Genomic DNA, 111806 nt, shown 5'->3' on the forward strand with positions numbered 1-111806 from the left:
GTCAGCGCACAGGAGATAAGCGACCTCGCGGGCGACCAGTCGACCAACATGCACGAGGTCGCCGGCGAGGTGTCGAACCTGAGCGCCAGCGTCGAGCAGATCGCCTCCAGCGCCGACCAGACGAAGGCGATGAGCGACCAGGCGCGCGACCTCGCCGCCGAGGGACGAAGCTCCGCGGACAACGCCGCGGACGCGATGGAAACCGTCGACGACGTGACCACCGACGTGTACGACGAAATCACCGACCTCCGCGCGAAAGTCGACCAGATAGACAGCGTCGTCGAAGTCATCAACGACATCGCCGACCAGACGAACCTGCTCGCGCTCAACGCCTCCATCGAGGCCGCCCGCGCCGGCGAGGCGGGGGCCGGGTTCGCCGTCGTCGCCGACGAGGTCAAGAGCCTCGCGGAGCAGTCCCGCGACAGCGTCTCCGAAATCGAGGCGGTCGTCGGCGACATCCAGGAGACGACCGAGACGACCGTCGGCAACATCGAGGAGGCGAACGAGGAGGTCAACGACGGCATCTCGGAGGTCGACGCGGCCGTCTCCGCGCTCCGGAACATCGACGCCGCGGTCGGCGAGGCCGCCGCCGGCGCGGAGGAGGTCGCCCGCGCGACCGACCAGCAGGCCGCGAGCACCGAGGAGGTGGCGAGCCTCGTCGACCAGACCGCCCGGGGCGCAGAAGAGGTCGCCGGCGAGATAGACCAGGTCGCCGCGGCCACCGAAGAGCAGACGGCGAATATTTCCGAGGTCGCGCTCCTCGTCGGCCACATCGACGACGAGGTGGACGAGCTTGAGGACGAGGTGGACGACCTCGAAGACGAACTCGACGCGACCGAAGACGGGCTCTCCGCCCGGGGCGCGTAGATGTCGCTCACGGACGCGCCCGACGCGGCGCTCGACGAGCCGACGCAGGTTCTCGAATTCGACATCGGCGCGGAGCGCTACTGCGTGGCCCTCGACGTCGTCACCGAGATTATCGACCGCAAGCCGGCCCGCTCGCTCCCGGACTCGCCGCCGCACGTCGTCGGCGCGATGGACTACCGGGGCGCGACGACGATGCTCGTCGACACGGCCTCGCTCCTCGGCGTGGGTTCGAACCCCGACGCCTCCCGCGTCGTCGTCTTCGACGCCGCCACCGAGGACGCGACCGTGTTCGGCTGGCTGGTCGACGAGGTCGACCGCGTGACGACGGTCGACCCCGAGACCGTCGACGACGCGCCGTTCGGCGACGACCTGACCCGCGGCGTCGTCAGGGGCGACGACGGCCTCGTCGTCTGGGTCGACCCGCCGGTCGACGAATAGGCCGACCGCACCGTACTTTCTTGAACGCTCCCGCGAACCACTCGGACGATGAAAACACGTCGGGACGCCGTCGATAGCTTCGATTCCTTCCGGCAGTTCGTCGGGCTCGAACGCGACGTGTTCGTCCTCTCGGTGGCGATGTTCGCGTTCAGCCTCTCGTTTCAGATGACCGGCCGGTACGTCCCGGAGTACCTCCGGGTGCTCGGGGCCGGCGCGACCGTCGTCGGCCTCTACGGGAGCGTCGGCAACCTCATCGGGGCGCTGTACCCGTATCCGGGCGGCGCGCTCTCCGACCGCCTCGGGTCGCGCCTCTCGCTCACGCTGTTCGGGACCGTCTCGTCGGCGGGCTTTCTCTTCTGGTTCGTCGCCCCGCAGGTCCCCGAAGTGACCCTCGCGGGCGTCTCGCTCGAACCGTGGCTCTGGATTTTCGTCGGGCTCTTTCTCACGCAGGCGTGGAAGTCGTTCGGCCTCGGCGCGACGTTCGCCATCGTCAAACAGAGCGTCCCGCCGGAGCGACTGGCGATGGGCTTCGCCAGCACCGAGATTTTCCGCCGCGTCGGCTTCCTCCTCGGGCCGCTCATCGCGGCCGCGCTGCTGGCGGCGACGGCGACGTTCGTCGAGGGCTTCCGGTACGTCCTCGTCGTGGCCGCGGTCTTCGGCGTCGTCGCCACCGTCGCTCAGCACGTTCTCTACGACGCGGGCGAAGACTCGCTGGGCAAGTCGTTCGAGGGGCTCGCACAGCTCCGCGACGACCTCCGGTCGCTCCCGGAGACGCTCCGCCCGCTCCTCGTCGCGGACACGCTCGTCCGGTTCGCCAACGGGATGGTGTACGTCTTTTTCGTCATCGTCGTCACGGAGTTCCTCGAAGTCGGCTTCACCGGGTTCGGCGTCTCGCTTCGGCCGGCCGCCTTCTTCGGCGTCCTCCTCGGCGTCGAGATGGTCGTCGCGCTCCTGACGAAACTCCCCGTCTCGAAGCTCGCCGAGCGGACCGGGCTCAAGCCGGTCGTCGGGCTCGGGTTCGCGGTGTACGCCGTCTTTCCGGTCCTCCTCATCTTCGCGCCGGCGGACCAGTGGGTCGTCGTCGCCCTCTTTGCCTTCTCGGGGCTCCGGTTCGCCGGTCTCCCTGCGCACAAGGCGCTCATCGTCGGCCCGGCGGAGCGAAACGCCGGCGGGCGGGTGACGGGCGCGTACTACCTCGTGCGGAACACCATCGTCATCCCGAGCGCGGCGCTCGGCGGCTGGCTCTACGCGCGGGACCCGACGCTCGCGTTCTCGGTCGCGTCGCTCGTCGGCGTGGTCGGCGTGGTTTACTTCGCACTGCGCGGAAAAGAGTTCGAGGCGTACGCCGGCGGGGCCTGACGCTCAGTTCGGGACGACGAGGTCGACCTCGAAGTAGTACATCGCCTCGAGGTCGCCCTCGAAGACGAGGTGGATGAGCGCGTTCTTGTCCGCCGGGACGTTGTTGCTCACGTCGGTGTCCTCGGCCACGAGGTCGCCCTCGGCGTCGTACACCCGACCGACGACGCTCAGTCGCCCGATGCGCGAGGAGGTGTCCACGGAGAGACCGACGCGGTAGGTTCCCGCCTCCTCGTCGGTCTCGGCGTAGTTCTGCCACGTCTTCGCGTACGGGAGGTCCGAGGAGACGACGACGCCCGGCACGGGTCCCTTCGTCAGGAGCGTGCCCACGACGTCCGGGTCGTCGTCCTCGCGCTCGAAGTCGATGCGGTCCTCGGGAGCGTCGGTCGTCGGCTCCGGCGTGGGTTCGGGTGTCGGTTCGGCGGGCTGTTCGGTCGTCGGTTCGGGAGTCGACTCGGGCGAGTCGGTCGCCGGTTTCGCGGGCTGTTCGTCGCCCGCAGGGTCGTCGTTCTGGTCGGCCGCCGGGTCGAGCGCGTTACCCTCCGCACCGAGGCAGCCGGAGAGGAGCACCACGCCCGCTCCGACGCCGCCGAGGAATGTTCGTCTGTTCATGTCGCTTCCAACGACACATATATACTAAATTATGATTGTACTGAATGGCTGAAGATTCCGGGATAGAGAAGGTCTGTGGCGGTTATAGGGGTCATTACGATTAGTGACCCACGAGTGAAAGGGGGGTCCGTCCCACGTCGCCGACCACGCAAAGATTCAACTTTGTTAACATACATCTTTGTTCATGGACATCGGAATACTCGGCGCTGGCCGACTCGGCGGGACGTTGGCCCAGCTCCTCGTGGAGTCGGACCACGAGGTTGCGATAGCCAACGAAAGCGGGGTCGAGTCGCTCGCGGACCTCTCCGAGACGCTCGGCCCGCAACTTCGCGCGGTTGAACCGACGCGGGCGATTCGGTTCGGCGACGTGGTCTTCCTCGCCGTTCCGTTCCGAGAGCGCGAGTCACTGCCCGACGCGGACCACTTCGCGGAGAAGATAGTCGTCGACGCGATGAACCCCTACACCGAGAACTTCCACGTTATCGACCTCGGCGACGACACCTCCTCGGAACTCGTCGCGGCTCAGCTCCCGGACGCGAAACTAGTCAAGTCGTTCAACACCATCCACTGGGAGACGCTCCGCGACCTCGGACATCCCGACCTCCCCGAATCGGAACGTCTCGCGGTCTTCCTCGCCGGCGACGACTCGGACGCCAAGGCGCACGTCGCCGACCTCATCCGCGACATCGGCTTCGGCCCGGTCGACGTCGGCGACCTCGTTCCGGGCGGCGAACTACTGGAACCCGGTTCAGCGCTCTACAAGCGCGAAATCACGGTCGAAGAGGCGCGTGAGACCGTCCGAACGCTTCGTGCTCGGCAGGGCTGACCGTCGTACCCGTGGAACTATCACGATTTTTGATTGTGTATGGTGAACACCAGATTGCGCTCGCGGAGTACCACGGCCGTACCCGTCCGTTTCCGTGACGTTCACGAATTACAACTGTTCACAAATAGCATGGATTTAAGGGCCATCATCTCACACAGACGCCTGTTAAGGCACCCATGATGGCACAGACGAACGACTGGAAGGACTCGCGCGTGACGTACGACGAGGCGACCGGGTCGTACCGCGTCGACCGCGATTCTTCCGAGCTACTAAGTACGAACGTTGTATTGAGTATTGCGGCAATCGAGGGCGTCCGACCGACGCAGCTCCCGCCGCTCGCACAGACTATCGACCCCGACGCCCTCGAAACGGTCTTCGGCCGTTCTGAGGACGCGCTCCTCTCGTTTTCCTACGCGGGCTACCGCGTGACGCTCGACGCGCTCGGTTCTATCGAAGTGGTCCCCATCGGCGACGCCCAGCCCCTCCAGTGAGGCGACTCACCGCCTAATCGCCGACCACTTACCGCTCATCTCCCCCGGCGAGTGGCGACACGGTCCCGCGATTCGTTACGCCGGCCTCGCGGTTCGCCACGGTCCAGTAGGTGCCGCCTGACCGCCCGCTCGTGACAGTAGGCGAAACATACCAAAACGTCCTGTCACCGTCTCCCACGGTATGTTCGGAACGAGTGGAATCAGAGGTCCGGTTGGCCGAACCGTGACCGCCGAACTCGCCCTTCGAATCGGCCGCGCGGTCGGCTGCGACGCCTGTACCGTCGTCGTCGGGCAGGACGCCCGCCTCAGCGGAGACGTCCTCGCCGACGCCGTGAGCGCAGGCGTCCGCGAGTGCGGCGCGAACGTGGTCCGACTCGGCGTCGCCTCGACCCCGACGGTCGCCCGCGCGGTCGGCTGGGCCGGCGCTGACGCCGGTATCGGTATCACGGCGTCTCACAACCCCGCGTCGGACAACGGGCTGAAGCTCTGGACGCCGAGCGGCCGCGCCTTCGACAAGGCCCAGACGCGTGACATCGTCCACCGGCTCAACCGCGACGAGGTGTCGCTCGCCCCGTGGGACGAACTCGGCGAGGAGCGCGAGTGGCCCGACGCCGCCGCCCGCCACGTGAACCACCTCGTCTCGTCGTTCGACGACCTCGACGACGTGTCCGTCGCGTTCGACCTCGGCAACGGTACGGGTCGCGTCTCCGTCGACGCGCTCTACGAACTCGGCGCGACGGTCAACACCATCGACGGCCAGCAGGACGGCCGGTTCCCCGCCCGAAAGAGCGAGCCGAACGCGGAGACGCTCACGGCGCTCCGGCGGACCGTCCCCGCGCTCGACGTGGACGTGGGGCTCGCCCACGACGGCGACGCGGACCGACTCGTCGCGGTCGACGAGACCGGCGCGTACGTCGCCGGCGACGCGCTCCTCGCGCTGTTCGCGCGGGACGCCGTCTCCCCGGGCGACGCCGTCGCCGTCCCCGTGGACACGAGCCTCCTCGTACAGGACGTGGTCGAATCCGCCGGCGGGCGCGTCACCTACACGCCGGTCGGCGACGTCCACGTCGCCGAGGCGGTCGCCGAACCCGGCTACGTCTTCGGCGGCGAGCCCTCCGGCGCGTGGATTTGGCCCGACGAGACGCTCGCGCCCGACGGCCACTACGCGGCGCTCAAACTCGCCGACCTCGTGGCCCGCGGCGAACCGCTGTCCGAACAGGTCGCCGACCTCGGCGGGGCGGCGTACGCCACCCGCCGCGCGAGCCTCTCGTTCGACGACAAACACCAGGCGATGGACCGAATCGCCCGCGACATCCACGCGACGTACGACGAGGTCGACACCATCGACGGCATCCGCGTCGACACCGACGACGGCTGGTTCCTCGTCCGCGCCAGCGGGACCGAACCGCTGGTCCGCATCACCGCCGAGGCCCGCGACGAGGCCGACGCCGACCGCCTGTTCGAGGACGTTCGCTCGCTCGTCGAGGGCGCGCGCGTCGTCGCCTGAAGCACTCCCTTTTGTGACCCGCCCGCCTCCTCCGCCGGGGTAGTTCAGTTCGCGCACGCGAGCGACCGTTCTCACGGTTTATGTACCATGGCGCCCGACCTCCGCACAGAGCGACGATGCACGACGACTCTCCGCCGCGCGACCGCTCGAACGGTTCGCTCACGCGCCGAGCCGCGACGAAAGCCGTTTCACTCGGCGCGCTCGCGGCCCTCGCGGGCTGTCTCGGCGTCGGTTCGAACGCGGAACAGCGGCCCGACCCCGTCGATCTCTCGGGCGGGAAGGAAGACGACCAAGGCGGGATGGTCATCGGCCTCCACGCCGGCCCGAACGGACAGATTTTCTACCGCGAGAACGCGCCGGAGGGCCACGACAACCCGGCGTGGTTCCACACCCTCAGCATGGGGCTGTTCCCGTACTACTTCGAACACCGAGAGCAGGGCTGGGAGGCGACGGCGGTGTACGTCACGGACTACTCGACGGTCGACTACGAGCTCTCGACCGAGGGTGGCGACACGTTCATCTCGACCCACACCGACGCCGAGACCTTCGGCGACGCCACCGAGATGACGTACGTCGTCGAAAGCGACGTGCTCGGAGGCATGGGTAAAGACCTGATTCCCTTTTCGTCGGACTCCGACGCCGACGGGTTCGTCGCCGAACACGGCGGGGAAACCGTATCGTTCGACGACGTGACACCCGAGTGGCTCAGCGGCTACATGCGCTCGTAGCGCCGCCGCTGTCGGTCGCTTCGAAAACAACGGAGTTTCCGACGGCCTCAGAACGAGTCGTTGGGGATGCGGACGCCGTCGACGTAGACCGACACCGCGTCGGTCGACTGGAAGTTGGTGATGTCGCCCGCGAACTGGTAGCGCCGCGAGTCGTCGTCGACGGTTCCCTCGGCGGCGGGACCGACCGTCCCGGTCGTGCTGAGCGCGCCGTTCGATTGGAGCGGTGAGATCGAGCCGCTGACCGTCACTTCGAACGAAGAGACGGGACCGGTGCCCGCGACGACGAGCGTGTGCCCGTCGTCGTCGACCGGTTCGTCGGCCTGTTCCGTCGCCGAGCCGAGCCCAGAGAATCCCGCGAGTGCACCGGCGGCCGATACCGACCCGCACAGCGCGAGGTACTTGCGTCTACCGACGTCGTCGTCAGTCGTCGTCGTTTCTGGGTCCTGCCCGGTGGACCGTTCACTTACCATGTCTCAGGGGTTGCGGATTACACCCATAAATGTTGCGATAATTACATTAGTTGGAATACATGAATATCTATCGACGATACTATTGAGATCGTTACTGTTCGAATCGACGACGAGTTCCGACGATTCACTTCGACCGAAAAAACGACCGACAGCGACCACTTATTCTCGAATTAATCCGTTTCTTATGGCTGCATTAATGGCTGATTTGCGGTGTCGATTTGATTGTCCTTTTTGTGATATTTTTGACGGCGACCGAATGTACTAACTTCTGATAAATATCTCAGTGGCGTGCGCAGCGACCGCTCTCTCGGTCGTCCGAGCGTCTATGAACCTCGAAACCGCGGCGGACGAGTCGGGAGTCGCGGCGGCAGCGAGCGTCGAGCCTCGTCGAACGCGGTCGGCTCAGCGCCGCTGCGGTCGCTCGACTCGAATCGGCGTCAAAAAGGGGAGAGGACCGGACGAGACCGCGGGGACCGATGCGGCCACCAGCGACGAGCTGTTCTCGTCTTCGTTTCTTCCGGGGCGAGCGTCCCACTCGCGCCCTCGGGTGTTCGAACGGACGGTTCGTCGCTCCGCTGTGGGGACGGCGGCGTGCTATCCGAGGAACCCGACGTGGCGGTCTTCCCAGTCTCGGCGCTCGACGATGGACTCGCGACCTTTCTCGGACATCTCGTAGAAGTTCGTTCGGCGGTCGTGCTGTCCCTTGTTCACGTACCCCTGTTCGACGAGGGCGTCGAGGTTCGGGTAGAGCCGACCGTGGTTCACCTCCCCGACGTCCTTGCTGATCATCTCTTTAATCTCCTGCCCGGACGGGCGCTCTGCGCCGGCAATCACGTACAGCAGGTCTCGCTGGAAGCCAGTCAATTCGAACATTGTAGTCTCGAATCTAAGTATCGCCGCCATCGGGTATTGTTAGCCACCTCTATACTGGACAATTGGGTTCCTTACCGCCGCTGTCGCGAGTTTGCTCCCATTCCGGCGCGAGGACTTTTCTCGAAATCGACGAGATACGTAATCATCTCCGAGACCGAGATAACTCCCTCCCGCTGACGGTCCGTCTCCGAGTAAATATCGCGTGAAGATGAGCTTAATCCCCGTTAGAAACCGGTCCGGTGCCTCCCGGAAACGTCACGATAACAAAGGTCGGTTGTGGTGTACTACGACTCAACCGGGTCGGCTCCCCCTTTCGCATCGCGTGCGAGGACCGCCCCCGAACACGACGATGACAACCCTATCAAAAGACGAGCTCTTTCGCATCCTCAGTAACTCGCGCCGGAGGCAGATTCTCTACTTCCTCCACCGCGCGGGCGAAGCAATCTCGTTGAAGCAACTCGCGGCGATGGTCGCGGCTCGAGAGAACGGCACGGCGGTCGAGGACGTGACCGACGAAGAGCGACAGCGCGTGTATATCTCGCTGTACCAGACGCACCTCCCGAAACTCGAGAGCGCCGGGCTGGTCGATTACGACGACGAGGAGCGCTCCGTCGAACTCGTCCCGAACGTCGCCAAGCGGGGGTTCTTCTGGATGCAACCCGACGCGCGCGAGTCGTGGAGCCGGTACTACGCGCTTCTCGGCGCGCTCAGTTGGGTGCTCATCCTCGGGGTGTGGGCGGGGCTCCCGGGATTCGCGCTCGTCTCGTGGAGCGCAATCGCGGTGTTCGTCTCCGCGGCGCTCCTCGCGCTGGTGTTCGCGCAGTACCTCTCCGAGCGACGCGAGGGCACCTCGGCCGACGCCTTCGAAGCGCTCGTGGAATAACCCCCGGATAAATCGTCATCTCGCGACCGCCGTGGGCACCCGCTCCGGCGCGCTCGCGTATTCTCAGTCGGTGCTACTGCCGAATCGTCGTATCCGTGAGTTTAACTGCCAGTCGAGTTTGATGTCCCTCTCGATAACGGCTTCCTTAGACGGAAAACCGGGACACTCTGCCACTTCGCGGTAGGACTACGCTACTATCGGATACATTGAAAGTCTGAGTTAGTATAGATTGTTACAACCAGTTTACTCGCAGATTTTGCGTCCCTAACAGTCGGACAAATCAGAGTGTGGGATTCTCAGACAAGTATATATCCTCGTTTAACCTATTAGTTGATTGACCCTCTGAATCTGGGGCGCGCTTGGTGGGGCGCATCCAAAGGTTGTGGTCTGTGCTAAACGTCACGTGGTCTCCCCTCTCGACTGACCACGTCACTCGGTAGCACCCGACTACACAGTGGGGGAGGAAGGAACAATGGTTACCGATTCATTACAAGCTGACACCGATGTTGTTGACCAGACGACGAACGAACAACTCGCGGAGACGACTGGTGGGTCTCACGCGGTTTCCGAACAGCAACAACAACCCGAAATCGAAGCGCTCTCGAAGGACGTCGTCTTCGAGATTCTGAAGAACCAACGCCGGCGCGACGCGCTCCGGTACCTCAAGGAGAACGACGGCGAGGCGAAGCTCGGCGACATGGCCGAGTTCATCGCCGCGAAGGAAAACGGCATCGAGATAAAGGCGCTGTCGTCGAGTCAGCGAAAGCGGGTGTACATCGGTCTGTACCAGTGTCACCTCCCGAAGATGGACTCGGCGGGCATCGTCGACTTCGAGAAGAACCGCGGTGACATCACGCTTCTCGACACCGCGAAGCAGCTCGACCAGTACCTCGACGGCGACGTCGTCAGCACCGAGACCGACGCCGAGCAGGCGGCGCCGCTCGCCGCGTCGCCGAAACGGAACCTCGCCATCGCCGCCGGCGTGGCCGCGACCGTCTCCGGCGGCCTGCTCGGCGTCCCCGGTCTCGAACAGATTCCGGCCGCCGGCTGGGCCGTGCTGAGCACCGCGACGCTCATGGCCATCACCGCGATGGAGTCGTACAAGGGCCGCCTCAACCTCTGAGCCGGTCTCGCGCGCCCGCGTCGCGAACGATACAACGAACAATTCGGATTTTACTTCGATCTGCGTTCGAACAGCGGCGGCCTTGGTCGCCGCTCGCACGTCGACGTCCGTTCTCTCAGACTCTCTCGTTCCCACTCCGCTTCTGGCTCTCGCGCTCCCGTTCTCGACTCGCGAGTGTGATTCGCAGACCGTGCAACCGACGTGGCGGCTTCGGCCGCTCGGCGACACCATCGGATGAATGCCCACCGATTAGGAGCGGCCGAACCCGCCTGCCTCCCGATTTAGGCCGGCTTTCGCCGCTTGCAACAGTCTCACACGCGACCCTAACGCGCGACCGGTTCGGGGAACCCTCTGTATAACAATCCCCGTCGCCGTCCCTGTTCCCTCTATGACTCACTCACCGTCACGGCCACGTTCCGAACGTCCGTCGCTCGCGGGAGGGCGCGAATGAACGACCGCATCACCGAGGCGGTCGTCCTCGCGGCCGGCGAGGGGCGACGGCTCCGCCCGCTCACCACCTTCCAACCGAAGCCGATGCTCCCCGTCGCCAACCGGCCGGTCGTCGAGTACGTCCTCGACGCGCTGTTCGAATCGGGTATCGAGCGCGTCGTCGTCGTCGTCGGCCACCGCGCCGACCGCATCCAGTCGCACCTCTCTGCGACCTACTCCGACGCGGACATCGAGTTCGTCCACCAGGACTCGCGTCTCGGCAGCGGCCACGCGCTCCTCCTCGCCGAGGGGCTCGTCTCCGGCCCCTTCGTCGTCTGCAACGGCGACAACGTCGTCGACGCCGACATCGTCTCGTCGGTGCTCGAACGCTTCTCGACGACCGACTCGGTGGCGACGGTCGCGGTCGCCGAGTCCGACACGCCCGAGGAGTACGGCGTCGTCGTCGAGGACAACGGCCGCATCGCCGACATCGACGAACACGCCGTCGACAGCGAGGGCTACCTCNGAGATGTGTATAAGAGACAGCGCCCGAGGAGTACGGCGTCGTCGTCGAGGACAACGGCCGCATCGCCGACATCGACGAACACGCCGTCGACAGCGAGGGCTACCTCGTCAACGCGGGCGTCTACGTCTTCGACGACGCCGTCTTCGAGGCGCTCCGGCGCATCCCGCCGCACGACGGCGAGACGCGACTCCCCGACGTGATTCACTACCTCGACGGGCACGTCACGTCCGTCCTCGTCAACGGCGGCTGGCTCGACCCCTCGCACCCGTGGGGGCTCCTCTCCGTGACGGAGACGCTCCTCGCGCGCAGACACGACTCCGCAGTCGCCGAGTCGGCGCGGATTCACGAGCGCGCGCTCGTCGGCGACCACGTCGTCGTCGGCGAGGACTGCGACGTGGGGCCGGGCGCGGTCATCAGCGCCGGCTCGTGCCTCCAAGACAACGTCTCGGTCGGCGCGAACAGCGTCATCGAGCGCTCCATCCTCTCGACCGACGCGCGGGTCGGCGCGGGCGTCGTCCTCCGCGACTCCGTCGTCGGCCCCGGCGCGACCGTCGGCGACGGCGTCGTCTCGCCCGGCGGCCGGGCGGACGTCATCCTCGAAGGCCGGCTCTACACCGACCGCCGGCTCGGCAGCATCATCGGCGACCGCGCCGAGGTCGGCGCGAACGTGACGCTCACGGCGGGTAGTCGCGTCGGCGCGGAGGCCGTCGTCGGCCCCGGCACGGTCTTACACGGCGACGTTCGCGAGCGCGTGGAGGTGACTCACTGATGTGCGGAATCACCGCCTGCATCGGCGCGGACAACTCCGTGGACTCGCTCGTCGACGGACTCCAGCGGCTGGAGTACCGCGGCTACGACTCGGCCGGCATCGCCGTGAAGAACGGCTCGGGCATCTCGCTGACGAAGCGCGTCGGCGAGGTCTCCGAGCTCGTCGCGGCCGTCGAGCAGAACCCCATCGCCGGCGACTACGGCATCGGCCACACCCGCTGGGCGACCCACGGCGGCGTCACCGACGGTAACGCTCACCCGCACACGGACGAGTCGGGCCGCATCGCCGTCGTCCACAACGGTATCATCTCGAACTTCCAGTCGCTCCGCAGCGACCTCGAGTCCCGCGGCCACGTCTTCAGCAGCGAGACCGACACCGAAGTCGTCCCGCACCTCATCGAGGAGAACCTCCGCGACGGCGCGACCCCCGAGGAGGCGTTCCGCGCCGCGGTCGGCAGCCTCTCGGGGAGCTACGCCATCGCGGCCATCATCGGCGACGAGGAGGCCATCTTCGCGACCCGCTCCGGGTCGCCGCTGGTCCTCGGCGTCGGCGACGGCGAGTACTTCCTCGCCAGCGACGTGCCCGCGTTCATCCAGCACACGGCGCGCGTCGTCTACCTCCACGACGGCGACTTCGTCGTCACCCGCGCGGACGGCTACGAAATCACCGACTCGGCCGGCCGCGCGGTCGACCGCCCCGTCGAACACGTCGAGTGGGACCCCGAGACGGCGACGAAGGGCGGCTACGAGCACTACATGTACAAGGAGATTCACGAGCAGCCCGGCGCGCTCCGGCGGACCACGCAGGGCCGCCTGAACACCCACGCCGGCGGCGTCGAACTCGAGGAGTTCCCGCCGGAGTCGTTCGCCGACGTGAAGCAGGTCCACCTCCTCGCGATGGGCACCTCGCACCACGCCGGAATGTACGCGGCGTCGCTGCTCAACTCCCGGGGTATCCCCGCCTACGCGTTCATGGCGGGCGAGTACTCGGTCATCAAGCCGCCGGTGACGCCCGACACGCTCGTCGTCGCGGTCAGCCAGTCCGGTGAGACCGCCGACACCCTCGACGCCGTGCGCCGCGCCCGCGCCGCCGGCGCGCGGACCCTCGCGGTCACGAACGTCGTCGGCTCGTCGATAACCCGCGAGTGCGACGACGAACTGCTCATCCGCGCGGGTCCCGAAATCGGCGTCGCGGCCACCAAGACGTTCTCGTCGCAGGTGACGGCGCTGACGCTCCTCACGGAGCGCATCGTCGAGGACGTGACCGGCGCGAAGTCGCCCGCCGCGCGCGACCTGATGGAGGCCCTGTCGCGGCTCCCGGGCGACGTGCAGGAGGTGCTCGACACCTCGATGGCCCGCGAGATTGCCATCGAGTACGAGGGCAGCGACGCGTACTTCTTCATCGGCCGCGGGGTCGCCCACCCCGTCGCCCTCGAAGGCGCGCTGAAGTTCAAGGAGATATCCTACGAACACGCCGAGGGGTTCGCCGCCTCGGAACTCAAACACGGGCCGCTGGCGCTCGTCACGCCGCTGTCGCCGGTGTTCGCCATCTTCACCGGCCACGACGACGAGGCGACGCTGAGCAACGTCAAGGAGGTCCAGGCTCGCGGCGCGCCCGTCATCGCCATCACGAGCGACCGCTCGGGCGAGGTGACCGAGTTCGCCGACCACGTGCTCCGGATTCCGGACACGCACCCCGACATCGCCGGCGTCCTCGCCAACGTCCAGCTCCAGCTCGTCGCGTACCACGCGGCGGACCTGCTCGAACGGCCCATCGACAAGCCGCGTAACCTCGCCAAGTGCGTCACCGTCGAGTGAGAAGCGCGGCGACGTGACGCGGCGGGTAACCCCGCCTGCCCTCCGTATTTTGCGCCCATTAATCCGCCGTCGACGCTCGATTCCGGCGTCCGACCCGTCATTTTCAGGTGTTCGCGAACGTTCGGCGATAAGTGAATATTATCTCGACTGTAGGCACCGATTACATATTACCTGCCCGCGTCAGGTAACACGCGATGACCCGACGCGACCTCGTGGACGACGTTCTTTCGGCCGCAGACGACCCTCCGGGCCCGCTGACCGACGAGAGCGACGCTCCCCCGGCGACGGACGAGACCGACATTCCTCCCGAGTCGTCGGACGACGACCTCCTCGACGCGCTCGGTGACGAGGTCTCGCGGGACGTGCTGTTGGCGTGCAACCGCGCGCCGATGACCGCGGAGGAGCTCGCGGAGAACTGCGACGTCTCCGAATCGACCATCTACCGCCGCCTCGAGACGCTTTCGAGCCTCGGGCTCGTCGAGCGAACGCAGCGAATCGACGCGCCGAGCAAGACGTGTTACGAGACGGTCGTCGACGGCCTCTCGATTCACCTCGGCGACAGCCTCCGCGTCGAGGCGGGGTCGAGCAACTACGTCGTCGACGCGATGCGCACGCTTCTGGCCGCGATAGACGTCCAACAGCTCGCGTACGACCGCGAGCAGAACAGCGTGGACGTTCGGTTCCGACTGGCGCCGCACCTGCTCGATTCGCTGGTGGAACTGTACGTCAGAGACACGAATTCGCGTGAGGAGTAGTCCGCCGACCGCCGATGTCGGTTCGTTCGCCGCGTCGCCTTCTCGCGGGCTCTCGCCGTCCTACCGCCGCCACGACCCGTCGACTTCGCCGAGGACGAGCGCGAGCGCGTCTCTCGCGCGTCCGACCGCGATGAGTTCGCGGGCGGCCGCGGCGGTGAGCGGTCCGATGGACTGCGAGGATTCGAGCCCGGCGACGATATCGGGCACCTCGGCGGTGAACCACGAACTGGCGTCCGTCCCGGGTTCGTCGTCGACTTCCGCGGACGGGCGGGTGTGAGGGGCGTCGGAAATCATACCGAATATACACCCCGAAACTGGTTAGTTAGGAATCCGCGGGCCCCCGGTAGCGACTTCCTACTCACCGGGGCACCGACCGCGTTCGGGTCCGGAATCGTTCCGATTCGCATACCACATTATTGCAAAGAATAATAACCCGGTGTAGCGTTTCCCCGATAATGTCTCTCAGCGAACTCATCTCCGGCGTCGCCGCCTCGGAGCGAACACTGACGGTGTTCAATCCGACCCCCGGCGTCGTCGAGCGACTCGCCGAGCACTTTGCGGATCGAAACGTCTCGGTGGAGTCTGCGAGTTCCGACGAGGGCCCTTCGAACTACGCGGTGCTGGGTACCGGCGACAAGTTCCACACGGCGGTCTCGGTCGACGACCTCCTCACGCGCCCCGAGGACGTCGAACCGGGGTTCGAACGCGACTCGTACGCGCCGATTCTCGACCACCTCGACGAGACGCTGTTTACCTCCTACGACCGTCGGAAGATGCTCAACGCCACCCGCGAAATCGAGGACCGCGCGTGGCGCGTCGGCGCGGGCGAACTCCACTCGGGCTTCCAGTCCGGCGGAAACCTCCGGCCGCAACTCGAAACGTACCGCCGCCTCGGCGACCGCGACGACCTCTCGGTCCACGCGTACATCTACCCGAACGGCGAGGTCCCGCAGGCCGACCAGTTCCAACTCCACCTCGCGCGCTCCGACGAGATTCGGCGCTCCTGGTTCGTCGCCTACGACGGCAACGGCGTCGGCGACTACAAGTGCGCGCTCGTCGCCGAGGAGCCCGAACCGGGGTTCGGCTTCACCGGCTTCTGGACGTACGACCCCTCGACGGTCGACTACATCGTCAACCACCTCGTCTCGTCGTACTCGATTATCGAATCCGATGGCTCGGGCGACGTCGGTCCCCGTCGTCAGATGACCGTTCGACCGAAGTGTAGCCGCTGACTCGGGTTCGCTTCTTTGTACTCGCCCACAGAATCAATTCGGAGAACTGGGCGCGAATACTTACCAACGCCCGCCCGGAACCGGGCGGTATGGTTGACGGAATCCTCCTCGACGCCTCGAACCTGAAAGGCAAGGTCAAAGGCGGCCGCGCCGGGGCCGAAATCGCCGGGATGAGCTACATCGGCTACGAACTCGCGGTCACGGAGCGGAGCATCCACGTCTACGGCGACCACTGTAACGCCGACATCCAAGACGAAGAGTACCGCTACCTCATCGTCCCGCTCGACTCGGTCCGAGGAATCGAACTCAAAGACCTGTCCGACCGAGGTCGGTGCCTGCAGATTCACGCGTTGGACGATGAGGTGATACTCTTCTCGGAGAACCAGTCGAGCCTCTCGAAGAATCTCAAGCGCGTATTTCTCCTTCTCTCGCGGTTGCTCGCCTGAGCGGACCGGTCGGCTAGTCGGCCGGTCGACCGGCCAACTGGTCAACCGGCCCGGTGGCGAATCAGGTAACGTTTCGAAAGCAGGTAAACTAACCGAACCGCTAAAGAGGGTCGGAACCGAGGTGAGTGTATGGCCACGGATATGAACCTCGACGACGCCCCCTGTCCCATCATCGACTCGCTGAAGCAGATCGGGTCGCAGTGGCGTCTCATCGTCCTCCACGACCTCCAAGACGGTGAAAAGCGGTTCAACGAACTGAAGCGCTCGACCGGCGCGAGTTCGCGGACGCTCTCTCGCGTCCTCGACGACCTGCAGGAACACGGCTTCGTCGACCGCCGGATGGAAGAGGACGCGCCGGTCGCGACGTACTACTCGCTGACCGACAAGGGCGTCTCGCTGTGCCCGGTGTTCGACGAGATACAGGAGTGGGCCACCGAGTGGCTCGACGCCGAGCACGAAGAGTCGGCCGAAGCCGAGACGGTCCAGTCGACGGTCTGAGCGGCGCTACACTACACTTCGAGCGGGTCGCCGTCCGCCGTCTCGAAAATCGCCTCGTGGACCTCCGCGACGGTGACCGAGTCGAGTTCGTCGAGCATCGCCTGAATCGCCGGCTCGAGCAGTTCGCCGAGGACCGGCTGGATGTGTTCGCCGACGGTGCACTCGTCGTTCGGTTCGTTCGTGTGGAAACAGAACGGCTCGGCGTCCTCCACCGCCTCGTAGATGTCGCGAAGCGTGATGGCGTCCGGCTCGCGGGCCAGCGTGAAACCGCCGGTCGGGCCGCGCTTGGAATCGACGAGGTCCGCCTCCCGGAGCGAACACAGAAGCTGACGGATGACCACCGGGTTCGTGTTGACGCTCCACGCGAGACGGTCGGAAGACAGCCGCTCGTCGCTCCGCACCGCCAAGTTAGTCAGCACGTGCGTCGCGACGACGAATCGGCTGCTGTTCGACATACACGTTCTTTGGAGCTACGGGCATTTTAGATTTCACGGTGATGCGCCGATTTCGCCGGATTCTCCGCGGAATCGACGTTTTTCAACCCCCGAACCGAATCGGGGGTTCGATATTCGAATTCGGTCACGAGAACTGACCGGATGGGGTTCCGAACGGACGAAAAGTAGACCCGGAATCGGCCGGCTTGGGGGGTCGCCCCGTGCGGCGGTCGGTTCACTCTCCGTTTTCGTCAGCGCTCTCGTCTGCGTTCGCCTCCCCCGCCCCGTCCCCCTCGTCGTTCGGCGGGAGCGCGTCGACGTCGGTCGCCCGCATGAGCGCGATGACCACGTTGTCGGCGACCTCCGCGGCGAACCGCAGTTCGTCGGTCCGCCACTGCCGCGGCTCGCCGACGTGTTCGTGACAGACGACGCCGACGACCTCGCCGCCCGACCTGACTGTCGCGTCGAGCATCGACGTGATGCCCTTCGGTTCGAGGTAGCCGTTCCGTAGTTCGGCGGTCGCGGGGTCGGTCTGAACGTCGTCGACGCCGAGCGACCGATTCGCCTCCAGCGCCTCGAAGTACGACGGGTAGTTTGACGCAGTTAGCGTCCCCCCGGCCGTGTGCTCGCCCGACACCTGGTCGTACTGGTCGACACAGCGGAGCGTCTCGGCGTCGTCGAACAGCCAGACGCTCGCCCGCTCGACGCTCAGCACCGTCGCCATCGTCTCGGTGATGCGCGGGAGGGCGTCTTCGAACGACCCCGCGATGACCGTCTCGTCGGTCGCGAGGTCGATGAGCGCCCGCCGTTGGCGCTCTCTTCGTTCCCGCTCGCGGTACGCCTCGGTCACGTCGCGGAACACGACGACGACCCCTTCGACTTCCCCGTCGTCGGTCCTGATGGGCGACATGCTGTCTTCGATGTACCGCTCGTCGCCGTCGCTCGTGACGAGTTTCGTTCCCGCGCCGAGTTCGACCGGCCCGCCCGCCTCGGCGACGCGCTGCATCGGGTCGATGCGTTCGCCGGTCTCCGCGTTGACGAGGTGGAACGCGTCAGAAAGCGGCTTGCCGACGGCGGCGTCGGCGTCGTAGCCGGTTATCTCCTCGGCCGTTCGGTTCAGCTGGGTGACCGTCCCGCCGGCGTCGGTGGCGACGACGCCCTCGGCGATGGAGTCGAGGGTGACGCGGAGATGCGCCTCGCGCTCCCGGAGGCGCTGCTCCGCGCGCCTGTGTTCCGTGATTCTGACGAGCGTCTGCCGGAGGACGCCGTACTGCGCCGTCGGGTCGCCGCCCTTCTGGAGGTAGCTGTCCGCGCCGAGATTCAGCGCCTCGATGGCGACCTCCTCGCGGCTCCGCCCGGTGAAGATGACGAAGGGAATGTCGGAGCCGCGCTCGTCGCGGAGCACCGACAGGAGTTCGAGACCCGACATCTCGGGCATCTGGTAGTCGGAGACGACCGCGTCGAACGACTCCCTTTCGAGGAGCGCCAGCGCCCGCTGCGGCGAGTCGGTCGTCTCGACCTCGATACCGTCGTCCGTCGATTCGAGAAACCGCTTCGTCAGCGCCAACAGCCCCTCGTCGTCGTCGACGTAGAGCACGCGTATCGTCGGTGACTCCCCCTCGGTCCCGTCCATGTACTGTCGTGATTCTTCGCTATTGTGTCTGATAACTGTTTGGTGGATTAAATGTTTCCATAGTGTCACGAACCGGCGAGACGGGCGCTCTCGCGGCGTCTCGGTCAGTCGTCGTCGGCGGTCGGCGAGTCGCCGTCCGTCTCGACGCTCGCGCCGTCGCCGTCGCCGTCGATGCGGTCGTAGAGCACGGACTCGCCGGGTTTGACCGTCCCGCCGGTCGGGATTCTGACACCCGCGTTCAGCGAGGCGTTGATGCCGGTTTTCACCCCGTCGCCGAGGACGACGCCGTACTTCCGGCGGCCCGAGGAGACGAGTTCGCCCTTGAGCATCTGTCGGACGGGCTCGCCGTCGTGGCGGAGGTTCGCGACCTTGGTCCCCGCGCCGAAGTTCACGTCGCGGCCGAGGAGGCTGTCGCCGACGTACGAGAGGTGGCCGACCGTCGCGCCCTCCATCAGGACGCTGTTTTTCACCTCGACCGCGTGGCCGACCTTGGCGTTCTCGCCGACGAGCGTGTGCCCGCGGACGTAGGCGTTCGGTCCGACGGTGGCCCCGCTGCGGACGAGCACCGGCCCCTCGATGACCACGCCGGAGCGAACCGTCGCGCCCTCCTCGACGACGACCGGCCCGTCGAGCTCGGCGCGCTCGGACACGTCGCCGTCGATTCGCGGCTCGAGTTCGCCGAGCTTCCACTCGTTGGCTTCGAGAAGCTCCCACGGTCGCCCCACGTCGAGCCAGCGGTCGAAGGCGACGCCGCGCACGTCGTAGGCCTCGCAGGTCGCCGCGAGTACGTCGGTCAGTTCGAGTTCGCCGCGGTCGCTCTCGTCCACGTCGAGCCAGCCGTGGGCCTCGGCCGGGAAGACGTACGCGCCGGCGTTAACGAGGTCAGACGGCGGGTGTTCGGGTTTTTCGACGACGCCGGTGACGAAGCCCTCGTCGTCGGTGTCGAGGACGCCGTAGGAACTCGGGTCGTCGACGCGGAACGACCCGACTGCGGGCGTCCCCTCGTACAGCGTCGAAAGCGACGGCACGTCGTACAGCGCGTCGCCGTTGAGGACGACGAACGGTTCGTCGGGGTCGAGATGGGGGGCCGCGGCGCGGACCGCGTCGGCCGTCCCGCGCTGTTCCGACTGCACGGCGAACTCGACCGGGACGCCGGCGCGCTCGTCGCCGAAGTAGTCGCGCACGTCATCGGCCTCGTAACCGACGACGAGCGTGATGTCCGTCGCGCCCGCCTCGACGGCGGCGTCGGCGGTGTGCGCGACGAGCGGCCGGTCGGCCACGGGGAGCATCGGCTTGGGTCGGCGGTCCGTGAGCGGACGCATCCGGGTGCCGCGGCCGGCGGCGAGAATGACAGTCTGCATACCTGCGTAAGGAACTCCCCGGAAGAAATTCCTTCGGTCCGGGAAGTACGAGACAGGGACCAATCGCGACGCTGTGGGTTGCCTCTGGTCCACCTACCGTGACCGACTCGAGGTGGTACGGTCGGTACGGCACGTCTCTGTCAATATCAGTCTAACAAAACGCTTGCGAACCCTGCCCCGGATTCGAGTTCGATACTTCGCTCCCGCGCGACGCCGTCGCTCGCGAACGGTTCGAACCACACGGCCCGCGAACGGCGAACGTCTTGGGGTTACGATGGGTTGGAGATTCGCACGACACGCGGCGCCGTGTGTTAGTTAACAGACGAGCGCCAGCGCGTAATAGTTTCGTTCCGCGGCGACGCGAACCGCGTTCGTGGGCGTTATTACCGTCCCACCCTTCGGCTGTGGAGGGTTACGATGGAGATTCGCACAGGACTCTCTTACGGAGACGTATTGCTGGTCCCACAGCGCTCCCCGGTCGACAGCCGGAGCGACGTGGACCTCTCGACCAACGTGACGCCGGACTTGCGCCTCGACACGCCGCTCGTCAGCGCGGCCATGGACACCGTGACCGAAGCGGACCTCGCGGCGGCGCTCTCCGGCCTCGGCGGCCTCGGCGTCGTCCACCGCTTCCTCGACGTGGACGAGCAGGCCGAACAGGCCCGCCGCGTCGCCGAGGCGGGCGGGACCGTCTCGGGCGCGGTCGGCATCAACGAGGACTACCTCGACCGGACCGAGGCGCTCCTCGACGCCGGCGCCGACGCCGTCGTCATGGACATCGCTCACGGGCACATGGAGCGGTGTCTGGACGCCGTCGAACGGATTCGCGACGAGTTCGACCCCGAAATCGTCGCGGGTAACGTCGTCACGCCGGCGGCCGTCGAAGACCTCTGGGAGGCCGGCGCGGGCTGTGTGAAAGTCGGTGTCGGGCCGGGTTCGCACTGCACGACCCGCGAGGTCGCGGGCGCGGGCTATCCGCAGCTCACGGCCGTCTCGGAGTGCGCCGAGCGGGCGCACGACCTCGGCATCCACGTCATGGCCGACGGGGGGATTCGGACCTCCGGCGACGCCGCGAAGGCGCTCATGGCCGGCGCGGACACCGTCATGATGGGGAGCTTCTTCGCCGGCACCGACGAGGCACCGGGCCGCGTCGTCGAGGTCGACGGCGAGACGTACAAGCGCTCCCGCGGGATGGCCTCGACAGAGGCCGCCGACGACCGCGACGACAAACAGAGCGACGTCGACGCGGGCGAGGGCGTCGAGGCGCTCACGCCCCACAAGGGGCCGGTCGAACCGCTCGTCGAGGAGTTCCTCGGCGGGGTTCGCTCGGGTGTGAGCTACTGCGGCGGTCACACTATCCCGGACGCCCGCGAGAAGGCGTCGTTCGTCCGCGTCGCGGCGAGCGCGAAGGAGCGAGAGGGTGCCCACGGCGTCGTCTTCGCCGAGGGTCCCGTCGAGGTCGACGACGAGGTCGAACGCGAGTTGCAGGCCCCGATGGCCGACTGACTCGCTCCGCGGCCGGCGACCGGGACACGTGCGGTCCCCGCCCAGCCGACCGCTTCGAGCGGCGGCGCTCTCGGCTGCCGCCGCTCTCGACCGCCGCCGCCGCCGCATCCCCTCTCGGCAGTCGCCGGAGCCGAACCGGACACAACAGTATTTATCCGATATATTTGCACATGTATCGGTTTAGTTATCTGTCTGTCTATCCATGACTGACCGCGTGACGAAGCGAATCGAACGGACGTTCAGCGTCTAATATACGGAGATGAATCAGTGATGCTGTTGTGGGCTCGATGCCACAATGACGCCGTCAGATAGTGATTTGAGGTGATTAGCTCAGGCTGACGAACGTATTCCCTCGGCCGGTCACAGTCGTGTCGCTACGGTTGACTGGCCACCTTTCTCGCGTTTTGATTCCCGTTTCGAAAAGAACTATCAAATTGTGGGCTGTATCTGATTTTCTTATATATTCGTCAGGAGTGAATCGCCTTGAAGCCACCGGCTCGCGAGTCAGTCGCCCCGTGTTACGAATGTCGGGGCCGACTCTCTCGGAGGTGCGTTACAAGCATAAGTATGTAATCTGATTCCGCGCCCGGTCGACTCGGTCTCCGGGCACCGGATGTCGCGCACGTCAACCGTCAAATATCGCACGAAATACAGCACAGCCGAACGGCCGTTCGTCACTGCGAGGCGATTACGAGTACGTCGCGCGGATGCCGATGACGCGGGCGGCCTGCGTCACCATCTCCGGCACTTCCGTGTGGTACCACTCGCCTTTCATCCGGGTGGTGGGACCGGAGACGCTGATAGAGCCGAGAATGGTCCCGTCGTCGGAGAGAATCGGCGCGCCGACCGCCCGCATGCCGGTGATGCGCTCTTCGTCGTTGAAGGCGTAGCCGCGCTCGCGAATCGTCGCCAACTCGGCTTCGAGGGCGTCGCGGTCGTCTATCGTCTTCGTCGTCAGCCGCGTCAGTTCGCCGTCGAGAATCTCGTTTCGGCGCTCCTCGTCGCAGAAGGCCAGGTAGGACTTGCCGACCGACGTGGTGTGGAGGTCGACCGTCGTGCCGATGTGCGAGTCGGTCTGGAGGCCCTGTTCGGACTTCACCTGATAGATGTAGACGCCGCGGCCGTTCTCCTCGACCATCACCTGTCCGCGCTCGCCGACGGCCTCGACGAGGTCGTCCATCTCGCCGATGGAAGCGTGATACAGCGCGTGTCGCGTCCGTGCGTGGTCGCCGAGGTCGAGGAACTTCAGACCCAGCGCGTACTCGTCGCCCTGCCTGACGACGTAGCCGAGCTCCGCGAGCGTCTTGAGGTGGTTGTGGGCCGTGCTCTTCGAGATGCCGAGGTCGTTCGCTATCTCCGACACCCCGCTCGCGTCGTGGTCTCTGATGTGTTCGACGATGCCGAACGACGTTTTCGTAGCGCCGATTGTCCCGGCCGTCTCGCGCCCGTCCGTGTTCATAGTTATCAATGACTGAGTGCGGTAATAATTGTTGGCGTTTCGTTCGGGGAAACCGAACGAGCGTTCGGACTAGTCCCGCGTCAGCGCGGCGACGGTCTCGCGGACCGGACTCGAATCCACCGCCGAGAGCGCGTCGAGCGCCTCGTCTGCGGCGTCGTCGCCGAGACCGAACGCGAGCAGGTCGCGGTTGCGCGAGGCGAGGTCGGCCCCCGAGAGCGGGTCGCGGTAGTCGCCGCGGGGGTACTCGCGCTCGCCGACGTAGCGGCTCCCGTCGCGGGCGGTCACTTCGACGCGCGCGCCCCAGTCGTCGGGGAACGCCCGCTCGAACGCCTCGTCCGCGTGCAGGTGGACGCGCTCCGAGAGCGCCTGTACGGCCTCGTCGCCGAGCGCGTCTTCGAGGAAGTGGTCGAGTTCGACGCGTCCGTCCGCGACCCAGCGGGCGAGGACGTACGGCGTCGAGAACTTCGCCGCGGTGAGCGTCTCGGGTCGCGCGTGGCTCATATCGACGCCGTTGCGGTAGGTGTACACGTCGATTCGGTCCACGTCGGCGGGCGTGAGGTCGTCCGCACCGGCGTCCCGCAGGGCGTCGAGCGGGGCGTGGGTGTAGCGACACGACGGGTACGGCTTCTGGTAGGCCTCGGTAATCCACCAGTCGTCGCCGAGCGAGTCGAAGAGGGCGGCGAACTCGCCGTCACCGAGGAGCGTCTCGAACGGGTCGTAGACTGCCTCCATCGCTGCGGGCGACCCGCGGAGTCCGGCGGCGGTCAGCGTCGCGGCGCTCACGCCGGCCTGCGCGGAGAAGCCGGCGGTGACGTTCCGCGACGGCGCGCCCTCGGCGAAGGGGTCGTGCATGGAGACGACCGCGAGGTTCAGCGCGGTGCGGACCGTCTCGCGCACTTCGTCGGGCGACTGCCCCGCGCAGACGGCGGCGGTCAGCGCCGGTCCGAGCGTCGTCCACGTCGAGTGCGGGTCGCGGACGAGCCACGGAATCGCCTCGTTCATCCGGGCCTTCATCGCGAAGATGGCGTACTCGAAGCGCGCGCACAGCTCGTAGGAGCGGACGCAGGCGTCCACGAACGTCTCGCCGTCGACGTCGTGGGCCTCGGCGACGCCCACCGCGCCCGCGACGATGCTCGCGCCCACGTGGCCGCCCCGGTTGTGGCCCTCCTCTATCTCCTGTGTTATCGCCGCCGTCGCGTTCAACAGCGCCGCCTGCGACGGGTCGACGCGGCGGTCGGTCCCGAGGACGGACGCCGGGCCGTCGGCCAGCGCCGCGTCGCGGAAGACGCCCGCGTGCTGTGGTGCGGCCGCCCCCGCGACGGTCGCCGCGAGCACGTCCGCGACGATTCGCGCCCCGTCGGCGCGCACGCCGTCGGGTATCTCGTCGGTCAGAAAGCGGTACACCTGTCGTTCCCAGTCTCGGACTGGCTCCTGTGAAATCATGGTCTGAATGCGTGGTCGAAAGGGTGCTCAGGCCCGTGTGAGGGCGCAGAGCACGCGGGGGGCGGCGGGTTCGGTCGCCGCGGTCCAGAGGTCGTCGACGCCGCCGTCGCCGATGACGGGCGCGACGAGCCGGTCGAACTTCGCTCGGAGTTCCGATTCGGTGAAGGGGTCGCGCTCGCCGCCGCGGGCGGCGCGCACCTCGCGGGCGTACCGCTCGCCGTCGCTCGTCTCGACGGTGACGCGCGCGCCGCGCTCGTCGGGGGCGCGGGCCGCGAACTCCTCGGTGGCGACCACGTCGACGCGGCGGGCGAACCCGAGCGCGGCCTTCGTGAGCGCCTCGTCGGTGAACGCCTCCTTGCCGGTCTCACCGGTCGTCAGCGCCGAGGCGACGGCGAAGGGGAGAGAGAACTTCGCCTGCAACGCGTTCTCGGGCGCGGGGTCCGACAGCGCCGCCGCCGCGGGGTACGTCTCGACGCTGACCGACTCGATGTCGGACGCGTCGACGCCCGTCTCGTCGACGAGGAGCGCCACGGCGTCGAGGGCGGCGTGGGTGTAGCGGCAGGCCGCGTGGACCTTGAAATAGCCGCGCTCGAGTTCCCAGCGCTCGCCGAGTCCGTCGGCGAGGGCGCTCCGGTCGGGACCGTCCGCGGCCACGGGTTCGAGGTGTCGCGCCACGCCGTCGTCGAGACCGGTGAACCCCGATTCGGCCTGGTCGACCGCGAGGAGACCCGAGAGGTTGCTCATCCCGACGTAGCCGTTCCTGACTGTCGCGCCCTCCGTGGCCGCCTCGAACCGGGTGTGCTGGGCGTAGTTCGCCGCCATGCGCATCGCGTCGAGCGTCGTCTCGGCGTCGAGGCCGCGGAGCCGGGAGACGGCCGCGGCGGTGCCGACGCCGCCCCAGACGCCGTGGGGGTGCAGGCCGTCGGCGAGCGGGACGACCGTCTCGGCGGCGCGGACCGCCGCCTCGTAGCCGGCGACGAACGCCGTCAGGAACTCGTCGCCGCTGCGGTAGGCCGACTCGCCGTCCGCGAGGAGCGCGGGGAGGACGTGAATCGCGGGGTGGCCGGCCGCGAAGCGGTGGCCCTCGTCGAGTTCGAGGACGCTCCCGGCGGCCGCGTTGACGAACGCGGCGCGGTACGCCGAGGTCCGCTCGCCCGCGGTCCCCATGATGGTCGATTCGCCGCCGTTCTCGTCGGCCCACCGGCGCGCCAGCGCGGCGACCGCGGGGTCCGACGCGCCGCCCAGCACCGCGCCGATGGTGTCGGCGACGACGAGGGACGCGCGGTCGGCGACCGACGCGGGGAGGTCGCCCCGGTCGAGGTCGGACACGAACGACGCGAGCGCTTCGTCGGTCATCTCACACCCCGAGGTACGCCTCGACGACGCCCTCGTCTTCGAGGAGTTCGTCGCCGTCGGCGGTCATGCTGATGCGGCCGTTCTCCATGACGTAGCCCCGGTCGGCCAGCTTGAGCGTCTGCTGGACGTTCTGTTCGACCATGAGGACCGTCATGCCCTGCGCGTGGATGTCCTCGATGACGTCGAACACCTCCTGAACGAGGTGCGGCGCGAGCCCGATGGAGGGCTCGTCGAGGATGAGCAGGTCGGGCTCGCCCATGAGCGCGCGGGCGAGGGTCAGCATCTGCTGTTCCCCGCCGGACATGGTGCCGGCGCGCTGGTTCTTGCGCTCCGCGAGCCGGGGGAACAGCTCCAGCATCTCGTCGAGGTTCTCCCTGCGGTCCGCCTTCGCCTCCTCGGTCTGCGCGCCGAGAAGCAGGTTGTCGATGACGGTCATGTTGGTGAACAGGTCGCGGTTCTCGGGGACCTGCACGATGCCGCGCTCGACGATTTCGTGGGACGCCTTCGAGTGAATCGCCTCGCCGCGGTAGGTTATCTCGCCGCGGCTCGGCGAGAGGATGCCGCAGATGGTGCGCATCGTCGTCGTCTTGCCCGCGCCGTTCGAGCCGATGAGCGCGACGATTTCGCCCTCGTCGACGTGCATGTCGACGCCGTGGAGCACCTCGATGTCGTCGTAGCCGGCGCGGACGCCGCTCAGTTCAAGCATCGACGTCGAACCCCCCGATGTAGGCCTCGATGACGCGGTCGTCTTCGACCACCGTCTCGGGCGCGCCGAAGGCGATGCCCTTCCCTTGGTCCAGCACTTTCACGTAGTCCGAGATGTTCATGATGGCTTTCATGTCGTGTTCGATGATGAGGAGGCTCGTCCCGCGCTCGCGGAGTTGGCGGAACAGGTCGAGCATCTGGTTCGACTCCGACGGGGTGAGCCCCGCCATAATCTCGTCGAGGAGCAGGATTTCCGGCCGCGTCGAGACGGCGCGGGCGAGTTCGAGGCGCTTCTGTGCGCCCACGGTGAGTTCGCCCGCCTCCTCTTCGGCCTTGTCCGCGAGCCCGACGAATTCGAGGGTCTCCATGGCGATTTCGCGCGCCTCGCCCCGGCGGCGGGTGTGGATGTGCGCGCCGACCATCGCGTTCTCGACGACGGTCAGTTCCTCCAGCGGGCGCGTGATTTGGAACGTCCGCGCCAGCCCCGCCCGCGCGATTTTGTGCGCCGGGAGGCCGGAGATGACCTCGCCGTCGAGCCTGACGGTCCCGCTCGTCGGCGGGAACGCCCCGCTGATGCAGTTGAACAGCGTGGTCTTGCCCGCGCCGTTCGGCCCGATGAGGCCGATAATCTCGCCGCGGTTGACGGTCATGTCCACGTCGTCGAGCGCCTGCAGGCCGGAGAAGCGCTTGCCGACGCCCTCGACCGACAGAATCTGCTCGCCGTCGCGGTCGATGTCGGCGTCCGCGTCGTCGACGCTCTGCGCGTTCGTCTCGTCTGCCGACATCACTCGTTCACCTCCTCGTCACCGCGGACGCGCTCCCAGAGCGCGCGCGCCTGGCTCGGCCAACTGACGACGCCGCGCGGCGAGTAGATGACGATGGCCACGAGGAACGCGCCGTAGATGATGCGGTCGAGGCCGTTGATGTCGGAGAACGTCGTCCGCGCGATTTCGCTGACCGGCGTGACGATGAACGAGCCGACGATGGGGCCCAGAAGCGTCCCCGGCCCGCCGACGACGGCGGGGAGGAGCAGTTCGACGTTCTTGAACAGCGCGAACACGGTGTCGGGGCGGATGGTGTTGAAGTACATCGACCAGTAGGCACCGCCGAGGGCGGTGAAGAAGGCGCTGACGGCGACGCCGATGAGCTTGTACCGGAAGCTCGGCACGCCGACGCTGGCGGCGGCCCGCTCGTCCTCGCGGATGGCGAAGAAGTACAGCCCGACCCACGAGTTCTTGATGAGCCACGAGACGAGCGTCACGACGAGCAGGAAGCCGACGATGAGGTAGTAGTACGGCAGGTCGTTCTGGAACTGGAAGGCGACGAGGCCGTACTCCGCGCCGTAGTCCCGCGGGAACGCCTTGAAGTAGCCGTTGGCCCCGCGGAGCTCCGACATGTTGGTGACGACGAAGCGGAGCAGTTCCGCGAACGCGAGCGTCGCCAGCGCGAAGTAGTGGCCCTGCAGTTTGAAGCGGAACGAGAGCGCGCCGATGATGAGCCCGTACCCCCCGGCCAGCACGCCGCCGACGAGCATTCCGATCCAGGGGTTCACCGCGGCGTCGACGACGAGCGCCTGCGTGGCGTACGCGCCGATGCCGAAGAACGCCGCGTGCCCGAAGGAGAACTGCCCGGTGTAGCCGGACATGATGTTCCACGCCTGGGCCGTGTAGGCGTAGATGACCGTGAGGATGAGCACTTTCAGGCTCAGCAGTGCCGCGAGTTCCATCCCGGCGACGTCGATTTCGATAATCGTCGGGAGCGCCGCGAGCAGACCGAACAGCGCGACGCCCTTCACCAGCGGGGCGTACCGCTGGTCGTCGAACGTCCGGTAGCGGTCGCGGACGGTCTCGATGGCGCTCACGCCTCAGCACCTCCGAAGAGGCCCTCGGGCTTGACGAGGAGCGTCCCGATGAAAAGCAGGAAGATGAGCACCTGCGCGGTGGTCCCGGGGAGGTAGTAGCCGCCGAACACCTGAATCATCCCGACGATGAGGCCGCCGACGAACGCGCCGGGGAACGAGCCGAGGCCGCCGAGGATGACGATGACGAAGGCGTTGATGAGGTACGTCTCGCCCGTGAAGGGGTCGAACCGCTGGAACAGCGCGATGGAGCCGCCGGCCACGCCGGCCAGCGCCGCGCCGATACCGAAGGTGAGGTAGTTGATGCGGCGGACGTTGATGCCGACGTAGCGCGCGCCGTCGCGGTTGTCGGCCGTGCCGCGAATCTTCCGGCCGAGGTCGGTCCGGTTCAGGAACGCCCGCACGGCGAGCATCGTCCCGAGCGCGATGACGAGCGCGTAGAACTGCCCGAGCGGGATGAAGACGCCGCCGACCTGTATCGACCCGAGCGAGAGTTCGACCTGCTGGGGGTCGGGCGTGAACACGATTTCGATGGCCGACTGGATGATAAAGAGGACGCCCAGCGTGGCGATGAGCTGGTTCTGCTGGGGGGCCTCGATGATGGGTTCGACCGTGAGTACGTGGACGACCACCCCGAGGACGAACAGCACTGCGGCGGCGATGGGGATGCCGAGGAACGGGCTGATACCCGCCATCTCGGAGACCAACCACACCGAGTACATCCCGACGACGAGGAAGACGCCGTGGGCGAAGTTGATGACGTCCATCACGCCGAATATCATGGTCAGCCCGAGCGCCGTCAGCGCGTAGACGCCCCCGAGCAGGAGGCCGAACGCGAGCAACTGCAGGAGGACGGGCTCCAGGTTGGTGATGTCGGTCAGGAACTGTACGAACGGGTCGATGAATCGGCCGAGGCCACCGCCCTGCAGCGGCAGCGGCGCGACCGATGTGACTAGGTGTCCCATGCGGTTTCTACGCTCGGGAATTGTTGGCAACCCCCATAAAAGGTGGCTATCTTTCGAGACGGTTCGTTGACGTGACGGGCGCGAGGGTCGCGGTCAGACCTGCGGGTCGGCCTCCGCGTACTCCTCGGGGTAGACGACCTTGACCGAGAGGTCCTGAACCTGGTTCACCGGGCCGAGCGCGTTGACGTTCTCGCCCTGGTCGTCGAACTCGATAGCGCCCATCGCGGAGATGTGGTCCTCGTAGCTGAGGCCCTTGAGCGCCTCGTTGATGTCGTCGGGTTCGACGCTGCCGGCCTCCTCGACCGCCTGGATGATGACCTCGGCCGCGGTGTAGGCCATCCCGACCGACGCCGAGAACTCCTGGTCGTAGTTGTCGAGGAACTGCGAGCGGACCTCGGCGGTCTTGTCGACCGTCGGGTTCAGCGCGTAGTTGTTGTCCAGCACGCCGTTTGCGAACTCGCCGATGTCGCTGACGGCGTCGTCGTCGGTGAACGTCGCGGACGCGGACGCGGTCAGGTACGGCGGCCGGTAGTCCTGGTCCTGCAGCGCCTGCGCGAGCAGGACGCCGCCGGCGACGTAGGTCGTTGCGATGATGGTGTCGGGGTCGGCGCTCCGGAGCCGTGACACCTGCGTGTTGGCGTTCGACGCGCCGAACTCGATGGCGGTCTCCTCGACGATTTCGACGTTCTGCTCGGGGAGGAACTCGCGGAGGCTGTCGCGAATCGCCTGTCCGTAGCTGTTGTTGATGTAGAACAGCCCCGCCGTGTCGATGGTGCCGCCGCCGTCGCGGATGACCGACGGCACGAGGTCCGCGTAGTCGCTCGCCAGCCGGCGCGCCGGGGGCTGGGGCCGGTAGACGTAGTTGAAGTCGCGGCCCTGCAGGATGTTGTCCGCCGCCGCGATGGAGATGACGAACGGGACGCCCTGCCGTTCTGCGACCTGCGTCGCCGCCGTCGTCACCGGCGAGGAGTAACAGCCGGTGAGGACGTGCGCGCCCTCGCTGAGCAGTTCCTCGCTGACCTGTCCGCCGAGTTCCTGTGCGCCCTGGTTGTCGCCCTCGATGACGGTCACTTCCGCGCCGTCGAGCGACTCGATGCCGCCCTCCTCGTTTTTCCGCATCGCGGCGAGTTTGATGGCGTTGCTCATCCCGACGCCCGTCGCGGCGAGACTGCCCGAAAGCGGGTGGTTCGAGCCGATGATGACCTCGTCGACGGACTGCTCGGGCGTCCCCGTCGTGGTGCCCGTGTCGCCGCCGGACCCGCCCGAGTCACCGCCGGAGTCGCCGCCCGAATCGCCGCCGCCGTTTCCGGCGTCGTCGCTCGCACAGCCGGCTAATGTCAATGCCGCGACGCTCGCGCCCGTTGCTTTGAGGAAGCGCCGCCTGTTGCTCGTCGAAGACTTGAGAGTCTTACCCATGGCAATCAATCACGAGGTTGGTGCCAATTGTAATAAATGCTATCGTACTCGTGTTGTCACGTTCCGAAGATATTCCCGCGTCGAGTCGGTTGAGCCGGTCGAGTCGGCCGAGTCCGCGCGTCAGTCGAGCGACTCGCGTGCGTGGATGCCGGCGAGGCGGCCGTAGCCGAGCGCGGTCGTCAGCCCGTTACCGGAGAGGTAGCCGCCCGCGCCGTGGCCGCTGATACCGCAGGCCGTGCCGCCGCCGGCGTAGAGATTCTCGACGATGCTCCCGTCGGTCCGGAGGACGCGCCCGTCTCCGTCGACGACGAGGCCACCCTGCGTGTGGAAGAGCGCGCCGGTGACTTTGGTCCCGTAGAAGGGCGCTTCCAGCGGGTTCGCGCCGTCGACGCGGCCCACCTCGTCCGGTTCGCCCGCCGCGGCGGCCTCGTTGTAGTCGGCGACCGTCTCCGCGGCGCGCTCGCCGTCGGCACCGAGTCGCTCGGCGAGGTCGGCGACCGAGTCGTCGCTGTGGTAGGTTCCCTGCTCGATGGCCTCGTCGAAGTCCTCGAACTGCCCGCGGAGTCGTTCGAAGATGCGCTCGTCGAACAGTTGAATCGCCTGCCCGCCGGGCTGTTTGAGCACCGAGATGGCGAACTCGCTGTACCCCGCGGACTCGTCGCCGAACCGCTCGCCGTCCTGATTCACGAGGATGCCCCCGTTCATCGTGACCGCGTAGGTCGAGAGCATGCCCGTCTGGCTCGCCACCGTCGCGTGGCCCTGATAGGCGTCCATGCAGGCGAGTTCGCCGCCGAGTTCCGCGCCGAAGCGGACGCCGTCGCCGGTGTTGCCGTCAGCGCCGAAGTACAGCGCCCGTTCGATGTCCTCCTCGCAGTAGTCGGTGACCATCTCGCGGTTGCCGGCGAAGCCGTCGGTGGCGAGGATGACCTTCTCGGCCTCGATGGCCTCGTCGTGGCCGAGGCCGGCGACGACGCCCCGGACCGCGCCGTCGTCGGCGACGAGTTGCTTCACGGGCGCGTTCGTCAGGAGTTCGATGTTCGGCGTCGACTCGACGCGCTCGACCAGTTCGGCGACGAGGTTCTCGCCGTTTCGACCCTCCGGCGCGTGCATCCGGTACTCGGAGTGCTTGGGATACTTGAAGTCGTCCACGATGTGGAGCGTGACGTCCCAGTCGTCGACGAGCCAGTGGATGAGGTTCGTGCTCTCCTCGCAGAGGTACCGCACGCGCTCCTCGTCGGCCTCGTAGTCGTTTTTCTCCAAGATGTCGCGGGCCATGTCGGCGGGCGTCTCCTCGATGCCGGCCTCGCGCTGGAGTCGCGTCCCCGCCGCGGGAATCATCCCCGTCGAAAGCGAGGTGTTCCCGCCGCATTCGGGCGCTTTCTCCAGCACCGTCACGCGAACGTCGGGGTTCTCGCTGGCCGCGAGCGCGGCGACGAGGCCGGTCCCCCCGCCGCCCGCGACGAGCACGTCCGTGTCGATGTCCCACTCGATGTCGTCGACCGAGACGACTTCGGCGACGCCGTCGCTCGGCGTCCGCCGGGCTAGTTCGTCCATGCACTCTGCTAGGTAGACTCTATCGTAAAACTACCGCCTCCGGCGGTGACGGTTCCCCACGAACCTCCCGATTCCGCCGGGCTCGGCGGTGCGTGCGTGAGTAGACTCGTTCGCTGTTGCATCAGTTCGCTGTTGCATCATCGTTCGCCGTTGCGTCGTCCGCTGTCGCTCCGTCTTGGACGTTCAGGAATAATAGATAGTCAGGAATACCGGAGTGAAAAATTATGTGGGTTGAGAACACGCATAGCGCATGGACTCGCCACGAGACATCGTCGAGGAGTTCTTCGACCGGATGGAAGACGACCGCAGGGACACCGTCGGAGACCTGTTCGCCGAGGACGCCGTCATCTCCCTGCCGGGTGCGACCTTCGAGGGACCGACCGCGGCCTACGACTTCCTCGCGCACCTCGAACCGCGGTACGAGTGGGCGGCCAAGGAGTTCGACCGCTGGATAGCGGCGGGCGACACCGTCGTGAGCACGGGGTCGCTCTACGGCGTCGACAACGACGGCGCGGAGTTCTCGGACGTTCGCTACGTCGATATCTACGTCGTCCGCCGGGGCCTCATCGAGCGCCTCGACATCTGGAACGACCTCGCCGTCGACGGCGTCGTCCCGGTCGAGGACGCGGCCGCAGTCCCGGCGGAGGAATGAGCGACCGAACCGCGGTTCTGTTCGCGCTCCGCGACGACCCCTCGCTCGTCGTCCGCGCCGAGGAACTCGGCTACGAGTCGGCGTGGGCCGCCGAGGGGCAGGGAAAGACCGCCTTCGGAAAGCTCGAACGCTGGGCCGTCCACACCGACGAAATCGGCCTCGCGACGGGCATCGTCAACGTGTTCTCGCGGACGCCGGCGGCGCTCGCGGCGGCCGCGGCGACCCTCGACGACCACTCGGACGGCCGCGCGATTCTCGGCCTCGGCGTCGCCCACCCCGGCGTCGTCGAGACGTTCCACGGCGTCCCCTTCGACCGCCCGCTGTCGCGCCTCCACGAGTACGTCGAACTCGTGCGGCGCTACCTCCGCGGCGACGCCGACTCCTTCGACGGGGAGTTCTTCTCGCCCGAGCGCACGAGTTTCTGGGACGCCTTCGAACCCGTCCGGGAAGAGATACCAATCTATAACGGCGCGCTCGGGCCGGCGAACGTCCGACTCACCGGGCAGGTCGCCGACGGCTGGCTCCCGAACCTCTACCCCCGCCCGCAGTTCGAGGAGGCGCTGGAGTGGCTCGACACCGGGGCCGCCCGAACCGGCCGCGACCGGAGCGACGTGGACGTGGCGATGTACGTCCTCACGGCCGTCCACGACGACCCCGACGAGGCGCGCCGGGCGGCGGCCGAACACGTCGCGTACTACCTGCGGGACGTGCCGGGCTACTACGACCGCGCGGCCGAGCAGGCCGGCTTCGGCGACGAGGTCGAGGCGGTCCGCGCCGCGCCGACGACCGAGGCGGGGGCGCGCGAACTCTCGGCCGACTTCCTCGACCTCGTGGCGCTCGTCGGCACGCCCGACGACGTGCGGGGGCGACTCGCCGAACTCCGCGAGATGGGCGTCGACCTCCCGGTCGTCCGCGCGCCCGCCGGCGTCGACCGCGAGTGGGTGGCGCGGACGCTGGAGGTGTTCGCCCCGTAACATGACCCCGGCGAACCGTGCCGTACTTTTATGCTGGATGCCACCGCATCTCAGGCGAAGCGAGTCATGACAGACCGTATCTGGGAGGACCTGCTATCTGAACAGGATAAACAGGTCATCACGAAGGCTGGTTACGACAAGGAGGGCGCCTCGTCGTGGGAGTCCCGCGGCATGGGCGAGAACCCGATGGTTCTCGTCATCGACATGCAGCGGCTCATCGTCGGCGAGAACGTCCCCATCCTCGACGCTATCGAGGAGTATCGCACCGCGATGGGCGACATCGCGTGGGACGCCATCGAGCACATCGACCCGTTCCTCGATTTCGCGCGGGAACAGGGGCTTCCGGTGACGTACACCCGGGTCGTCCCGTCGAGCTACGACGACCCCGACCACCCCGACCTCGACATCGTCGACCCGGTCGCGCCCGAGGAGGGCGACGCCGTCGTCGACAAGTCCTACGCGTCGGCGTTCTACGGGACCGACCTGCTCTCGCGGCTCGTCCGCGGCGGCCACGACTCGGTCATCATCGTCGGCAACTCCACGAGCGGGTGCGTCCGCGCCACCGCGGTCGACGCCAAGCAGAACGGCCTCAGCGTCGTCCTGCCGCAGGAGTGCATCTTCGACCGCATCGAGGCGTCGCACAAGATCGGCCTCCTCGACCTGTGGATGAAGTACGCCGAGGTGCTCGAGACCGAGGCGGTCGAGGAGTGGGTCGAGACGCTATGACCCACGACCTCGTCATCTCGAACGGCACCGTCGTCACCCCCGAACACGGCACCTTCGAGGCCGACGTCGCGGCCGACGGCGAGACCATCTCCGCCATCGCCGCGCCCGGCACGCTCTCGGGCGAGACGGAAATCGACGCGACGGGCAAGCACGTGCTCCCGGGCGCGATCGACCCGCACACCCACCACGGCATCTACCGCGGGCTGGAGGCGGACGCCGAGTCCGAGTCCAAGTCCGACCTCGTCGGCGGCGTGACCACCATCGGGAACTACTTCCGCCGGGCCGGGGCCTACGAGGACATCATGCCGGGCTACTTCGACGAGGCGGAGCCGAACTACTACCACGATTACTTCTTCTCGCTCGGCCTGCTCTCGATGGAGCATATCGAGGAGATTCCGACCATCATCGAGGAGTTCGGCATCACGACGTTCAAGTGGTACATGAACTACAAGGACGCCGCCCGCGAGAAGTTCGGCGTCGACTGCGACATGCACGACGACTTCGGCGACGCGTTCGTCCGGAAACTCGCCGAACAGGACGTGCCGACGACGCTCGGCTACCACTCCGAAAACGTCGAAATCACGAACGCGCTCGCCGGCGGCAACGTCTACGTCACCTCCGAGTCCGACGACACCGACGCCGACGCCGACGAGGGCTACGAGGTGATGGTCGAGGAGTTCCCCGGCTACGCCGAGACCCAGAGCATGGTCGCAGGCGCGGCGCTCGCCAAGGTCCACGGCTACGACGACCGCTTCTACGCGGTCCACATCTCCGCCGGGGGCACCGCCGACGAACTCGCCGCGCTCCACGACGCGGGCTACCGGGCGTGGGGCGAGACGTGTATCCACTACCTCGCGCTCACCACCGAGGAGTGCGACGAGCGCATGAAAGTCAACCCGCCGGTTCGGTCGAAAGCCGACCAAGAGACGCTCTGGGAGCGCCTCGCCGACGGCACTATCTCCACTATCGGGACCGACCACTGCGCCAACCTCGCGGAGAACAAGTTCGGTGAGGGCATCCGCGACAGCCTGCTCGGCTTCCCCTCGACGCCGGTGATGCTCCCCCTCATCCTCTCGGAGGGCGTCAACGAGGGCCGCATCTCGCTCGAACGCGCCGTCGAGGTGACGAGCACCAACGCGGCGAAGGCGTTCAATCTCTACCCCAAGAAGGGGACGGTCAGAGTCGGCAGCGACGCCGACCTCGCCGTCGTCGACCTCGACGAGACGAAGACGGTCACGCCGGAACTGTTACACAGCGTCAGCGGCTACTCCCCCTACGAGGGTCGAGACGTCACCGGCTGGCCGACCCAGACCGTCGTGAAGGGCGAACTCGCCTACGACGACGGTGAGATTGTCGGCACGAAGGGCCACGGTACGCACATCGACCGACCGGTGTGAACCGGCCACCCGCCGCGGCGACCGAAAAGGGAGTCGACGACGCTGACTGACCGGCCACGCGGGAGCCCGGGGGCGCGGCCCGACCCGCCGCACAGACGACCGGGCGCGCGGACACGCACACGCACCACCTGACGACCACCACACGCGACACAGAACGAGAAGACACACACGACATGACGAACGACACGAACGGACCACTCGACGGCCTCGTCGTCCTCGAAGCCGGGTCGATGATATCCGGCCCGACCGTCGGCCGCTTCATGGCCGACTTCGGGGCGACGGTCATCAAAATCGAACACCCGGCGTTCGGCGACCACATCCGCCGGTTCGGTCCACAGAAAGACGGCGTCGGCCTCTGGCACAAGTACCTCTCGCGGAACAAGCAGTCTATCACCCTGAACATCTCCACCGAGGAGGGCGCGGCGGTGTTCGAGGACCTCGTGAGCGAGGCCGACCTCCTCATCGAGAACTTCCGACCCGGCACGCTCGAACGCTGGGGCGTCGGCTGGGAGCGACTCTCAGATGTCAACGACGACCTCGTGATGCTCCGGATGTCCGGCTTCGGCCAGACCGGCCCGTATTCCGAGCGCCCCGGCTTCGGGACGCTCGCGGAGGCCATGTCCGGCTTCGCCTACCTCAACGGCTTCCCCGACTCGCCCCCGCTGCTCCCGCCGACCGGTCTCGCCGACAACATCGCGGCGCTGTTTTCGACGTTCGCGGTGATGTTCGCGCTCTACCACCGCGACGTCCACGGCGGCGGCGGCCAGTACATCGACACGAGCCTCATCGAACCCATCTTCGGCCTGCTCGGCCCGCAACCGCTCCGCTACGACCAACTCGGCGAAATCGAATCGCGGTCGGGCAACCGCTCGACCTCGTCGGCCCCGCGGAACGTCTACCGGACGGGCGACGACCGCTGGGTCGCCATCTCCGCGAGCGCGCAACCGCTCGCGGAACGGACCTTCGACGCCATCGACCGGCCCGACCTGAAGGACGACCCGCGGTTCGAGACCAACGAGGACCGACTGGAACACGTCGACGAACTCGACGCCATCATCCAAGGCTGGATGGACGACCACAGCCGCGAGGAGGTGCTCGCGGCGTTCGAGGAGGCCGACGCGACGCTCGCGCCGGTGTACAACGTCGAGGACATTCTCAACGACGAGCACTACGCGGCGCGCGAGGCGTTCCTGACGGTCGACGACCCGGACCTCGGCGAGGCGGTCGTGCAGAACGCCTTCCCGAAGTTCTCGGAGACGCCGGGGCGGGTCGACCACCTCGGCCCGTCGCTCGGCGAACACAACGACGCGGTCTACCGCGACCGACTCGGCTACGACGAGTCGGTGCTTTCGGACCTCGAAGCGGAGGACGTGATATGAGCCTCCTCGACTCGCTTCCCGAGCGCGTCCACGTCGTCGAGATGCTGCCCCGCGACGGGTTCCAGCGCCTCGACGAGTTCGTCCCGACCGACGAGAAAGTCGAGATAATCGACGCCCTCTCGGAGACGGGCGTGGACGAAATCGAGATTTCGTCGTTCACCCACCCGAAGGCCGTCCCGACTCTGCGGGACGCCGACGAGGTGGCCAAGAGAATTACCCGCCGCGACGGCGTGACCTACCGGGCGCTCGTCCCCAACCTCCGGGGCATGGAGCGCGCCGTCGAGGCCGAGGTGGACAAGGTGAACGCGCTCGTCACGGTGAGCGAGACCTACACGAGGAAAAACCAGAACCGTACCCGCGAGGAGGTGCTCGCGGAGATGGACGACATCGTCGACCTCGCCCACGACCACGGCATCGAGGTCGAAGCCGGGATGGGGACGAGCTTTTATTGCCCCTACGAGGGCGCAATCGACCCGGCGGAGACGCTCGCGGTCGTCGACAGCGTCGTCGACTCCGGCGTCGACGAGGTGACGCTGGCGACGACGATGGGCCTCGCCAACCCGGTCGAGATCACGGAGCGCTTCACCGCCGCGTTCGATGCGCACCCCGGCCTCGACATGGGCCTGCACCTCCACGACACGAACGGGATGAGCCTCGCCAACACGCTGGCCGCGATGGCCGTCGGCGTCGACCGCTTCGACGCCTCGGTCTGCGGCCTCGGCGGCGGCGTCGTCCTCCCCGGCGACATGTCCGGCGTCGGCAACACGCCGACCGAGGACCTCGTCCAGATGCTCGAACGAATGGGCGTCGGCCACGGCGTCGACTTCGGCCGCATCGAGGCGGCCGCCCACGACGTGTCCGACCGACTGGGCCTCGGTCTGACGAGTCACGTCCTCGCCGGCGGCACGGTCGAGGGCGTCCTCGACACCGTCGCGGCCGACCAGGAGGTGGACTGAGATGTCCGGCAAGACCCTCGCGGAGAAACTGCTCTCGGCGAAGTCCGGCACCGACGCCCGCGCCGGCGACTACGTCGAAGCCGACGTGGACGTGGCGATGGCCCACGACATCACCGGGCCGCTCGCGTTCCGGACGTTCGACGAGGTGACGGGCGACGACGGCGAGCTGTTCGCGCCCGACCGGACCGTCTTCACCATCGACCACCACGCCCCCGCGGACGGGGTGCAGGCCGCGAACAACCACAACGCGGTCCGCGAGTTCGCGGCGAAACACGGCGCGCACCAGTTCGACGTGGGCGACGGCATCTGCCACGCCGTCCTCGTCGAGGAGGGCTTCGTCGGTCCCGGTGACCTCGTCATCGGCGCGGACTCCCACTCGACGACCTACGGCGGCATCGGCGCGTTCGGGACCGGCGTCGGCTCGACCGACCTCGGGACCGCGCTCGCGACGGGCGAACTCTGGTTCCGCGTCCCGAAGACGCTGCGCTTCGAGGTCGACGGCGACCTCCAGGACGGCGTCTACGCGAAGGACCTCATCCTGCGTTTCATCGGCGACGTGGGCTTCGACGGCTGTACCTACATGGCCGCCGAGTACGCCGGGAGCACCATCGAGTCGCTCCCGATTCACGAGCGCCTCGTCCTGTCGAACATGGCAATCGAGATGGGCGGCAAGACGGGCCTCGTCGCGCCCGACGAGCGGGCCGAGTCGTACCTCGAACGCCAGACCGGCAACGAAGTCGACCTCGCCGACGCGTTCGTCTCCGACGACGACGCCGACTACGAGGCGGTCCACAGCTACGACGCGGCCGCCCTCGCCCCGCAGGTCTCGAAGCCGTCGAACCCCGAGAACGCGGTCGACGTGACCGAGGTCGCGGGTACCGAGGTCGACCAGCTGTTCGTCGGCACCTGCACGAACGGCCGGTACGAGGACATCAAAATCGTCGCGGACATCCTCGCGGGCGAGACCATCGCCCCGAACGTCCGGATGGTCGTCGTCCCCGCCTCGAAGTCAGTCTACCAGCACATGCTCGGGACGGGCGTCTTCCAGACGCTCACCGACGCCGGCGCAGTCATCCAGAGCGCCGGGTGCGGCCCCTGTGCGGGCTACCACCAGGGCGTCCTCGGTGACGGCGACGTCTGTCTCGCCACCGCGAACCGGAACTTCCCCGGCCGCGAGGGGTCGATGGAGTCGTCGGTCTACCTGTCGAGTCCGGCGACCGTCGGCGCGAGCGCGCTGTACGGCGAAATCACGGACCCCCGCGAGGTCGAGACGAAACGCTACGACGACACGGTGTTCGCGGAGGTGCTGCCATGACGGACGCGTTCGCCGGCGACGGCGGCCGCCCGGACCCCGCTGAACCCGGTCGCGCGTGGGTCTTCGGCGACAACATCGACACCGACCAGATAACCCCGTCGCGCTTCATCGTCTCGTCGGACCCCGACGAACTCGCCACCCACGCCTTCGAGGACCTCAGACCCGAGTTCTCCGAGTCGGTCGAACCCGGTGACTTCGTCGTCGCCGGCGAGAACTTCGGCAGCGGGTCGTCGCGGGAGCACTCGCCGCTGTCGCTCGTCGGCGCGGGCGTCTCGGCGGTCGTCGCGCAGTCGTTCGCGCGCATCTTCTTCCGCAACGCCATCAACCTCGGCCTGCCGGTGCTCATCTGCCCCGGCGCGGACGCCATCGAGGACGGCGACGAGATTCACGTCGACCTCGACGCGGGCGTCGTGACGAACCACACGCGAGACGAAACGTACGAGGCGGAGGCGCTCCCCGAGTTCCTCCAGTCGCTCGTCGAACAGGGAGGGCTGAAAGCCTACACGAAGGCGAAACTCGACGGCTGAGCGGGCACTCGGCTCACGTCACACCGCCGCCGCCGCACCGTCCGCCGACCGAACAGAGGCACCCGCGAACGCCGCTCCGATGCGGTTATCGCTTTCTGCGTTTCACCGCTTCCGCGCGTCCCAGTAGAGGAGGCCGGCGGCGACGACGAGACAGACCGCGAGCCCCGCGAACGCGGCGACGTAGCTCGCGTAGGTAGCGACGATGCCGACGTAGGCCGGTCCACTCGCGTTCGCGCCGAGGAACAGCGCCCGCGCGGCCCCGAGGTCGGCCCCGCGGTCGGCGTCGGGCGCGTTGTCCATGATGATGGCGTCCGCGAGGGGGAACTCCGTCTTGTAGCCGGCCGCGAGCGCGACGACGGAGACGTAGATGAGCGGGCGCGCCTCCACGGCCGAGAGGACGGCGAGCGCCCCCGCGGCGACGAGCATCCCGACGACGGCGATTGACTCGCGGCGGAACCGGTCGCTCAGGCCGCCGGCGACGGGTTTGATGGTGATGCCGACGGCGAAGACGATGGCGAACGTCGCGCTCGCCAACTGCTGGTCGAAGCCTTTCGCCTCGATGAGGTAGGTCGGAAAGAAGTTGATGAAGCCGCCGACCATGAAGTAAAACAGCCCGAACGCGAGGAGCGTCCGGCGCTGTTCCGCGCTGGCGAAGAGGCGTCGGAGCGTGCCCGAGACGTGGAGTTCGGGCGACCCCACGGCGTACCCGTCTCTGGACCAGAGCGCGTAGAGGAGGGTGAGCCCTGCGAGGGCGACGGCGACCGGGAGGAACGGCGTCCGCCACGTGGCGTAGGTCAGCGCGAGGATGGCGAGCCCCGACGAGACGAGGCCGCCGAGGTCGGTCCCGGCGGCGTAGAGACCGAGCGCCCGGCCGCGGCGTTCGACGAACAGGTCCGACAGGAGCGCCCGCGAGGGGATGGCGAACAGCCCCTTCCCGAGTCCCGTGACGACCGCGGCGGCGACGAAGCCCGCGAGACCGCCCGCGAGGCCGAACGTGGCGAACCCGAGGACGAGGATGCCGAGTCCGGGGACGATGAGCGTCGTCCGGGTCCAGCGGTCCGAGTACTCGCCGCCGGGATACTGGGTGATGGCGTAGACGCCCTGAAACAGCGCCAGCGCGATGCCGGCGGTCGCCTCCGTTATCTGTAGCTCCTCGATGATAGTCGGCAGCAGCGGCGACAACAGAAACCGACCCGTCTGGAGGACCGCCCACGCCAGCGACACGGTGACTAACATCCGACCCGGGTAGCCCGCAAGCAAGCGCTCGTCGGATGTCGGCTGTTGGTTCACACCCTCCGTACACCGACCTGCTACCAATGGGTTACGATTGCGGAACGCCGGTTCCGCTTGTCGGCGGCGCGGTTCCCCGTGACGCTGAGCGACTAGTAAACAAATATAAGTTTATATTGATTAGTCTAAAGGAGATACACCGAAAGTAGAAGCACTATGTTCGTTCCTAGAACGACACAATTTTTACAAATTCTACAATTTTTAGAAATTGCACAGTTTTAAACTCTACTGAGTTTATCTCTATCCGGTTCAGCGCCCCCCGTCCCCGATGGCCGCCGCACAAATTTTTACCACCCGCGGCCGCGACGGTCCGGGCATGGACGCGACGGCAATCGACCACGTGAATCTCCGCATCCCCGCCGACGGCCTCGACGCCGCGGTCGAGTTCTACCGCGACGCGCTCGGCTTCGAAATCGAGAACCGCGACCTGTACGAGTCGGGCGAAAAACCCTTCTTCTCCGTGCGACTCACCCCAGCGAGCGTCATCCACCTCCGACCGGCCGAGAACTTCGAACCGCCGACGGAGACCGCCTTCGACCACGTCGCCATCGAGTTCGCCCACGACATCGACGAACTCCGCGGCCACCTCGACGCCGCGGGCGTCGAAATCGACCGCCAACTCGAACCTCTCGGGGCGACGGGCGTCGCGCCCGCGGTGTACGTCACCGACCCGTTCGGCTACACGCTGGAACTGAAAGCCGCGCCCGACGACGACTGAGCCGACTCTACAGCACGTACTGCGCGACCGAGTCCATCACTTTCCGCTCCGCCCGGCGCAGGTGCTCCTCGGCGGTGCGCCGCGAGACGCCCATCTCGTCGGCGATGGTCGCAGTCTCGATGCCGCGCGGGAGGTCGTAGTAGCCGCCGGCGTGGGCCAGTCGCAACGCCTCGCGCTGGCGGCCGGTGAGCGCGGGCATCGCGTCGGCGGGTGCCAAAAGCGGGCCGCTCCCGCTGGCGAACGACACCGCGCGCTTGGACTCGACGCTCACGTCGAAGCCGCTGTCCACGAGGTCGCGGAAGCACGCCGTCAGGTCGTCGGCCGAGACGGCGAGCAGGCGACAGACCTTCGCGCCGTCGCGGTATCGAAGCGGCGGGACGAGCAGTAGCCCGTGTTTCCGAACGTAGCCCTCGATGTGGTCTATCTCGTGGTCCCGGAGGCAGTCGGCGGTGACGACGACGAGTTCGTCGCCGCGCTCGACCGACGCCGCCACGCCGACGGTGTCGTCGACGCGGTCGAGCACGTCGCTTCCGACCCCGCCGCTCACGTGGAGCATGTCGCAGTGCTCGTTGCACCACAGTTCGACGCTCGCGGCGTTGCCCGCCGTCGCCGCCGCGTAGGCGCTGTCGTCCCTGATTCGGAGGCTCGCCTCGTACATACGCGGACCGTACTCTCGGCGTGAATATATAAACCATGCACCGCATGGTGGGGGAATCGCTACCCGTCTCGCGCCCGAAGTCTGTGGTATGCACGACCAGCAATCGTCGGCGCGTCGGGACCGGCTCGGCGACCCGAGCGACGAGTGGCGCGCGTATCAGGGCGCGCCCACCGGGACGGACATCGAGTGCAAGGGGTGGCGACAGGAGGCGGCGCTCCGGATGCTCAACAACAACCTCGACCCCGAGGTGGCCGAGCGCCCCGAGGACCTCGTCGTTTACGGCGGGACCGGCCGCGCCGCCCGCTCGTGGGACGCCTACGACGCGATTCTCGCCGAACTCCGCGACCTCGACGACGACGAGACGCTCCTCGTCCAGTCGGGCAAGCCGGTCGGACGGTTCCCGACCCACGAGCGCGCCCCGCGCGTCCTCATCGCCAACTCCAACCTCGTCGGCCGCTGGGACGACTGGGAGCACTTCCACGAACTGGAGGCCGAGGGGAAAATCATGTACGGCCAGATGACCGCCGGCTCGTGGGCGTACATCGGCACGCAGGGCATCATTCAGGGCACCTACGAGACGCTGGCCGAACTCGCCCGCCAGCACTACGACGCCGACCTGCGGGGCAAACTCGTCGTCACCGGCGGTCTCGGCGGCATGAGCGGCGCACAGCCCCTCGCGGTGACGATGAACCACGGGGTCTGCATCGCCGCCGAGGTGCAGGCCGACCGCATCGAGCGCCGGGTCGAGACGGACTACCTGATGGAGTCCGCCGACTCGCTGGACGAGGCGCTCGAAAACGCCAAGGACGCGATTGAGGCGGGCGAGCCCTACAGCGTCGGCGTCCAGATGAACGCCGCCGACATGCTCGAAGAACTGCTCGCGCGCGACGAGATTCCGGACGTGGTCACGGACCAGACGAGCGCCCACGACGAACTCGAAGGCTACTACCCGAGCGGCTACACCGCAGCGGAGGCCGACCGACTCCGCGAGGACGACCCCGAGAAGTACGTCGAAGAGAGCCTCGACACGATGGAGCGCCACGTGCAGGCGATCCTCGATTTACAGGACGCGGGCGCAATCGCCTTCGAGTACGGCAACAACATCCGCGGGCAGGTCCAGAACCACCGCGGGATGGAACACGCGTTCGACTTCCCGGGCTTCGTCCCGGCGTACATCCGCCCGATGTTCTGCCGCGGGCGCGGGCCGTTCCGGTGGGCCGCGCTCTCCGGCGACCCCGCCGACATCCACCGCACCGACGAGGCGATTCGAGAGCTGTTCCCCGAACACGAGTCGCTCATGCGCTGGATAGACCTCGCACAGGAGCAGGTGTCGTTCCAGGGGCTCCCCTCGCGCGTCTGCTGGCTCGGTTACACCACCGACGACGAGGGTCTCACGGAGCGCGCCCGCTTCGCGCTGAAAATCAACGACCTCGTCGCCTCGGGCGAGGTCTCCGCGCCGGTCGTCGTCACCCGCGACCACCTCGACGCCGGGTCGGTCGCCAGCCCGTACCGCGAGACCGAGGCGATGCGCGACGGCACCGACGCGGTCGCCGACTGGCCCATCCTGAACGCGCTTCTCAACACCGCCGCGGGCGCGGACATCGTGAGCGTCCACGACGGCGGCGGCGTCGGCATCGGCAACTCGCTGCACACGAACAACCACGTCGTCCTCGACGGCTCGGACCTCGCGGCGAAGAAGGCCCGCGCCGTCTTCACGACCGACCCCGGCATGGGCGTCATCCGCCACGCCGACGCCGGCTACGAGGACGCGCTTGACGAGGCGGCCCGGTCGAACGTCCGAATCCCGATGCGAGACCACGACGCGGCCGACCGCGCCGAACGTGCCGACCGCGCGGCCGAAGACGGCGGCCACGCGACCGAGACCGGCGAATCCGCCGCCCGAGGTGACGAATGAGCCGAACCGACCCACCCGCGTGGGAGGGGACGTCGTCGGACCCGAACGACGAGCAGTTCGGCCACGTCATCACCCCGACCGAAATCGAGGACGCGGGCGACTTCCGCGCCGTCCTCGTGGGCGAGCCGTACGACGGGGCCGTCATCGGTCGGCGCGGTGCCCGCGAGGGCCCCGCCGCGATTCGGCGCGCCCTCGCCGGCGTCAAGACCCACCACTTCGACGAGGGGCCGGTCGCCGGCGTCGCCGACCTCGGCGACCTCCCGGTCGAGGCGTACAACGACGCGGACGACCCCGAGAACCACGTCGCGGACGTGCAGGCCGTCGTCGCCGACGAGGCCGCGGCCGTCTACGAGCGCGGCGCGCTCCCGGTCTTCCTCGGCGGCGACAACTCCCTGACGGTCGGGAACGTCACGCCGCTTCTCGGCGGCGACGACTCGGTCGGGGTCGTGAGCTTCGACGCCCACCTCGACTGCCGCGACCCCGCCGACGGCCCGACGAGCGGGACGCCCTACCGCCAGCTGTTCGACGCCGGTCTCGACCGCCTCGCCGTGGTCGGCGCGCGCCACTTCGAGACTTCGACCGCCTACGCCGACTTTCTGCGCGACTCGGGCGGCACCATTCTCACCGCCGACGAGGTCGGTCGCGGCCCCGTCGAGACGGCCGACTTCGCCCTCGATGCGCTGGCCGCTTGCGACCGCGTCTTCGTCAGCCTCGACGTGGACGTGCTGGACCAGACGGCCGCGCCGGGCGCGAGCGCGCCGACCCCCGGCGGCGTCACCACCCGCGAACTGTTCTCGATGCTCCGCCGCGTCGCGGCCGACCCCCGCGTCGTCGGCTTCGAGGTCGTGGAGTGCGCGCCGCCGCTGGACGACGAGGACGGTCGAACCGTCGGCGCGGCCGCCCGTGCGGTCGCCCACTTCCTCGCGGGGGTGACGTCGCGTGACTGACGCGGGTTCCACGGCCGGCCTCACGGTCGTCCACGACGCGGCCGAACTGGTCGTCGGCCCCGACGAGGGAACCGGCGTCGTCGTCCTCGAAGACGCCGCGTTCGCCGCGCTCGACGGCGAGGTAGTCGCCGTCGGGGCGACAGACGAAGTGCTCGCGGACTACCCGCTCGCCGACGCCGACACCGCCGTCGACGCGACCGGCAAGACGGTCCTGCCGGGCTTCGTCGACCCCCACACCCACGCGCTGTTCGCCGGCGACCGCTCCGACGAGTTCGTGGCGAAGCTACGCGGCGCGACCTACGAGGAGATTCTCGCCGACGGCGGCGGCATCCTCCGCACCGTCGACGCGGTCCGAGAAGCCTCCGACGAGGAGTTGGCGGCGAACCTCACGGAACACCTCGACGCGATGCTCGCCCACGGAACGACCACGGTCGAGGTGAAGAGCGGCTACGGCCTCGACACCGAGACCGAACTGCGGATGCTTTCGGCCATCGACGCGGCCGGTTCGGACCACCCGGTGGACGTGGTTCCGACGTTCATGGGCGCGCACGCCGTCCCGCGCGGCGTGGACACCGAGGAGTACACCAAGTCGGTCGTCGCCGACCAACTCCCCGCGGTCGCCGAACAGGGCATCGCGGAGTTCTGCGACGTGTTCTGCGAGCGCGGCGTGTTCACCGCCGAGCAGTCCCGTCGGATTCTGGAGGCGGGCCGCGACCACGGCCTCACGCCGAAGATTCACGCCGACGAGTTCGCCGCCATCGGCGGCGCCGACGTGGCGGCCGCGGTCGGCGCGGCCAGCGCGGACCACCTGCTCCACACTGACGACGCGGGCCGAGACGCGCTCGTCGAAGCCGGCGTCGCGCCCGTGATGCTCCCGGGCACGGCGTTCGGCCTCGGTGCCGACTACGCCGACGCCCGCGCCTTCCTCGACGCGGGCCACGAGGTCGCGCTCGCCACCGATTTCAACCCGAACTGCTTCTCTCGAAGCATGGGATTCGTCGCCACGCTCGCCAGCGTCGGAATGCGAATGACTCCACACGAGGCCATCCGCGGCGTCACGAGCGCCGCCGCGGGCGCGCTCGACCGCGACGACGGCACGGGCACGCTCCGCGCCGGGGCTCCCGCCGACGCCGTCGTGCTCGACGTGCCGACCGCGTCGCACCTCTCGTACCGGTTCGACACGAACCCCGTTTCGACCGTGCTGAAATCGGGGGTGGTCGTCCGTGGGTGACCGCACAGGCCTCCCCGATTCGGTCGTCCTCGACGGCGAGTCGCTGACGCCGGAGGACGTGGCCGCCGTTTCACGCCACGACGCACCCGTCGAACTCGCCGCCGAGTCGCGAGAGCGGATGCGCGAGTCGCGCGAGCGCGTCGAGTCCGTCCTCGACTCCGGCGAACCGGTCTACGGCGTCAACACCGGCTTCGGCCACCTCGTGGAGACCCACATCGACCGCGAGGACATCGAGCGCCTCCAGACGAACCTCGTCCGCAGCCACGCCGCCGGCGCGGGCCGCGAACTCTCCCGCGAGGAGGTCCGGTCGATGATGGTCAGCCGGGCCAACACGCTCGCCAAGGGCTTTTCGGGCATCCGACCCTCGGTCGTCGACCTGCTCGTCTCGATGCTCAACGAGGGCGTCCAGCCGGTCGTCCGCTCCCGCGGGAGCCTCGGCGCGAGCGGCGACCTCGCGCCCCTCGCGCACATGGCGCTCGTCCTCATCGGGGAGGGCGAAGCCCGCGTCGACGGCGAGCGACTCCCGGGCGACGAAGCCCTGCAAGCGGTCGGTCTGGAGCCGGTGACGCTCGCCTCGAAGGAGGGCCTCGCGCTCATCAACGGGACGCAACTGACGGTCGGCCTCGCCGCGCTGTTCGTCGTCGACGCCGAGCGAACCGTCGAGGCGGCCGACGCCGCTGGCGCGCTCGCGACCGAAGTCACGATGGGGACGACGGCGAACTGCGACCCCGCCATCCACGACGTTCGTCCCCACCCCGGCCAGCAAGAGAGCGCGGCGGCGATTCGCCGCCTCACCGCCGGTTCGACCGTCCTCGAATCGCACAAGGACTGCGAGCGCGTGCAGGACGCCTACTCGATTCGCTGTCTCCCGCAGGTCCACGGCGCGGTCAGAGACGCCGTCTCGCACCTCCGCGAGGCCGTCGAAGTCGAACTCAACAGCGTCACCGACAACCCGCTCGTCTTCCCGGCGGGCGCGGTGGACGAGCGCGCGCCCGGCACCGACGTGGCCGCCGTCGTCTCCGCCGGCAACTTCCACGGCGAACCGCTGGCGCTCCGCCTCGACTACGCCGCCGGCGCGCTGACGGAACTCGCGGCCATCTCCGAGCGCCGGACCGACCGGATGCTCAACCCGGACGTACAGGAGTCGTACCTCCCGCCGTTCCTGACCGAGCGCAGCGGGCTCCGGTCGGGTTACATGATTGCGCAGTACACCGCCGCGGCGCTGCTCAACGAGTGTCGGTCGCTCGGTCGCCCCTCCATCGACTCGACGCCCGTCAGCGGCGGGCAGGAAGACCACGTGAGCATGAGCGGCCAGAGCGCCCTCAACGCCCGCACGGTCGCCGAGAACGTCGCGACCATCGTCGGCGTCGAACTCCTCTGTGGCTCGCAGGCCGCGGAGTTCCTCGACGAGGGCCTCGAACTCGGGACCGGAACGGGGGCCGTCCGCGACGCGATTCGGTCCGTGGTTCCGCCGCTCGACGAGGACCGCCGACTCGACGGCGAACTGGAGACGGCGGCCGACCTCGTCCGGTTCGGCGCGATTCGCGCGGCCATCGAGGACGCCGGGCTCTCCGGCTGATTCGTCCGCACCCACCATCGGGAGGCGGTGAGTGACCGTCGCCCCCGACTGCAAAAAACGGCCATCGCGTCGCCGGTGACACGCCCGGCGCTCGCCGCGGTTGCCGACTCAGAGGTTCCCGTTGACGATGTCGGCGACGCGCTGCCGGTCGAACAGCTGTTCCTCCTCGGGAATCTCGGGGTACGGCCCCTCGCTGTACTGGGGCCACGCGCCGAACTGGTCGGGGTAGAGCTGTTTCGCGGTCATCTCCAACTGGAACAGATTGAGTATCGGCCCCTGGTATCGGCCGCCCTGCGCGTAGATGCGGTCGTTCTTCACGGCCGAAATCTCGGCTCCGACGGGGTCGTCCTGGAAGCCCGTCCGGATGTCGGGCATGCTCGTGTTCGGGTGCATCCCGCCGAGCGTGAGAATCACGTCGGGATCGGCTTCGAGGAGCGTCTCGAAGTCGACGGTCGAGCCGGATTCAACGTCGTCGCCGAACGCGCTGACCGGCCTCAACGGGCGGGTGTGGGCGGTCAGGAAGCCCGGCGTGCTCAGGTTGTAGGCGTAGATGGACTCCAGGTCGCTCGGGCCGAGGAGCACGGCGGTCGGGCGGTCCTCTTCCGCGGGGAGGTCCGCCGCAATCCCCGCGAGCAGTTCCTCGCGGACCGTAGTGAGCGCCTCGTACTTCGCTTCCTCCTGCAGCACCTGCGCGACCTTGGCGAATATCTCCCAGAGGCCGTAGTACTCGTAGGCGTCGGTCCACTCGGTCGGCGGCGCTTGATGCCGCGCGCTGAAGCTGTTGCCGAACCACGGACTGACGTTCTCCTCGATTTCGTCGAGGTCGTCCTGGCTCCAACTGCCGAGCGCCGAGACGCTGGCGGGGTCCGCGAGGTGCACGTCGCTGTCGAGTTCGTAGAGCCGCTCTTTCGACGGCTCCCACGACGAGTACAGGCCGGTCCAGTCGAGTTCGACGTCGGGGAGCCGCGGCGTGAACTGGTTCCACAGCGCGTCGTAGTAGTCCGGGGCGTGCATCGAGTTGACGGCGTCGCCGTGGCCGAGGGCGAACGCCATCCCCGCGTGGTGGGTCAGCCGCGTGAAGATGCTCTCGGGGACCGATTCGAACGTCACCTCGCCCATCGGGGCCATCGACACCGTGTACGAGTCCGCCTCGGCCGTCGATTCCGCGGTCGACTCGGTCGCCGTCGATTCGGTCGCGGCGGTCTCCGTCGCGGTCGCGCCGGTCGTGGTCGCGTCCGACTCGGACGAACCGGTACAGCCGGCGAGCAGTCCGCCGGCGGCGACCGAACCGCCGTAGGTCAAGAACTTCCTGCGCGTTGGTCCGTCGCTGTCTGCCATCGTACTTTTAGGCCCGCCTAATACATATAGGCGTACCGATTTAGGCCGGCCGAAATTCCGAAACGGATTTATCCGTTTGGGAGTGGCTAAAACCATGGACCAAGACCTCGTCGACCGGGCGGCGCGCACGCGCCGAGCGTACCTCAAGGGCGGCGGCGCGCTTCTCGCGGGCGGCTTGCTGGCCGGCTGTGCCGGGCAGAACGACGCGGAATCAGCGACGGACGCGACCGAGACGGCCGCGGCGACGGAGGCCACGACCGAAGCGTCTCCCGAGGCAGAGACCGAGGCCGAACAGGCCGGGTACACGGTGTCGATGTCGCCGGCGGGCGACGTGACGTTCGATTCGGTTCCGGCGGACGTGATGGTGTACAACCTCGTTTACGCCGACGCGGCGGTCGCCTTCGGCCACGGCGACGCGGTGAACTCCCTCGGCTTCGACAGCGACGCCGGCGGCCGGACGCTCGACGCCTACTACGAGCGCCTCGACGGCGTCTCGTTCGACCGGAGCGAGCTCGCGCAACTCAACTCCGGGTCCGGGAGCGTCAACATCGACAAGGAACTCGTCTACGAACTGGACTCCGACCTCCACCTCGTCGACCCGGCGCTCGTGGCCAGCTTCGACGGTTGGGACCAGTCGGACGTCGAGGAGATTCGCGAGCAGGTCGGCCCGTGGTTCGGCAACGCCTACAGTCGCACGCACGCCCAGCCGCCAGAGCCGTACGCCGCCGACTACCAGTACTACACGCTCTGGGAAATCGTGGAGAACGTCGGGCAGGTGTTCCGAGAGGAAGACCGCTACGCGGCGCTCGAGTCGGTCCACAGCGACCTCCTCGACACGATTCAATCGGACCTCCCGCCCGAGTCGGAGCGCCCGACGGTCGGCGTCGTCATCTACATGGACGAGACGTTCTACCCCTCGAAAATCAACGTTCCCGGCTTCGCCACCTCGCACATCCGTCCGCTCGGCGTCACCGACGCCTTCGCGGCCGGCGACGTGACGTTCGAGACCTCCTACGACTTCGAGACGATGCTGGAAATCGACCCCGACGTGTTGCTCCACAGCTACGGTATCGACTCGTACTACGACGTGGCGTCGACTCGCGAGACCCTCGAAGACCACCCCGTCGGGAGCGAACTCAGCGCGGTCCGGAACGACCGCGTCTTCCCCTCGGGCACGCCGGTACAGGGGCCGATTATGAACTTGTTCCAGTTGGAGATGACCGCGAAACAGCTCTATCCCGGCCGCTTCGGCGCGTGGCCGGAGTACACCGGCGGTGCGTACCCCGAGATTCCCGAAGAAGAGCGGCTATTCGATAGGCAGCGCGTCGCCGACATCGTCACCGGTAACTGAGCCGGCCGGTTTTCCCCGGCCGTTTCTCTCGCCACCCGGCGCTGGCGGGTGGCTCGTTCGACCCGCTCGGCCCGCTCGCCTCCACGGTGGCTCGTCCGCCTACCAGAGCTGGACGGCCGGCGTCCCGCAGCCGTCGCAGACGATGGCGTCGTTGTCTTTGTAGCTCCCCGTCACGAGGTCGCCGTCGCAGTAGGTGCAGTCCTCTTCGTCGAACGAATCGAGCAGGTACGCGGATTCGGGCATATCCGACGATTCGGCTCCAGTCGTAAGAACATTTCTCCGGTTCGATATATCGCGGTCCGTGACACTCCCGAGAACTGTTCGGTTCGAACCGTCGTTTTGTCGGCGACAGTCGCGACTCGGGGCGTGGGACGCGCAAAACGGGGAACCGGGAGAACGGTGGTGGGATGCCCGGTGAGGTGGTGGTGGTGATGGATTGTCCGGGCGCAGGAAGCTCCCCGGAGGAGCGTGGGAACGCGTCGAGGGGGGAGGCGAGTCGGACTTAGTAGCCCAGTTGCTCGCGGATGAGGACGACGGTGGTGCGGCCCTCTTCGACTTCCTGCCGGAAGATGAGTTGCTTCGCAATCATCGACTCGACGCCGTAGGCCTCCTTCGCGCGCTCGTTTTCGAGGGGGTACGCGACGGATTCGAGGCGGTCGAGCGCGTCGTCGAGCGTCGGCACGATTTTGTTGACGCCGCTGACGATGACGACGTTGCTGGCGGCGAAGGGGTACGCGCCGATGCGACTGCCCGAGAGGTCCGCGGCGACGAGTTCGCCCGTCTGGGCGATGGCGTTGATGCCGCCGAGGAAGTAGTCGGCGGTCTGGGAGTCGCGGCGGGCGGCCTGTCGCTCCGCGTCGTCGTCGATGCTCCAAATCTGGTCCGGCAGGCTCTCCCACTCGTGGTCGCCCTCGCTCAGGTAGTCGTCGAACCCGATCTCTTCGAGAGTGGTCGAGTGACCGTTCATCACGGAGACGCCCGCGGGGATGTGCGACTGCAGGGTTTCGAGCGCCTCGTCGGCCGTGTCGACGACGACGACGTCGAACCCGCTCGCTTCGAGGTTCTCGACGGTGGCTTCGACGACCTCGTCGTCGGGGAGCTGGTCGAGTTCGGCGTCGATATCGGCGTCGTCTGCGTAGTCAGATTTCTGTTGAGACATGTGTGAGTGTGGTGGTGGAGCCGGTGGGTACTCCGACGCCCGAGTGTAGCGGCTAACGGGTGTTAAACGCTCGCTGACGGCGGTGTCAGGTGGTTACGGTCGTGTTACCGCCCCCGCCGCGACGGGTCGCGGTTTGGTCACTCCGCTACTCCAGTCCGAGCGCGTCGCAGAGCGCCGCCACGTCGAGGTTGTCGGCGACGAGCGCGGCGGCGCGGTCGTAGGGGTCGCCCGACGCGCCGGCGTCCGCGTCGGCCTCGGGCGTTCCCGCTGTCTCCGCTCGTTTTCCCCCTGTCGCGCCCGCCGCTCGCGTCGCCGGACGGTCGCGCCCGGCGGACTCGTACACGGCGTCCACGAACGCGTTCCGCGGCGAGTCGTTGGCGAACAGGTCGTGAATGTACGTCCCCGCGACCCGTCCGAGCGCCGCGCCGTCGCCCGAAACCGGGGTCGCGCCGCCGACGATTCGGCTGTCGCCCATGTGTATCTCGTAGCCGTCGATAGCTCCCGTCGCGCCGGCCAAGGGTCCCGCGCCGTCGAACTCGACGGAGACGGGTTCGACCCGCTTGTCGCGGGAAAAGCGCGTGACTATCGGCAGCAGGCCGAATCCTTCGACCATCTCGTCGGCCGCCGCCCCCTCGATGTCGGCGTTCTCGATGGTCTCGCCGAGCAGTTGGTAGCCGCCGCAGATGCCGACGACCGGGCCGTCGAAGGCGGCGAGTTCGTCGCCGAAGCCGGCGTCGCGGAGCGCGAGCAGGTCGTCGACCGTGTTCTTGCTGCCGGGGAGGACCACCCCGTCGATGCCGTCGAGCGTCGCGTCGAGCGGGAGGTAGGCGACCCGGACGCCCGGCGTCTCGGCCAGCGGGCCGAAGTCCGTGGCGTTCGAGATGCGCGGGAGTCGCGGCACGCCGATTGTGACGGCGCGCTCGGCCGCGACGCCGTCGTCGTCGCCGACGGTGGCGCGCTCGCCTTCCGCGGGGAGCGCGAGGCTGTCTTCTTCCGGGAGACCGGGGTCGTCGTAGGGAAGCACGCCGAGGACGGGCACGCCGGTCCGCTCCTCGATTTCGTCGAGCCCCGGTTCGAGGAGGCTCGGGTCGCCGCGGAACTTCGTGATGACCGCGCCGACGACCCGCTCGCGCACGTCTTCGGGCAGGAGTTCGAGCGTCCCGAGCAGGCTGGCGAAGACTCCGCCGCGCTCGATGTCGGCCGCGATGAGGATGTCGGCGTCGGCGAAGCGGGCGGTCTCGATGTTCGCCAAGTCGCGGTCGTGGAGGTTTATCTCGGCGATGGAGCCGGCCCCCTCGGCGACGACCACGTCCGCCTCGGCCGCCAGCCGACGGTGCGATTCGACCGCCGCGTTGCGGGCGTCCTCCCAGTGGGTCGCGTAGTAGTCGCCCGCGGAGTTGAGGCCGACCGCCCGACCGTGGACGACCAGTTGCGACGTGCCGTCGCCGTGGGGCTTGAGCAGGACCGGATTGTGGTCGGTCGTCGGCGCGACCCGCGCGGCGCGGGCCTGCACGTACTGCGAGACGCCGATTTCGCCGAAGTCGTCGCCGTCGGCGGTGGCGACCGCCCGGGCGTTGTTGCTCATGTTCTGCGCCTTGAACGGCGCGACAGAGAGGCCGCGGTCGGCGAACAGGCGACAGAGCCCGGCCGCGACGGTGCTCTTGCCCACGTGGCTCGCGGTCCCCGCGACGAGGAGGGTCGGCGTCGTCATCTGCCGGGAGTCAGGGCCGCGCGGTTCAAAGGTGTTCGTTTCGGGCGCGGGAGGGCGGCCCCATACCGCGACCGACGGCGTCTTCGAACGCCCCGACGACGTTCCCCGCCATACTGTGGTGGTCACGTCGATTCTGTGAAATGTTGCCGGAAGTGGTGCGTTTAGTTCGCTCGCCCGCTCGGTCTATCATGAATGAAGAAACAGTTACTCGTGACGGACTTCCTCGACCGGGCCCGGACGTACTACGGCGATTACGAGGCTGTCGTCGGCGTCGACGGGGAGCGCTTCACCTACGCGGAGTTCGGCGAGCGGGTGGACAGGTTTTCGGCGGCGCTCCAATCCCGCGGCGTCGAGAAGGGCGACCGGGTCGCGGTGCTCGACCCCAACACGCACTGCCACCTCGAAGCGGCCTTCGGCGCGATGCAGTGCGGCGCGCTCCACGTCCCGCTGAACTACCGGCTCACGACCGAGGACTACGAGTACCTGCTTTCGGACTCCGGCGCGAGCGTGGTCTACGCCGACTACCAGTACGCGGGGAAAATCGAGGCCGTCCGCGACGACGTGCCCGCCGAGGTGTTCGTGACGAACGACCCCGCCGCCGTCGACGGCGACTGGCTCGACTTCGAGGCGTTCCTCGACGAGGCCGACGCCGACGACTACGAGCGCCCCGAGATGTCCGAGGACGAACTCATCACCATCAACTACACCTCGGGGACGACCGGTGACCCGAAGGGCGTCTGCCGCACCCACCGCACCGAGTCGCTCCACGCTCAACTGGTGACGATTCACCACCACATCGCCGACGACGACGTCTACCTCTGGACGCTCCCGATGTTCCACGTCAACGGCTGGGGCCACATCTACGCCGTCACCGGCCGCGGCGCGAAACACGTCTGCACCCGCGGGGTCGACGCCGAGCAGGTGTTCGACGCCATCGCCACCGAGGACGTGTCCTTTTTCTGTTGTGCGCCGACGGTGCTGTCGATTCTGCGGGAGTACGCCGAGGAACACGACCCCGCGTACGCCGGCGACAACCCGGTTCGCGTGACCGCCGCCGGCAGCGCCGCGCCGAGCGCGACGATTCGCCACACCGAATCCGAGTTCGGCTGGGAGTTCACCCAGCTCTACGGCGCGACCGAGACCGGCCCGCTCATCGCCACCTCGGACGCGAACCGACTCATCCCCGACGAGGGGGGGCTTCGGTTCTCGCTCAAACAGCGGCAGGGCGTCGCCCCGCTCGGGACCGACCTGCGCGTCGTCGACGAGGACGGCGAACGGGTCCCGCGCGACGACGCCACCATCGGCGAGGTGGTCGTCCGCGGCAATCAGGTGATGGAGAAGTACTGGAACAAGCCCGACGAGACCCACGACGCCTTCAACGACCGCCTCGAAGGCTGGTATCACACCGGCGACCTCGCGGTCGTCAACGAGGACGGCATGATTGCGATTCAGGACCGCAAGAAGGACATCATCATCTCCGGCGGCGAGAACATCTCCTCGGTCGAACTGGAGGACACGCTGTTCGACCACGACGCCGTCGGCGACGTGGCGGTCATCCCCGCGCCGTCCGAGAAGTGGGGCGAGACGCCGAAGGCGTTCGTCGTCCCCGCGAACGGCGACGTGGAGAACCCCGGCGTCACCGCCGAGGAACTGAGCGAGTACACCCGCGACCGCCTCGCCGGCTACAAGGCCATCCGCGAGTTCGAGTTCGTCGAGGAGATTCCCAAGACGGCGACCGGTAAGATTCAGAAGTACGAACTCCGCAAGCGCGAGTGGGACGACGAAGAGCGGATGGTCGGACAGGGGTAGGCGGCGACCCGGCGCCCCGGCGGCCCCTGACTCGGCGGCCCGCCCGACCCGTTTCGACGCTCGTCTCCCGGTGAGTCGGCCGCTTCGCCCGCAAGATATTATTGGCTCACCGAGTATCTCGTATCTAACATGTTTTCTCCGAGTTCAGGAGGCACCTCCGCCGGCGCGATTCTCTACGTCGCGGCCGACGGCGCTGCCTCCGATGCGGTCGTCTCGGCGCTTCGGGACGCCTTCGAGCGCCCGGTCACGCGCGCCGAGAGCGTCGACGCCGTGCGGTCGGCGCTCGACGACCGCACCGTCTCCTGTCTCGTCGCCGCCGCCGACCTCCCCGACGGACTCGAACTGGACGCGCTCGTCTCCCGCGACGGCTCCCGCGCCGAGTTTCCGGTCGTCGTCTACGCCGCCGCGGGCGACGAGGCGTTCGCCGCTCGCGCCGTCTCGCTCGGCGTCGACGACTACCTGATCCGCGACGACGCCGACGACTCCCACGCGGCACTCGTCGCGTCGGTTCGGTCGCTCGTGGACCCGGACACCGGCGACTCCCGCCCCGTCACTCGGAGTCACCGCGTCATCGTCGAGGCGATGGAAGACGGCGCGTTCGTCCTCGACGACCGAAGTCGCGTCGAGTACGTGAACCCCAGAATCGAGGAGATAACCGGGCGCGCCTCCGAGACGCTCCGCGGCGAGCAGTTCGAGTCGCTCGTCGACGCCGGCCTGTTCCCCGCGGGCGAGTACGAGCGGTACCGCGACGCCGTCTCGCGGGTTCTCTCGGAGGGCGTCACCGAACGCCTCGACGTTCGGTTCGTCGACGCCGAGGGCGACCCGCGGCTGTTCGAGCTCCAGCTCTCTCCGGCCGTCGACGGCGAGAAGGCCATCGGCGTCGTCGGCATCCCGCGGGACGTGACCGACCGCGAGGTCGCCACCAACCAGCGCGGCGAACTCCTCGAACGCATGACGGACGCCTTCTTCGCCCTCGACACCGACTGGCGCTTCGTCTACTTCAACGACCGCGCGAAGACCATCTTCAGCGAGGTTCGCGAGCCCGAACTCGGCGAGCGCATCTGGGACCTGTACCCGTCGGTCGTCGACACCGAACTGTTCGACAACTACCACGAGGCGATGCGGACCCAAGAGCCGGTGACGTTCGAGACCTTCTCCGAGGTCTACGACGGCTGGTTCGAGGTCCGGGCGTATCCCTCGCCGTCGGGCCTGTCGGTCTACTTCCGCGACGTGACGACGCGGAAGCGCTACCTCCACGCCCTCGAATCGACCAACCAGCGCCTCGAAACCGTGTTGCAGAACCTGCCGATCATCCTCTCGGCGTTCGACTCAGAGGGCGTGTTCACCATGTCCGAAGGGGCCGGTCTGGAGTCGCTCGGCCGCGACCCCGGCGAGGTGGTCGGCCGGTCCGCCTTCGAACTGTACGACGACACGCCCGCGGCCACCGACGCCATCGCTCGCGGGCTGTCTGGCGAGGCGGTCGACACCCGAATCGAGTACCACGGCGCGGTCTACGACGTGTGGTACCGCCCTGTCTTCGACGACGACGGCGAGGTGTCGAAGCTCCTCGGCGTCGCCATCGACGTCACCGACCGCGCGCGGTTGGAGGACGGTCTCCGGTCGCTACAGGCGGTCACGAGGGACCTCATTCTCACCGAGAGCGTCGAGGAGGTCGCGGCGCTGGCGGTCGAGGCCGTCCCCGAACTCGTCCCCGACGCCGAGGCAGCCATCTGGCTCGCCGACGACGGCGGGGGACTGTCGCCGGCCGCCTCGACAGGCGACGGGTTCGAGTCGACGGTTCGAATCGAGACCGTCCCGGGCGGCCCCGAGTCGGACGCGGTCACCCGAGTCGACTCCGCGGCCGTGGATGACCGGCTCCTTCCCCCCGAGTCGGACGCGGCGTCTGTCCTCCGCGTCCCGCTCGGGAGCCACGGTCTCCTCGTCGTCGCGACCGACGCCGACGCGTTCCTCGACGTGGACGTTGACCTGTTCGAACTCTTCGGCTCGACGGTCGCCACCGCGCTCTCGGGAACCGTCCGCGAACAGGAACTCCGCAACCGCGAGGCGGACCTCGCCGCCGCCAACGAGCGACTCGACGATTTCGTCTCTATCGTCGCCCACGACCTCCGAAACCCGCTCGCGGTCGCCACCGGCTACCTCGACCTCGGGATTGAGTCGGGCGAGCGGGCGCACCTCGAACGCGCCGCCAACGCGGTCGAGCGGATGTCCGAACTGGTCGAGGAGGTGCTCGACCTCGCTCGCCAGCGGACGCCCGTGGTCGACGCCAAATCCGTCGACCTCGCCCGCGTCGTCGACCACGCGTGGCGCTTCGTCGACACCGGCGACGCGACGCTCGTCCGCGGGGAACTGTTCGTCGTCGAGGGCGACGACGGCCGCCTGCTCAGGCTCTTCGAGAACCTGTTTCGGAATTCCGTCGAACACGCCCGTCCCCCCGACGACCCGCTCGCCGTCCGCGTCGGCGCGCTCGACGACCGGTCCGGGTTCTACGTCGCCGACAACGGCGTCGGCATTCCCGAGGAGATACGCGAACGCGTTTTCGACCACGGCTACACCACGACGCCGCGGGGCACCGGCTACGGCCTCGCCATCGTCCGCGACATCGCCGACGCCCACGGCTGGTCCGTCTCGCTCGCCGAGTCGGCCGAGGGTGGTGCGCGGTTCGAGTTCGTGACGCCGTCGGAGCGATCGACGGCGACTGATTCGGGAGCCCTCGACGAATGACGCACACGATTCTCGTCGCCGAGGACGGGAACCACCTCGATGGAGCTCTCGCCGAGAGGACGGCCCCCGTGTCGGCCTCGCGCCCCGCTGTGCTCGACCCGGTCCTCGACTGAGCTTCGACCTCTCACCGAGCGACCGAATCGCACGGTATCGCGTCGTAGACCCCGCTTTTCGGTCGTTCTCGATTCCTTAGATTCGGAAATCACGCTCTCTTTATATGCTATGGGGGGTCGTTCGTTCACTTGTTAGGTGAAAGACAATGGCCGCTAACTCACAAATCGAGATGCTGGGGAACAGGATGGACTTCGACTACTCGCAGGGCGTCACGGGCTACGTGCTCGTGCTGACCCGCCTCATCACCGGTTACTGGTTCTTCCACGCCGGTGTGACGAAGCTCGGCGGCTTCAGCGCCGCGGGCTACCTCGCGAACGCCCCCGCCGCCTCGCCGCTGCAGGGCTTCTTCGCGTGGGCCGCCGCGACCCCGTGGCTCCTCGAGTTCACGAACTTCATGATTCCCGTCGGTGAGACGCTCATCGGCCTCGGACTCATCGTGGGTGCACTCGTCCGGCTCGCCGCCTTCTTCGGCGGCGTCCTGATGGTGTTCTTCTACCTCGGGAACGCCGACTGGGCCCACGGCGTGGTCAACGGTGACCTGTTCGGGCTGATGATGTTCGCCATCGTCGGGACCCTCGCGGCGGGCCGCATCCTCGGCCTCGACGCCATCATCGAGAAGATGGAGTTCGTCCGCCAGCGCCCCGCGCTCAAGTACCTCCTCGGCTGAGCGGGATATCCTTCCCCCTCGCGGCCGTGTCGGTGCGCCGCGGTGACCCACCAACTCCACCGCACCCGGCGCGCTTCGGCGAACGAAAGAACACTACGAACGACGAGACTGATTTTCTCCGATTACTTCCTGTCGAGCCTGCTGAGGCCCTGCCAAATCGCCTCGATGAGCCGCGCTTCTCCGTCGAACTCGCCCGCCTCGCCGTCCCCATTCGCAGAACTGTCCTGTTTTGCCGCTTCCGCACCGTCGACGTCGTCCCAGCCGCGGGCGATGGCGTCTTCGAGGACGGAAAGCGAGTGGTTCTCGAAGTTGTTCATGCCCCGGAACGATTCGAGCGCCGCGACGGCCTCGTCGTCGAACTCGCCGCTCGGCGTCCCGTCGTAGAAGCCGAGGTCGGCTAACGTTTCGAGCACCGATTCGGCCGTCTCGCCGGATAGCGACCGGGTCTCCTCGGGCGCTTCGCGCTCCAAGAGCGTGATGTCGTACAGCTTGAACACGCGTTCGAGCTCGTCTATCGGGTGGTCGTGGTCGTCGACGCGCACGTCGACCCAGCGGTCGTTGCCGCCGTCGTAGCCGCCCTCGGGCTTGGCGATGTACATCGCCGCCGACTGTTCGCCGCGCTTGTCGCCGCCGGCGTCGTTGCCGGCGTGGAGCGCCGCGAGCAGGCGCTCGGGGAGGCCGCCGTCGGTCGTCTCGAACGCCTCGGCCATCGCTTCGAGCGTCGCCTCGTTTTCGAGGATGTTCCCCTGGACGGTGTAGTGCTCTCCTTGGATGTCGCCGGCCACGTCGAAGCACTCCTCGCCGGTGAAGGCCGCGATGCTCCCGTCCGCCCCCACGACGCCGACCTGCCTGCTCGGGGCCTCGCCGTCGGCGTCGGTCAGTTCGGCGACGACCTCCTCGGCCGAATGCCCCTCGCGCAGGAGGTCCAATCCGTCGGGACCGTAAGCGACGTTCGCGAAGCTCTGGGTGGCGATTGCGCCGGCGTCCGCGCTGACGAACGGGACGACGGAACCGACGCTCACGAACTTCGACTGGACGGCCACGCCGACGGCGTCCTGTTCCGGGTCGCGGGCGACGATTGAGAAGGTCGACGGTCGCGGTGTCATGGTCGGAACCGACGGACGCCGGGCGAATAAGGGTTCACGTCCCGGCGGAACCGTTGGGGAGGTCGGGTCGCCCCGCGGCCGGCTCGGCCGGCTCGGTGGCCGCACGCCTCGGCGGCGACTACGCCGAGATGCGGTCGATGTGCGACTCGATAGCCGCCCGGAGCGACTCGATGGACTCGTCGGGCTCGAACACCGTCAGCCGGCGGGCGCGCGTCCCGGTCAGAATCGAGAGAAACAGCTCGGCCTCGGCGTCGGGGTCGATTGCCTCGAACTCGCCGGCCTCGATTCCGCGGACGAGGATGTCCCGCAGCAGCTCCGTGAGTTCGTCGTCGATGTGGCGATACTCCTCGCGGTAGTCCTCGTCGTGCCGAGCGTTCATCCGCAGTTCGAACATGGACAGTTGGAGCCGGTAGGCCTCCTCGGAGAGCGTCTCCGGGAGGAGCGTCTCGACTACCGTTTCGAGTTCCTCTCTGGGCGTGCGGTCCCCTCGGGGGAGGCCGTCCAGGAACTCCGCGAGGACGTAGTCGAGGAAGTCGACCAGTAGCTCGTCTTTCCCGTCGTAGTGGTAGTACAGGAGTGCCTTGCTGTTCTCGAACTCGTCGGCGATGTCCTGCATCGTCAGGTTGCCGTAGCCGTGTCTCTGTAGCGCCCTGTACGTCGCCTCCATGATGCGCCGCTTCGCCGGCTCCAACTCCTCGGCGCGCCCGTCCCGCGTCATGCTAGGGGGTTCTCGTTGGACGGAAGTGTCGCTTTCGGGTCGTCGCGGGCGGGCGCTTGGGTCCCACATCTCACTTCCGTGCCTGCAACGCGAACAGGAGCGCCACCGACCCGACGAGAAGCGCGAGGAGCGCGACGACCGACCGTCCGCCGGTGACGCCGGCGTATATTCCGTAGCCGAGCGTCGCCCCGGCCGCATACACGAGGGTGCTGCTCAGCCCGTGGACGGCCTCGATTCGGAACGTCGAGGGCTCCCGCCCGACCTCGCGCGCGATGCTGAACCCGTGTTTCCCCACGTCCCACGCGAGGAGTACGAGGAACGCGGCCGCGAGCAGGAACGGCGGTGTCAGACCCAAGACGCCGGCGAGCACGACTGACCCCGCGAGGAGCGCGATGCCCGGCGCGTAGGCCGACTCGACGCCGAACGTGAGTGCACCAGCGAGCGAGAGCACTCCCAGCGCGCCCATCGCGAGCGCGGGGACCGAGACCGCGGTAATGACGGCCGCACCGGTCGCGGCCGCGAGCGCACCGCCGCTGCTCCGGAGCGGCGGGGCGCTATCTGGACGTCGTGGCACGGCTTTGACCACCGCGCGTCACCTCCCGTAGCGGTTCGGTCGGGTCCCAATCGCTCGCGGGGATACCGGCCGCTCGAAGCCGCCGCAGCCGTCGCTCCCTCGCGAGCGACGCGTATCCGGACTCGTAGCCGCGAGCGTGCGTCCGAGCCGTCGGGTCCGGACTGAGAACCGAAACGGGGTGCCCGTGCGCGTCGAACCGCCGCGCGGCGGTCACGCTCGCGTCGTCGGAGAGCGGCGAGACGAAGACGACCCGCGTGTCCGCCCGAACTCGCCGGTGAATCTCGTGAACTGCCGCGGACGCGTCCACCTCGCCGTCCGGAGGCTCCCATCCGAACGCGGGGTTGGCCACCAGCGCCTCCCGAAGCCGGCGGTGGTGGTCGCCTCCGCGGCCGGGCGGGAGCCGACAGGACCGCGGTGAGAGCGCCGCGAGACCGACCGGCACGCCCGCGGAGCGGAAGCGAGAGGCGAGGGCGTCAGCGGCGGCGACGCCCTGCTGGACGACCGGCTCACCGTTGCCGTCGCCGTCGCCGTCACTGTCGCTATCGCCCCCGCCACCCCATGCGACGTAGGCCTCGGTCCGCGCGTCAACGACGACGAGCACTCGCTGGCGTCGGTGTTCGTGAAACGCCACCGTCGAGAACTCCCCCGTCTTGGCCTTCCGTCTCCAGTCGATTCGCGATGGGGGGTCACCCGGTCGATACTCTCTGACGGAGTGGAACTCGACGCCCGGCCCCGGGGCGTCCGACCGCGACCGACCCGCTCGCGTCGTCGTTCTCGCGGGGGCGCGACCGGAAAGCGGTTTTGCCGGCGGGCGGCACGAAACCGTCGTCTCGGTGTCGACGAGCGTTTCCCGCTTGCGTACCCCGAGGGCGTCGCGCGTGACGACGAGCGCAGGGTCGAACGCGTGGTCGCCGCGGACGGCTTCGACCGTGTACGTGACGCTCGCACGCTTCCCCGGTCGGAGCGCGGTCGCGAACTTCGGCGACCCGTCGACCACGGCGAGCCCCGGCGGAACCCCGTCGACGAGTCGGAGGTCCGCGAGCGTCGCGTCGCCGACGTTCCGAACCGAGAGGGTCACCTCGACCTCGTCGCCGACCGCGGGTTCGGCGTCGCTGACCGCTCTTTCGACCGCCACCGCCTGCGATGGGGTCGGAACCGCGCGGGCGTACCCCGAGACGGTGATTCCGAACAGCGCGAGGAGGAGCAGTCCCGGTCGCAGCGTGACGATTCCGAGCCCGCCGACTGCGAGCGCTGCGGCGGTCACGCCGTGGACCCGGTCAGTCGCCGACTCGCGTTCGAGGCTCTCTTCGCCGTCCGGGAGATATCGGCTCGTCCGCACGGCGGGTTCGTCCCCGAACGCCGCCCGAACGTCGGCCGACGGGGCCGGTGTCACGTCGCCCGCGCCGGACCGCTTCGACAGCGCGGCAGCGGCGCGACGCGCCCGACGAGCGAACGGCGGCTCGCCGCGGACCAGCGCGCGGGCGTATCCCGAGGGCGACAGCGACGGGACGAGGTCGCCGGCGAAGAACGCCGATGCGAGCGGGTCGTCCGTCCAACTCCCGTCGCGGAGCCGCGTTTCGACCTCACTCGGGCTCGGCCCGTCACCCCGAGAGAGCACGCTCGTCGCCGCGCCCCGGAGGTCGTCGCGGAGCTCCCGGCGGTTCGCCGGCTCCGCGTCGCGCCGGTCGGTCCACTCGATTGCGTTCACTCGCCGGGCGAACTCCGCCCCCGACGGGTCGTACTGCGGACGACGCTCCGGCGAGGGGAACGCGTCTGCGGTGGCCGCCTTTCCCCCACTGTCGCTCGCGGCGTCCCCGCTGAGAGCGTTCAACAGCGAGCGGGCGGCGAGGGCGGCGGCGGCGACGCCGACGACGGCGACGGGTGCCGTTCGGGCGGCCCCTGTAAGTGAGACGCCGCGGGCGACGCCCGGAGAAGCGACGAGCAGTACGCCGACGAGGCCCGACGCGAGGCCGACGAGCAACAACCCGCGGCGAGCGCGGCTCACGGTTCGCGCCCGTCCGGCCAGTTCTCGTCTCGCCGCAGCGCGTCGAGCGCGTCTTCGGCCCGTCGCTCGCGCTCGTCGGTCGGCCGTTTCCCGCCGTACCGAACTGCGCGGAACAGCTCGGTGAGTGACTCGACTGTGCCCGCGGGCAAGCCGGCGTCGGCGGCCGTGCGGGCGAGTTCGGCCGGCGTCTGTCGCGGGGTGGCCGCCGCGCCGAGCGCGGACACCATCGCGAACCAAGCGCGGGAGATGCCGTTCGCCGGCGGGCCGCCCCAGTCGGACGGCGCCGGCGCGTTCCGTTCCGACGGTTTGTGGTCCGCGCCTCCCCGCTCCTCCGTCGTCTCGGCCGCCCGCGCGTCGTCGTCGGTGAGTCGGCGGAAGACGAGCACCACCGCACCGACGACGAGTGCGCCCCCGACGGCGAGGCGCGAGCGCAGTCCGCCGGCCGGCGACGACTGCTCCCCGAGACTGCCGAGTACGCCGTCGTCCGGAAGCACCAGCCGACCGACTGAGGGTCGGTCCGGACGGTCGGGTTGCCTGCTCGGCCCCGACTGCTCGCGGGGCGCTACCGACCCATCGGCCGACTCCGCGACGGCCGGTCCGTCCGGTCTCGCGGCGTCGAGCGACCCCGCGGCGAGGCCGAGGGTGATGAGCGCGAACGCGGTGATGGCGAGGGCGGCGACGTGGGTGGTTCGCATGGGTGTGCGGACTGTGTCGGGTCGTCACCGCCTCGCGACGAGGCCGATGAGGGCGACCAGTGCGACCAGCGCGCCCCCGAGCAGTACGCCCGAGAGGTCCGACGACGCGTCCATGCTGAGCCAGAGCCCGCTGACGAGACAGGCCAGCGCACCGGCGGCAGCAGCTGTTTCGAGGGGTCTGACGGCCGCCGGGCCGTCGCCGAGTCGTCCGACCACAGAGCGTCCGAGCACGACGAGCGGGAAGACGCCCGCGACGACGACGCCGAGGTGAATCGCCACGACGCCGGCGATTTCGAGTGGTGGGACGATGCCACTAGTGGCCGCCCCGAGGGCATACGTTCCGAGGAGCCCGGCGAGGAAGGCCGCGAGGAATCGTTCGACGCTGTCCGTCGAGACGCGGGGGAGGGTGTCCGTAACGGGAGCCATGCGCAAACATTTCAATTCATTGCTAAAAATACCCGAGGTTCCCCGACCGCGGGCGAGCGGTTCCGGTCGGCTGCGACCGAAGGTACTTTATGATTTTAGGTTGGCCTAAAAATATGGGAGAAGACGACGCCTCTCGAATCGGGCTGACGCGGCGACGGTGCCTCAAACGTGGCGGTGCGGCCGCCGCGGGCGGATTGCTCGCCGGGTGTACGAGCGACCCGTCGGGGTCGACAGACTCGACGGCGACCGAAACCGCGGACGCGACCGCGACCACGACGACGTCCCCCACCGAGACGGAGACGACGACCGACGGTGAGGGGGACAGCGGTTCGTACTCGGTGTCGATGGCACCGGTCGGCGAGGTCGAGTTCGACGCCGTGCCGACGAGCGTCCTGACCTACTACCCGGTGTCGGCCGACGCGGCGGTCGCTTTCGGCCACGGCGACGCCATCACCGGTATCGGCTACGACAAGGAACTGTTCGGCAACACGGTCGACTACTACTACGACGCGCTCGACGGCGTGGAGTTCGAGTGGGAAGAGCTCGGTCGCGTCACGCCGGCGTCGAACCCGAACGCCCTCGACAGAGAGCTGTTCTACGAACTGGACAGCGACGTTCACTTCCTCGACCCGGCTCTCCTCCGGAGTAGCTCGTTCGATTGGTCCGAAGACGAGGTCGCGTCGATCGCGTCCGACGTGGGTCCGTGGTTCGGCAACTACTACAGCCGGACGAACGCCGAACCGCCGGAGCCCTACCGCGACCGCTACGAGTACTACACGCTGTGGGAGTACCTCGGCCACATCGCGGCGGTGTTCCGGGAAGAAGAGCGCTACCGAGCGTTCAAGTCGCTTCGCGACGAGCTCGTCGCCCGGATACAGGCCGACCTCCCGCCGGTGTCCGAGCGGCCGTCGCTCGCGGTCGTCGCCTACACCGGCGGGACGTTCTGGCCGTACGACTTCACGCAGGAGGGCTACCTCTGGGCGCACCTTCGACCGTTCGGGATGCCGAACGCCTTCGCGGCCACCGACGCCGAGACCGGGTCGGGCGGGTCGTACGACTACGAAGCGATGGTCGAAACCGCGCCCGACGTGGTCCTCCGGTACTGGGGGACCGCGCTCGGCGACTCGTTCAGTTCGAACCGCGAGGCGGTGCTTTCTGACCCCCTCGCGGACGAGGTGCCCGCGTTCCGCGACGGGCGGTACTTCCCGTCCGGAAACGGGATGCAGGGGCCGATTATGAACCTGTTCCAGCTGGAGATGACTGCGAAACAGCTGTTCCCCGACCGGTTCGGGGAGTGGCCCGGCTACGGCGATGGCGAAGCGTACCCCGAGATACCCGAGGACGGGCGGCTGTTCGACCGTGACCGCGTCACCGATATCGTCACCGGCGAGTTCTGACCGTCGGTCGGGCGACGGCCGGACAATCTCGGTCGGCGACGCCGCACCTCGAACCGAAATTATTAGATTCGAAACCGAGCGCCGTCTCGCTCGGTCCCTAACTATAGAGGTCGAACCTATGTGTCACCTCGGGAGTTATCATTTGATAACTACCGATGACGACCTCGAAATCTCCGCACATCGTCTACGTTGACGACGATTCGGCGCTCTTGGACCTCGGCGAGACGTACCTCCGAAAGCTCTCTTCGTTCGAGGTGACGACCTGTGCGGACCCCGAAGTCGCTCTCGATATCGTTCGTGATTCTGATATCGACTGCGTGGTCAGCGACTACGACATGCCGGCGATGACCGGCGTCGAACTCCTCGAAACGGTCCGCGAGGAACACGGCTCGCTCCCTTTCATCCTCTTTACCGGCAAGGGGAGCGAGGAGGTCGCGAGCGACGCCATCTCCGCGGGCGTCACCGACTACCTGCAGAAACAGCCCTCCTCCGAGCAGTACGAACTGCTCGTCAACCGCATCGAAAACAGCGTCTCGGAACACCGGGCGACCCGCCGCGCGGAGCGCTACGAGACCGTCCTCGAAGCCCTCGGCTACCCCGTCTACGTCGTCGACGAGCGCGGCCGCTTCACCTACGTCAACGACGCCTTCGCCGACCTCTCGGGCCACGCCGTCGACGAGATTCTCGGGCGCGGCCCGGAACTCGTGAAAGACGACGGAGACGTGCGGAAGGCGGCCGACGAACTCGGGGGGATTCTCTCGTCGCGCGGCCCCGACACGACCCAGTTCGAAATCGAGATACGGACGGCCGACGGCGAGGTAGTCCCGTGCCGCGACCACATGGGGTATCTCCCCTACGAGGGCGAGGCGTTCCGGGGCTCGGTCGGTATCCTCCGGGACATCTCCGGTGAGCGGGCGCGCCGGGACGAACTCGCCCGCGACGAGCACATCATCCGCGCCGCGGGCGACCCGGTTTACTCGCTCGACTCCGACGACCGCTTCGAGTACGTCAACGACGCCTTCGTCGACCTCGTCGGCCACGACCGCGAACGCGTCCTCGGCTCGCACCTCTCGTCGTACCTCCCCGACGCGGACTACGAGACCTACGAGTCGCTCCGGGCGTCGCTCGGCGACGGCGCGGAGACCGACCGGCTCACCTTCGAGACGCAACTCCTCGCGGCCGACGGCGACGGCCGCGACCGCGTGCCCATGGAGTGTCACCTCACGCTCTTACACGACGACGGCTGCGAGGTCGTCGGCACGACGGGCATCCTCCGGGACATCTCCGAGCGACTGGCCCAGGAGGCCGAACTGTCGCTGATGCGCCGCGCCATCGACGAGGCCTCGGTCGGCATCACCATCACGGGCCCGAGCGAGGACGACTGTCCCATCGTCTACGCCAACGGCGCCTTCGAGGACCTCACCGGCTACGACGCCGAGGAGGTTCTCGGCGAGAACCACCGCGTCCTGCAGGGACCGGACACCGCCGAAGAGGACTGCGAGCGGTTCCGCGAGGCCATCGCCGACGAAGAGCCGTGCAGCGTCGAACTCCTCAACTACCGCCGCGACGGGACGCCGTTTTGGAATCAGTCCGAGATAACGCCGGTCCACGGCGACGACGGGAGCGTCACGAACTACATCGGCTTCCAGCGCGAGGTGACAGAGCGCAACGCCCGCCAGCGCCTGCTCGAACGCCAGAACGAGCGCTTCAGCGAGTTCACGCGCGTCGTCTCCCACGACCTCCGGACCCCGCTGACGACCGCGCGGGGGTACTTCGACATCGTCGCCGAGTCGCCCGGCGACGCGGACGCCGAGGACCTTCGAAAGCTCGGACAGAGCCTCGACCGGGTCGAGGAGTTGCTCTCGGACCTGACTGCGCTCGCCGCGCAGGGTGATGCGGTCGCCGAGCCGGAGCCCCTCGACTTCCGGCGCGTGGCCGAACGCGCGTGGGAGACGGTCCCGACCGCCGACGCCGAACTGCGGTTCGACCGGACCGACGGCGGCGCGTCGCGGACGATAGCGGCCGACGAGAGCAGGCTCCGACAGCTCCTCGAAAACCTGTTCGAGAACGCCGTCGTCCACGGCGGCGAGGACGTGGTCGTGACGGCCGGCCGGACCCGAAGCGGGTTCTTCGTCGAGGACGACGGCGAGGGCTTCCCCGACGGCACGCCCCCTCACGAGTGCTTCGAAGCCGGGGTGAGCGAGCGCCGCAGCGGCGGTCTCGGCCTCGCCATCGTCAAGCAAATCGCGGCCGCCCACGACTGGACGCCCGCCGCCGAGTACGGTTCGAACGGGGGCGCGCGGTTCGTCTTCACCGAGTCGACGACGGTCGCGAGACCGCCCGCCCAGCGATAGCGGGGCGACGGCTGACGCCCGTGCCGCCGATTACAATTTCTAAAATTTTCACACTTTTTGGCCGAATAGTCTCGGTTCGTCACTCGTTCGAGGCTCGCGGCGGCCGTCCGCACATCCTTAAGAACCCCTCGGAGAGTTAGACACCCATGGTCACGAATCGCATCACGGTGTCGCTCGACGAGGACGCCCAGTCGGCGCTCGACGGCCTCGCCGGCCGGACCGACAAGGCGCAGAGCGAACTCGTCCGGGAGGCGCTCGTCTTCTACGCGGCCAACTTCGAGGCGGCGACGACCGACGCCGGGCCGAACCTCGAAGCCTACCACCAGATGCTGTCGAGCGGCGAGCACGTCCTCCTCGACGTGGATTTCCTGCACACGTTTCTCGACTACGTCGAGGACGACGACGGCGACCCCGACCCCGCGTTCCTCGACGCCGTCGACCGGGTGGCGTCGTTCCACGCCCACGAGTACCGCGACCGGTTCGAATCGCTGGGCGAACTCCTCGACTGGCTGTCGTTCTGCGGCTTTCTCACGGTCCGTGCCTCCGAGGGCGACACCTTCCACGTCGTCTTCCCCACCGAGTCGGTCAAGTGGTTCATGTCGCGGTTCATCGCGCTCAGCACCGAGCAGTCCCCGTTCGACATCGAGGTCGAAGAGGGCGTCTCGAAGGTGCTTCTCACCGAGGTTCGGTGAGGTCCACACTCGCCGCCGATTTCACACTCGTTCATACTCCTTCATACGCGCTATCTCGGCGGTACACGGCCTTCTCAACGGGGATTTATCAATCAGAGTTTGATACGTCAATCCACCTCACAGGTAGAACCATGAACATCATCGAACGCTTGAAATCTATCGGCCCGGGCGCGATGGTCGCCGCCGCGTTCATCGGTCCCGGCACGGTCACGACCGCGAGCGTGACGGGCGCGCGATTCGGCTACGCGCTCGTCTGGACGATCGCCTTCTCCATCGTCGCCACCATCGTCCTTCAGGAGATGAGCGCCCGACTCGGCCTCGTCTCCCGCGAGGGGCTCGGCGAGGCGCTCCGCAGCCAGTTCGACAACCCCGTGCTGTCCGGGGTGAGTATCGTGCTCGTCGTCAGCGCTATCGGCATCGGCACGGCCGCCTACGAGACCGGGAACATCCTCGGCGGCGCGGCCGGACTGGAGGGCCTGACCGGTATCAGCGCCAATCTCTGGGGGCCCGCGATGGGCCTCGTCGCCGGAGCCCTCCTGTGGTCCGGCAAGTACAAACTCATCGAGAAGGCCCTCGTCGGTCTCGTCTCCATCATGGCCGTCTCCTTCCTCATCGACGCCATTCTCATCGGCCCCGACCTCGGCGCGCTCGCCCGCGGGTTCGTCCCGAGCGTCCCGGAGGGGTCGGCGTTCCTCATCACCGGCCTCATCGGGACGACCGTCGTCGGCTACAACCTCTTTCTCCACGCCGGGAGCGTCCAAGAGCGGTGGGCCGGCCCCGAGGAGCTAAACGAGTCGCGGGCCGACACGATTCTCTCTATCGTCCTCGGCGGCTTCATCACTATCTCGATTCTCGTCACCGCCGCGGCGGCGTTCCCCGTCGGAACGAACATCCAGAACGTCAGCACGATGGCCGAACAGCTCGAACCGCTCGTCGGCACGCAGGCCAAGGTGTTCTTCGGCATCGGGCTGTTCGCCGCGGGCTTCACCAGCGCGACGACCGCCCCGCTGGCCGGTGCCTACGCGACGGCGGGGGCGCTCGGCTGGGACACGGACCTCAAGTCCACGAAGTTCCGCGCCGTCTGGGGCTCCATCCTGCTCGTCGGTATCGTCTTCTCCGCGGTCGGCTACAGCCCCGTGCAGGCCATCGTCTTCGCGCAGGTCGCGAACGGCGTCCTCCTGCCCATCGTCGCCGTCTTCCTCATCTACGTGATGAACGACCGCGACATCCTCGGGTCGTACGCCAACACCACGCTCCAGAACGTCGTCGGCGGGCTGGTGACGCTCGTCGTCGTCTGGCTCGGCCTCCGAACCCTCTATACGGTCGCCGCCGATATGGGGGTGTTCTGATGGACGCAGAAACCCGAATCGGCGTCGACGTCGGCGGCACCTTCACCGACGTGGCGCTTTTGACCCCAGAGGGCCGCCTCGTCACCGCGAAGGTCCCGAGCACGGACGACCAGAGCGTCGGCGTCGTCCGCGGCATCGAGAAGGCCTGCGACGACGCCGGCGTCGACCCGGCCGAGGTCGACGCGTTCACCCACGCGATGACTGTCTCCGTGAACGCGCTCCTCGAAGACGACGGCGCGAAGACCGCGCTCGTCACCACCGAGGGCTTCCGCGACGTGCTCGAAATCGGCCGACAGGCCCGCCCCGACCTCTACGACGTGACCGCGGACAAGCCCGACTCACTCGTCCCGCGACGCCGTCGGTTCGAGGTGACGGAGCGCGCGACGGTCGAAGGCATTCAGACCGAAGTCGACGAGCGCGAGGTCCGCGCGCTGGCCGACGACATCCGCGACTGCGGCGCTGAGAGCGTCGCCGTCTCGCTCTTACACGCCTACCAGCACCCCGAAAACGAGCGCGTCGTCGCCGACGTGCTCCGCGAGGAACTCGACGCGCCGGTCTCCGCCTCCCACGAGGTGCTCGCCGAGTTCCGCGAGTTCGAGCGTACCTCGACCACCGCGGTCGACGCCTACGTGACGCCCGCCATCGACAGCTACCTCGGCCGCCTCGAATCGCGGGCCGCGGACCTCGGCGTCCCGGTTCCCAAAATCATGCAGGCCAACGGCGGCATCGCCCCGGCCTCGACCGTGCGCGAGCACGCCGTGACGACCACGATGTCCGGCCCGGCCGCGGGCGTCGTCGGCGCGGCGGAGACCGCGACCGACTCCGCCGACGACCTCGCGGGGCTCGTCACCTTCGACATGGGCGGCACCTCCAGCGACGTGAGCCTCGTCCGCGACGGTGAAGTCGAGCGGACCACCGACGCCGAAATCAACGGCCGGCCAATCAAGACGCCGATGGTGGACGTGAACACCGTCGGCGCGGGCGGCGGTTCCATCGCGTGGGTCGACTCGGGCAACGCGCTCCGCGTCGGGCCGCGCTCGTCGGGTGCGAACCCCGGCCCGGCCTGCTACGGTCGCGGCGGCACCGAGCCGACCGTGACGGACGCGAACGTCGTCCTCGGCTACATCGGCGGCAGTTCCGCCCTCGGCGGCGAACTCTCCCTGGACGTGGACGCCGCCCGCGACGCGCTCGCGGGACTCGCCGACGAGACCGGACTGGACGACGCGCTCGCGGCCGCCCGCGGCGTCTACCGCGTCGCCAACGCCAACATGACGCGGGCGATTCGCGCCGTGACGGTCGAGCGCGGCCGCGACCCGCGGCAGTTCGGCCTCGTCGCCTTCGGCGGTGCCGGGCCGATGCACGCCGCCGCCCTCGCCGAGAGCCTCGACATCGAGACCGTGGTGGTCCCGCGGGCCTGCGGCGTCCTCTCGGCGTACGGCCTGCTCGCGGCCGACCAGAAACACGACTCGGTGCGGACGCTCCGCCGACCCCTCTCCGGCCTCGATGCCGGGGCGGTCGACGCCGCCTACGCCGACCTCGAAGCCGACACGCTCGAAGACGTGGCCGACCCCGACGACGCGGCGGTCCGGCGCGCCGCCGACCTCCGGTACGTCGGTCAGAGCTTCGAACTGACCGTCCCCGTCGGCGAGACGTTCGACGCCGAGGCGGTCGAAGCGCGGTTCCACGGGGCCCACGAGAGCGCCTACGGCTACCGCCTCGACGATCCGGTCGAACTCGTCAACGTCCGGGCGACCGCCGTGGTCGAGCGCGACCCGCTCGACGTGACCTACCGCGGCGGCGGCGACGCCCGCAAGGACACCCGCGAGGCCTTCTTCGACGGCGAGTTCCGAGAGACGCCCGTCTACGACCGCGACGGCCTCGGCGCGAGGACGACCGTCGAGGGGCCGGCCATCCTCGAACAGCACGAGAGCACCGTCGTCGTGCCTCCGGCGTGGGGCGGGACGGTCGGAGCCGACGGGACGCTCGTCCTGACAAGCGGGGGTGACGGCGAATGAACGACCGCGAGGTCGACCCCGTGACGCTCGAAATCATGCGCAACCAGTTCGAGAGCGTCGCCGAGGAGATGGGACAGGTGCTCATCACCTCGTCGTACTCGCCGAACATCAAGGAGCGCCGCGACTGCTCGACGGCGCTGTTCGACGCCGACGGCCGCCTCGTCGCGCAGGCCGAACACATCCCGGTCCACCTCGGCGCGATGCCCGAGGCCGTCGACACGGTCCTCGACTACGGCCCGGAACCGGGCGACGTGTTCGTCCTCAACGACCCCTTCGAGGGTGGGACGCACCTCCCCGACGTGACGATGGTGTCGCCGCTTTCGGTCGACAGCGAGGTGCTCGGCTTCGCCGTCTCGCGGGCGCACCACGCCGACGTGGGCGGGATGACGCCCGGCAGCATGCCCGCCGGCGCGCGCGAAATCTATCAGGAGGGGCTTCGACTCCCGCCGGTCAGACTCGTCGCCGGCGGCGAGACCAACGACGACGTGCTGTCGCTGCTCCTCGCCAACGTCCGCAACCCCGGCGAGCGCCGCGCCGACATCCGCGCGCAAATCGCGGCGAACGAGCGCGCCGAGGAGCGACTGGCCGACCTCGTCGGGGAACACGGCCGGTCCCGCGTTCTCGCGGCGTTCGACGCCGTGATGGACTACTCCCGGAACCGCGTCACCGCGGAACTGCGCGACCTGCCCGACGGCGAGTACCGCGCCCGCGACGTGCTCGAAGGCGACGGCGTGACCGACGACGACATCCCCATCGAGGTGACCGCGACGGTCGACGGCGACACCGTCGAGTTCGACTTCGCGGGGACGGCCGACCAGGTCGCCGGCAACGTCAACGCCCCGCTGGCGGTCGCGAAAAGCGCGGTGTACTTCGTCGTTCGCTGCGTCACCGACCCCGAGATTCCGCCGAACCAGGGCTGTTACGACCCCATCTCGGTCGAGGTCCCCGACGGCTCGCTCCTCAACCCCGACGCCCCGGCGGCGGTCGTCGGCGGCAACGTCGAGACCAGCCAGCGCGTGACCGACGTGGTCTTCGCGGCGCTCGCCGACGCGGCCCCCGAGCGCGTCCCCGCGCAGGGACAGGGGACGATGAACAACCTGACCATCGGCAGTCGCGCCGGCGGTTCGGACGGCTTCACCTACTACGAGACTATCGGCGGCGGCTTCGGCGGCCGCGCGGGCGGCGACGGCATGGACGGCGTGCAGGTCGGGATGACGAACACGCTCAACACGCCGGTCGAGGCGCTGGAAGCCGAGTACCCGCTTTTCGTCGAGGCGTACGGCCTCCGCGAGGGAAGCGGCGGCCGCGGTGAGTTCCGCGGCGGTCTCGGTATCGTCCGGTCGGTCACGGTCGAAGCCGACGCGACCGTCTCGCTTCTCACCGAACGCCGGCGGGTCGCCCCTCGCGGCATCGCCGGCGGCGAGGACGGAGCGACCGGACAGAACCTCGTCGACGGCGAGGCAGTCCCGTCGAAGACGACCCGCGACGTGCCCGCCGGCACGACCGTCACGGTTCGGACGCCGGGCGGCGGCGGCTACGGCGACCCCGACGACCGCGATGACGACGCACGCCGCCGGGACCGCGAGGACGGAAAAGCGGACTAGCGTCGGCCGGTCAGTTGGGCTCTGGCGAGGGGACACGGGGAGTCCCCGCGCCGGCGTAATCAGTCGCCATAGAAATCACACACTGCTGACTAAACGGTTCGATATTCGGGTTGTACTCTCTCCTGACGAGCTGTGGCCCGATGGACGCGTGCTTAGATGGGCTCGAGCAACAAATTCTACAATTTTTAAAATTTGTGAGTGGTCCGCTTATCGTGTCAGGAATCAGTGTTCGATAACCGTTATCTCCTCGACGGGCCACTGACTGAGGAGCTCGACGCCGTCGTCGCGGACGACGACCATCTCCTCGACGCGGACGCCCTGTCTCCCCGCCGGCTCTTGGGTCTCGACGGCCATCGTCATCCCCGCCTCGATTTCGATGGGATGGTCCGGCGAGAGGCCGCGCCAGATGAGCGGTACTTCGTACAGTTGAAGGCCGAGGCCGTGGGCCCAGTGATTGGTCGTCAACTGCCAGTGGTCGTCCGCGCCGTACCAGTCGGCGTGTTCGCCCGCCATGTCCGGAAACGCCGCCGCGATTTCGTCGGTGGTCTTCCCCGGCTCGATTTCGTCGAGGACGGCGTAGAGGTTGTCGCGGGCCGTCTCGTAGGCGTCGCGCTGTTCGTCGGTCGGTTCGCCCATCGAGAAGGTCCGGTAGTAACACGAGCGGTAGCCGAGGTAGCCGACGTTGTAGAAGTCGGCGTAGACGAGGTCGCCGGGGCGAATCAGTCGGTCCGTGGTGTTCGCCTGGTGCTTCGGCCACGTGTTCGGCCCCGACGTGAGGTAGCCGCCCTGCGCCATCGCGCCGTGCCGCCAGAGTTCGCGGACGGCGTCGCCCCACACCTCCGACTCCCGCGCGCCCGGCTTCGCGTTCTCGGCGATGGCCTGAAAGCCCGCCTCGCAGACGGCCGCGACCTGCCGCAGACACTCGATTTCGTCTTCGGTCTTCGTCTTTCGGGCGTCCTCCATCACCGCCGCGCACTCGGCGGGTCGGGTGTCGATATTCTTCGATTCGAAGGCGTCGAGCAGCCCCGCGTGGCCGGTGTCGATGCCCATCGCCTTGTCGGCGAGGCCGTACTCGTCGAGGGCGTCGACGACGGTCTGGGCCATCTTGTCGAGGAGGAACGACCGGGCCGAGTCGCGGCCGGAGGCCCGCGGGACGTTCCCCAGCCCGGGACAGGCGTAGCGAACGTCGGTCAGCCACGGGCAGTTGTATCGCTGGTTGCTCGCGTGGTCGGCGGTGTCCCAGTGGACGACCGTACCGTCTTCCAGAAGCAGCGAGTAGTGGTCCGCACCCGACCCGCCGGTCATCGCCAACCCGGTCACGTACCGGATGTTCGGGTCGTCGATGAGGAGCATGCTCCCGAGGCCCGCCTCGCGCATCCGCGAGAGAGCGCGGTCCTTCCGCTCCTCGCGCATCCGCTTCACGTCGATGCGCTGTTCCCAGTCGACGGCCATCGTCCCGCGGGTCCCGCTCATGAACCCCCGCTCGTGGAAAGGCATACGCCCACCACTCGTGACTATCACATTAATTTGTTGTAGATGGGCAGTGCGAGTGTACCTCATGATTTATTGTCTTATACGTGAATCGGCAGGTGTACGCATGTACAAGCACGTAGCCCTGCTTGTCCGCAAGGCGGGGATGAGTCACGACGAGTTCGTCACGTACTGGCAGGACAATCACACGCCCATCGCCCGCGACATCGAGGGCGTCGTCCGCTACCAGACGGTGGTTCCGGTCGACCCCGAGGTCTCCGAGTTCGACGGTCTCGCGGAGTTGTACTTCGACGACCTCGGCGCGCTCCACGACGCGCTCGGCAGCGAGGGCTCGCGCGACTACGACCCCGCGAAGGGGACGGCGAAAGCGGCGAGAGACGACGTGGACAACTTTCTCGACGTCGAGCGACGCCCCCGAATCATCGGCGAGGAGGTCGTCGAGAAAGACGAGACCGGCGGCGACACGACGGGACTCTACAAGCACTCGGCGTTTCTCGTCCGCAAAGACGGGATGAGCCACGACGAGTTCCTCGACCACTGGGCGAACACCCACGTCCTCCTCGCCCGCGAGATTCCCGGCGTGGTCCGGTACGCCCGCGTCGTCCCGACCGACCCCGAACGCGCCGAGTTCGACGGCGTCGCCGAACTCTACTTCGAGAGCCTCGACGCGCTTCGGGCGGGCCTCGGCCACGAGTCCTCGCGCGACTACGACCCCGACCACCCGAAGGCGAAAGCGCCCCGCGAAGATGTTGACAACTTCCTCTCCATCGGCGACCGCCCGCGGTTCGTCGGCCGCGAGACGGTCCAGAAAGACGTGACTGGGGGCCGCTGAGCGATGTCGCACGACTACCGCGCGCAGGTCGAGGCCGCCTTCCCTGAACTCGCCGACATCGAGGACGCCGACCTCCGCGAGCGAGTCGTCGAGGCGTGGTGTCTCGGTCTCGCCCGCGGCGGCTGGCGCGACATCGACGACATCCCCTACGCGTGGAACATCCACGAGGTGACGAACGTCGAGCACGTCCGCGGCGTAACGCGAATCGCCGTCCGCGCCGCCGAGGAACAGCGGGATTTCCACGGCGCGGACCCGGAGTTCGACGTGGTCCGCGCGGCCTGCCTCCTCCACGACGTGGGCAAGTGCTACGAGTACGTCGATTTCGTCGACGACGACGTGCTCGACGACCCCGACCCGGAGTACGCCAGCGGGGAGATTCCGCACTCGCTTTCGGGCTACGCCCTCGCCCACGAGGCCGGCTGCCCGCTCGCGGTCCAGCGCGCCATCCCCCACTTCATCGGCGAGATTCCGACCCGGACGCTCGAAGCCGAACTCGTCAAGAGCGCGAACTCGGCGTCCTCGAACGCCATCACGCAGGCCGCGATGGGAATCAGCCTACAGGAGTGGGTCGAGCGGTACTCCCAGACCCAGTAGTCCGACGCGAACCGCCGCGACACTCGTCAGCATACCTATTACCCCGCGCTTCGTAGCTCGCGCCGATGTACGAGCGCGTCAACCTCGCCGACCTCGAACCGCACGACGTGGAGAACGCCGACGCCCGAGTCAAGGCCGTCGGCTACGAGCTTCGCCCGCGGAAGATGCGCCCGTCGGTCTGGTCGTTCGACGCGGGCGGGTCGGGACCGATGCACTACCAGCGCGAACAGGAGGAACTGTACCACGTGCTCTCCGGCGCGTTCGAACTCGCCTTCGCCGACGACGACGGTGAGGTGACCGACGCGCTCGACCTCGAACCGGGCGACTTCGTGGTCGTCTCGCCCGACGAGGTTCGGCAACTGCGCTGCGTCGAGGACGGCGAGGTGTTCGTCGTCGGCGCGCCGAACGCGAAGGACGACGGCGTCGTCGTGGAGTGAGCGGGCGGCTCACCCTCCGCACTCGTCGCGTTTCCGACGAGTGCCGGATTATAAGGGCGCTCGCGACGATTCGGTGATATGGTCATTCCCGGTTACGACCCGGACGACCTCGACGACAGACTCGAGGAACTGCTCACAGAACGCGACCTCGCGGACTATCTCACGCCCGACGAGCGCGAGCGCTACGACTCGGGCGAGAGCCTCGTCGACCTGCTGTCGCCCGACGATATCCGCGACCTGCTGGACGGTCCCGAGACCGAGGGTGCCGACGACGCTCGGCGGCCGTGACCGACTCCGCGGCGGCGTTTCGGCCGGTCGGACCTTGGCCCGTCGGGTCTCGGCTCAGACCGGCTCCAGTCCGTGTTCCTTCCGAAGCACGTTGAGGTAGTCGCGGAACCCCGTTTCGAGGTCGTACTCGGGGTCGTAGCCGAGGTCGGCTCGCGCCTTCGTCATGTCGAGTTCCTGGGTCCACGGGAGTTCGCCCTCGTCGGAGACCGTGAGGTCGGCGTCGGGGAGGAGTCGCCGCACCGTCTCCGCGGCCTCGCGAATCGTCGCCAACTCCCCGCGGACGTTGTAGACGCGTTGGGTGAGGTCGTCTTCGGGGGCGAACGTCGCCTTGCGGAACGCCTGCGCGATGTCGCGGACGTGTTGCCAGTCGATAACTTGGTCGCCGTAGTCGACGCTGAAGGGCTCGCCGAGCGCCGGTTTCTCGACGATGTTCGCGAGGAACGCGGACCCGCCGGTCTCACGGTACGGACCGTAGGCGACCGTCGGCCGGAGCGCGACGTGCGAGACACCGAAGTCCTCGTAATAGACCCGGGCCTGATGCTCGTTGTACTCCTTGGTCGCCCCGTAGAGCGTGTCGGGGTAGACGAGGTCGGACTCGGTCACGAAGTCGCCGCCGTAGTTCGCGGGCGGGGCGTACACCGCCGCCGACGACGCCCACGCGACGCGCTCGACCTGTTCGGGGAGGGCGCGCGCCGCCTCGAAGACGTTGTTCGTCCCCTGGACGTTCACGTCGAGCGCGGCCCGCGGGTTCTCCCGCGCCGTCGTCGTCAGGAGCGCCGCGAGGTGGACGATGTGCGTCGAGCCGGTCTCTCGAACCGCCCGGAACACGTCGGTCGGGTCGGTCACGTCGCCGCGGCGTATCGTCACGTCGTCGGCGACGCCGAGTCTGTCGAGGATGCGCGGGTCGGTCGAGCGGTCGTAGGCGACCACGTCGTGGCCGGCCGCGACGAGGTCCGACGCGACGTACGAGCCGATGAACCCGGTCCCGCCCGTGACCATCACGGTCGATGATGACATGCTATCGTAGTTCTCCCTGCGTGCGAGAAAAGTGTTTCCCGGGGAGCGGACCACCGGGAGGGCCGGCGACGGCCACTCACCGCGGCCGACGCTACTCGTGGAGTCCGCCGACCGACGCGTAGAACGACGACTGGAGCGTCGCGGCCATGTCCTGACTGCGGTCGATGCGGGCGTCGATGACCGTCGGGAGGCCGTGCGTCTTCGCGTCGGCGAGTGCATCGCCGAGTTCGCCCGGCGTCTCGACGCGGACGCCCGTCGCGCCGAACGCCTCCGCGACCCGCGCGAAGTCCGTGTCGTGGAACTCGACGCCCGCGATGTCGTCGGGCGCGTGCTGCATCTGTCTGACCATCCCGAGGCTGGTGTCGTTGAGGACGACGAACGTCGGCGCGACGCCGTGTTCGACCGCCGTCTCGACGCTCGTCATCGTCATGGCGAAGCCGCCGTCGCCCGCGACGCCGACGACGCGCTTGTCTGTCGCCAGCGCGGCCGACACCGCGGCGGGCGTCGCCCAGCCCATGCCGCCGACGCCGCCGGAGCCGAAGTAGGTCCGAACCGCCGGCGTCTGGAGGTAGTTGAGCAGCCAAAAGCGGTTGTTGCCGGAGTCGGCGGTGACGATGGTGTCCTCGTCGACGACGCGCTCGATTTCCTTGACGGCCCGCTGGGGGAGGATGGGGGCGGCGTCCGACTCGCACTCGGGCGCGTGGAACGACTCGCGGGCCTCCCGAGCTCGGTCCTCGGCCCAGTCGTTTTCGGAGCCGCCGGCGGCCGCGAGTTCGCGCAGCGATTCGGACGCGTTGCCGATGAGCCCCACGTCGGCGGGGTAGACCCACCCGGCGTTCCGCGGGTCGATATCGGCGTGGATAATCGTCTGCTCGTCGGGGCGGATGAAGTCGGGGGCCTGCCAGTTGGTGTCCATCGGGTTCATGCGACAGCCGACGACGAGGAGCGCGTCGGCCTCGCTGACGAGCCGGTTCGCGCCCTCGTGACCGAACGAGCCGATGACGCCGCCGGCGAGGCGGTGCGTCTCGGGGACCGTCGACTTCCCGAGGTAGGAGGTGACGACGGCCGCCTCGTAGGTCTCGGCGGCCGCGGCCAACTCCTCGTACGCGCCCGACGCGTGGACGCCGTTGCCCGAGACGATGACCGGTCGCTCGGCCGCTTCGAGCGCTTCGGCGGCGGCCGCGACGTCGCGGGCCGTCGGCGCGGCGGTCCACGTTCTGGTCTGCGTCTCGTCGTCCCAGACCGGCGGCACGGACTCGGCGGGGAACTCCTCGGTGACGGCGTCGCCGTCGAGCACGACCGCCGTCGGACCGGGTCGCCCGGCGACGGCGTGTTTGAACGCGAGTTGGAGGCTCCGAACCGTCTCGGTCGGGGTCCGCGGGAACCAGTGTTCCTTCGTCACGGCGTCGAGAAGCTTCGGGAGTTCGAGGCCGCCGTAGTCGCCGCGGGACTGCTGGTAGGGCGCGAGCGTCGAGTAGTTCCCGCGCTCGGAGGCCTCGGTGATGGCGACCATCGGCGACGAGGCGAGGCGCGCTTCCATCTGCCCGATGAGGCCGAGGCTCCCTATCCACGGCCCCTGTCCGGCGAGGACGCCCGGTTCGCCCGTCAGCCGGCCGTGCATCTCGGCCATGACGCTCGCCTCGCGCTCGTCGCGGGGGCGCACGAGGTCGATGTCCGACTCGGGCAGCAGGTCGAACAGCTCGATGACGCGGCCGCCGGGATAGCCGAAGATTCGCTCGACGCCGAGCCGTTCGAGGCTCTCGACGAGTCGTTCGCTCGTGTTCATGGATTCAGGACCTGTCGAGGTGGACCGTCTCCTCGACGTAGAGCGTCGGCCCCTGCTCCATGTCGCTGAACTCGGCCGCGTCGGCGTTCACGCGCTGGCCGACCTCGGAGTCGAACGCCGCCTTCAGAGCGGCCATGTCCTCGAAGTAGAGTTCGACGATGCCGTCGTACTCGGACCGCTCGGGGTCGGTCGGGACGCTCGTCGCGTACTTCACGAGCCCCGGTAGCTCCGCGGCGAGTTCCGCGTGGCTCCCCCGCCACCGCTCGACGAACTCCTCGTGCGTGTGGTCGTCGTCCCGGACGAGCATATTCACCAATTTAATCATGCACGTCTGCTATCCAATCGGACGCTACTTTGCTCTATCGCCGACTCGCGGTTCGAGCGTCCGCCGCGGTCGTTCGAGCGAGTGGAACCCCCGTTCGAACTGTTCGAACAAGATTTATCACGAACGAACACCGAAGTTAGGTGATGACAGACGACGAACAGCGCCGACCGGTGACGACGGCCGCCACGTCGCTCGGCATCCTCGAACGGCTCAAGTCGGGGGGCCCGATGGGGCCGACGGGACTCGCCTCGGAACTCGGGTTGGCCAAGAGCACGGTCCACCGGCACCTGAAGACGCTCGAACGCGAGGGGTTCGTCGTCCCCGACGACGACGGTTATCGGGTCGGGCTTCGGCTCCTCGACTTCGGCATCTACGCGCGAGACCAGCACCAGCTCTACGAGGTGGCGAAGCCGAAACTGGACGAACTCGCCGAGCAGACCGGCGAGAAGGTGTGGTGCGTCACGGAAGAGCAGGGCCGCGGGTTCCACCTCTACGGCGCGGCCGGCGCGCACTCGGTTCGGACGCCGGCCCGAGAGGGGACGCGCTCGTACCTCCACCAACTCGCCGCCGGCAAGGCCATCCTGTCGGCGTTCCCGGACGAACGCGTCCGCGACATCGTCGACCGACACGGCCTCCCGGCGAAGACGCCACGGACGATAACCGACCCCGACGCGCTCTTCGAGGAACTGGCGACGATTCGCGAGCGCGGGTTCGCGCTCAATCGCGAGGAAATCGTCCCGAAACTCCACGCCGTCGGCGTCGCCGTCACCGACAACGAGGGCCACCCCGTCGGGGCGATAAGCATCTCGGGGCCCTCGAACCGGCTTCGGGGCGACCGACTGACCGGCGACCTCGCCGACCTCCTCCTCGGCGCGGCCAACGAGGTCGAAATCAACCTCAACTTCTCCTGACCCGGTCGCTCGCCCCGCCGGCGAGCCGAGTATGCGGACCATTCGTTCGAATGGTTCGAACCCGTTCAGCGAACGTTCTCCCGCGCGAAGCCCGATAGTTCCGCTTTCGAGGGGTCGAGACGACGACTCGATTTCGACAATTGCTGTTCGAACTTCTCGAACAGATTGTGATTATATATTTATTATACTATCGTAAACTGACGCGGCGGGAACACGAACAATTACAGAATTAAATTTGTCACGGGCTGCGGCGAGCGGACAAACCGCTCGTCTGCCGGCTTATGGGCCGGACGCGTCGCCGCTGGGCCTCGTTCGCCCCGAAACCGCCGTATCCCCGTCATTCGAGACTCGGTGTTCGGTTCGCGCGCGAGACGGTCATCGATAGCGACTGCCGATACGGCGGCGTCGCTCGATTACGGACTCGCGTTCGAAAGGACGGAACGCTCGGTCCTCCACCGGCGCGCCCCCGATTCGGCCTCGCTCGCGGGCGGGTCGCTCTCGAAGACGTGTTCGCGTCGTGAAACTATAGTAGCGTTTGCAAGTCAATGCACACTCAATCGCACGCTGTCGTGCGATTGGATGTGTAACCAGTTGCAAACGCTACTATAGTGCTCGCACCTGCGCTGTGAGTTCTCGCCGGGCGGCGACGGCGGTTTCGAAACTGTTCGAGCAGTTCGAACGGCGCGAGTGGGGATCTATCGTTCGCGCTCGTGCCACTCGGGATCGCGGTCCTCGAAGAACGCGTCGATACCCTCGTCCTTGTCGGGCGAGCCGAACAGTTGAGCGAACAGCTCCGCCTCGTACTCGATGCCCTGTTCGAGGTCCGTCCGCGAGGCAGCTTTGACGGCCTTCTTGGCGAACTCCAAGGCCACGGGGCTCTTCGTCGCCATCATCTCGGCGAGTTCGTACACCCGGTCGTCGAAGGTCTCGTCGCCGTGGACCTCCTCTACGAGGCCGATGTCCGCGGCCTCCTCGGCGGAGATGAGTTCGCCCGTCAGGATGAGTCGCATGGCGTGGCCCTCGCCGACGAGGCGCGCGAGTCGCTGGGTGCCGCCCCCGCCGGGCATGATGCCGAGGTTAATTTCGGGTTGCCCGAGCTTCGCCCGCTCGTGGGCGATGCGCACGTCGCAGGCCTGCATTAGTTCACAGCCGCCGCCGAGAGCGTGGCCGTTGACGCGGGCGATGACCGGCTGTCTGAGGTCGTCGACGCGCTCGTACACCCGCGGTCGTTTGCTCGCCTCGCGCTGTTCGAGCATGTCGCGCTCGCGGAGCTCCGTCACGTCCGCGCCGGCGACGAACGCCTTCGCCTCGTCGGACCCGGTGAGGACGACGACGCGCGCGCTGCTCTCTTCGATGGCGTCGAGGACGCGCTTGAGTTCTGCCCGGAGCGTCGCGTTGAGCGCGTTCCGCGCGTCGGGGCGGTTCAGCGTCACGGTGACGACGCCCTCGACGCGGTCGCCGACGACGGCGTCGACCGTCTCGCACTCGGCGGCGACGGACTCGACGGCCGACGTTCCGCCGTCGGCTCGGGGACCGCCCGTCTCTCGGTCGTCGGCGCTCGGACCGTCGGCGCTCGGACCGTCGGCGCTCGGACCGTCGGCGCTCGGGTCGTCACCGCTCATCGGTCCATCACGTCCTCGCTCGCGCCGACGATTTCGCCGTCTTCCCAGACGTAGAACCCCTCGCCGGTCTTCTTGCCGAGCTTGCCGGCGCGGACCTTTCGCTTGAGAATCTGCGGCGGGCGGAAGCGCTCGCCGAGTTCCTCGCGCAGGTACTCGAGAATATCGAGTCGAACGTCGAGGCCGACCACGTCGCCGAGTTCGAGCGGGCCCATCGGGTGGTTGTAGCCGAGTTCCATCGCGGTGTCGATGTCCGCGGGCGAGGCGACGCCCTCCTGCACCATGCGCATGGCCTCGACGCCGAGGGCGACGCCGAGCCGCGAGGAGGCGAAGCCGGGCGAATCACCGACCTCGACGGCCGTCTTGTCGATGCCCTCGACGAACTCGGTGGCGAACGCCAGCGTCGACTCGCTGGTCTGTTCCGCGACGACGACCTCCACGAGCCCCATGATGTGGACCGGGTTGAAGAAGTGGAGCCCGAGGCCGCGCTCGGGGCGTTCGAGGGCGCTCAGTATCTCGGTCACGGAGAGCGACGACGTGTTCGACGCGATGACGGCGTCGTCGTCGACGAGGGATTCGACCTCCGCGACCGTCTCGCGCTTGAGCCCCATGTCCTCGGGAACCGCCTCGACGACGAGGTCGGCGTCGGCGACCGCCGCCTCCAGCGAGGTCGTCCCCGAGAGCCGGTCGAGCGTCGCCGCCATCTCGTCGGGCGTCACCTTGTCGCGGTCGACGCCGCCCCGGAGGTTTGACTCGATGGCGTCAAGCCCGTCTTCGACGTACGCCGCTTCGATGTCGCGCATCGTCACCTCGTGACCGGCCATCGCGGCCACCTGCGCGATGCCGTGGCCCATGGTTCCCGCGCCGAGTACACTCACTTGCATCACCGGAAGGGGTTCGGGAACCATCATAATCGTTTGCCCTCGTTTCGGCATCGGTGACCCCGTCCTGCTCCCGCGCCCCCGGACGGTTACTCCCGCCGCGCCTCGGTCGGGACGACCTTGAAGCCGTATCTCACGACGCCCTCCTGCTCGTAGATGCGGCGCGGGACGGCCTCGACGCGGTCGCCGATTGCGGGCGTTCCGGCGGGCGAGTGGACGACCTGCGCGGGCGCGCTCACGGCTCGGTCGTCGGCCTCGCCGTCCGGGCCGTCGAAGGCGACGACGGCGACCGGGAACGACCCGGCGCGCTGCTGCTGCTCGACGAACTCCGGCGGCGCGCCCCCTTGTCCGATGGCGGTCGCGGCCTCGACGGTCCCCGTCCCGGGGAGCGTCGCGTCGTCGTAGCCCGCGAGCGACCCGCAGTCGGGACACGCGCCCTCCGGCGGGAACGAGAGCGCACCGCACTCGGTACACTCGCCGGCGACGAGGCGGTGGCGCTGCGGAATCGTCCGCTTCCACGTCGGCACGCTGACGTACGCACCCCCGCCGGCCGGCTCCCCGCCGGTGATGGTCCCGCGCCGCCGGAGCGCCTCCGCGTAGGTGAGTTCCACGTCGCCGTCGAGGTCGGCCTCGACCGGGACGGCAGAGGTGGCGGAGGTGGCGGAGGCGTCGGAGGCGGCATCTGACGCCCTCGTACTGAGCGCGAGCGCGGTCGCCCCCGCGCCGCCGCCGTAGCCGACGAGGAGCACCGAGGTCGCGGGGGACCGGCCGTTCGACTCGTCGCCTGCCGCGTCGTCCTCCGAGTCGGCGAGCGCCGACGCGAGTCCGAGAAACGGCCCGGCGGCCCCGGTGTCGCCGGTTCGCGAGACGACGGTCCCGGCCGCGATTCGCGCCGGTTCGACGCCGAGCGCGGCGGCCGCGCGGTACGGGAGTTTCCCGTCCGGCGCGGTGAGCGCCACGGCGTCGGGGTCCAGTTCGGCGACGTCGATACCGAGGGCCTCGACCGCCCCGCCGACCGCCCGCGTGTAGGCGTCGCGCTCGTACTGCGTGACGCCGATGGACTCCGTCTCGGCGCTCCCGAACCCACGGAACCGCGTGCCGGGCGCGGGGTCGCCGAACTCGCCCACGGCGTCGACGGCGAGCGGAGCGTCGTCGGTGAGGACGAGCGCGGCCGCCCCTGCCCCGGCACCGGCCGCCTCGTCGCTTTCGGGCGCTCCGCGCGGGCTGTCGGCGACGACGACGAGCGCCGGACCGCCGCTCCCCGTCCCCGCACCTGCGTCCGAGTCTCGGGTCGCCTCGACCGTCGCCGCCAGCGCCACCGCGCCGGCGCGGGTGCTTCCGCCGAACTGCCGGGTCGGAACCGACGGGGCGACGCCGAGGAGCGAGACCAGTCGGACCGCGCTTTCCTCCTCGTCGTTCGGCGGCGTCGTGGTGGCGAACGCGAGGTGTCCGATATCGCTCGCGTCCACGCCGGCCGCGTCGAGCGCGCGCCGGCCCGCTTCGGTCGCCATCGTCAGCGTGTCTTCGTCCGCGTCGGCGACGGCGACCCGCTCGACGCCCGGCGCGCCGCCTTTGCCCCACGCCTCGCGGTAGGCCGACGCGGGGAGGGAGAGTCTGGGGACGTACGCGCCGACGCCGGCGATTCCGGGGGTCGCTCGCGCCGAGTCGTCGGCGCTCATAGCGCCCCCCCTTCGAGGACGTGGACGACGGCGGCACCGCCCGACCCGCCGACGTTGTGGGTGAGGCCGACGTTCGCGCCGGAGACCTGTCGGTCCCCCGCCCGGCCGCCGAGCTGTTTGAACGCTTCGACGACCTGTCCGGCGCCCGTCGCGCCGATGGGATGGCCCTTCGATTTCAGGCCGCCGGAGGGGTTGACGGGCAGGTCGCCGCCGAGTTCGGTCGCGCCCGAATCGACCAGTTCGGGCGCGTGTCCGCGCTCGCAGAAGCCGAGGTCCTCGTACGCCAGCAGTTCGGCGATGGCGAAGCAGTCGTGGACCTCCGCGAAGTCCACGTCGTCGGGGCCGAGACCGGCCATCTCGTAGGCGGCCGCGGCGGCCCGCTCGGACGATTCGACGGCGGTGTAGCTGTCGCGCTGGAAGAGGCCGACGCGCTCGGAGGCGGCACCCACGCCCGCGACGCGGACGGCGTCGTCGCACGCGCTGGCGACGTCCTCGCTGGCGACGAGGACCGCGGCCGCGCCGTCGGAGGTCGGACAGCAGTGATAGAGGTTCAGCGGGTCGGCCACGACGGGCGCGCTCCGGGCGTCGTCGAGCGAGCACTCGAAGCCGAGGTGCGCCTTCGGGTTCTTCGCGCCGTTCGCGTGGTTCTTGACGGCGACCTTCGAGAAGTGGTCCGGCGAGGCGTCGTAGGCGTCGAGGTACGCCGAGGCCATCTGGGCGTAGACGCCCGCGAACGTCGTCCCGGTGAGCCGCTCCCACTCCGTCTCGCCGCTGACGCCGAGCCAGTACTTCGCCACGTCGCCGCTCATGTCGGTCATGACCTCGTAGCCGCCCGCGAGGGCCACGTCCGCCATCCCGCTTTTGACCGCCTGCACCGCCTGTCTGACCGCGTATCCGCTCGCTGCGCAGGCGTTTTCGATTCGGGAACAGGGGACGCCGTGGAGGCCGACGTGCTCCGTCACGGCCGGCCCCGATAAGCCGAGTTGCCGCCCGCCGACGCCGAGCGACCCGACGACGGCCTCGTCGATATCGGCCGCCTCGACGCCGCCGGCGCTCCCCAGCGCCTCCTCGAACGCGGTCGCGAACAGCGACCGATAGCTCTCGTCCGGAAACGCGCCGTACTTCGATTGGCCCGCTCCGACGATGTATGCGTCTCGCATGGTAGTCGATTGCGTATCCCCCGCGAAATAGGTTCGCCCCGCGGCGCGGTCGTCCGACCGCATCATTTTTATCATATTCTATCATCGACTTCAAACGTACATGGTATTCGATAGCACGGAGACCGCCTCGCGGGAGGAACTCCGCGAGGTCCAGGACGGTCGCCTGCGGGAGACGGTTCGGAACGCGTACGAGAACGTCGAGTTCTACCGCGAGACGTTCGACGAGGCCGGACTCTCGCCCGCGGACATCGAGAGCGTCGAAGACCTGTCGAAACTGCCGTTCACGACGAAAGAGGACTTCCGCGACCACTACCCCACGGGGATGTTCGCGGTCGACATGGACGACGTGATTCGCGTCCACGCGTCGTCGGGCACGACCGGCAAGCCCAAAATCGTCGGCTACACCCGCGAGGACCTCGACGTGTGGAGCAAGGCCGTCGCGCGGTGTCTCGTGGCGGCCGGCGTCGGTCCCGACGACGTGGTTCAGAACGCCTACGGCTACGGCCTGTTCACCGGCGGTCTCGGCCTCCACCAGGGCGTCGAGGAGCTCGGCGCGACGGTCATCCCCATCGGCGGCGGCAACACCCAGCGACAGGTGGAACTGCTCTCCGACCTCGGAAGCGACGTCATCGCGTGCACCCCGTCGTACGCGCTCTATCTCGCCGAGGTCGCAGACGACATGGGAATCGACATCCGCGACCTGCCGCTTCGGACGGTCATCTTCGGCGCGGAGCCCTGCACCGAGCCGATGCGGAACGAAATCGAAGCGCGACTCGGCGTGACCGGCATCGACATCTACGGCCTCTCGGAAATCGTCGGCCCCGGCGTCTCCGTCGAGTGCGAGGCGCAGGACGGCCTCCACGTCTGGGAGGATTACTTCTACCCCGAGGTGGTCGACCCGAACACCGGCGACCCCGTCGAGGAGGGCGAGGAGGGCGAACTCGTGTTGACGACCCTCGCGAAGGACGCGCTGCCGGTCCTCCGGTATCGGACGGGCGACCTGACCACGCTGGACTACGGCACCTGCGAGTGCGGCCGAACCTGCGTCCGCATGGACAACATCACGGGCCGGTCGGACGACCTGATAATCGTCCGCGGCGTGAACTTCTACCCGAGCGAGGTCGAGTCGGTCGTTCTCGAGTTCGACCAAATCGCGCCGCACTACCGCATCGACCTCCGCCGCGAGGGGAACCTCGACCGGGTGGAAATCACGGTCGAACTGGTCGAGGAGTTCGGCGGGTCGCTGTCGGACCTCGAAGGTCGGATTCAAAAGCGGCTCTCGAACGTGCTCTCGTTCACGCCCGACGAACTGAACCTCGTCGAGTACGGCGACATCGCGCGCACCGAGGTCGGAAAGGTCCAGCGCGTCTACGACCACCGCGGCCAGTAACGCGCGCCGTCAGCGACCGCCGGGTTTGTAGACGCGGCCTCGAAACGTCGCGATTCGCTCGCCGTCCCCGTCGGAGACGACGACCTCGTACTCAGCGGTTCGCCCCCCGAGATGCGTCTCCTCGGCGACCGCGCGGAGCGTCTCGCCCACCTCGGCGGCCGCGAGGTACGAGATGTTCGTCTCCAGCGCGAACGCGGCGTCGCCGTGGCTGTTCGAGGCGGCCGCGAAGGCCGCGTCGGCGAGGCTGTACACCGCGCCCCCGTGGGGCGTCCCGTGGAAGTTCAGGTGGTCTTCGGCCACGGTCAGCGTCGTCTCCGCGTACCCGTCGCCGACCTCGGCGAGGTCGATACCGACGCGCCCGCAGTAGGGGTCGTTCGAGGCGCGCTCCCGTATCTCCGCGTAGTCGTCTTGCTCCGACATGCGACCACACGTCGTCCTGCGCTCCCCAAGTAGGCATCGACTGTCAGGAAAGATAGGTATGTAAACTACTTTATCTGATGACGGTGACGGTGAGATATGGCATACAGCTACGAACCGCACTACTTCGAGGACTTCGAGGAGGGCAAAGAGTTCCAGAGCGTCGGCCGCACCGTCACCGAGGCGGACTTCATGATGCACTCCGCGCTCTCGGGCGACTGGACCGAACTCCACACGAACAGCGAGTACGCGGAAGACACCCAGTTCGGCCAGCGAATCGCCCACGGGCCGATGACGTTCGTCCAGTCGACCGGCTTCGTGTATCGCTCGGGCATCGTCGAGCGCACCGCCATCGCCTTCCTCGGGATGAACTACATGGACCTGCCGAACCCGGTGTTCATCGGCGACACGCTCTCGCAGACGATGGTCGTCTCGGAGCGAAAGGACCTCGGGAGCCGCGACGACGCCGGACTGGTCGTCCTCGAAATCGAGATGACGAAGCAGGACGGTACCGTCGTCCTCGAAGGCGACATGAAGTTCCTCATCAAGACGAAGTCGGCCGAGGAGTAAGCCGGCTCCCCGACAGGAGACTCACGAATCCACCCGCTCGCCGCGGACGAACAACGCGTCGTCGGCTCCCTTCTCGCCGTAGTCGTCGTGGTACTCCATCAACTGAAAGAGCGCGCCGGTCGGGTTTCGCGGCGAGACGAACGCCTCGGTCCAGCCGTCTTCCACCGCGCGCCCCACGACGCGCTCGCCCGGCGGCGCCGGCCCCGTCGCGGTCGCGGTCGTCGAATCCGAGGGTACCGAGTCGTCGGGAACCATCTCCGACGAACTCGGTGTTCCTAACTATTAATAGCTAAGGTGCGAACTCCGAGTCATGAAACTCGGGACGGGACTGTTCACCTGCCAGCGGCGGCCGGACGACGACCGGCCGATGGCCGACCTGTACGACGAGATGCTGACGCTCGGGCGCGCGATAGACGACGCGGGCCTCGACAGCGCGTGGGTGTCCGAACACCACTTCATGCCGGACGGCTACCTCTCGGGGACGATGCCCGCGCTCGGGGCGCTCGCGGCGGCGACCGAGTCGGTCGAACTCGGCACGTGTATCGCGCTCGCGCCGCTGTACGACCCGATTCGGCTCGCGGAGGACGCGGCGACGGTCGACCTTATCTCGGGCGGCCGAACGACGCTCGGCCTCGCGATCGGCTCCAACCCCCGCGAGTTCGACGCCTTCGGCGTTCCGCGAGACGAGCGCGTCGACCGCCTCGCCGACACGGTCTCCCTCCTCCGCGACGCGTGGTCAGACGGTCCGATAGCGCACGAGTCGCCGTTTCACGAGGGTGCGACCGGCGTCGACGTGACGCCCAAACCGGCACACGACGTGCCCCTCATGCTCGGCGGCGCGGCCAAGCCCGCGGTTCGCCGGGCGGCCCGGACGGCGGACGCGTGGTGTGCGCCGTCGTCGCTCTCCCTCGGCGGCCTGCGCAAGCGCGTCGAGGACATCCGGAGCGTTCGGGAAGCCGAGGGCCTCGACGGGGAGTTCACGATATACGTCCTCCAACACGGCTTCGTCGGCGACTCGAAGGCCGAGGCGTGGGACGCGATGAGAGACGGCTACCTCTACCTCCAGCGCCGGTACGCCGAGATATTCTCCGGCGACGAGGTCCACGAACTGTCCGACGAGCGCCGGGCGGAACTCAAAGCACAGGCCGTCTTCGGTACGCCCGACGACGTGGTCGCGGAACTCGCCCGCTACCGCGACGCCCTCGGCGACGACATCCACTTCATCTTCCGAACCTACCACCCCGGCATCGGCACCGACCGGATGGTCGAGTGCGTCCGCCGACTCGGCGACGAGGTCCGCCCGCGACTCGTCTGAAGGGGCCGAATCGGCGGTTCAGGGCCGAACGCGACGTTCTTGTCGCCAGCGAAACGCAAACATTTAAACGTGAAGTTTTTCATGTTACATGTGAACATACATACCATGAGAGACGATTGTTCAGCGGACAGCGGCGCACAGCCGCGTCCGTCGCGGCGACGGTTCGTACAGGCGGCTGGGTTGGCGGGCGTGACCGGGCTGACGGGCGTCGCCGGCTGTCTCGGCGGCGGTGGGGGCGGCGGGTCGAACGCCATCACCTATGGAGTGATTAGCCCGATGACCGGCCCGTACGGCGGTCTCGCGGTCGGCCAGCGAAACGGGGCCGAGTTGGCGATACGACACGTCAACGAGAACGAGGACATCGACGTGGAGATAACGGGCGTCTACGAGGACACCGAGGCGGACCCCTCGACCGGCCGGCGGAAGGCGCAGTCCGTCGTCGAGCAGGACGGCGCGTCGTATCTCATGGGCGCGATATCGTCCAGCGTCGCGCTCGCGCTCAACGAGTTCGCGGCCGAAGAGGAGCTCATCTACAACCCCGGCGGGGCCGCGGTTCCCATCACGGGGTCGAACTGCAACGAGTGGGTGTTCCGCGCCGAGACGAACACGGCGCAGATGGCCGAGGCCGTCTCCGACTACACCGCCGAGAACCTCGGGACCAAGGTGTGGTTCCACATCGCCGACTACGCCTACGGCGAGTCGGTGATGCAGCGCGTCGAGCGCCGCATGCGCGACGGCCACGACATCGAAGTCGTCGGCCGGAGCCGCTCGCAGCTCGGCTCGACCAACTACAACTCCTACGTCAGCCAAATCGCCAACTCCGACGCCGAGGTGGCGGTTCTCGGCATGACCGGCGGCGACCTCATCAACTTCGTCAAGCAGGCGGCGAGCCAGGGGCTCAAAGAGAGCGTGAACCTCATGTCGCCGACGATGACGTTCTCGGTCGTCCGCGGCGCGCTCGGCGAGGCCGCCTACGGAACCTACGGCGGGGTCCGCTACCTGCCGACGCTCGAAACGGGCGACAACCAGTCGTTCGTCGAGGCCTACCAAAGCGAGTACGACTCCCTGCCGGACAACTTCGCGCGGGCCGCGTACATGTCCATTCGGATGACGGCGCGGGGCATCGCGGAGGCCGGCTCGACCGACCCCGCGGAGGTCAAGGAGGTGCTTCCGGGCCTCGAAATGGACACGATTCTCGGGCCGAACCAGTTCCGCGACTGCGACCACCAGGCGATGAACCCGGTGTGGCCGGGCGAACTCGTCGCGCCGGACGGCGGGAGCGGTCCCGCGACCGTCGAACTCGGCGAGATGATAGCCGGGGCGGACGCGCTCCCCGACTGCGGCGAACTCGGCTGCTCGCTCTAGCATGTCGGTCGCTAGTGCCGTCGCCGAGCAGGTCCTCAACGGGCTCGTCGTCGGGATGGTGTACGTCCTGCTCGCGGCCGGGCTCTCCATCATCTTCGGCGTCATGGACGTCATCAACTTCGCCCACGGAGAGCTGTTCGCCCTCGGCGCGTACTTCGCGTTCGCCATCGCCGGCCCCCTCGGCGGCGCGGGCTTCTGGGTCGCGCTCGTCGTCGCGCCCCTCCTCGTCGGCGTCGTCGGGATGGGAATCGAGCGGCTCACCGTCAAGCGGCTGTACGGCCGCGACCCGCTGTACCACATCCTCCTGACGTTCGGACTCGTCCTCATCATCAACGACCTCATCACGTCGGTGTGGGGCAAGTCCGCCCAGCCGTTTCCGGTTCCCTCGGTCCTCGACCAGCCGGTCGCGCTGTTCGGGTTCAACTACTCGCTGTACAACTACGGCATCATCGTCTTCGGGTCGGCGCTGGCGCTCGGCACGTGGCTCCTGTTGAACCGCACCCGCTTCGGGATGATAATCCGCGCCGGCTCCGAGGACCGCGAGATGGTCCGCACCCTCGGCATCGACATCGACCGCTACTACACCCTGACGTTCGGATTCGGCGCGGCGCTGGCCGGCGTCGCCGGCATCGTCCTCGGCGCGTACCAGAACGTCAGCCCGACGATGGGGAGTTCGGTCATCATCCCGGCGTTCGTCATCGTCGTTCTCGGCGGCCTCGGGTCGTTCCGCGGGGCCGTGGTCGGCGGGCTGTTCGTCGGCCTCGTCCAGACGTTCGCCCGGACGTACGCGCCGTTCCTGGAGGGACTCATCGTCTTCCTGCTTATGATCGCCGTGCTCGTCGTCAAGCCGACGGGGCTGTTCGGCACGAGCGTCGGCGCGGGCGACCACCACGACGGCGCGCTCCTCCACGGCTCCGGCGGCGGCGTGCTGTCCGCGGAGACGCGCGCGAAACTCGGCTACGCCGGCGTCGGCGCGCTCCTCGTCGTCCCGCTTCTCGCGGAGGTGACCGGCGTCACCTACTCCGTGACGCTCCTCGAAGACATCCTCATCTGGGCGCTGTTCGCGCTCAGCCTCGACCTCGTGCTCGGCTACGCGGGTCTCGTCTCGCTCGGTCACACGCTGTTTTACGGGGTCGGCGCGTACGCCTCGGTCCTCACGCTCATGCACGTCTCGCCGTCGGTGTTCGTCGCGCTCGTCGTCGCCGTCGCCGTCTGCGCGGCCATCGCGTGGGGCGTCGGTTACCTCTCGATACGCGTGTCCGGGGTGTTCTTCGCCATGATAACTCTCGGGTTCGCGGAGCTGTTCTACAACGCCGTGTTCAAGTTCGACTTCACCGGCGGCTCCGACGGCCTGTTCGGCGTCGACGCGTTCTACGGCCTCGCCGGCCTCGGCATCGACCCCGGCGAGTTCGCGGTCCCGCTGGGACCGGTCGTCCTCGACGGCGGCGTCGTCCAGTACTACTTCCTCCTCGCCGTCGTGGTCGGGTCGTACCTGCTGGCCCGCCGCCTCATCCGCGCGCCGTTCGGCTCGGTGCTGCAGTCCATCCGCGAGAGCGAAGAGCGCGCCTCCTTTATCGGCTACGACGTGACCGCCTACAAGCGCCGCGCCTTCGTCGTCTCCGGCGGCCTCGCAGGGCTCGCCGGCGGACTGTTCGCCGCCAACAACGGCTACGTCGCGCCGTCGTTCCTCCACTGGATAAACTCGGGCGAGGTCATCGTGATGACCGTCCTCGGCGGCATGGGGACGCTCTACGGACCGATGCTCGGCGCGGGCGTCTTCGTCGCCGCGGAGGACGTGCTCTCGTCGTACATCGACCAGTGGCAGCTCGCCATCGGCGTGCTGTTCGTCCTGTTCGTCATCTTCGTGCCGCGGGGGCTCGTGTCGCTCCCGCGGACGGTGGCCGACCACCCGCTTTTCGAATCGGCCGTCGGCGACCGGTTCCGCGACCGCGTCGGCGAACAGGCCGGTGTCACCGACCCGGAGGTAGACCGCCATGAGTGACCCCATACTGCGGACGGAGAACCTGACGAAGGAGTTCGGAAAGCTCGTCGCCGTCGACGACGTGACCCTCGACGTGGAACGCGGCGAGTTCCGGAGTCTCATCGGCCCCAACGGGGCCGGCAAGACGACGACGTTCAACCTCCTGACCGGCGCGCTCCGGCCGACCCGCGGCACCGTGACGTTCAACGGCGAGAACGTGACCGCGCTCCCGCCGCACGAGCGCGTGCGCCGCGGCCTCGGCCGGTCGTTCCAAATCACGAACGTCTTCTCGGGGCTCACGGTCCGCGAGAACGTCCGCCTCGCCGCGCAGGCGGCCCGCGAGGGCGGTTTCACGCCGGTCGAAGAGTACCTTCGGCGAAGCGACGCTTTCGACGACGTGAACGAGCACACCGACCGCGTGCTCGACCGGTCCGGCCTCCTGGGCCGCGGCGACGAACCCGCGGACGTGCTCGCCTACGGCGACAAGCGCCGGCTCGAAATCGCCATCGTGCTCGCCACCGACCCGGACATGGTGCTTCTGGACGAACCGACCGCCGGCATGAGCGCCGAGGAGACGCGGGCCACGATGGACCTCATCGACGAGGTGCTGTCGGACCGGACGCTCCTGCTCATCGAACACGACATCGACCTCGTGATGCGGGTGTCCGACCGCATCACGGTCCTCCACCGCGGCGAGGTGCTGGCCGAGGGGACGCCCGAGGCCGTCTCGGAGGACCCGGAGGTCCGCGAGGCCTACTTCGGGGGTGTCGAGGCGTGAGCGACGAACCGCTCTTGTCCGTCCGCGGACTCGTCTCGGGGTACGGGTCGACCCGCGTTCTGCAGGGCATCGACCTCGACGTGCCGCGGGGGTCTGTCGTCACGCTCATCGGGCGCAACGGCGTCGGCAAGACGACGACGCTCCGGAGCATCCTCGGGAACGTCCCGCCGTCAGCGGGGACCATCACCTTCGACGGGACGGACATCACGACGCTGTCGCCGGAGAAGACCGCCCGCGAGGGCATCGCGCTCGTCCCCGAGGAGCGCCGCGTCTTCCCCGGCCTGACCGTCACCGAGAACGTCGAAATCGGCCGCATCGGCGGTCGGCGAGACGTCGAGAAGCCGAGCGTCGACGCCGTCGTCGACGAGTTCGAGAACCTCGCGCGCCACCGGAACAGCCGGGGGGCGAACCTCTCGGGCGGCGAACAGCAGATGCTCGCTATCGCCCGCGCGCTCGTCTCCGCGCCGGACCTCCTGTTGCTCGACGAACCGACCGAAGGGCTCGCGCCCGCTATCGTCAAACAGGTCCAGCGAAAAATCGAGGAACTGAACGACGACGGCGCGACCATCCTCCTCGTCGAACAGAACGTGCAGGTCGCCCTCGACGCCGCGGACTACGTCTACATCCTCGACAAGGGCCGGGTCGTCCACGAGGGCCCCGCCGACGAGGTCGCGGCCGCCGACGAGGTCCTCGACCGGTACCTCGGCGTCTCGATGGCCGACTGACTGAGCGACCGGCGTCTCGCCGGTCGCTCGGTCGGGGCCGACCGACGAAACGAACTTAACGCACCTGTGCGAAGTGGTGGCATGGACATCGAGGAGTTCTTCGAGAGCATGCCGTTCGCGCGGCTCTTGGGCGTCGAAGTCACCGAGGCCGCAGACGGGCACGCGGAGGGTCGCATCGAGATGCGCGAGGAACTGTCGTGGAACGCCGACCGGGTGATGGCCCACGGCGGCGTGACGTTCACTCTCGCGGACACGGTCGGCGGCGCGGCGCTCGTCAGCGAGGTCGACCAGCCCGTCCCGACTATCGACATGCGAATCGACTACCTCAACGCGGGGACCGGTGACCTCCGCGCCGAGGCCGACGTGGTCCGACTCGGCGGCGACGTGGGAACCGTGGACGTGGACGTGTACGCGACGGACGGGAATCACGTGGCGACTGCGAGGGGAGTCTACAAGACCGGTTGAGTTCCCCGCCCGCCGCGCAGTTAGTAATCAACAATAGTTAATATTATGCGCGAAAAGGGTATTTCGTAATGGAATACAGTGGACCGACCAGTCTCTACATCGACGGGGACTGGGTAGCCGCGGCATCGGACGAGACCATCGAGACGCGCGACCCGGCGACCGAAGCGCCGTACGCCGAGGTCGCCCGCGCGGGCGAGGCGGACGTCGACGCCGCGGTGCGGGCGGCGAACTCGGCGGGCGCTCGCGGCGGCGAGTGGGAGACCACGAGCGCGGCCGAGCGCGGCGAGAAACTGCGCGCGATGGCCGACGCCATCGAGGCGCGGAAAGACGAGATAGCGCTCGTCGAGTCCCACGATAACGGCAAGACGCCGTTCGAGGCAGGTATGGAGGTCCAGATGGTCGTCGACACCTTCCGCTACTACGCCGGGTGGACCGACAAGGTGACCGGCGAGTACAACCCCGTCCCCGGCGGGCGCGTCAACTACACGACCCGCGAACCGCTCGGCGTCACCGGACACATCGTCCCGTGGAACTACCCCTTCCAACTCGCGGGGCGCAGCCTCGCGCCGGCGCTCGCCTGCGGCAACACGGCGGTGGTAAAGCCCTCCAGCCAGACGCCGCTTTCGGCGCTCTACTACGGCCTCGCGGCCGAGGAAGCCGGCCTCCCCGACGGCGTGGTGAACGTGGTTCCCGGGAGCGGGTCCGAGGCGGGGTCGGCGCTCGCCTCGCACCCCGACGTGGCGCACGTCACCTTCACCGGCAGCACCGAAGTCGGTAAGGGCGTCATGGCCGACGCCGCGGCCACCGTGACCGGCGTCACGCTCGAACTCGGCGGGAAGGGCCCCAACGTCGTCTTCCCCGACGCCGACCTCGACGCCGCCGCCAAGGGCGTCCACTACGGCATCTTCATGAACGCCGGCCAGATGTGCTGGGCCGGGTCGCGCCTGCTCGTCCACGAGGACGTGGCCGACGACCTCGTCGAGCGAATCGTCGCGCGCGCCGAGTCGACCCCGCTCGGTTCCGGCATCGACGACGACGGTCGGATGGGGCCGGTCGTCAGCGAGTCCCACCGCGAGGACGTGTTGGAGTACATCTCCCTCGGCGTCGAGGAGGGCGCGACCATCGCCTGCGGCGGGGGCGTCCCCGAGGACAAGGAGACCGGCTACTTCGTGGAGCCGACGGTCCTCACCGACGTGACGAACGACATGACCGTGGCCCGCGAGGAGATATTCGGCCCGGTCCTCGTCGTCACCGAGTTCTCGGACCGGACGGAGGCGATCGAACTCGCCAATGACTCGCCGTACGGGCTTCTCGCCGGCGTCTGGACCGAGGGGCTCTCTCGCGCCCACCGCGTCGCCGACGCGCTCGACTACGGAATGGTCAGCGTCAACGAGTACCCGGTGACGTTCCCGCAGACGCCCTTCGGCGGCACGAAACAGAGCGGCCACGGCCGCGAGCAGGGCGCGGAGGCCGTCCGCGAGTTCACGCAGGCGAAGAACGTGAACCTCAACATCGGCTGACTCGGCCGCCAATTCGGCCCGTAATCCGCTGGACGCTTCGGCCCTCAACTCACTTCCCACTGAACGCCTCGGCCCTCGACCCACTTCCCACTGAACGCTCCGGACCGCGACCCGTCGTCCCCGGACCGACCGCCTCGGCTCTCCGCGGAGGTCGTTCCAGAAAAACCGCTCTTCTCCAGTCTCTCCGCCGATGCTATTCGAACCGCTGGAACGGCTCTTGACAGTCGTTACAGAAGTGCATCGACCGGCACAGTCCCGGCCCCTTCGGATGCTCGCGGACGGTGTTCGTGCCGTCGCAGTACGGGCACTCCGCGCCCGACGTTTCGCCCGTCGTCTCGGTGCTGGGGTCGAAGCGGCGCATCGCTCACACCCCCAGTCCGAACTCGCGGAGGGCCTCGCGGCCCGCCTCGGTCACCATGTCGACGGTCCACTCCGGCGTGAACCGGAGTCGCACGGACGCCTCGTCGACGCCGGCCGACAGAATCGCGCACTGCACGTCGTTTTCGAGGTAGTCGCGCGCCGGACAGCCGGTGTAGGTCAGCGTCATCTCGACGATGCCGAGCGTCTTCGCCTCGCCGTCTTCGCCCTCCCGCTCGACGACGCGAACGTCGTAGATGAGACCGAGGTCGACGATGCTCACCGGCATCTCTGGGTCCTCGATTTCGTAGAGGGCGTCCCAGATGTCGGCTTCGACGCCCGCGGCTCCGACGCCCGTCTTCGGGAAGCCCTCGGGGACCTCGCCGTCGGCGTACTCCGTGTAGCCGCAGGCGGTCGCCTCGGGCGCGTCGTCGGCGCTCACGTCAGACACGCTCCCTGCCGATTCTCGCCGGCTCGGGCGCTTCGAGCTCATCGTACGTCCGCCGGAACTCCGCGGCCAGTTCGTCCCAGTGGTCGGTGTGGGTGCCGTCGCGGCCGCGGGCGCTCGGGCGCTCGACCTCGTCGGGTTCGGGCACGTCGAGCCCGAGCGATTCGAGGTACGGGATGACCGTCTCCAGCCACTCGATGCGGAGGTCGGCGGTAGACATCGTCCGGAAGCCGTTGTCGACGATCGCCGCCTCGTGTTCGGGCTCGGCGAAAAGCGAGAGCGCGTGGGGGAACAGCCGGTCGAGCGCGTCCTGCACCCGGTCGCGGCTGTCGCCCTCGGCGAGGCGGTCGAGCCAGCTCTGGGCGTTTTCGAGGTGGTAGCGCTCCTCGCTCAGCACCTTGCCGACGCGGTCGGCGAGCGGCGCGTAGCTGGTGTCGACGAGCGCGTCGAGGCGCAGGCGCTCGGCGGCGTCGTAGAGGTAGCTCCGCAGGACGACGTCGGCCCAGTCGCCCTCCGCGAACGGGAGTTCGACCAGCGTGGCGTGCCTGAACTCGTCGGCGGGGCGCTCCCAGATGAGTTCCGCCTCGGTGTGACCGAGCTCTTCGAGCAGGTCGTACCACAGCCGAGCGTGGCCGAACTCGTCCTGTGCGACGTTCGCCAACGCGAGGTCGGATTCCAGCGTCGGCGCGTAAATCTGCCACTCGATGAGGCGCTCGCCGTGGACGTACTCGTCGTCCGCGAGGCGGAACAGCAGCTCTTCGAGCGCGGCGCGCTGTTCGGCGTCGAGGTCTTCGGGGTTGAGCGTCGCTGGCATGGTTAGCTGTCCGCCTCGAGCGATTTCTCCACGTCGGCCTGCTCGGCCTCGCTTTCGGCGACTTCCGGCGCGGCCGGTTCGATGTCCGTGTACGAGGTGGCCCAGCGGTAGGTCTTGTCGGTCGTCCCGCCGAAGCTCGTCTCGTCGGCGTCGATTTCGCCGATTTCGTCGTGCGGGACGACCCACAGGCTGTGGGTCTTCATCCGCCGGCCGTGCTGGACGGCCGCGAACTGGAGCGCCAGCTCGCGGTCCGGCGCGTGGACGTTGCCGCAGTGTTTGTGGTACGCTCCCGGTTTGTCCTGTCTGAACACTTCCCAAATCATGGTTCTCAGTCCGCCGCCTGCGGGGTTCCGGCCCCCGACGCGCCCTCCCAGCCGTGCATCGATTCGCGCACCCACTCGACCGCCTCCTGTGCCTGTGCCCGGGAGTTGATCTGCTCGTGGCTCCCCTCGGAGGCGTTCTTGGCGATGGTCCAGAACTCGTCCCAGTTCAGGTCGTCCTCGTTGACGTGGTAGGTGTCGAGTTCCTCGTCGTACTCGATGCGCGGGTACTCGGGGACGACGAGGCCGTACTTCTCGGCCTTCGGGACGTACGTGTCGAGGAAGGTGTCGCGCAGTTCGTCGTTGGACTTCGTCTTCAGGCCGACCTCCTGGGCGAAGTCGTTGTGGACGGACTTGTCGTTGGTCGGGCCGAAGAACTGGATGATTCGCGGCCACCACGTCTCGAAGGCGGCCTGCGTCTTCTCTTGGGTCGCCTTCGACCCGTTCATCAACTCGGAGAGCATGGACTCGCCGTGTTTGACGTGGAAGCCCTCCTCGAAGCACACTTTGTCCATCGCGTGGGCGTACGGCGTCCACGACGTGTTCTTGAGCGTCGCCTGCCGGTGCATGGCCGCACCGTCGACGAAGAAGGCTATCATCGGCACCTCGTGCCACGACTCCATCGGGTAGTGGAAGCAGTTGAGGAACTTGCCGTCGCCGCGGGCGAGTTCGTCCAGCATCTCGTCGCGCGTCTTGACGCCGAGGGACTCGGCCGCGCGGTAGAGCAGTTGCGCGTGGCCGATTTCGTCCTGTACCTTCGCCGAGAACGCCAGCTTTCGGTCGATGCTCGGCGCTTGCCGGATGAACGGCTTTTCGAGGTAGCCGCCCATCACCTCGCTGTTCGCGTGGAACTGAATCATCCGCGTCGCGGCCTTGCGGTACTCCTCGGGCATGTCGTCTTTCGGAGCGAACTGCCGCGGGCCCGCTCGTTCTTTGACGGTTTCGAGGTCCATTGGTCTATCAGGAACTATCATCTATAACTACTTACGAATTGACCCGTCCATGGCCTGCCTTTTTATATCCGTGCCGCGTATGCACACGCCGATGATAGCGGAGTGCCTGGTGGCCGAGTTCCGAATCGACGGCGACGACTGCCCCCTGGCGCGGGCGACCGACGCGGTTCCAGTCGCGGTCGACGCGAACGCGCCGCAACTCCGCGCCGACGGCAACGTCCTGCTTCACTTTTCGGCCCCCGCGGACGACCGACTCCCCGAGGCCCTCGACGCCGACGACGCCATCCGCTACCTCCACGTCACCCGCGGCGACGACACGTACACCTTCCGCTGTCTCTCGAAACACCCCTGCGTCGTTCACGAGCTCGTCGACGCCGGCTTCCTCGTCGAGTCGATGCGGTACGACGACGGCGGCGCGACGATGCGCGGGGCGGTCGTCGGCTACGACGTGCTCCGCGGCGTGATGGAGACGGCCGGCGGCACCGTCGGTATCCAACTCCAGCGCGTCTACCCCCTCCGGGCGGACGAGGAATCGCCCATCGGTCGGGCGTGGGACCTCACGCCCGCGCAGGAAGCCGCCCTCCGGGCGGCCGTCGAGATGGGGTACTTCGACCTCCCCCGGAGTATCACGGCTCGGGACGTGGCGGACGAACTCGGAATCAGCAAGTCGGCGTTCCTCGAACGGCTCCGCCGGGCGCAACAGTCGGTGTTCGGGGCGCTGCTCGCATGAGCCGGGACCGCGGCCGACTCGCTCGGCTCGCCCGGCGGTCCGCCGGCGAGGCTATTTACCCCGCGTCCCCGTAGCGCGGGTATGCGAGTCGACGACGCCGACGGCGTCCGGACCGTGACGTTCGACAGACCCGAGGCGAAAAACGCGTTCACCGCCGACGTGGCCCGAGAGCTCTCGGCGGCGCTCGAAGAACTGACGCCCGAGGCGTTCGACGCCGCGGTGATAACCGGCGACGGCGACGCCTTCAGCGCCGGCGGCGACATTCGGGCGATGGCCGAGCGCGACGAGACCGCCCGCGAGGCCTACGAGCGCGTCCGCGGCACCCTCGGCCGCGTCGCCGAGGCGATTCTCACCGCTCCGGTGCCGGTCGTCGCCCGCGTCAACGGCGACGCCGTGGGCGCGGGGACCTCCGTCGTCGCCGCCTGCGACTTCGCCTACGCCGCCCGCGACGCTCGGTTCGGCGCGTCGTTCGTCAACGTCGGTCTCGTCCCCGACGCGGGCGCGACGGTGACGCTCCCCCGGTTGGTCGGCCTCCGGGCCGCGAAGGAACTCGCCTTCACCGGGAAACTCATCTCGGCCGAGCGCGCCGCCGAACTCGACCTCGTGAACGAGGCGGTCGCCGCCGCCGCCCTCGACGCCACCGTGGACGAGACGGTAGAGACGCTCGCCGCACAGCCGACGGAGACGCTCGCGCTGGCGAAGGAAGCGATACACGCGAATCTCGGCCGGTCGTGGACCGACGGCCTCGAACGCGAGGCGCACGCGCAGACCCTCGCCTACGACACCGACGCCCACGAGGAGGGCGTTTCCGCGTTCTTGGAAAAGCGGCGGCCGGAGTTCGACTGAGGACGCCGGTCCCGGCCCGTTTCGTCTCGTCTCGGCCGTCCCGTTCTGTCCCGCCTCAGTCGAGGCCGAGGAACCGTTCCGCGTTCTCCCAGAGGAGCTTTCGCTTCACCTCCTCGGAGGCGTCGAAGTGCTCCTCGAACGACTCGAACCACCGGCCCGGCCGAATCATCGGGTAGTCGGTGCCGAACATCACCTTGTCCTGCAGGACGGTCTTGGCGTAGTGGAGCACCTGCTCGTCGATGTACTTCGGGAGCCACCCCGAGAGGTCCATGTAGACGTTGCCCTTCTGCTGGCAGATGGCGAGTTGCTCTCTCTCCCACGGGTACGCCGGGTGGGCGATGAGAATCTGGAGGTCCGGATGCTCGGCGGCCACGTCGTCGATGAGCATCGGGTTTCCGTACTTGATTTTCAGGCCGCGACCGCCGGGCGAGCACGCGCCGAGGGTGGAGTTCCCGCCGTGGAAGACGACCGGCACGCCGAGGTCCTCGATAGTGTCGAACAACTCCGCGTGCTCGTCGTCGCTCGGGTCGAACCCCTGTGCGATTTGCTGGAACTTGAACCCCGAGAGACCGAGGTCTTCGACGCACCGAACCGCCTCCTCGACGCAGTCGTCTTTCAGGGGGTCAACGCTCCCGAAGCCGACGAAGAAGTCGGGATGGTCGTCTCTCACTTCGGCCACGTAGTCGTTCGGAACCGGCGGATTTCCGGTGTTCGTCTCGGCGTCCCACCCGAGGAGCACCGCCCGCCCGATGTTGTGCTCGCGGTACTCGGCTATCATCTCCTCGTAGCTCCACGTCTCCATCTCCGCGCCGAACCTGTTCGCCGCGTCCCGCATCATCTCGCCGCCGGCGTCTTCGAGGAACTCCGCGGTCGGCTGGTGGGCGTGCGTGTCGATGATGCGCGGCTCGTCGAGCCAATCCAACACGGTCATTCGTGTATGACTGTCGCGGAGCGATAAAAATCGAACGGACGGAGCCAACCGAATGATGGCGCGGCGGCGTTGGCGTACCGCCACGGGAGGCGATTCGACGCGCAGCCCAATCAGTCACCGGCCAATCCGGTTAGGCTCGCCGCTCAGTCGTCGTCTCGGTTCGAACCCTCCCTTTCGTCCTCGGCGAGGGCGCGCGTTCGCGGGTCGATGGCGGGGTCACGCTGCTGTTTTCGAGCGCGACGCTTCGCCGCCCCGACGAGCGAGTCGTCGCCCGATTGCGTCTCGACGAACGTCTCGTCGCCGATGGCGCTCTCTGCGATGTCTCGAAGACTTCCGAGTTTCTCGCGGTCGCCCGGTGACCGACCCCGGTCCCGCCCGTCGCCGCGTCCCGACCCGTGGACGCCTTCATCCGACGACGCGAGCTGAGTGAACTGCGTCGCGTCCGTTATCAGCAGCTGTACTTGGTCTTTCGCGCGGTAGTGGTGGTCCTTCGCACCGGCGAACTCGAACCGCGCGCCCTCGCCGAGGTACGGGTGGCTCACGCCCTCGGGGACGACGAACACGACGCCTTCGGGTGCGCTCTCGTCGGTGAGGTAGCCGAGGATGTCCGGCGTCTCGGGGTCGTTCTTGTTGACCCACGAAACCTCGTCGACGGTCGCCTCCACCGTCACGTACGCCCCGCTCCCGGTGAGTTCCGAGAGCGTTCGGGTCGGATTCCGAGTCTCGGTGTCGCCTGAATCTGTGTTCGAGGCCGCAACTCCGTCCCGATTCGCCGACGATTCCGTGGCCTTGGAACTCGAGCTCGATGGGTCGTCTCCGATTGAGGCGAAAAGGTAGTTCACCTCGTTGCCGCGCCCTCTCATGTAATTCGAGACGGTGATACTGACTCGTTGGGGGCCCGACGAAGCCGAGAGCGAGCTGTCGTCCTCAAAGATACATTTCACGTCAGATTCGGACTCGGCTGATTGTAGAAACCACGCACCGTCGCGCTCTTCGACGGTCACCTCTCCCGTCGAACCCGATTCAGCGAACCAGTCCGTTGACATACCATCGGTTCGAACCCGAAAGAACATATGTGTTTCTCAGATTAGAGAACCGAATCCGGGCGGGCCGGTAGTCCGACTTCGTGTCCGGGACATCGATCGGACCCTATCTTCTCGCCGACCGACTGGTCCGGGGGAGCGTTGAAAAACAATATTATTCGAACACTTTCTCAAAAGAAGACAGCGCGTCGCCGGGCAGTCTCGCAACAGATATTTAGATAAACTACCTTTCAAACCTATATTATGTTTCTGACTCTACTGTCGGTGCCCTGAAAAAGCGGTCTGATATCGGGTGTGAGCGCAATTCAACTCGGAATAAAAAGACGAGTGTTTCAGAAACTCTCTATGATTTATTTTACTTCGGTCGTTATAACGCGCATCAGGAATCCTATGCCACTCCCGATTTGGTGTGTCGGTTTTATTATTGCTCTATTCCTCTCCGCGGATACGACTGCGCGCCACCCTTCGTGTTCCGCGCAATAATCGTCGCCGTCGCGGAGCGTCGGTCGTCGCGGAGTTCGGTCGACTCGTCGTAGTAGAGTACGGTGAGGTCGAGACAGGCCCGGAGCAGTTCGTTGGAGTCGAAACGGTATCTGTCGGTGCTCGGCCCGACCGTCGCCGGCGGGTCGGCCCGCAGGTGGTGCTGGTAGAACAGGACGCCGCCGGGTTTCAGCGCCGCTTTGATGTCTGCGAGGCGGTCCAGCGTCCGGAAGTAGCTGATGGTGACGAGGTCGTACGTCGACTCGGAGAAGTCGTAGGCCGTCGCATCGGCCTGAATCGTCTCCACGCGGTCGGCGAATCTGCGGGACCGAGCGCGCTCGTCGATGATACTGAGCCCCTCACCCGACTGGTCGAGCGCGTCGACTCGATAGCCGTTTTCTGCGAGGAAGAGCGCGTTGCGGCCGTTTCCGGCCGCCACGTCGAGGGCGCGACCCTCGGGCAGTTCGTCGAGGTACGACCGTAACACCGGCGACGGCTCGGGGTCGGTCGGGTACGTTCCGGTCCGGTAGCGCTCGTCCCACTCCATAGGGGCGCTACGCGGACCGCCGTGTTCAAGCTACGGCGTCGTTCCCGGCGGACGGGACGGCGTCGAACGCCCGTGCGACCGACGACGGTCGGCGGGCCGTCGGTAGAGCACCGGGCCGCCGGAAGCACCAGCGCTTTCCGCGCCAGCGACGTGGGGAGAGCCGTGACCACGATTCGCCCCGACGAACTCGACGCCCGCCTCGCCGACGGCGACGACCCTTTCGTCCTCGACATCCGCCCCGAGTCGAACTACCAGCGCGGCGCAATCGAGGGGAGCCGCAACGTCCCCGTCTACGACGACCTCCGGTCGGGCGACGACGCCTCGCTTCGAGGTCGGCTGGACGAGATTCCGCGGGACCGCGACGTGGTCGTCGTCTGTAAGATGGGCATCGTCGCGAAGCGGGCGACGGGGCTCCTCCGCGAGGAGGGATACGACGCGGCGACCCTCGCGGGCGGCATGAGCGGGTGGAACGGCTACCAGCGGGGGTCGCTGGGCTACAAACTCCGGTCGCTCATCTGGCGACTGTTCTGAGGCCGTCGAGGAACTCCCGAAGAGCGTCCTCGAAGAACGCGGGGTTGTCGAGGTTCGACGCGTGACCTGCCCCGGGAACCGAGCGGACCGTGACGGTCGGAATCCCGTCGCCGAACGCCGCGGCGTGCCTGCGCACGAACGGGAGTTCGTTCTCGCCGTACAGGACCAGCGTCGGGACGTCGATGTCGCCGAGGACGACCGACGAGTCGGTGAACCGACTGACCGCCCGAATCACCTTCGCGAACTCGTCGGTCGCCATCGGCGGGCCGCGCTCCCGAAGACGCTCGACGTTTCCGTAGTCGCCGCCCGCGGGCGTTCCCGACAGCCGCTCTTGGAACCAGACCATGACCTTCTCGACGCGCTCGTAGCCGACGAGTCGAACGAACGGAATCGTCAACCGAGGGACGACGAGTCGCTGGAACCGTTCGAGACGGTCGAAGACGACCGGGGAGAACGTGTCCGCGAGGACGAGCCCCGAGAGCCTATCTGGGTATCGCATCGCGTACGCCTGCGCGACACAGCCGCCGGTCGAGAGTCCGCAGACCACGGGCCGGTCGAGGTCCAACTCCGAGACGAGCGCCGCGAGGTCGTCGGCGAACAGCTCCATCGAGTACGTCGCCGGCTCCGAGCCGCCGGTCCGGCCGTGTCCCCGGATGTCGTACGAGATTGTCGTGTAGTCGTCGCGCAGCGCCTCAGTCTGGCGGTCCCACTGGCCGTGGTCGAGAACCGCGCCGTGAACGAAGACCACCGGCGGTCCCTCGCCCCGCCGTTCGTAGTAGGTGTCGATACCGTTTGTTCGAGCGAACGCCATGCTATCTAGTGGCGTGCTGAGGGCATGAGCGCGCGCCTCGATGTAACAGATAAATTATACTCTCGCCGGCAGTACGGTCACTTATCCGTCTCCGGCAGAGAGTAGGCGGTATGACGATAGAAACCGGCGACTCCGTTTCGCTCGAATACGTTGGAAAGCTCCCCGACGGCACGGTCTTCGACACGTCGCGTCAGGACGTGGCCGACGCCGAAGGACTCTCCGAGGCGCAGGGCGACCGCGACTACGAGCCGCTCGTGGTCGAAGTCGGCGCGGGAACCGTCATCGAGGGCCTCGACGAGGCGCTCGTCGGCATGTCCGTCGGCGACGAAGAGAGCATCGAGATTCCGCCGGAGAAGGCCTACGGCGAGCACGACGAAGACCTCGTCCGCGAGCACGAGACCGAACAGCTCCGCGAGGTGCTCGGCGACGAGCCCGAGGAGGGACTGTACGTCCAGACCCAGCAGGGCGGCCTCGGCGAAATCGTCCACGCCGACGACGACGTGGTCCGCATCGACTTCAACCACGAGCTCGCCGGCGAGACGCTCGTCTTCGACGTCGAAATCGTCGACGCCAACTGAACTGAACTGAGCCGCGGTCTCGCGGTTCGACCGTTCTTCTCCCGCTACTCGCGCCACCACGCAACGGCGTACAGCACTCCACCGACGAGAATCAAGACCGCGCCGACGCCGGCGACGCCGAGTCCGACGACGAGTCCGACGACGAGCGAGACTCCGAAGCCGAAGTCGTCGACGTGGCCGTAGACGGTGATGCTGTGGAGCGTTCCATCCTTCTCGACGAACGCCGGGAGGCGGTCCACGAAGGCGTCGTTCACCCGCGGTCGGTAGCCGAAGTCCTCATCTGAGGAGTTCCGAAGGATTCTATCGACCGTCTCTCTCGCCCCCGGCGAGAGGTTCTCGTAGCGATACGCCCCTCGCTCGACGGTGGCGTTTGCGACGCGCTGGAGCGTGGCGTTTCGCGCGGTGACGACCGAGCCGTTTTCTTCCACGCTGAACCGGTAGTACTGCTGGCGCTCGCCGTAGGCGTCGTGGACGTACGTGTTGTTCCGCGCTATGGCTTGGAGGTCGGCTCTCGCGCCCGCCGACGCTGTCCGGGCGGTGCCGTTCCGCATCGCCGCCGCCAGCGTCTCGCGGGTCTCGTTCGGCGCGCGGTACTCGCCGGCCGAGTACCGGTGGCTGATCTGGTGCACCGAAATCGAGACCGTCCGCCCGTGGCGACTCACGATAGTCTCGATGTCCGATTCGTTCGCGAGCGACACGGTCTCGGCTCGGTACGACTGCGAGGTTTGCGGCGGCGGCGACGTCGCCCCCGCGAGCGCGGGCAGGTACACCGGCGCGGGGAGACAGACCTGTCTCTTATACACATCTCTNAGAGATGTGTATAAGAGACAGGTAAGTGTTTTTTGTCGCCGTCTCGCTCGCCTCACGGTTTCATCGCCGCGGTCGCCGGGCGACGCTCAGTTGTCCAGTCGCGGGTGCGCGTCGAGGCAGTCGGCGACCCTCTCGCGCTCCTCGCGGGCCGAAGCCAACTCGTCGGCCACGACGCCCCGCCGGAGGCGGTCGCGCTGGTCGTCGGTGAGTTCGGCCCGGGCGACCGCGGCGTCGCGGAGGCGGTCGTAGGACTCCTCGTACGTCAGTTCGTGGACCTCGCGGGCCCGCGAGACCGTCTCGTCGCCGGCGAACCGACTCACCACGGAGACGAGTTCCTTCGTCCGCCAGCGGAGTTCCGAGGCGGGCTCCGGCGGCCACGACACGGTCAGCGGGTCGGCGTCGAGCGTCTCCAGAAACCGCTTGTTCGTCCCGACGGCCGCGGAGAACCGCTTGGGGTCGTCCACGTAGTGGTCGAGTTTCGACCGCGAGTAGCCGGCGTACTCGACGAGCGTTGGAATCGGCTCGTCGCCGATGGCGGCGGTTTCGAGGTACTCGCGCAGTCGCTCGGGGGGACTGGGCGTCTCGACGAGCGGGTACGACTCGGCGGCCGCCAACCACGCGAGCACCTCGCGAGCGGGCGACTCGGCGCGGAACCGGCCGAACGCCTCGGCCACGGCGTCGTCGTACCGCTCGATGGGGTCGCGGAGTTCGTCCACCGGCGCGTCGATGTCGACCTCGCCGAGTCGCTCTACGCGTTCGAGGCGCTCGATTCGGGCGTCGAGTTCGTCCGCGCGCTCGCGCAGTCGTCGTCGGGCGCTCCGGTAGTCGTCTCTCGCCTCGTCCAGTTCGTCGAGCAGCGCCGCCTCCTCGCGGGCGGGTTCCAACTCGCGTCTGGCCTGCTCGAAGTCCGACGCCGACAGCGACGAGGTGATGCCGGTCGTGAGCGAGTCGTTGGCGGCGATGAAGGCGTCGCTGTGGCGCACGTCGGCGGGGACCTTCTCCAGCCGGTTCGACAGCGTCTCGCGGAACGCGACGTAGCCTTCGAGGTCGTCGGTCGCCCGCTCTTCGAACCGGTCGAGAATCCCCGTCACGTCGCTGACGGCCGACGAGAGCGTCCGAAGCTCCTCGCGGCCGATTTCGTCGACCGTCTCGCGCCGGTCGCTGAGGGTGTCGGCCGCCGTGCGGAGCGCCGCTACGGGGTCGTCGGCGAGCGCGGCGTCAGTCACGCCGCGGCACCTCGGGAGGGCGGCCCGTGCGCGGAATCGGTGTCATGCCCGACGAGTCGGTGCGCGAGGGTTGAAAACTTGGTGACCGAGGAAGACGGGACGGCGGTGGGTCGAGGAAGCCGAGTCAGCGCCGGTCTCGGCCGGTCGCCACGTCGAACGCGGCGGCGAGCGCGACCGCGAGCACGCACAGCGCGACCGACGGCGACAGTGAGAACAGGTCGACCATCCCGGGGAACGTGGCGACGACGAGGAGCGAAACGGCGTAGTAGACGCCGGCCACCGCGGCCGACGTGCGGGCCGGCGCGGCGCGCAGCCGAGGGAGCGCGAGCATCGCACAGAGCGCGACGCCGCCGGCGACGACGACCGAACCGGGGAGCCCCGCTCCGGCGAGGTCGGCGCGCGCGCCGAGGAACGTCCCGAGGCCGAGCGTCGCGTTCAGATAGGCCGCCCGCCGGACGAGAAAGCCGTAGCCCGCGTCGGGGCCGAGACCGATTTCGTTGTCCTCGATTCGGTGCCACGGCGCGCCGACGGAGACGGCGTTCATGCGGAGCGCACCGATGGCGAGGCAGGCGACCGCCAGCGAGACGACGGCCGCGGTCGTGACCGCCACGGGCGTCGAAACGGTCATGAAGGCGACCCAGAGCATCGGAAGCGCGAGGAGTAGGTGCTGTCCGAGCCCGAAGTAAACCGTCGCGTCGAGCCACGCGTCGACGCCGGTTTCGTCGTCGTCGCCGCCCTGTCGGCGGTGGCGCCGCGTCCGCGCGCCGCCGTGCGGAGACTCGTCTGTCGGTGCCATGACCGTCCGATTGTGACTGTCGAGTGATAACTGTGTGGTGCGGGTGGAGCTAGCGCCCCCGACGATGGCCGGTCCGCGGTCGCCGTCCGGCGAAAGGACTTACCGGCGACCGGGTGTATGACAGGCTATGTACGAGCGCATCCTCCTGCCCGTCGACGAGAGCACGTCGTCGAGCGCGGTTCTCCACCACGCCAGCGAACTCGCCCACTGGGACGACGCGGAGATACGACTGCTCTTCGTCGCCGACACGACCCGCGACAGCGTCACCGTGGTCGGGAACGACGTGGTCGACGCGCTCGAACGCGAGGGCGAGAGCGTCGTCGAGGAGGCGGCGGAGACGCTCCAGAACCTCGGCGTCGATTACTCGACGGACGTGGTGCAGGGCAACCCCGCGCCCACCATCGTCGAGTACGCCGAGGAGTACGACTACGACCTCGTCGTGATGCCGACCCGCGGGCGCAAAGGCATCTCTCGACAGCTCCGCGGGAGCGTCACGGAGAAGGTCGTCCGCCTGTCGGACCGGCCGGTACTCACCGCCCGCATGAAGCCCGACGAGGAGCTGACGTTCCCCTACGAGCGCATCCTCATCCCGACCGACGGAAGCCGCTCCGCGAAACGAGCGACGAGCCACGGCCTCGCACTCGCAGCCGAACTCGACGCGACGGTCCACGTGCTGTCGGTCGTGGACGACTCCGCGCTCGGCTTCGACGTTCGGTCGATGCTCTCCGGCGAAGAGAGCGAGCGCGGCGCGAACGAGGCGATTTCGAAGGTCGTCGAGGAGGCGAACGAGCGCGGCGTCACGAAGCTCGCCGAAACCATCGAACACGGCTCGCCGAGCGAGTCGATTCGGGAGTACGTCGAAGGCAACGACATCCACGCCGTCGTCATGGGGACCACCGGGCGGAGCGGCGTGGACCGAATCCTCCTCGGGAGCGTCGCCGAGCAGACGGTTCGGAGCGCCCCCGTCCCCGTCATCACGGTGTCGCCCGACGAGGAGTAACTTGGTCGAACTGGCGGCCGCGAACCGTCCAACGCGAGCGGGTGGCCCGCCGCCAGCCACCCGACTCGGGATACAGCTATTACCCGCGGGCGACGTATCGGCGCAGTAGCCGTGGTCGAACAGGACCGTCTCGGACGCCCGCCCAGCCCCGACAGCCGGAGGGTCCGGTAGCCGATGCTTCGCGCGACCATCCTCCTCGAACTGAACGAGGACTACGTGCTGTCGCACGTGAGCGACCTCGTCGACGGACCGGTCGTCGTGACGAACTGCGAGGTGCTCGGCGAGACGGACATCCGCTTCGTCGTCGACGCCGGGGAACACCGCGACGAGATGGCCGAACGGCTCGCCGCCAGCGAGGTCGTCCGCGACCTCGAACTCGTCGGCGACGACCAACTGCTCATCACGAAGCGGTCGTCCGGGGCGCTCCCCGTCATCCGCGAGAACCACGGGATGCTCCAGCGGATGAGCCAGTTCTACGGGCGCTCGCGCGTCTTCGACGTGGTCGTGTTCCGGCGGGCCGACCTCAAGGCCATCATCTCGGGGCTCCGGTCGCTCGGGACCGTCGAACTCCGCCGGCTGAAGCCCTTCGTCGGGCCCTCCACGCGGCTCTCGA

General features: G+C 68.0%; 108 protein-coding genes and 2 pseudogenes (2 of these 110 only partly in view). 60 read left to right on the plus strand and 50 right to left on the minus strand.

Features of this window, described 5'->3' with window-relative positions; genetic code table 11:
- The 3 genes in view from C454_RS18865 to C454_RS18875 are tightly spaced (at most 48 nt apart) and all read left to right on the plus strand, a layout consistent with a single transcriptional unit that may run on beyond the window.
- Positions 1–867: the 3' portion of a methyl-accepting chemotaxis protein gene (locus tag C454_RS18865; RefSeq protein ID WP_004978129.1), read on the plus strand. 198 nt of this gene lie to the left of the window's left edge; only the last 867 of its 1065 coding nucleotides appear in the window; its start codon lies off the left edge, out of view; its stop codon occupies positions 865–867.
- A complete protein-coding gene (locus C454_RS18870; RefSeq protein WP_004978132.1) occupies positions 868–1305 on the plus strand; it encodes a chemotaxis protein CheW in 438 nt (145 codons plus the stop codon).
- 48 nt (positions 1306–1353) lie between these two features.
- Positions 1354–2664 (plus strand): MFS transporter, encoded by a 1311-nt coding sequence (locus C454_RS18875; RefSeq protein ID WP_004978136.1) that lies wholly within the window; start codon positions 1354–1356, stop codon positions 2662–2664.
- A 3-nt stretch (positions 2665–2667) separates the two neighbouring features.
- Here C454_RS18875 and C454_RS18880 read toward each other — a convergent pair whose 3' ends face one another.
- Positions 2668–3273 (minus strand): twin-arginine translocation signal domain-containing protein, encoded by a 606-nt coding sequence (locus C454_RS18880; RefSeq protein ID WP_004978138.1) that lies wholly within the window; start codon positions 3271–3273, stop codon positions 2668–2670.
- A gap of 184 nt (positions 3274–3457) precedes the next feature.
- Between C454_RS18880 and C454_RS18885 the strand changes: the two genes are divergently transcribed.
- From C454_RS18885 to C454_RS18900, 4 genes are all read left to right on the plus strand, one after another.
- The gene (locus C454_RS18885) at positions 3458–4099 is read left to right on the plus strand and encodes an NADPH-dependent F420 reductase (protein ID WP_004978140.1); all 642 of its coding nucleotides are present in this window, start codon (positions 3458–3460) and stop codon (positions 4097–4099) included.
- Positions 4100–4275: 176 nt separating this feature from the next.
- Positions 4276–4590 carry a HalOD1 output domain-containing protein gene (locus tag C454_RS18890; RefSeq protein WP_004978141.1) on the plus strand — a complete coding sequence of 105 codons (315 nt, stop codon included), beginning with the start codon at positions 4276–4278 and terminating at the stop codon, positions 4588–4590.
- Between the two features lie 181 nt (positions 4591–4771).
- Entirely contained in the window at positions 4772–6097 is a 1326-nt protein-coding gene (glmM, locus tag C454_RS18895; RefSeq protein ID WP_049905300.1) for a phosphoglucosamine mutase, read from the plus strand.
- Between the two features lie 116 nt (positions 6098–6213).
- Positions 6214–6825 carry a nitrous oxide reductase accessory protein NosL gene (locus C454_RS18900; RefSeq protein WP_004978145.1) on the plus strand — a complete coding sequence of 204 codons (612 nt, stop codon included), beginning with the start codon at positions 6214–6216 and terminating at the stop codon, positions 6823–6825.
- 47 nt (positions 6826–6872) lie between these two features.
- On the opposite strand, the gene C454_RS18905 is transcribed toward C454_RS18900, so the two are convergent.
- Both C454_RS18905 and C454_RS18910 read right to left on the minus strand, forming a co-directional pair.
- Positions 6873–7295: a hypothetical protein gene (locus tag C454_RS18905; RefSeq protein ID WP_004978146.1), complete on the minus strand. Its 423-nt coding sequence runs from the start codon at positions 7293–7295 to the stop codon at positions 6873–6875.
- A 594-nt stretch (positions 7296–7889) separates the two neighbouring features.
- Positions 7890–8168: a PadR family transcriptional regulator gene (locus C454_RS18910; protein ID WP_004978148.1), complete on the minus strand. Its 279-nt coding sequence runs from the start codon at positions 8166–8168 to the stop codon at positions 7890–7892.
- Between the two features lie 349 nt (positions 8169–8517).
- Between C454_RS18910 and C454_RS18915 the strand changes: the two genes are divergently transcribed.
- From C454_RS18915 to C454_RS18940, 6 genes and pseudogenes are all read left to right on the plus strand, one after another.
- Entirely contained in the window at positions 8518–9051 is a 534-nt protein-coding gene (locus C454_RS18915; protein WP_004978149.1) for a DUF7344 domain-containing protein, read from the plus strand.
- 472 nt (positions 9052–9523) lie between these two features.
- Complete coding sequence (locus C454_RS18920) at positions 9524–10174, plus strand: DUF7344 domain-containing protein (RefSeq protein WP_004978151.1); 651 nt, start codon at positions 9524–9526, stop codon at positions 10172–10174.
- Positions 10175–10621: 447 nt separating this feature from the next.
- Positions 10622–11116 (plus strand): annotated as a pseudogene (locus C454_RS21395) (nucleotidyltransferase family protein); the annotation flags it as partial.
- Between the two features lie 80 nt (positions 11117–11196).
- A pseudogene (locus tag C454_RS21400) lies at positions 11197–11898 on the plus strand (sugar phosphate nucleotidyltransferase); the annotation flags it as partial.
- Positions 11898–13715: a glutamine--fructose-6-phosphate transaminase (isomerizing) gene (glmS, locus tag C454_RS18935; protein WP_004978152.1), complete on the plus strand. Its 1818-nt coding sequence runs from the start codon at positions 11898–11900 to the stop codon at positions 13713–13715. The pseudogene C454_RS21400 and the gene glmS, both read left to right, overlap by 1 nt.
- A gap of 194 nt (positions 13716–13909) precedes the next feature.
- Positions 13910–14470, plus strand: a complete 561-nt coding sequence (locus C454_RS18940; RefSeq protein ID WP_004978154.1) for a helix-turn-helix domain-containing protein — start codon at positions 13910–13912, stop codon at positions 14468–14470.
- Between the two features lie 60 nt (positions 14471–14530).
- Here C454_RS18940 and C454_RS18945 read toward each other — a convergent pair whose 3' ends face one another.
- The gene (locus C454_RS18945; RefSeq protein ID WP_004978156.1) at positions 14531–14764 is read right to left on the minus strand and encodes a hypothetical protein; all 234 of its coding nucleotides are present in this window, start codon (positions 14762–14764) and stop codon (positions 14531–14533) included.
- 161 nt (positions 14765–14925) lie between these two features.
- On the opposite strand from C454_RS18945, the gene C454_RS18950 reads away from it, so the two are divergent.
- The 3 genes from C454_RS18950 to C454_RS18960 all read left to right on the plus strand — a co-directional run bounded on the left by C454_RS18950 (position 14926) and on the right by C454_RS18960 (position 16646).
- On the plus strand, positions 14926–15702 hold the full coding sequence (locus C454_RS18950; protein ID WP_004978158.1) for a DICT sensory domain-containing protein: 777 nt from the start codon (positions 14926–14928) through the stop codon (positions 15700–15702).
- Between the two features lie 89 nt (positions 15703–15791).
- Complete coding sequence (locus C454_RS18955; protein WP_004978160.1) at positions 15792–16148, plus strand: hypothetical protein; 357 nt, start codon at positions 15792–15794, stop codon at positions 16146–16148.
- Between the two features lie 129 nt (positions 16149–16277).
- Positions 16278–16646 (plus strand): winged helix-turn-helix transcriptional regulator, encoded by a 369-nt coding sequence (locus C454_RS18960; RefSeq protein ID WP_008094018.1) that lies wholly within the window; start codon positions 16278–16280, stop codon positions 16644–16646.
- 11 nt (positions 16647–16657) lie between these two features.
- Here C454_RS18960 and C454_RS18965 read toward each other — a convergent pair whose 3' ends face one another.
- The 3 genes from C454_RS18965 to glmU form a co-directional block, all read right to left on the minus strand.
- Positions 16658–17101 (minus strand): Rrf2 family transcriptional regulator, encoded by a 444-nt coding sequence (locus tag C454_RS18965; protein ID WP_004978164.1) that lies wholly within the window; start codon positions 17099–17101, stop codon positions 16658–16660.
- 214 nt (positions 17102–17315) lie between these two features.
- Entirely contained in the window at positions 17316–18713 is a 1398-nt protein-coding gene (locus C454_RS18970; protein WP_004978166.1) for a response regulator, read from the minus strand.
- A 104-nt stretch (positions 18714–18817) separates the two neighbouring features.
- Positions 18818–20074, minus strand: coding sequence for a bifunctional sugar-1-phosphate nucleotidylyltransferase/acetyltransferase (gene glmU, locus C454_RS18975; protein ID WP_004978167.1), 1257 nt, complete (start codon positions 20072–20074; stop codon positions 18818–18820).
- A gap of 417 nt (positions 20075–20491) precedes the next feature.
- On the opposite strand from glmU, the gene C454_RS18980 reads away from it, so the two are divergent.
- On the plus strand, positions 20492–21580 hold the full coding sequence (locus tag C454_RS18980; protein ID WP_081605271.1) for a guanosine monophosphate reductase: 1089 nt from the start codon (positions 20492–20494) through the stop codon (positions 21578–21580).
- Between the two features lie 688 nt (positions 21581–22268).
- Here the strand turns inward: C454_RS18980 and C454_RS18985 are convergent.
- The 9 genes from C454_RS18985 to C454_RS19025 form a co-directional block, all read right to left on the minus strand.
- Entirely contained in the window at positions 22269–23039 is a 771-nt protein-coding gene (locus C454_RS18985; RefSeq protein ID WP_004978172.1) for an IclR family transcriptional regulator, read from the minus strand.
- 69 nt (positions 23040–23108) lie between these two features.
- The gene (locus tag C454_RS18990) at positions 23109–24482 is read right to left on the minus strand and encodes an MmgE/PrpD family protein (RefSeq protein WP_004978175.1); all 1374 of its coding nucleotides are present in this window, start codon (positions 24480–24482) and stop codon (positions 23109–23111) included.
- Positions 24483–24509: 27 nt separating this feature from the next.
- Complete coding sequence (locus C454_RS18995; protein ID WP_004978176.1) at positions 24510–25838, minus strand: MmgE/PrpD family protein; 1329 nt, start codon at positions 25836–25838, stop codon at positions 24510–24512.
- Between the two features lies 1 nt (position 25839).
- Positions 25840–26544 (minus strand): ABC transporter ATP-binding protein, encoded by a 705-nt coding sequence (locus tag C454_RS19000; protein ID WP_004978179.1) that lies wholly within the window; start codon positions 26542–26544, stop codon positions 25840–25842.
- Complete coding sequence (locus C454_RS19005; protein ID WP_004978182.1) at positions 26537–27328, minus strand: ABC transporter ATP-binding protein; 792 nt, start codon at positions 27326–27328, stop codon at positions 26537–26539. Before C454_RS19005 ends, C454_RS19000 begins: the two co-directional genes overlap by 8 nt.
- On the minus strand, positions 27328–28404 hold the full coding sequence (locus C454_RS19010; RefSeq protein WP_004978184.1) for a branched-chain amino acid ABC transporter permease: 1077 nt from the start codon (positions 28402–28404) through the stop codon (positions 27328–27330). Before C454_RS19010 ends, C454_RS19005 begins: the two co-directional genes overlap by 1 nt.
- Positions 28401–29366 (minus strand): branched-chain amino acid ABC transporter permease, encoded by a 966-nt coding sequence (locus C454_RS19015; protein ID WP_004978186.1) that lies wholly within the window; start codon positions 29364–29366, stop codon positions 28401–28403. The genes C454_RS19010 and C454_RS19015 overlap by 4 nt, the downstream gene beginning before the upstream one ends.
- 93 nt (positions 29367–29459) lie before the next feature.
- Positions 29460–30782 (minus strand): ABC transporter substrate-binding protein, encoded by a 1323-nt coding sequence (locus C454_RS19020; RefSeq protein ID WP_049905301.1) that lies wholly within the window; start codon positions 30780–30782, stop codon positions 29460–29462.
- 120 nt (positions 30783–30902) lie between these two features.
- Positions 30903–32336, minus strand: coding sequence for an FAD-dependent oxidoreductase (locus tag C454_RS19025; protein WP_004978189.1), 1434 nt, complete (start codon positions 32334–32336; stop codon positions 30903–30905).
- 250 nt (positions 32337–32586) lie between these two features.
- Between C454_RS19025 and C454_RS19030 the strand changes: the two genes are divergently transcribed.
- From C454_RS19030 to C454_RS19065, 8 genes are all read left to right on the plus strand, one after another.
- Positions 32587–32988 (plus strand): nuclear transport factor 2 family protein, encoded by a 402-nt coding sequence (locus tag C454_RS19030; protein ID WP_004978192.1) that lies wholly within the window; start codon positions 32587–32589, stop codon positions 32986–32988.
- Entirely contained in the window at positions 32985–33962 is a 978-nt protein-coding gene (locus tag C454_RS19035) for an LLM class flavin-dependent oxidoreductase (RefSeq protein ID WP_004978194.1), read from the plus strand. Before C454_RS19030 ends, C454_RS19035 begins: the two co-directional genes overlap by 4 nt.
- Before the next feature lie 66 nt (positions 33963–34028).
- Entirely contained in the window at positions 34029–34688 is a 660-nt protein-coding gene (locus tag C454_RS19040; protein ID WP_004978197.1) for an isochorismatase family protein, read from the plus strand.
- Positions 34685–36085: a dihydroorotase gene (locus C454_RS19045; protein ID WP_004978199.1), complete on the plus strand. Its 1401-nt coding sequence runs from the start codon at positions 34685–34687 to the stop codon at positions 36083–36085. Before C454_RS19040 ends, C454_RS19045 begins: the two co-directional genes overlap by 4 nt.
- Before the next feature lie 173 nt (positions 36086–36258).
- On the plus strand, positions 36259–37464 hold the full coding sequence (locus tag C454_RS19050) for a CaiB/BaiF CoA transferase family protein (RefSeq protein ID WP_004978204.1): 1206 nt from the start codon (positions 36259–36261) through the stop codon (positions 37462–37464).
- Entirely contained in the window at positions 37461–38420 is a 960-nt protein-coding gene (locus C454_RS19055; protein WP_004978205.1) for a hydroxymethylglutaryl-CoA lyase, read from the plus strand. Before C454_RS19050 ends, C454_RS19055 begins: the two co-directional genes overlap by 4 nt.
- A 1-nt stretch (position 38421) precedes the next feature.
- On the plus strand, positions 38422–39735 hold the full coding sequence (locus C454_RS19060; protein ID WP_004978211.1) for a 3-isopropylmalate dehydratase large subunit: 1314 nt from the start codon (positions 38422–38424) through the stop codon (positions 39733–39735).
- Entirely contained in the window at positions 39732–40262 is a 531-nt protein-coding gene (locus C454_RS19065; RefSeq protein WP_004978212.1) for a 3-isopropylmalate dehydratase small subunit, read from the plus strand. Before C454_RS19060 ends, C454_RS19065 begins: the two co-directional genes overlap by 4 nt.
- A 102-nt stretch (positions 40263–40364) precedes the next feature.
- Here C454_RS19065 and C454_RS19070 read toward each other — a convergent pair whose 3' ends face one another.
- The gene (locus C454_RS19070; protein WP_004978214.1) at positions 40365–41498 is read right to left on the minus strand and encodes an MFS transporter; all 1134 of its coding nucleotides are present in this window, start codon (positions 41496–41498) and stop codon (positions 40365–40367) included.
- A 370-nt stretch (positions 41499–41868) separates the two neighbouring features.
- Here C454_RS19070 and C454_RS19075 point away from each other — a divergent pair, with 370 nt between their 5' ends.
- Positions 41869–42270: a VOC family protein gene (locus C454_RS19075; protein ID WP_004978216.1), complete on the plus strand. Its 402-nt coding sequence runs from the start codon at positions 41869–41871 to the stop codon at positions 42268–42270.
- 7 nt (positions 42271–42277) lie between these two features.
- Here C454_RS19075 and C454_RS19080 read toward each other — a convergent pair whose 3' ends face one another.
- The gene (locus tag C454_RS19080) at positions 42278–42928 is read right to left on the minus strand and encodes a helix-turn-helix domain-containing protein (RefSeq protein ID WP_004978217.1); all 651 of its coding nucleotides are present in this window, start codon (positions 42926–42928) and stop codon (positions 42278–42280) included.
- A gap of 88 nt (positions 42929–43016) precedes the next feature.
- Between C454_RS19080 and hutU the strand changes: the two genes are divergently transcribed.
- Genes hutU through hutH form a run of 4 tightly spaced genes read left to right on the plus strand, consistent with a single transcriptional unit; the run spans position 43017 to position 48600 of the window.
- On the plus strand, positions 43017–44843 hold the full coding sequence (hutU, locus tag C454_RS19085) for a urocanate hydratase (protein ID WP_004978221.1): 1827 nt from the start codon (positions 43017–43019) through the stop codon (positions 44841–44843).
- Positions 44840–45790, plus strand: coding sequence for a formimidoylglutamase (gene hutG, locus C454_RS19090; protein WP_004978223.1), 951 nt, complete (start codon positions 44840–44842; stop codon positions 45788–45790). Before hutU ends, hutG begins: the two co-directional genes overlap by 4 nt.
- The gene (gene hutI / locus C454_RS19095; RefSeq protein ID WP_004978224.1) at positions 45783–47021 is read left to right on the plus strand and encodes an imidazolonepropionase; all 1239 of its coding nucleotides are present in this window, start codon (positions 45783–45785) and stop codon (positions 47019–47021) included. The genes hutG and hutI overlap by 8 nt, the downstream gene beginning before the upstream one ends.
- Positions 47014–48600 carry a histidine ammonia-lyase gene (hutH, locus tag C454_RS19100; RefSeq protein ID WP_004978227.1) on the plus strand — a complete coding sequence of 529 codons (1587 nt, stop codon included), beginning with the start codon at positions 47014–47016 and terminating at the stop codon, positions 48598–48600. The genes hutI and hutH overlap by 8 nt, the downstream gene beginning before the upstream one ends.
- Positions 48601–48708: 108 nt before the next feature.
- On the opposite strand, the gene C454_RS19105 is transcribed toward hutH, so the two are convergent.
- Positions 48709–49938 (minus strand): ABC transporter substrate-binding protein, encoded by a 1230-nt coding sequence (locus C454_RS19105; RefSeq protein WP_081605272.1) that lies wholly within the window; start codon positions 49936–49938, stop codon positions 48709–48711.
- Between the two features lie 94 nt (positions 49939–50032).
- On the opposite strand from C454_RS19105, the gene C454_RS19110 reads away from it, so the two are divergent.
- A complete protein-coding gene (locus C454_RS19110; protein WP_004978230.1) occupies positions 50033–51289 on the plus strand; it encodes an ABC transporter substrate-binding protein in 1257 nt (418 codons plus the stop codon).
- A 99-nt stretch (positions 51290–51388) separates the two neighbouring features.
- Here C454_RS19110 and C454_RS20890 read toward each other — a convergent pair whose 3' ends face one another.
- The 3 genes from C454_RS20890 to C454_RS19120 all read right to left on the minus strand — a co-directional run bounded on the left by C454_RS20890 (position 51389) and on the right by C454_RS19120 (position 54159).
- Complete coding sequence (locus tag C454_RS20890; RefSeq protein WP_004978233.1) at positions 51389–51532, minus strand: HVO_A0556 family zinc finger protein; 144 nt, start codon at positions 51530–51532, stop codon at positions 51389–51391.
- 259 nt (positions 51533–51791) lie between these two features.
- Positions 51792–52448, minus strand: coding sequence for a lactate utilization protein (locus C454_RS19115; RefSeq protein ID WP_004978235.1), 657 nt, complete (start codon positions 52446–52448; stop codon positions 51792–51794).
- A gap of 145 nt (positions 52449–52593) precedes the next feature.
- A complete protein-coding gene (locus C454_RS19120) occupies positions 52594–54159 on the minus strand; it encodes a cobyric acid synthase (RefSeq protein WP_004978237.1) in 1566 nt (521 codons plus the stop codon).
- A gap of 192 nt (positions 54160–54351) precedes the next feature.
- Between C454_RS19120 and C454_RS19125 the strand changes: the two genes are divergently transcribed.
- The 3 genes from C454_RS19125 to C454_RS19135 all read left to right on the plus strand — a co-directional run bounded on the left by C454_RS19125 (position 54352) and on the right by C454_RS19135 (position 59491).
- A complete protein-coding gene (locus tag C454_RS19125) occupies positions 54352–55968 on the plus strand; it encodes a long-chain-fatty-acid--CoA ligase (protein WP_004978241.1) in 1617 nt (538 codons plus the stop codon).
- Between the two features lie 129 nt (positions 55969–56097).
- On the plus strand, positions 56098–58710 hold the full coding sequence (locus C454_RS19130; protein ID WP_004978245.1) for a PAS domain-containing protein: 2613 nt from the start codon (positions 56098–56100) through the stop codon (positions 58708–58710).
- Between the two features lie 298 nt (positions 58711–59008).
- The gene (locus tag C454_RS19135; RefSeq protein ID WP_004978247.1) at positions 59009–59491 is read left to right on the plus strand and encodes a DoxX family protein; all 483 of its coding nucleotides are present in this window, start codon (positions 59009–59011) and stop codon (positions 59489–59491) included.
- Positions 59492–59613: 122 nt separating this feature from the next.
- Here the strand turns inward: C454_RS19135 and C454_RS19140 are convergent, their stop codons facing one another.
- The 6 genes from C454_RS19140 to C454_RS20590 form a co-directional block, all read right to left on the minus strand.
- Positions 59614–60597 (minus strand): DUF1028 domain-containing protein, encoded by a 984-nt coding sequence (locus C454_RS19140; RefSeq protein WP_004978249.1) that lies wholly within the window; start codon positions 60595–60597, stop codon positions 59614–59616.
- A gap of 118 nt (positions 60598–60715) precedes the next feature.
- Entirely contained in the window at positions 60716–61315 is a 600-nt protein-coding gene (locus tag C454_RS19145) for a TetR/AcrR family transcriptional regulator (RefSeq protein WP_004978251.1), read from the minus strand.
- Positions 61316–61385: 70 nt separating this feature from the next.
- Positions 61386–61889, minus strand: a complete 504-nt coding sequence (locus C454_RS19150; RefSeq protein ID WP_004978254.1) for a DUF7519 family protein — start codon at positions 61887–61889, stop codon at positions 61386–61388.
- The gene (locus tag C454_RS19155) at positions 61870–63894 is read right to left on the minus strand and encodes a DUF58 domain-containing protein (RefSeq protein ID WP_049905302.1); all 2025 of its coding nucleotides are present in this window, start codon (positions 63892–63894) and stop codon (positions 61870–61872) included. Before C454_RS19155 ends, C454_RS19150 begins: the two co-directional genes overlap by 20 nt.
- Positions 63891–64589, minus strand: a complete 699-nt coding sequence (locus C454_RS19160; protein WP_004978258.1) for a DUF4129 domain-containing protein — start codon at positions 64587–64589, stop codon at positions 63891–63893. The genes C454_RS19155 and C454_RS19160 overlap by 4 nt, the downstream gene beginning before the upstream one ends.
- Before the next feature lie 24 nt (positions 64590–64613).
- The gene (locus tag C454_RS20590) at positions 64614–65015 is read right to left on the minus strand and encodes a hypothetical protein (protein WP_004978261.1); all 402 of its coding nucleotides are present in this window, start codon (positions 65013–65015) and stop codon (positions 64614–64616) included.
- 113 nt (positions 65016–65128) lie between these two features.
- On the opposite strand from C454_RS20590, the gene C454_RS19170 reads away from it, so the two are divergent.
- The 6 genes from C454_RS19170 to C454_RS19195 all read left to right on the plus strand — a co-directional run bounded on the left by C454_RS19170 (position 65129) and on the right by C454_RS19195 (position 74426).
- Positions 65129–66412 (plus strand): ABC transporter substrate-binding protein, encoded by a 1284-nt coding sequence (locus C454_RS19170; protein ID WP_004978262.1) that lies wholly within the window; start codon positions 65129–65131, stop codon positions 66410–66412.
- A 155-nt stretch (positions 66413–66567) separates the two neighbouring features.
- Positions 66568–68766, plus strand: a complete 2199-nt coding sequence (locus C454_RS19175) for a PAS domain S-box protein (RefSeq protein WP_004978264.1) — start codon at positions 66568–66570, stop codon at positions 68764–68766.
- Positions 68767–68912: 146 nt separating this feature from the next.
- Positions 68913–69458 (plus strand): ribbon-helix-helix protein, CopG family, encoded by a 546-nt coding sequence (locus C454_RS19180; RefSeq protein ID WP_004978266.1) that lies wholly within the window; start codon positions 68913–68915, stop codon positions 69456–69458.
- A 131-nt stretch (positions 69459–69589) separates the two neighbouring features.
- Positions 69590–70807, plus strand: coding sequence for an Nramp family divalent metal transporter (locus C454_RS19185; RefSeq protein WP_004978267.1), 1218 nt, complete (start codon positions 69590–69592; stop codon positions 70805–70807).
- Positions 70807–72822, plus strand: a complete 2016-nt coding sequence (locus C454_RS19190; protein WP_004978269.1) for a hydantoinase/oxoprolinase family protein — start codon at positions 70807–70809, stop codon at positions 72820–72822. The genes C454_RS19185 and C454_RS19190 overlap by 1 nt, the downstream gene beginning before the upstream one ends.
- Positions 72819–74426 carry a hydantoinase B/oxoprolinase family protein gene (locus tag C454_RS19195; RefSeq protein ID WP_004978271.1) on the plus strand — a complete coding sequence of 536 codons (1608 nt, stop codon included), beginning with the start codon at positions 72819–72821 and terminating at the stop codon, positions 74424–74426. The genes C454_RS19190 and C454_RS19195 overlap by 4 nt, the downstream gene beginning before the upstream one ends.
- A 222-nt stretch (positions 74427–74648) precedes the next feature.
- Here the strand turns inward: C454_RS19195 and C454_RS19200 are convergent, their stop codons facing one another.
- Positions 74649–75923 (minus strand): M24 family metallopeptidase, encoded by a 1275-nt coding sequence (locus C454_RS19200; protein ID WP_049905303.1) that lies wholly within the window; start codon positions 75921–75923, stop codon positions 74649–74651.
- Between the two features lie 100 nt (positions 75924–76023).
- On the opposite strand from C454_RS19200, the gene C454_RS19205 reads away from it, so the two are divergent.
- From C454_RS19205 to C454_RS19220, 4 genes are all read left to right on the plus strand, one after another.
- On the plus strand, positions 76024–76749 hold the full coding sequence (locus C454_RS19205; protein ID WP_008093939.1) for an EthD domain-containing protein: 726 nt from the start codon (positions 76024–76026) through the stop codon (positions 76747–76749).
- Between the two features lie 3 nt (positions 76750–76752).
- On the plus strand, positions 76753–77343 hold the full coding sequence (locus tag C454_RS19210) for an HD domain-containing protein (RefSeq protein ID WP_004978277.1): 591 nt from the start codon (positions 76753–76755) through the stop codon (positions 77341–77343).
- Between the two features lie 65 nt (positions 77344–77408).
- Positions 77409–77780, plus strand: coding sequence for a cupin domain-containing protein (locus tag C454_RS19215; protein WP_004978278.1), 372 nt, complete (start codon positions 77409–77411; stop codon positions 77778–77780).
- Between the two features lie 78 nt (positions 77781–77858).
- A complete protein-coding gene (locus C454_RS19220; RefSeq protein WP_004040881.1) occupies positions 77859–78068 on the plus strand; it encodes a hypothetical protein in 210 nt (69 codons plus the stop codon).
- Between the two features lie 54 nt (positions 78069–78122).
- Here C454_RS19220 and C454_RS19225 read toward each other — a convergent pair whose 3' ends face one another.
- From C454_RS19225 to C454_RS19235, 3 genes are all read right to left on the minus strand, one after another.
- The gene (locus C454_RS19225) at positions 78123–79067 is read right to left on the minus strand and encodes an NAD-dependent epimerase/dehydratase family protein (RefSeq protein WP_004978282.1); all 945 of its coding nucleotides are present in this window, start codon (positions 79065–79067) and stop codon (positions 78123–78125) included.
- A gap of 109 nt (positions 79068–79176) precedes the next feature.
- The gene (locus C454_RS19230) at positions 79177–80871 is read right to left on the minus strand and encodes a thiamine pyrophosphate-binding protein (protein ID WP_004978284.1); all 1695 of its coding nucleotides are present in this window, start codon (positions 80869–80871) and stop codon (positions 79177–79179) included.
- 4 nt (positions 80872–80875) lie between these two features.
- The gene (locus C454_RS19235; protein WP_004978286.1) at positions 80876–81178 is read right to left on the minus strand and encodes an EthD family reductase; all 303 of its coding nucleotides are present in this window, start codon (positions 81176–81178) and stop codon (positions 80876–80878) included.
- Positions 81179–81339: 161 nt separating this feature from the next.
- Between C454_RS19235 and C454_RS19240 the strand changes: the two genes are divergently transcribed.
- A complete protein-coding gene (locus tag C454_RS19240) occupies positions 81340–82107 on the plus strand; it encodes an IclR family transcriptional regulator (RefSeq protein WP_004978289.1) in 768 nt (255 codons plus the stop codon).
- A 695-nt stretch (positions 82108–82802) separates the two neighbouring features.
- Here C454_RS19240 and C454_RS19245 read toward each other — a convergent pair.
- From C454_RS19245 to C454_RS19260, 4 genes are all read right to left on the minus strand, one after another.
- Complete coding sequence (locus C454_RS19245; protein WP_004978290.1) at positions 82803–83729, minus strand: enoyl-CoA hydratase/isomerase family protein; 927 nt, start codon at positions 83727–83729, stop codon at positions 82803–82805.
- Positions 83726–84610 carry a 3-hydroxyacyl-CoA dehydrogenase family protein gene (locus C454_RS19250; protein WP_004978291.1) on the minus strand — a complete coding sequence of 295 codons (885 nt, stop codon included), beginning with the start codon at positions 84608–84610 and terminating at the stop codon, positions 83726–83728. The genes C454_RS19245 and C454_RS19250 overlap by 4 nt, the downstream gene beginning before the upstream one ends.
- Positions 84611–84696: 86 nt before the next feature.
- Entirely contained in the window at positions 84697–86286 is a 1590-nt protein-coding gene (locus C454_RS19255) for a zinc ribbon domain-containing protein (protein ID WP_004978293.1), read from the minus strand.
- Positions 86283–87446 (minus strand): thiolase domain-containing protein, encoded by a 1164-nt coding sequence (locus C454_RS19260; RefSeq protein ID WP_004978297.1) that lies wholly within the window; start codon positions 87444–87446, stop codon positions 86283–86285. Before C454_RS19260 ends, C454_RS19255 begins: the two co-directional genes overlap by 4 nt.
- 100 nt (positions 87447–87546) lie before the next feature.
- Between C454_RS19260 and paaK the strand changes: the two genes are divergently transcribed.
- Positions 87547–88836 (plus strand): phenylacetate--CoA ligase PaaK, encoded by a 1290-nt coding sequence (gene paaK / locus C454_RS19265; RefSeq protein ID WP_004978300.1) that lies wholly within the window; start codon positions 87547–87549, stop codon positions 88834–88836.
- Between the two features lie 9 nt (positions 88837–88845).
- On the opposite strand, the gene paaI is transcribed toward paaK, so the two are convergent.
- The gene (gene paaI / locus C454_RS19270; RefSeq protein WP_004978302.1) at positions 88846–89256 is read right to left on the minus strand and encodes a hydroxyphenylacetyl-CoA thioesterase PaaI; all 411 of its coding nucleotides are present in this window, start codon (positions 89254–89256) and stop codon (positions 88846–88848) included.
- Between the two features lie 96 nt (positions 89257–89352).
- On the opposite strand from paaI, the gene C454_RS19275 reads away from it, so the two are divergent.
- A complete protein-coding gene (locus C454_RS19275) occupies positions 89353–89823 on the plus strand; it encodes a MaoC/PaaZ C-terminal domain-containing protein (protein ID WP_004978303.1) in 471 nt (156 codons plus the stop codon).
- 21 nt (positions 89824–89844) lie between these two features.
- Here C454_RS19275 and C454_RS19280 read toward each other — a convergent pair whose 3' ends face one another.
- A complete protein-coding gene (locus C454_RS19280) occupies positions 89845–90078 on the minus strand; it encodes a hypothetical protein (RefSeq protein ID WP_004978305.1) in 234 nt (77 codons plus the stop codon).
- A gap of 55 nt (positions 90079–90133) precedes the next feature.
- Between C454_RS19280 and C454_RS19285 the strand changes: the two genes are divergently transcribed.
- The 7 genes from C454_RS19285 to C454_RS19315 all read left to right on the plus strand — a co-directional run bounded on the left by C454_RS19285 (position 90134) and on the right by C454_RS19315 (position 97972).
- The gene (locus C454_RS19285) at positions 90134–91138 is read left to right on the plus strand and encodes an LLM class flavin-dependent oxidoreductase (protein ID WP_004978307.1); all 1005 of its coding nucleotides are present in this window, start codon (positions 90134–90136) and stop codon (positions 91136–91138) included.
- Between the two features lie 180 nt (positions 91139–91318).
- Positions 91319–92503 (plus strand): ABC transporter substrate-binding protein, encoded by a 1185-nt coding sequence (locus C454_RS19290; protein ID WP_004978309.1) that lies wholly within the window; start codon positions 91319–91321, stop codon positions 92501–92503.
- A gap of 1 nt (position 92504) precedes the next feature.
- Entirely contained in the window at positions 92505–94505 is a 2001-nt protein-coding gene (locus C454_RS19295; RefSeq protein WP_004978310.1) for an ABC transporter permease, read from the plus strand.
- Complete coding sequence (locus tag C454_RS19300) at positions 94498–95262, plus strand: ABC transporter ATP-binding protein (RefSeq protein ID WP_004978312.1); 765 nt, start codon at positions 94498–94500, stop codon at positions 95260–95262. The genes C454_RS19295 and C454_RS19300 overlap by 8 nt, the downstream gene beginning before the upstream one ends.
- The gene (locus C454_RS19305) at positions 95259–95987 is read left to right on the plus strand and encodes an ABC transporter ATP-binding protein (protein ID WP_004978314.1); all 729 of its coding nucleotides are present in this window, start codon (positions 95259–95261) and stop codon (positions 95985–95987) included. Before C454_RS19300 ends, C454_RS19305 begins: the two co-directional genes overlap by 4 nt.
- Positions 95988–96068: 81 nt before the next feature.
- Complete coding sequence (locus C454_RS19310; protein ID WP_004978316.1) at positions 96069–96452, plus strand: PaaI family thioesterase; 384 nt, start codon at positions 96069–96071, stop codon at positions 96450–96452.
- Between the two features lie 68 nt (positions 96453–96520).
- Complete coding sequence (locus C454_RS19315; RefSeq protein WP_004978319.1) at positions 96521–97972, plus strand: aldehyde dehydrogenase family protein; 1452 nt, start codon at positions 96521–96523, stop codon at positions 97970–97972.
- A 193-nt stretch (positions 97973–98165) separates the two neighbouring features.
- Here C454_RS19315 and paaE read toward each other — a convergent pair whose 3' ends face one another.
- Genes paaE through paaA form a run of 5 tightly spaced genes read right to left on the minus strand, consistent with a single transcriptional unit; the run spans position 98166 to position 100864 of the window.
- Positions 98166–98333 (minus strand): 1,2-phenylacetyl-CoA epoxidase subunit PaaE, encoded by a 168-nt coding sequence (gene paaE, locus C454_RS20895; protein ID WP_004978321.1) that lies wholly within the window; start codon positions 98331–98333, stop codon positions 98166–98168.
- Between the two features lie 3 nt (positions 98334–98336).
- On the minus strand, positions 98337–98780 hold the full coding sequence (gene paaD, locus C454_RS19320) for a 1,2-phenylacetyl-CoA epoxidase subunit PaaD (protein WP_004978324.1): 444 nt from the start codon (positions 98778–98780) through the stop codon (positions 98337–98339).
- A complete protein-coding gene (gene paaC / locus C454_RS19325) occupies positions 98773–99591 on the minus strand; it encodes a 1,2-phenylacetyl-CoA epoxidase subunit PaaC (RefSeq protein ID WP_004978327.1) in 819 nt (272 codons plus the stop codon). Before paaC ends, paaD begins: the two co-directional genes overlap by 8 nt.
- A gap of 2 nt (positions 99592–99593) precedes the next feature.
- On the minus strand, positions 99594–99914 hold the full coding sequence (gene paaB, locus C454_RS19330) for a 1,2-phenylacetyl-CoA epoxidase subunit PaaB (protein WP_004040859.1): 321 nt from the start codon (positions 99912–99914) through the stop codon (positions 99594–99596).
- 5 nt (positions 99915–99919) lie between these two features.
- Positions 99920–100864 (minus strand): 1,2-phenylacetyl-CoA epoxidase subunit PaaA, encoded by a 945-nt coding sequence (gene paaA, locus C454_RS19335; protein WP_004978329.1) that lies wholly within the window; start codon positions 100862–100864, stop codon positions 99920–99922.
- 91 nt (positions 100865–100955) lie between these two features.
- Between paaA and C454_RS19340 the strand changes: the two genes are divergently transcribed.
- Both C454_RS19340 and C454_RS19345 read left to right on the plus strand, forming a co-directional pair.
- Entirely contained in the window at positions 100956–101594 is a 639-nt protein-coding gene (locus C454_RS19340) for a helix-turn-helix domain-containing protein (RefSeq protein ID WP_049905307.1), read from the plus strand.
- Positions 101595–101675: 81 nt separating this feature from the next.
- The gene (locus C454_RS19345; RefSeq protein WP_004978333.1) at positions 101676–102440 is read left to right on the plus strand and encodes an enoyl-CoA hydratase/isomerase family protein; all 765 of its coding nucleotides are present in this window, start codon (positions 101676–101678) and stop codon (positions 102438–102440) included.
- 55 nt (positions 102441–102495) lie between these two features.
- Here the strand turns inward: C454_RS19345 and C454_RS19350 are convergent, their stop codons facing one another.
- From C454_RS19350 to C454_RS19360, 3 genes are all read right to left on the minus strand, one after another.
- On the minus strand, positions 102496–103371 hold the full coding sequence (locus tag C454_RS19350; protein ID WP_004978335.1) for an amidohydrolase family protein: 876 nt from the start codon (positions 103369–103371) through the stop codon (positions 102496–102498).
- Positions 103372–103514: 143 nt separating this feature from the next.
- Positions 103515–104042 (minus strand): hypothetical protein, encoded by a 528-nt coding sequence (locus C454_RS21085; RefSeq protein ID WP_233510451.1) that lies wholly within the window; start codon positions 104040–104042, stop codon positions 103515–103517.
- A gap of 793 nt (positions 104043–104835) precedes the next feature.
- Positions 104836–105441 (minus strand): class I SAM-dependent methyltransferase, encoded by a 606-nt coding sequence (locus C454_RS19360; protein ID WP_004978341.1) that lies wholly within the window; start codon positions 105439–105441, stop codon positions 104836–104838.
- Between the two features lie 162 nt (positions 105442–105603).
- On the opposite strand from C454_RS19360, the gene C454_RS19365 reads away from it, so the two are divergent.
- Positions 105604–105972: a rhodanese-like domain-containing protein gene (locus C454_RS19365; RefSeq protein ID WP_049905308.1), complete on the plus strand. Its 369-nt coding sequence runs from the start codon at positions 105604–105606 to the stop codon at positions 105970–105972.
- Here the strand turns inward: C454_RS19365 and C454_RS19370 are convergent.
- Positions 105953–106783 (minus strand): alpha/beta fold hydrolase, encoded by an 831-nt coding sequence (locus tag C454_RS19370; RefSeq protein ID WP_004978344.1) that lies wholly within the window; start codon positions 106781–106783, stop codon positions 105953–105955. The genes C454_RS19365 and C454_RS19370 overlap by 20 nt on opposite strands.
- A 110-nt stretch (positions 106784–106893) precedes the next feature.
- On the opposite strand from C454_RS19370, the gene C454_RS19375 reads away from it, so the two are divergent.
- Positions 106894–107361, plus strand: coding sequence for an FKBP-type peptidyl-prolyl cis-trans isomerase (locus C454_RS19375; protein ID WP_004978347.1), 468 nt, complete (start codon positions 106894–106896; stop codon positions 107359–107361).
- A 44-nt stretch (positions 107362–107405) separates the two neighbouring features.
- On the opposite strand, the gene C454_RS19380 is transcribed toward C454_RS19375, so the two are convergent.
- The 3 genes from C454_RS19380 to C454_RS19390 form a co-directional block, all read right to left on the minus strand.
- Entirely contained in the window at positions 107406–108164 is a 759-nt protein-coding gene (locus C454_RS19380; protein WP_081605273.1) for a hypothetical protein, read from the minus strand.
- A 93-nt stretch (positions 108165–108257) separates the two neighbouring features.
- On the minus strand, positions 108258–109397 hold the full coding sequence (locus C454_RS19385; RefSeq protein ID WP_004978350.1) for a DUF7118 family protein: 1140 nt from the start codon (positions 109395–109397) through the stop codon (positions 108258–108260).
- Positions 109398–109521: 124 nt separating this feature from the next.
- Entirely contained in the window at positions 109522–110193 is a 672-nt protein-coding gene (locus C454_RS19390) for a hypothetical protein (protein ID WP_004978351.1), read from the minus strand.
- 127 nt (positions 110194–110320) lie between these two features.
- Between C454_RS19390 and C454_RS19395 the strand changes: the two genes are divergently transcribed.
- Both C454_RS19395 and C454_RS19400 read left to right on the plus strand, forming a co-directional pair.
- Positions 110321–111193 (plus strand): universal stress protein, encoded by an 873-nt coding sequence (locus C454_RS19395; RefSeq protein ID WP_004978353.1) that lies wholly within the window; start codon positions 110321–110323, stop codon positions 111191–111193.
- Positions 111194–111367: 174 nt separating this feature from the next.
- Positions 111368–111806, plus strand: partial view of a helix-turn-helix domain-containing protein gene (locus tag C454_RS19400; protein ID WP_004978354.1) — the 5' portion only. Its footprint extends 200 nt past the window's final position; the window shows 439 of its 639 coding nt (coding positions 1–439); its start codon is at positions 111368–111370; its stop codon lies off the right edge, out of view.

This window comes from Haloferax gibbonsii ATCC 33959 (assembly GCF_000336775.1).
GTDB classification, from domain to species: Archaea; Halobacteriota; Halobacteria; order Halobacteriales; family Haloferacaceae; genus Haloferax; species Haloferax gibbonsii.

What these genes read in the sequence shown, in the direction of transcription:
- C454_RS18870 (WP_004978132.1), top strand. Translation starts at nt 868, where the DNA reads ATGTCGCTCACGGACGCGCCCGACGCGGCGCTCGACGAGCCGACGCAG.
- C454_RS18875 (WP_004978136.1), top strand. Translation starts at nt 1,354, where the DNA reads ATGAAAACACGTCGGGACGCCGTCGATAGCTTCGATTCCTTCCGGCAG.
- C454_RS18880 (WP_004978138.1), bottom strand. Translation starts at nt 3,273, where the DNA reads ATGAACAGACGAACATTCCTCGGCGGCGTCGGAGCGGGCGTGGTGCTC.
- C454_RS18885 (WP_004978140.1), top strand. Translation starts at nt 3,458, where the DNA reads ATGGACATCGGAATACTCGGCGCTGGCCGACTCGGCGGGACGTTGGCC.
- C454_RS18890 (WP_004978141.1), top strand. Translation starts at nt 4,276, where the DNA reads ATGATGGCACAGACGAACGACTGGAAGGACTCGCGCGTGACGTACGAC.
- glmM (WP_049905300.1), top strand. Translation starts at nt 4,772, where the DNA reads ATGTTCGGAACGAGTGGAATCAGAGGTCCGGTTGGCCGAACCGTGACC.
- C454_RS18900 (WP_004978145.1), top strand. Translation starts at nt 6,214, where the DNA reads ATGCACGACGACTCTCCGCCGCGCGACCGCTCGAACGGTTCGCTCACG.
- C454_RS18905 (WP_004978146.1), bottom strand. Translation starts at nt 7,295, where the DNA reads ATGGTAAGTGAACGGTCCACCGGGCAGGACCCAGAAACGACGACGACT.
- C454_RS18910 (WP_004978148.1), bottom strand. Translation starts at nt 8,168, where the DNA reads ATGTTCGAATTGACTGGCTTCCAGCGAGACCTGCTGTACGTGATTGCC.
- C454_RS18915 (WP_004978149.1), top strand. Translation starts at nt 8,518, where the DNA reads ATGACAACCCTATCAAAAGACGAGCTCTTTCGCATCCTCAGTAACTCG.
- C454_RS18920 (WP_004978151.1), top strand. Translation starts at nt 9,524, where the DNA reads ATGGTTACCGATTCATTACAAGCTGACACCGATGTTGTTGACCAGACG.
- glmS (WP_004978152.1), top strand. Translation starts at nt 11,898, where the DNA reads ATGTGCGGAATCACCGCCTGCATCGGCGCGGACAACTCCGTGGACTCG.
- C454_RS18940 (WP_004978154.1), top strand. Translation starts at nt 13,910, where the DNA reads ATGACCCGACGCGACCTCGTGGACGACGTTCTTTCGGCCGCAGACGAC.
- C454_RS18945 (WP_004978156.1), bottom strand. Translation starts at nt 14,764, where the DNA reads ATGATTTCCGACGCCCCTCACACCCGCCCGTCCGCGGAAGTCGACGAC.
- C454_RS18950 (WP_004978158.1), top strand. Translation starts at nt 14,926, where the DNA reads ATGTCTCTCAGCGAACTCATCTCCGGCGTCGCCGCCTCGGAGCGAACA.
- C454_RS18955 (WP_004978160.1), top strand. Translation starts at nt 15,792, where the DNA reads ATGGTTGACGGAATCCTCCTCGACGCCTCGAACCTGAAAGGCAAGGTC.
- C454_RS18960 (WP_008094018.1), top strand. Translation starts at nt 16,278, where the DNA reads ATGGCCACGGATATGAACCTCGACGACGCCCCCTGTCCCATCATCGAC.
- C454_RS18965 (WP_004978164.1), bottom strand. Translation starts at nt 17,101, where the DNA reads ATGTCGAACAGCAGCCGATTCGTCGTCGCGACGCACGTGCTGACTAAC.
- C454_RS18970 (WP_004978166.1), bottom strand. Translation starts at nt 18,713, where the DNA reads ATGGACGGGACCGAGGGGGAGTCACCGACGATACGCGTGCTCTACGTC.
- glmU (WP_004978167.1), bottom strand. Translation starts at nt 20,074, where the DNA reads ATGCAGACTGTCATTCTCGCCGCCGGCCGCGGCACCCGGATGCGTCCG.
- C454_RS18980 (WP_081605271.1), top strand. Translation starts at nt 20,492, where the DNA reads ATGGAGATTCGCACAGGACTCTCTTACGGAGACGTATTGCTGGTCCCA.
- C454_RS18985 (WP_004978172.1), bottom strand. Translation starts at nt 23,039, where the DNA reads ATGAACACGGACGGGCGCGAGACGGCCGGGACAATCGGCGCTACGAAA.
- C454_RS18990 (WP_004978175.1), bottom strand. Translation starts at nt 24,482, where the DNA reads ATGATTTCACAGGAGCCAGTCCGAGACTGGGAACGACAGGTGTACCGC.
- C454_RS18995 (WP_004978176.1), bottom strand. Translation starts at nt 25,838, where the DNA reads ATGACCGACGAAGCGCTCGCGTCGTTCGTGTCCGACCTCGACCGGGGC.
- C454_RS19000 (WP_004978179.1), bottom strand. Translation starts at nt 26,544, where the DNA reads ATGCTTGAACTGAGCGGCGTCCGCGCCGGCTACGACGACATCGAGGTG.
- C454_RS19005 (WP_004978182.1), bottom strand. Translation starts at nt 27,328, where the DNA reads ATGTCGGCAGACGAGACGAACGCGCAGAGCGTCGACGACGCGGACGCC.
- C454_RS19015 (WP_004978186.1), bottom strand. Translation starts at nt 29,366, where the DNA reads ATGGGACACCTAGTCACATCGGTCGCGCCGCTGCCGCTGCAGGGCGGT.
- C454_RS19020 (WP_049905301.1), bottom strand. Translation starts at nt 30,782, where the DNA reads ATGGGTAAGACTCTCAAGTCTTCGACGAGCAACAGGCGGCGCTTCCTC.
- C454_RS19025 (WP_004978189.1), bottom strand. Translation starts at nt 32,336, where the DNA reads ATGGACGAACTAGCCCGGCGGACGCCGAGCGACGGCGTCGCCGAAGTC.
- C454_RS19030 (WP_004978192.1), top strand. Translation starts at nt 32,587, where the DNA reads ATGGACTCGCCACGAGACATCGTCGAGGAGTTCTTCGACCGGATGGAA.
- C454_RS19035 (WP_004978194.1), top strand. Translation starts at nt 32,985, where the DNA reads ATGAGCGACCGAACCGCGGTTCTGTTCGCGCTCCGCGACGACCCCTCG.
- C454_RS19040 (WP_004978197.1), top strand. Translation starts at nt 34,029, where the DNA reads ATGACAGACCGTATCTGGGAGGACCTGCTATCTGAACAGGATAAACAG.
- C454_RS19045 (WP_004978199.1), top strand. Translation starts at nt 34,685, where the DNA reads ATGACCCACGACCTCGTCATCTCGAACGGCACCGTCGTCACCCCCGAA.
- C454_RS19050 (WP_004978204.1), top strand. Translation starts at nt 36,259, where the DNA reads ATGACGAACGACACGAACGGACCACTCGACGGCCTCGTCGTCCTCGAA.
- C454_RS19055 (WP_004978205.1), top strand. Translation starts at nt 37,461, where the DNA reads ATGAGCCTCCTCGACTCGCTTCCCGAGCGCGTCCACGTCGTCGAGATG.
- C454_RS19060 (WP_004978211.1), top strand. Translation starts at nt 38,422, where the DNA reads ATGTCCGGCAAGACCCTCGCGGAGAAACTGCTCTCGGCGAAGTCCGGC.
- C454_RS19065 (WP_004978212.1), top strand. Translation starts at nt 39,732, where the DNA reads ATGACGGACGCGTTCGCCGGCGACGGCGGCCGCCCGGACCCCGCTGAA.
- C454_RS19070 (WP_004978214.1), bottom strand. Translation starts at nt 41,498, where the DNA reads ATGTTAGTCACCGTGTCGCTGGCGTGGGCGGTCCTCCAGACGGGTCGG.
- C454_RS19075 (WP_004978216.1), top strand. Translation starts at nt 41,869, where the DNA reads ATGGACGCGACGGCAATCGACCACGTGAATCTCCGCATCCCCGCCGAC.
- C454_RS19080 (WP_004978217.1), bottom strand. Translation starts at nt 42,928, where the DNA reads ATGTACGAGGCGAGCCTCCGAATCAGGGACGACAGCGCCTACGCGGCG.
- hutU (WP_004978221.1), top strand. Translation starts at nt 43,017, where the DNA reads ATGCACGACCAGCAATCGTCGGCGCGTCGGGACCGGCTCGGCGACCCG.
- hutG (WP_004978223.1), top strand. Translation starts at nt 44,840, where the DNA reads ATGAGCCGAACCGACCCACCCGCGTGGGAGGGGACGTCGTCGGACCCG.
- C454_RS19105 (WP_081605272.1), bottom strand. Translation starts at nt 49,938, where the DNA reads ATGGCAGACAGCGACGGACCAACGCGCAGGAAGTTCTTGACCTACGGC.
- C454_RS19110 (WP_004978230.1), top strand. Translation starts at nt 50,033, where the DNA reads ATGGACCAAGACCTCGTCGACCGGGCGGCGCGCACGCGCCGAGCGTAC.
- C454_RS20890 (WP_004978233.1), bottom strand. Translation starts at nt 51,532, where the DNA reads ATGCCCGAATCCGCGTACCTGCTCGATTCGTTCGACGAAGAGGACTGC.
- C454_RS19115 (WP_004978235.1), bottom strand. Translation starts at nt 52,448, where the DNA reads ATGTCTCAACAGAAATCTGACTACGCAGACGACGCCGATATCGACGCC.
- C454_RS19120 (WP_004978237.1), bottom strand. Translation starts at nt 54,159, where the DNA reads ATGACGACGCCGACCCTCCTCGTCGCGGGGACCGCGAGCCACGTGGGC.
- C454_RS19125 (WP_004978241.1), top strand. Translation starts at nt 54,352, where the DNA reads ATGAAGAAACAGTTACTCGTGACGGACTTCCTCGACCGGGCCCGGACG.
- C454_RS19130 (WP_004978245.1), top strand. Translation starts at nt 56,098, where the DNA reads ATGTTTTCTCCGAGTTCAGGAGGCACCTCCGCCGGCGCGATTCTCTAC.
- C454_RS19135 (WP_004978247.1), top strand. Translation starts at nt 59,009, where the DNA reads ATGGACTTCGACTACTCGCAGGGCGTCACGGGCTACGTGCTCGTGCTG.
- C454_RS19140 (WP_004978249.1), bottom strand. Translation starts at nt 60,597, where the DNA reads ATGACACCGCGACCGTCGACCTTCTCAATCGTCGCCCGCGACCCGGAA.
- C454_RS19145 (WP_004978251.1), bottom strand. Translation starts at nt 61,315, where the DNA reads ATGACGCGGGACGGGCGCGCCGAGGAGTTGGAGCCGGCGAAGCGGCGC.
- C454_RS19160 (WP_004978258.1), bottom strand. Translation starts at nt 64,589, where the DNA reads ATGCGAACCACCCACGTCGCCGCCCTCGCCATCACCGCGTTCGCGCTC.
- C454_RS20590 (WP_004978261.1), bottom strand. Translation starts at nt 65,015, where the DNA reads ATGGCTCCCGTTACGGACACCCTCCCCCGCGTCTCGACGGACAGCGTC.
- C454_RS19170 (WP_004978262.1), top strand. Translation starts at nt 65,129, where the DNA reads ATGGGAGAAGACGACGCCTCTCGAATCGGGCTGACGCGGCGACGGTGC.
- C454_RS19175 (WP_004978264.1), top strand. Translation starts at nt 66,568, where the DNA reads ATGACGACCTCGAAATCTCCGCACATCGTCTACGTTGACGACGATTCG.
- C454_RS19180 (WP_004978266.1), top strand. Translation starts at nt 68,913, where the DNA reads ATGGTCACGAATCGCATCACGGTGTCGCTCGACGAGGACGCCCAGTCG.
- C454_RS19185 (WP_004978267.1), top strand. Translation starts at nt 69,590, where the DNA reads ATGAACATCATCGAACGCTTGAAATCTATCGGCCCGGGCGCGATGGTC.
- C454_RS19190 (WP_004978269.1), top strand. Translation starts at nt 70,807, where the DNA reads ATGGACGCAGAAACCCGAATCGGCGTCGACGTCGGCGGCACCTTCACC.
- C454_RS19195 (WP_004978271.1), top strand. Translation starts at nt 72,819, where the DNA reads ATGAACGACCGCGAGGTCGACCCCGTGACGCTCGAAATCATGCGCAAC.
- C454_RS19200 (WP_049905303.1), bottom strand. Translation starts at nt 75,923, where the DNA reads ATGCCTTTCCACGAGCGGGGGTTCATGAGCGGGACCCGCGGGACGATG.
- C454_RS19205 (WP_008093939.1), top strand. Translation starts at nt 76,024, where the DNA reads ATGTACAAGCACGTAGCCCTGCTTGTCCGCAAGGCGGGGATGAGTCAC.
- C454_RS19210 (WP_004978277.1), top strand. Translation starts at nt 76,753, where the DNA reads ATGTCGCACGACTACCGCGCGCAGGTCGAGGCCGCCTTCCCTGAACTC.
- C454_RS19215 (WP_004978278.1), top strand. Translation starts at nt 77,409, where the DNA reads ATGTACGAGCGCGTCAACCTCGCCGACCTCGAACCGCACGACGTGGAG.
- C454_RS19220 (WP_004040881.1), top strand. Translation starts at nt 77,859, where the DNA reads ATGGTCATTCCCGGTTACGACCCGGACGACCTCGACGACAGACTCGAG.
- C454_RS19225 (WP_004978282.1), bottom strand. Translation starts at nt 79,067, where the DNA reads ATGGTCACGGGCGGGACCGGGTTCATCGGCTCGTACGTCGCGTCGGAC.
- C454_RS19230 (WP_004978284.1), bottom strand. Translation starts at nt 80,871, where the DNA reads ATGAACACGAGCGAACGACTCGTCGAGAGCCTCGAACGGCTCGGCGTC.
- C454_RS19235 (WP_004978286.1), bottom strand. Translation starts at nt 81,178, where the DNA reads ATGCTCGTCCGGGACGACGACCACACGCACGAGGAGTTCGTCGAGCGG.
- C454_RS19240 (WP_004978289.1), top strand. Translation starts at nt 81,340, where the DNA reads ATGACAGACGACGAACAGCGCCGACCGGTGACGACGGCCGCCACGTCG.
- C454_RS19245 (WP_004978290.1), bottom strand. Translation starts at nt 83,729, where the DNA reads ATGAGCGGTGACGACCCGAGCGCCGACGGTCCGAGCGCCGACGGTCCG.
- C454_RS19250 (WP_004978291.1), bottom strand. Translation starts at nt 84,610, where the DNA reads ATGCAAGTGAGTGTACTCGGCGCGGGAACCATGGGCCACGGCATCGCG.
- C454_RS19255 (WP_004978293.1), bottom strand. Translation starts at nt 86,286, where the DNA reads ATGAGCGCCGACGACTCGGCGCGAGCGACCCCCGGAATCGCCGGCGTC.
- C454_RS19260 (WP_004978297.1), bottom strand. Translation starts at nt 87,446, where the DNA reads ATGCGAGACGCATACATCGTCGGAGCGGGCCAATCGAAGTACGGCGCG.
- paaK (WP_004978300.1), top strand. Translation starts at nt 87,547, where the DNA reads ATGGTATTCGATAGCACGGAGACCGCCTCGCGGGAGGAACTCCGCGAG.
- paaI (WP_004978302.1), bottom strand. Translation starts at nt 89,256, where the DNA reads ATGTCGGAGCAAGACGACTACGCGGAGATACGGGAGCGCGCCTCGAAC.
- C454_RS19275 (WP_004978303.1), top strand. Translation starts at nt 89,353, where the DNA reads ATGGCATACAGCTACGAACCGCACTACTTCGAGGACTTCGAGGAGGGC.
- C454_RS19280 (WP_004978305.1), bottom strand. Translation starts at nt 90,078, where the DNA reads ATGGTTCCCGACGACTCGGTACCCTCGGATTCGACGACCGCGACCGCG.
- C454_RS19285 (WP_004978307.1), top strand. Translation starts at nt 90,134, where the DNA reads ATGAAACTCGGGACGGGACTGTTCACCTGCCAGCGGCGGCCGGACGAC.
- C454_RS19295 (WP_004978310.1), top strand. Translation starts at nt 92,505, where the DNA reads ATGTCGGTCGCTAGTGCCGTCGCCGAGCAGGTCCTCAACGGGCTCGTC.
- C454_RS19300 (WP_004978312.1), top strand. Translation starts at nt 94,498, where the DNA reads ATGAGTGACCCCATACTGCGGACGGAGAACCTGACGAAGGAGTTCGGA.
- C454_RS19310 (WP_004978316.1), top strand. Translation starts at nt 96,069, where the DNA reads ATGGACATCGAGGAGTTCTTCGAGAGCATGCCGTTCGCGCGGCTCTTG.
- C454_RS19315 (WP_004978319.1), top strand. Translation starts at nt 96,521, where the DNA reads ATGGAATACAGTGGACCGACCAGTCTCTACATCGACGGGGACTGGGTA.
- paaE (WP_004978321.1), bottom strand. Translation starts at nt 98,333, where the DNA reads ATGCGCCGCTTCGACCCCAGCACCGAGACGACGGGCGAAACGTCGGGC.
- paaC (WP_004978327.1), bottom strand. Translation starts at nt 99,591, where the DNA reads ATGCCAGCGACGCTCAACCCCGAAGACCTCGACGCCGAACAGCGCGCC.
- paaB (WP_004040859.1), bottom strand. Translation starts at nt 99,914, where the DNA reads ATGATTTGGGAAGTGTTCAGACAGGACAAACCGGGAGCGTACCACAAA.
- paaA (WP_004978329.1), bottom strand. Translation starts at nt 100,864, where the DNA reads ATGGACCTCGAAACCGTCAAAGAACGAGCGGGCCCGCGGCAGTTCGCT.
- C454_RS19340 (WP_049905307.1), top strand. Translation starts at nt 100,956, where the DNA reads ATGATAGCGGAGTGCCTGGTGGCCGAGTTCCGAATCGACGGCGACGAC.
- C454_RS19345 (WP_004978333.1), top strand. Translation starts at nt 101,676, where the DNA reads ATGCGAGTCGACGACGCCGACGGCGTCCGGACCGTGACGTTCGACAGA.
- C454_RS19350 (WP_004978335.1), bottom strand. Translation starts at nt 103,371, where the DNA reads ATGACCGTGTTGGATTGGCTCGACGAGCCGCGCATCATCGACACGCAC.
- C454_RS19360 (WP_004978341.1), bottom strand. Translation starts at nt 105,441, where the DNA reads ATGGAGTGGGACGAGCGCTACCGGACCGGAACGTACCCGACCGACCCC.
- C454_RS19370 (WP_004978344.1), bottom strand. Translation starts at nt 106,783, where the DNA reads ATGGCGTTCGCTCGAACAAACGGTATCGACACCTACTACGAACGGCGG.
- C454_RS19375 (WP_004978347.1), top strand. Translation starts at nt 106,894, where the DNA reads ATGACGATAGAAACCGGCGACTCCGTTTCGCTCGAATACGTTGGAAAG.
- C454_RS19390 (WP_004978351.1), bottom strand. Translation starts at nt 110,193, where the DNA reads ATGGCACCGACAGACGAGTCTCCGCACGGCGGCGCGCGGACGCGGCGC.
- C454_RS19395 (WP_004978353.1), top strand. Translation starts at nt 110,321, where the DNA reads ATGTACGAGCGCATCCTCCTGCCCGTCGACGAGAGCACGTCGTCGAGC.